The sequence below is a fragment of the Proteus sp. PR00208 genome, assembly GCF_016238545.1.
Lineage (GTDB): Bacteria > Pseudomonadota > Gammaproteobacteria > Enterobacterales > Enterobacteriaceae > Proteus.
The window spans coordinates 1-95,229 of sequence record NZ_JAEHQE010000019.1 but is presented as its reverse complement, the minus strand read 5'-3'; the positions used below and the strand labels follow the sequence as shown (position 1 = coordinate 95,229).

The window sequence follows — 95,229 nt, the reverse complement described above, 5'->3', positions numbered from 1 at the left end:
CAATAAGAGGTAACAAATTACTGTTACCTCTTATTTTATTAAGTTAAATATAAAAAAAGCCGACCCCTATTTTTGGTCGGCATCCTAATAAGGAAAATATTACACGGAAGGCATAATAGAGCGTGTAAAAAAACGAAGCGTCAATATCAAGGGTCTAGCTATTTCACGAAAGTTTTAACACTTCACTCCCTGCTAATAAATAAGCACCAGCACCATAATCCATATTATGTTCAAACTTCACTTCACGAGGGTTAAATGCCGGAAGTTGAACCCAGCCTATCATGCCATTGTCATGAATACAGGTTTGTAATGCCACCCATGCTCTATTTAATGCGGGAAAATAGACTTCTTTCTCTAATACTCCCTGATTAATTCCCCATGCTAGCCCATAACAAAATAGCGCTGTTGCTGAACTTTCAGGCGCAGGGAAATTATCAGGATCTAATAAACTGGTTCGCCAAAAACCATCTTCATGTTGATAATCTAGAATGGATGTCGCTAATTCTTTAAACAGTACAATATAGCGTTCACGACCATGATAATCATCAGGCATATATTGAAGAATACGAGGAACTGAAGCTAAAACCCAGCCAATACCACGGCTCCAAAATACTTTTTCACCGTTAGCTTCACGCATTTCATTTCCGTGACCATCAGGGATATAGCGATGATCACGGAAAATAAGCCCTGTTTCAGGATCACGTAAATGCTCAATCGCATCCCAATAAGCTGTGTGCATATAATCTAAATAACGTCGCTCACCCGTTATTTCTGATAATGCAGCAAACCCTGGAGGAGCCATAAAGAGCGCATCGCACCACCACCAATCTTCACGACCCGGCTTAGGATCATTAAGCATAATGTCGAATGCTTTAATGGTTGGCTCAATCACTTCAAGTTGCTCAAACAGCGGACTTATGGCGAGATAAGCTTGAGCACAGACATGATCATCCGCAAAACGTGCATTTGGTCCTGTTCGAAATCCTGTATGCAACGTGTAATTTAACACACCATTAAGATACTCTTCGTCTTGCGTTGCCTGCCATGCAGCACTTACGCAACTCCATAAAACACCGCGTTCCCAATCCGTATCCTTTATAAAACGAGTTTTACCACTACGGCGGCGAACACTGCGAACTTGATTAGCCGATTGGTAACGATACACTCGCTTCATATTTTGCAATACGATACCTTTTTGCAAAGCCTCTGTATTAGCGTGTTCCATCCTATTTCTCCATGAATTTAACGAGCTAACCAACCACCATCAACCGCAATTGTGTATCCATTAACATAATCACTGGCTTTAGAAGCTAAGAAAATCGCAGGACCTGCAACGTCTTCTGGGGTTCCCCAACGTCCTGCAGGAATACGTTCTAAAATAGCTGCATTACGTGCATCATCAGCACGTAAAGCAGCCGTATTATCTGTTGCCATATAGCCCGGAGCAATCGCATTAACGTTGATGTTGTATTGAGATAACTCGGTCGCTAATGCACGAGTTAATCCCATCACCGCAGATTTACTTGCTGTGTAAGAAGGTACACGAATACCTCCTTGATAAGAGAGCATAGAGGCAATGTTAATTATCTTGCCACCCTCTCCTTGTTTCACAAATTGGCGGGCAACTTTTTGTGATAAGAAAAACAGTGTTTTCTGGTTAATATCAATAACATCATCCCAATCTTTTTCACTAAACTCCAAAAGATCTTCTCGACGAATAATGCCTGCATTATTGACCAGAATATCAAGACGACCCATAACTGAAACCGCTTCATCTACCACAGCTTGTAATCCATCTTGTTTCATTAAATTTTGTGTAATGTAATGAAAACGACGACCCAATGCTTCGACTTGCTGACGCGTTTCGGGTGCATCTTGAATACCGACACCCACAATATCAGCCCCAGCTTGCGCTAAACCAACGGCCATACCTTGCCCTAGCCCTGTATTACAACCTGTGACAATGGCAACCTTGCCACTTAAATCAAATAAATTCATATCAGTAACCTCTCAGATGTGGCCTTATAGCCACACCTTTTTTATCTGTAGGGTAAGAAAAAATGTGACTATTCGTAGTTATTTCAGTGGTAGTTATTTCAGATCTTTCATTGCAACGTGATCCATATCGTGGAATACCTGATTTTCACCGACCATTCCCCAAATAAAGGTATAGGACGCAGACCCCACACCTGAATGGATTGACCAACTAGGGCTTATCACCGCTTGTTCATTACGAACCACTAAATGACGGGTTTCGGTTGGCTCTCCCATATAATGGAAAACGACATTGTCATCTTTCATATCAAAATAGAGATACACTTCCATACGGCGTTCATGGGTATGACATGGCATGGTGTTCCATAAACTACCAGGCTCAAGAACGGTCATGCCCATTGATAATTGACACGTTGGTAACACTGAAGGGTGTAAGAATTTATAGATAGTACGAACGTTACAGTTTTCTACATTACCAATTTTTTCTGGCGAAGCTTGTTGTTGCGTAATTTTACGCGTTGGATAAGTATGATGAGCAGGTGCGCAGTTCATATAAAAACGCGCTGGCGTTCCTACAGAATCACTGGTGAATTCAACAGATTTTGCGCCCATTCCGATATAAATGGCTTCACGAGGGCCAATCTCAAACACTTCTCCATCAACAATCACTTTACCTGCGCCACCAATATTAATGGCACCTAATTCACGTCTTTCCAAAAAGAAATCAACGCCTAATGCTTTACCTGCCATTAATGCTAAAGGTTGTGTTGTAGGAACAATACCGCCAACAATAATACGATCTATATGGCTATAAGTGAGATTCATTTCCCCTTCACAGAATAGGTTCTCAATCAGGAACTCCTTACGAAGCCCTTCTGTATCAAGCCTTTTAGCGTGTTCACTATGAATTGGCTGACGAATTTCCATTATAAATACCTCATTTTTACTGATGGGAGCATAAGCCAAAAGGCTATGCATTTTCCCCGGATACAGAGTAAATATGATTTCCTCTGATGAATGTATCGGTGAGATGAAAACACTCATCCACCACAGCAAAGCTGGCTTGTCGACCCGCTTTGATATAACCCAATTGATCGCTGATACCGAGATATTCGGCAGGAATTGCACTCGCCATTTGTACCGCTTCCCATTCGGGCACATGCGCTAGTTGCACCATATTTCGCAATGCACTATCTAGGCTACAAGTGCTTCCCGCCAAAGAGCCATCTGCGGTTTTTGCCTGACCTTGAGTCACACTGACCGTTTGTGCGCCCAGTGTGTAATCACCATCAGGTAAACCACCCGCACGCATACAATCAGTAATTAAGGCAAGCTGCTGATATCCTTTCATGCGATACGCCAATTGCATCATGACAGGATGAACATGAATGCCATCAGCAATAAGTTCAGCTAAAACATTGTGATACAACACTGCACCACAACATCCAGGCTCACGATGGTGAAGCCCTGTCATACCGTTATATAAATGCACGCCACAATCAGCACCATGCAAAAATGCATCTGAAGTTTGCTCATAAGTTGCCGCGGTATGCGCCACACTTGGCTTAATACCTCGCTTGACCAACCAATCAATCGCCTCCATAGAGCCTTGTGCTTCAGGTGCAACAGCGACACGCAATAGCGTATCTCCCGCACTTTCGAGTAATGTTTCTAGCTCTGAAATTGTCGGCGCTTTGAGATATTTAACAGGGTGAGAGCCTCGATGACGCTCTGTAAAATAAGGTCCTTCTAAAAAGCTCCCAAGTAACAATGCACCCGAAGTTTGTGGCGTTGATAAGAACTCACGCACTTGTGATAACGCGTCACGAATATCCTCCATAGGCGCGGTAACGGTTGTCCCCACCCATGCAACGACGCCCGTTTTAACAAGCGCATCCGCAATGGTTTGTAACCCTTGTTGAGTAGCATCCATTACATCCGCCCCTTCACGGCCATGAATATGAATATCCACAAAACCAGGTAATAACGATTTCCCTTTTAGGCGAATAATAGGGCAATCTGTCGGTGCCTCTGTGGTGATTGATTCAATATTTTCACCCTTAACACGGACATAACAGAGATAGCGAATACCTTCTGGCGTAAAGGTTCTATCGGCTAAAATGGCATATTGCTGACTCATAAGCCGTCTTCTTCATCAGCATCATTACTGTCTATTTGAGCCAATTGCTCGCGAATATCTTGAATACTGTCTTGACCAATTTCTCGTAGCGTTTGCACTAGTTCTGAGGTTGAACATCCTTCTCGTTCAAAAGCTGCATTCACAATCATGGGTAAATTGACCCCAGCTAACACTTCAACTGCGGGATTTTGCATCATAATTGCCATGGCACGATTACAAGGGGTTCCACCGGGTAAATCGGTTAAAAAGAGATATTGCTGGCATGACATTGAGTCGATCGCTTCACGCATTTTTTCTTCAAGCTCATCAGGAGAGATTGACTCAACAAAATCGATAAACGCGATATCTTCTTGTTCGCCTGCAATAGCCTTTACAGCAGAAGCCATGCCTGAGGCAAAATTAAGATGTCCTGAAACAATAAGACCTATCATGAGTGACTCCTTGCGGGCAGCAGAAGGCTCTCCTGCCCGTTTATAGCAAGTTAATAATGTATTTCGACTGACAATAACGGCGGTGAAAAAGGCTCTCTGTTATAAGAATCCTAATACGTGACCGATAACGCCAAAGGCTAAAGTTGAGAAAATCAATACCGGAGGTTTACCCCAAAAACCGGTGCTTTTAACCATTTTGTACATCAGGAAAACTAAGCACAGAGGCAGTAAATTCGGCATAATTTTGTCAAAGAGCGCGGTTTGTAATTCAACCACCTTCCCTCCCAGCTCTAGCGAGGCGGTGGTTTGCACCTTGATAAAGGTCGCGGAGAGCGCACCAATGACAAAGATCCCCATAATATTGGCGGCTTTAGCCAGTTTTTCAGTGGCATCACTCATATTAACCATCGCCGCCGTACCTGCGCGATAGCCCATGAACATCAGCCCGAAATACACTAAAAAGTGCACAATTTGGTATAAAAAGAAGAAAACAAAAGGCCCTGCAATTGATCCTTCCATTGCAATGGAAGCACCTAATGCTAATGTCAGTGGCATTAAGGTCATATGGTCAATAGCGTCACCAATGCCCCCAGTTGGCCCCATGCCTGCAACTTTCATCACGTTAACAGTAGAAGGTTTCTCTTTGTTTTCTTCCATTGCAACGGCTGTTCCTAATAGGAAGGTAAACAGCTTTGGACTTGCATTAAAAAACTGTAGATGGTTTTTTAATGATGTTGCATAGTCACGTTTGTTATTTCCGTGAATTTTTTTCAATGCAGGAATAATTGAGAACGCAAACCCACCACCTTGCATACGTTCAAAGTTGAAGTTACCTTCCATAAACAAGCCACGGAACGCACACTTCCAGAGATCGCCCTTAGTGATAACTTTTCTGACAGTGGTATCTTGGTATTCATCAATGCCATCAATCAAAGAACCCGTTTCTGGTTTATCCTGCGTTTTCAATGCGGTGCTGTTATCAGATACCATCTTCGAAATCCTCATTCTGCTGACTTGAATTTTTGTTATTACCACTAAAGAAGAAGTAAAGTGCTGCGGCTGACGCGCCTAAAATAGCGACCGCCATAATTGGAAGTTTCAGATAAGTCGTCATCACGAAGCCAATAAAGAACACACCTGCCACTTCTTTTGACCACATGATTTTTAGCAACATGGCGAAACCAATTGCAGGAACCATTTTCGCGCCAATACCTAAGCCTTCTAGCAAGACTTTTGGTGTATTTTCATCAATCCATTGAGCAGCATGTTCACCGAAATAAACCGTAACAAAAGCAACCAAAGCATAGAGTAATGAACGCACCGTAATCGTGATGATCAGTAGCCGTGAAATACCCGCTGCATCGGCTCTTTCTGCATATCTATCAGCTTTTCCCATGGTGAAAGCGGTTACAGCAAAGAAACCAATCACAAGCATTTGCATTAACACAGCAATAGGCATCCCAATTCCCATCGCAACTTCTGGTGATTGTTTTGTCATTACCGCAAAAGCAACCGCAGCGATTGTCCCTAATGTCACATCAGGTGGCTGAGCACCCGCATTGGGAACTAGTCCTAACCATGCGAGTTCTAACGTTGCACCCGCAATCAATCCAACCTGCATATCCCCCATAATCAGACCCACAACAGGCCCTGTGATTAATGGTCTGTGAATATTTAATGCAACGTCATACTTATCTATACCGCAAAAGAAGGCCCATAAAGCCACTAAAGAAGCTTCAAAAATCATAAATAATCCTCAAACCTGCTAATGCAGGTTTTTTGCTCAGGAAATTATCAGGCTGATGCGAGTGCTAACACATCAACAGGTGTCTGATCGGGAGTGTTTTGAATTGTGCAAGTCACACCATTTGCAACGAGCCTTTTAAACGCATCAATGTCTGTTTCATTGACTGACACGGTTTTCGCAATTTGGCGTTTCCCTTCATGAAAATGCATATTGCCAACATTACAATGAGTAATAGGCACGCCCCCTTCCACTAAACGGGCAACATCTGTCGGGTTATTACACAAAACAAAAATTTTCTGACGAGGTGATGCTTTACTAATAACATCAATGGTTTTTTGAATAGAGAAGAAGCGAACAGCATATTCACCACCAGCTGATGCCTTCATTCCAGCTTGCATAAATGCGGCATTGGGGCCTTCTGCTGCGTCATCATTAGCCACTAAAATCAGGTTTGCTTCCGTATGTTTACCCCATGTAATGCGGATTTGACCATGGAGTAAACGTTCATCAATGCGGGTCCAGACAATATTCGGTGTGTTCATGATTAGCTCTCTTATTATATTTTATTAATTTAAAGCAGACTGTGTGTCTTCTGTTTTAAGTGAGAACGGATAAATTGTGACGCCTTGTACAACACGGTTGATTTCTCCTGTCGGAGACGGGTTATCAGGCGTATTCCCTAGTGCAATGGAACTGTGAAATGCGAATGATTGCGCCAACATCAAGTATGGGAACAATAGCGCCACATCTGAACAGTTCTCTAGCGCAGGAATATAAACAAAACTCTCTTTTGAGAAAGTATTATCATTTCGTGCGGTGATCGCGATCACCTTACCTGATGCATTATCGTGAATAACCTCTCGTAATAAGTCAGTCTCATATTGACGAGTGTAAGGATCATTAGAGAAAAACATCACCACTAAAGTTTCTTTATTTACGATAGACTTAGGGCCATGTCGAAAGCCTAATGGAGTATCAAAACTAGCAACCACTTTACCCGCAGTTAGCTCTAACATTTTTAAAGCAGCTTCTTGCGCTAATCCTTGTAATCCGCCACTTCCTAAGTAAATAACTCGTTTAAATTTACCAGCGTATTTTTCGCGGATAATTTGATTCGCTTTATCAAACTGCGCTTTATAATCACTAAAAAATGGCGCGATTGAGTCACTAAAAACGTTATCACCTAAAAAGATGGTCACAGCCGCCATCATCATGGATGAAAAGCTAGAGGTCATCGCTAAAGAGCGGTCGTTTGATTCTTCTGGCATCAATAATGCCAATGCACTGCGGTTGTTTTGACAATACTCATAAAGTTTGCCATTTGGATTACACGTCAGTACTAAGTGATAACATTGTGATAGGCATTCAGTCGCAACATCTAACGCCGCCACACTTTCAGGGCTATTACCTGAACGTGCAAAAGAGATTAGTAATGTTGGAATGTCTTCCGCTAAATATTCTTGTGGATCAGCCACTAAATCAGTGGTTGCAATTGCATCTACTCGACGTTTTGTATGACCACTTAAAATGGGTGCTAACGCTTTTCCAGCAAAAGCAGACGTACCCGCACCGGTTAAGATAATTCGCGCATAAGGCAATGAGAGCGCTTTATCTAAAAAGGCTTGGATCTCAGTACGATTTTCTTTCACTGATAGCCATGTTTTTTTCCAACATTCTGGTTGTTGCTCAATTTCTTTCGCAGTCCAAAATGCATTCAGTTGCTCTAATTGAGCGGTCTGATAACTTAAATATTCCATGGTTTCCCTCAATTAATGGACATAGCACGCATCGGCATAAACCGATAACACATCACGTATTTTCGCAATAACAAAAGATTCAGGTGATCCGTCAATCATGCCTTCTCTAAATTGGGTAAATTGATAAGGCAGATATTGGCTCAATAACGGCAATGGAATAGGTTTAACGGATAAGTTATCCATTAGTGTGTCGATGGCGGCATTAATTTCAGCATCAGGCCAGTAATAACGAATGCGATCACTAAAACTATAGACTCGAGCAAAGGCTTGTTGACGTTCATCACCATGATAGTATTTTTGCCAAAACCCTGGCTCACGGCACATCAGTTGTTCCATTTTTTCACGCAATTTAGAGCACTGATCTTGAGGGAATAATGTTTCTTCAATCGAGCAGAGTGCGTATAAACCTTCACGCATAGCAAAGGTTAAGGCAGGCCCAACTTTTAAAATGGCAAAATGGTCATGAACTAATTGTTTATAAGCCTCTTTGGTTTGATAGTCCGTAGAGTGTGCTTCAAAAACAATGTGAGAATAATCGTTCACCACTTGGCTTAATGCCTGTGCTTTTTCAGGCTGGTAATCAATGATGCCAGTGTGATCAAACTCAACACCAGGTTGAACCACTAAACCAATCACGCGCTCCCAACAGTCAGAAACGCCCGCCTTTTGAAAAGCTTGGCGGTGACACTCTAATGTTTTACGCGCTGCGTCTGGTGAAGTTACTTCAACGGTATCAAGTTCTTCGGCAGCACCACCTGGAACGGGCACTTCTGTACCAACAACATAAACAATGTCACTAGAACCAAATGTTTCTTTTGCGGTATTTTCTGCAATCACCGCAAGACGTGCTGCGCGAGAGGCCACAATTTCGTCTGTTAACGGGATAGGATCATCAGCACAAGACATACTGCAATCAAGATGGATTTTTTTGAAACCTGTGGCAACATAATGTGCAATCAACACGTCTGCATTTGCCATCGCTTCTTTGGCATTAAGATGTTGCCAACGATTAGGCCCTAAATGATCACCACCAAGAATAAGTTTCTCGATAGGAAAACCTACTTTTTCAGCCTGTTCAATGACGTATTGGTAAAAATCAGCGGGGGTCATTCCCGTATAACCACCAAACTGATCAACCTGATTAGAGGTGGCTTCAATTAGCAGAAAGGAATCATTATCCAGCGCTTGTAATAGAGCTGCTTCTATTACTAAAGGATGGGCAGAACAAACAGAATAAATACCATTCTGTTTGCCTGATTTATGTTGCTGAACAATCTTTTCTAAAGGATGCATTAAATACTAACTCCATAATCAACACCGGCGGTGTTGCTAATGGAGTTAGCAAATTACGATGCCTTATCGTCGACGATAATCACTTCGATTTTGTGCTCTTTCAGCTCCTGAATATACTCTTCAGGGATACCTGAGTCGGTCACTAATATATCAATATCACCAAACTCTCTGATCATATGACAGCTGCGTTTACTGAATTTCGTAGAATCTGCAACCGCAATAATCGTTTCTGAGATATCACACATTAAACGGTTAAGACTGGCTTCCTGTTCATTGTGTGTGGTGATACCAACACGTAAATCGAATCCGTCAACACCTAGAAATACCTTATCAAATCGATAATTTCTAAGGCTATTTTCAGCTTGTGAGCCTGAAAAAGACAACGCACTTTTTCGCAATACACCACCGGTCATTAATACTTCCACACCTGAGGTATTTGCTAACTCCATTGCGACATCCAGACCGTTAGTCATGACCACTACATTTTCGCGCGACTTTAAATGTGTCGCGATTTCGCGAGTAGTTGTCCCCGAGTCAAGAATGACGGTGTCTCCATCCTTTATCAGCGTTGCGGCAGCTTTCCCGATTAATGTTTTAATGCCCGCGTTTTGCCCACGTTTTTCGTGGATACTCAATTCGGCAATAAATCCCGTATTAGGAATTGCTGCACCATGAGAGCGAACGATATAACCATTTTTCTCAAGAAAACTTAGATCGCTGCGGATAGTGACACTTGAGACTTTAAATAATTCAGCGAGATCTTCGACTCTGGCTTTACCTTGTTGGTTTACCATATCGAGGATTTCCATACGCCTCTCAACTGCCGCTTTCACTTTCGTCTCCTTACGAAACCAAAAGACTTTCTTTCGATTGATTTCGAATGTAGTTTACTACGCCAATTTTTACCGACAATGCAAAAAAACAAAACTTTTGATCTCTTTCACAAAGTTTCGAATCATCATCGATTACTTACGATTATTTTCGTGTAGCTTCAATAATAGCCTTGAGACCGCCAGTTTCCAATAAATAAAATGATATAACGCAATGCTATACTTATGATCACACCATATATAGCTAGATAAAACACAATAATATAGATTTAATATCACACAAACACACAATAAACAGCTTTAAACTCCATGCCATGCATTTCTTTTCGAAAAACAAATCAAAATAAATAGCTCAAATAGTCAATAAAACATGAAATAGTATCGAATCGAAAGTATTTTAATCGAAAATTTAAGTTCTCATCTTTCGAAATTAACTTTCATTTACTTTCGATATTTCGTATTTGTGATTTTAATCTCTTTTGTTTTGATAAATTTTACGTAATGTAACAGGATAAAAAAGAAACTCAGGAAATGACGAATGGCATTAAATCAACCTGCTTATTTTCATATGATGGCAAAACCCACAAGCTACCACTGTAATATTAAGTGTGAATACTGCTTTTATCTGGAAAAAGAAAATATTTTTCAAGATGAAGAAAAAGAGACAGGTCATACCGTCATGCCTGATGGTGTCCTTCGTCGTTATATTAAAGACTATATACAGTCACACAGTGGCGACCAGGTTGATTTTTCTTGGCAAGGAGGAGAACCAACACTTGCTGGATTAGCCTTCTTTGAGCAAGTCGTTAAATACCAAAAGCAATTTGCTAACGGCAAGACAATCACAAATAGCGTACAAACCAATGCAATCGCCATTAATCGCCAATGGGCACAATTTTTTGCGGATAACCATTTTCTATTAGGCGTTTCCATCGATGGTATTGAAGCAGTTCACGATAAATATCGTATTTCAGTCAATGGTAGCCCTACTTTTGAACGAGTAAAACGTGCAATTAAGCTACTAAACGAATATGGCGTCGAATTTAATACACTCACAGTAGTTAACGACCAAAATTGGAATAAAGGAAAAGAAACCTACCAAGCCTTAAAAGAATTAGGTTCAACATTCTTTCAATTTATTCCCATTGTCGAAGTCGATAGACGCTTTCCTCATACTCATGGCGGACATTATGCCCCTGGCCCCAATGCACAACTGGCCCCATTTTCTGTTCCAGCCGAAGGCTACGGACAATTTATGACAGAAGTGTTTAATGAATGGATACGCCAAGGCGATATTGGAAAAATATATATTCGTTTATTTGATAGCTTATTAGGCACATGGATGGGATATCCTGCATCAACATGTATTCAATCGAAAACCTGTGGTCAGGCGTTAATCATTGAGGCAAATGGTGATGTTTATTCTTGTGATCACTATGTTTATCCCGCCAATAATTTAGGCAATATCCATCAAAATAGCCTTGCTCGCTTAGCAACATCAAAACAGCAACAGCGCTTTGGTCAAAATAAATACGATAAACAAACCAGCCTTTGTAAACAGTGTGAAGTGCAAAGCTTATGTTATGGCGGTTGCCCTAAACATCGCATTATTGCTATTGAAGGTGAAAAACATCGTCATAACTACCTATGCCGTTCCTATAAACAAATATTTCATCATACAGCGATAGGTATGCAGTTAATGCAGCAATCTATTTCACGAGGAGGTCTCGCCAGCGATGCACTTCCCGCAATGAAAAAAAACTACATAAAGTAGCCCTATTTTTATTTTATCTTGTTTATTCTGGAGACAATTCGTGACCTTACCTTCTGTTAGAAAAAGCTTACTCGCTGGGCTCATTGCTACATCGTGTTTAAGTGCCCCAATATCTGCCAATGCAGGTGGAACACCTGAAAAACCGAATGTGCTGTTGATCGTGATGGATGATTTAGGCACCGGACAGCTTGACTTTGTGCTAGATACCTTAGATGTGGATGCGTTAGCACAAAGACCGACACCTCCTCGTTATGAAGGAGATATCAACAAAATGGTAGAAGCAGCACGCATTGCCATGCCCAATGTCAGCGATATGGCGGTAAATGGCGCAAAAATGACTAATGCATTTGTTGCACACCCTGTTTGTGGTCCTTCTCGAGCAGGTATCTTTACTGGGCGCTCTCCTGCAAGCTTTGGTACTTACAGTAATGACGATGCTATTTTAGGTATTCCAAAAGATATCAAACTATTGCCTTCACTTTTCCAAGAAAATGGCTATGCCACCGCCAGTATTGGTAAATGGCATAACGCAAAAGTTATTCGCAAACCGAAAATTAATGAAAGTAAGCAAACTCGTGATTATCACGACAATATGATCTCAACGCCAGAAGCGGGTTATGCCCCTCATGAACGAGGTTTCGATTATGACTTTAGCTATTACGCATCAGGAGTAGCTTTATGGAATTCACCTGCATTTTGGCGTAATGGTGTCAATGTTCCTGCTCCGGGTTACACCACTCATCTTTTAACGGATGAAACCCTAAAATTTATTGATGAACATAAAGATAAACCTTTCTTTATCAATCTTTCATATAGCGTTCCCCATATTCCATTAGAACAAGCTTCTCCCGCTAAATATATGGAGAAATTTGATACAGGAAATGTTGAGGCAGATAAATACTTTGCTGCATTAAATGCAGCCGATGAAGGTATTGGTCAAATTATTGCGAAATTAAAAGAAAATGGTGAGTTAGAAAATACACTGATCTTTTTCTTATCGGATAATGGTGCTGTTAATGAGTCACCAATGCCAATGAATGCGATGGATAGAGGCTTTAAAGGGCAAATGTTTAATGGTGGCGTTAGAGTACCTTTTATTGCTTATCAACCTGGCACTATTCCAGCTGGAACAAAAAGTGATGAGATGATCTCCGCACTTGATATTTTACCGACGGCACTACAAACAGCAGGTATTGCGATCCCTGACAATCTAAACGTTGAAGGGAAAAATATCATGCCTTTACTTAAAGGTGAAACAACAAAGTCCCCGCATAACTATCTTTATTGGGCCGGCCCTGGTACTAAACATTATAGTGAAGAAAACCAAGAGTTTTGGCACGGATATCACCAATGGATAACCTATCAACGTAAAACACCGCCTACAAATCCTAATTTAGAAAAACTCTCTAAAGGTGCTTGGGCTGTACGTGATGGTGAATGGGCGCTCTATTTTTATGATGATGGAAAAAATCAGCCTCAACTTTTTAACGATAAAAAAGATCCTGCTGAATCAATCGATCTTGCTAAACAAAATCCACAAAAAGTGGCAGAGCTAAAAAATGCGTATTACCAGTGGATCAAAGATAAGCCAAAGCCCGTTCTTTGGGGACAAGATCACTATCAAATACTAGTGGATTCTGCAAAACCTTAATATTCAACTTCCGTTCTGTTTCGCAAGGATGCGTCTTTTTTTCTGAGATACGAAAATGGCTATTGAAATTGCATCTTCAGCACGTCCCAAACTCCCTTATGAGCACCCAAACGTAGAAATCTACCAACGCTTATTTAAGGAAAATATCATTCGACGATTAGTCAGAAAATCAGCTTATCGTCGCTATGATAAAACGATCACTGACTTTTTTAATGATGAAAGTCAGTCGCTTTTCTCTTTATGTGAAATGCTGACACAGTATGTCACACAGGCTTTTCATCATTACCAAGTATGGGGTTACTCTCATGCTTATTATCCCGGAAGTCCAGGGCAACAAACGGCAAGAACGGATGCTCTTGAAGGTGTTAGCAGGGTACTTCCTCTACTTGCAACATGGATAGTTAGCAGCAAGAAAAGTACATTGATGGGATTAAATCATCAAGCTTTCAACTTACCTTTAATGATCAAACAAAGCTTTATTCATGGCACTGATCCACTTCATAAAGGATATTGGGGGAAACTTGAAGATTACGATCAACGAATTTGTGAAGCATCTGATTTAGCGCTCACTCTTTGGATAAGCCGTGAATGGGTGTGGGATACATTAACACCCGCAACACAACAACAAATTATTACTTGGTTTGAGCAAGTTAATCACTGTGAAATTGTTGATAATAACTGGCATTTCTTCCCTCTTACCGTCCAATTTGTCATTAAAGCACTCACAGGGAAAGACACGATTGCCCATTGGCGATATGAACGATTAAAAGAGTTTTATGTTGGTGACGGATGGTTTCGTGATGGAGCAAAAGGTAATTATGATTACTACAATGCGTGGGGCTTTTACTATTCATTGTATTGGTTAACGCAAATTGATCCTCAATTTGATACGACATTTATTACTCAATCACTTAATACCTTTAATCAGCATTACCTTTATTTTATGACTCCCAAAGGTATTCCTTTCTTTGGTCGAAGTGCCTGCTATCGCCTTGCGGTTTCTGCTCCATTATTAGCGGGTGTCGATTTACATTGTCCTTCAGTAAAAGTAGGCGAGGCAAAACGCGCCTTTGAAAGCAGTTTACGTTATTTTATTTCTCAAGGGGCATTAAAAAATGGCGCCCCGACTCAAGGCTTATTTACTCACGATCCTCGTTTAGTTGATAACTACAGTGGACCTGCCAGTAGTTTTTGGTCATTACGTGCCGTGATTATTGCGCTTTATTGTGCTGATCGTATCAATTTATGGCAAACACCTTCACTTCCATTACCTATCGAAAAAGATAACTTTCGTTTCGAAATTCCTGCTATTCAAGCTTTAGTGACTGGAGTGAAAGCAACACAAGAGGTAAACGTCATTTTTTGCGAAGATTATACAACTCAGCAAACACCACTAACCCGCCGTTTAGAAAAACAAACCTTAGCACAAAAAGTCGCTGAAACCGTGATAGGACAGTCAAGACGACCGAAAAATAATTTATTACGCAAAGGGATCACCAGTTATAGCTCTAAAATGGCACATTTTTTCTAATCACCTTTCATTTGCTTTCAGTGCGAAGGCAATAAAAATGTGATTTAGATCTTTTACCTTTCTATTTCTTTCGTTTATTATGATTCGTAATTAAACGAAAGATGAGAGGCAAACATGTATCTGGTTTCTACTCGTAATATGCTCAATAAAGCACAGCGTGAAAATTATGCTGTGCCTGCTTTTAATATTCATAACTTGGAAACCATTCAAGTTGTGATGGAAACAGCCGCTGAGATGGCATCACCTGTTATCTTAGCGGGTACACCAAGCACGTTTGCTTATGCAGGTAGTGATTATTTGATCTCTATTTGCCAGCAGGCCGCAGAACAATATCGTATCCCTGTTGCCCTACATTTAGATCACCATGAAGATATTCCTGATATTTGTCATAAAGTCATTTCTGGTGTGCGATCTGCCATGATTGATGCCTCTCATTTTCATTTTGAAGAAAACATTCGTATCGTTAAAGAAGTGGTTAATTTCTGCCATCATTGGGATTGTACCGTTGAAGCTGAATTAGGTCGTTTAGGTGGGCAAGAAGACGACTTAGTCGTTGATGCTAAAGATGCGCTTTTCACCGATCCTGATTCAGCAGTACAATTTATCAAAGCAACGGGTATTGATTCATTAGCGGTTGCAATTGGTACCGCGCATGGCATGTACAAACATGAACCTCATCTCGATTTTGATCGTTTAGCCATTATTCGCCAAAAGACTGACATTCCTTTAGTTCTTCATGGTGCATCAGGTATTCCTGATGCCGATGTACGCCGTTGTATTGATTTAGGTATTTGCAAAGTTAACGTTGCAACCGAACTGAAAATTGCTTTCTCTAACGCTATCAAGCAATACTTTTTAGATAACCCTGATGCAAGTGATCCTCGTCATTACCTTGTACCAGGCAAAGCCGCAATGAAAGCTGTGGTTGCAGATAAAATTCGTGTCTGTAAAAGTGATGGAAAACTGTGAAAACCAATAAAACTGTCGCCATTATTGGCGAATGTATGATAGAGCTGAGTGGTCAACCGTTCTTACCACAACAACAACGTTTTGGTGGCGATACACTGAATACCGCACTCTATTTATCGCGACTATCGCCTTCATTACATCCGCTTTATATGACAGGACTAGGCACTGATACTTACAGTGCCTTAATGCAGAAAGCATGGGAAAACGAGGGGATAGACTGCCAATCTGTTATTACTATTCCCGAAAAACTTCCTGGTCTATATGCTATTGAAATTGATGCTCATGGTGAGCGCAGTTTCCACTATTGGCGAAATGATGCCGCCGCACGTTATATTGCGACCGATAAGCGTTTTTTAGACAGTTTCGATGCGCTTCCTGATGATAGCGTCATTTATCTTAGCGGTATTTCTCTTGCTATTTTAACGCATGAAGGAAAAATCGCTTTACTCACCTTATTAGCGCAACTTAAACAGCGTGGAATGACGCTCATTGTCGATTCTAATTATCGACCACGTTTATGGGATTCAATACCTCATGCACAAGAGTGGTTTGAAAAGCTGTATCGCATTAGTGATATTGCTTTAGTCACTGGTGATGATGAGCAAATACTTTGGCAAAAACCAGCGCTGACAGAACAAGACATTACACAACGCCTTCATCAATGGGGTAATCAGAACGTCATTGTCAAATTGGGTGCTAATGGCGCTTACTGGTCTGATGGCAAAAATGCTGGCTATGTTTCTCCCAAACCCATTGATTCCGTTATTGATACCACCGCCGCAGGTGACTCTTTTAATGCTGCTTTTATTGCTGCTTGGCTACAAAATCAAAGCCTATCGACCTGCTGTTTATGGGGAAATACCTTAGCTGGACTCGTCATTCAACACCATGGCGCCATCATTCCTCATGAAATTACTGATTCATTCTACACACTAATCAAGGATAACCATGACACAGTCAATTGTTGATACTCTTTCATCACTGAAAGTGATCCCCGTGATCCAAATTAATCGCGCTGAAGATGCAATCTGGCTGGGTGAAATTCTAACCCAAAATCAACTACCTGTTGCTGAAATTACCTTTCGTACACCGGCAGCAGCCAAAGCCATAAAGCTAATGCATGAGCACTTTCCTGAGCTTATTTTATGTGCAGGAACAGTATTAACCGCACAACAAGCTGATATGGCAAAAGAAGCTGGAGCAAGCTTTGTTATTTCTCCGGGTTATAACCCAAGTACCGTTGATTACTGCCTTAATAACGGCATTGATATTGTGCCAGGCATTAATAATCCAAGCCAAGTCGAAGTTGCTCTTGAAAAAGGCTTAACCTTACTTAAATTCTTCCCTGCAGAAGCCTCTGGCGGTGTAAAAATGCTAAAAGCATTAGCGTCACCTTACGCCCAAGTCCAATTTATGCCTACAGGCGGCATTAGTTTAAATAACGTGAGTGATTATCTTGCTATTCCACAAGTTGTTGCTTGTGGAGGAAGCTGGATTGCCACAGCAGATACCATTGATAAACAAGATAAAGAAACCATTGTTAATCATATTCAAAGTATCCACTCATTACTAAAAACACATAAGGGATAAATAAAATGAAACAGGTTGCCGTTTTATTAGCTGATGGATTTGAAGAAGGTGAAGCTGTTGTTTTTATTGATATCATGCGCCGTCTTGATATTCATGTTGATGTACTTTCTTGCATGGATAGCTTGGTATTAAATACTTATTTTGAAACTAAAATCAGTGCTGATTTTCTATTAGCAGATAAATTCACACATAGCTATGACGCAATAATGATGCCGGGTGGCCCTAAAGGCACAGATCGTTTATGCGCTAACGAGCAAGTTATTCAATTTATTAAGCGCCATATTGCTGAAGATAAATATATTTGTGCACTGTGCTCTTCTGGTGCCAAAGTATTAGCGGCACATCATCTTCTTGAAGGTCGTAATTACAGTACTGGCGATAAATTAGCAGATAAATACGATGATGGTCATTATCTTGATCAAGATGTTGTGGTTGATGGAAAGTTTATCAGTGCAAAAGGATTAGGTGTAAGTTTTGAATTTGCCTTTACGGTGGCTAAGTATTTATTAAGCGACAATACAGAAAAAGTAGACTGGCAAGCCAATCATATTTATTTCAAACACTGGCCATTAGATTATCTTAAATAAATACGTTATTTTATATTTAAATAAAAAGGGGATTAACTCCCCTTTTATATTCAATCACTTTTATGACTAAATGAGTTGATTAAACTTATTTATGTTTAAAAGCGTGAGGTTCAGAATAACGCCATAATTTATCCCAATACTCTTCAATAAATGTCCTTACGGCTTCTTCACCTTCAACAAGATAGTTAAATTCTGACAAATACCCTGGGTACATATTATCGGAACCAACAATATACAATTCATCATCAATAATAGTTACTTTTGCGTGGTTTCCCGGTGCAGGAGCGACTTTAGGGTAAATACCGCTCGCATTAACCAATGACCAGAATGGGTGACCAATATCCCCTTGTTTCGGTGGATCTTCGCTTAGTGGTGCTTCTTTTAGTGTGGCGGTATAAGATGATTCATCTGCACCAGGCCATTTATAAGTTTTACCTTCCGTTTGTAGTGCTTTTGGCACTTTATCGGTAAAGAAGAATGGCGCTATTTTAATACGACGTAATGCTGATTCACGAATTTTATCAGGATCAGGAATAACGGCATCTGTATCAACATCATGAGTCAGATAATATTTAAATAATTCAAAGGTTCTTTGTGCTCCAGAGCCAAATGAATATTGGTCGCCATTAGCACCGGCGGCGGCATCTAATGGTGAAACAACAATTTCAACTTCTAACTCTGGATTTTTTAATAACGCTTCAATTATCCAATGGCAGACAGGATGATCTTTCCATTTTTTCTTCCATGCACTCACTACATCTTGTTGAGACATACGAATTTTTTTCTTAGCATTTTTTATAAGGTATTCCTTCATTTTCTCGGAACCTTTCTTATAATCAACTCGCATATCAGGCCCTTCCCAATATTTTCCTACAGAGAAAATACGGTCAGTTTTGAAAAAGCCTTCATCTGGCGATTGAGCTAAGTTTTGTTCATTTTTCTTTTTAATTTCTCTTAATACACTGCTCTTTGTTAATGGATCGATAATCTTATAGCTTGCTTTTTTAGCGACCCATTCATTTTTTTTACTATCAAAATATTCTTTCGTAATTAAATCGTTACCTACATCCCACATTTTATTTAAAAATAATTGGGAATGAAGTGCTGATTCGCCAATAACCTTAACAGAAACATCATGAACTGGTGGATAACTTTTAAAAAGATCCATATTTAAATTATGACCACCAACGAAAGCTTCACAACCATCAACAGCAATAATTTTTGTATGGTTCCATGTCATTCGAGTATCTAATTCAGAAATAAAATCTTCAGGTAATACTTTTTTTTCTAACGAGACTTTTAGACCATCAATAATACGATAAAAGCGACCAATCCAAATATCTGGAATACATTCCCAATATTTTCCGCGTTCTTTGATTAATTCAATAAGATCTTTTTTCAATGCCAGATATTCAGGCGTTCCACTAAAATAGTATTTAACACCATTTAATAAAACTGTTGGTGTCTGTGCAAATAAAAATCGAATTTGTGTGCGATCTTTACGTCCTTTCTTTTCAGAAAAAGATTTATCAATTGCAGCAAGAATAATTTTACGCCACTCTTCATCAGGGGCATTAAGTGATGAAATATCACAGCGATACAGCATTTTATCTAAGATAGATGTAATGGCTTGTTCAAACTCAGCCTCACGCTCTATCGCTTTTGGCATAATTTCTTTACCAAATGGCATTCCCCATACATGGGGCGTATCAAAAATCTTCACATAGTTATTTTCAGATGTTTCATTGAAAAAACCTTTTAATTCTTTTTTTAATCCATCAATAAGTTTCATAATATTCCTTTATTTTAAAAATAGGGCGTCCATATTATTTAAATAAATATTTAAATAATTAGCACTTCAATTAATATAGATAGAATGTTTTCATTCCTAAAAAAGCATCACTTATCATAAACATGATGATTTAATATAAATTCAATTATTTTTTATAACGACCACCGCCTCCTTCCGCTTAAAAAGACCAAACCAGAAATTTATATTTTAGGCATTATTAATAATAAAACCATTCTTATTTAGAATAGTAATCTAACAATAAATAATTGTTATTATTAAACTACAAAACTAGTTATATCGATATTTATTAGCCTATAAATGATTCCTTATAAATTATCATTTTTTGATTTACTCTTTTTTAGATAAATTATTTAACAGGTATAACTGTATTAAATAACAGGTTTATCTGTTTGTCAAATACAGTTTTATCTGTATTATTTTAATAGGGGGAAACATGAGTCTTGCAAATAGAGTTAAATCCAGAAGAGATGCCTTGGGGCTTACTCAGACTGAAGCAGCTGAAAAAGCTGGCATCAGACAACAATCATGGGCTTCAATAGAAGATGGTTCAACAAAAAAACCTCGTAATATTATTAGCATTGCAAGAGCTTTAGAGTGTGATGCCGGTTGGTTAATGATGGGTGATAATATTCAACCTGTTCATGATATCAATACGAAAAAATTACCACTAATAAGCTACGTTCAAGCGGGAAACTTAGTACATAGTGTTCCTATTACAGATTGTGATGGTGAATTTGAGTATATTCTGACAGATCAAGAACTCTCACAAAGTGCTTTTGCATTAAAGATAGAAGGAGACTCAATGGAACCTGATTTTAAATCAGGAGATGTAATCATTGTCGATCCTGAGATAAAACCACATCCGGGAGAATTTATTGTTGCGGCTAATAATGAAAGAGAAGCAACATTTAAGAAGTATAGACCAACTCGTATTGATGCTAATGGCAATGAACATTTTGAACTTGTGCCATTAAATAGTGATTATCCAACACTTAGCAGTGAAAACACGCCATTAATGATCATTGGTACGATGATTGAGCATCGTATTTATCGTCGTAAACGATAACGATTATTCCCAAAAATAACTCCAATAATAACTAGCTCAATTATTGGGGTTTATCTCAAAAAAACAGTTTTATCTGTTTTTACTCTCTGGAAATTTGACTAAAACTTTATGGATAGAAACCATCCAAGGTTCTATAATAAGATTAATCAAAAATAACTTGATGGTAAAACGACCAAAAACTTTAAATATTAAAAATAATGAATATAATGAGAGCAACATTATCTATCATTTATATAGATTACTAAGTTAATTTTTTGATTAATGACAATTAAACTGCATTAGTAGCTATTTTAAAAGTAACTAATTATTGCAATAAGAGAACAAGATAAAAAATAAAAGATTAATTAAATATAGATTTTTCACTTTTCAATATTTTATCTTTACGTAAAAAAAATACTCATATAAAGAGATAAAAATGCGTATTTTCCATCCTATTTTAATAAAAACAAGTAAAGATACTTATTTATTTTATCAAATAGGAAAAATAGATTACTAAGATTTATCTTTATTGAAAATACGTATTAACAAGACACATCTTACTTACATTCTGTTTCAATTACCAACACTAATAAATATTAATTTTTAATAAACTAATTGTAATAAGTTTTGTTAATTATTTCGATTTTAAGGTGTTTAAATGAATATAAAAATGTTTGTTATTTCATTGGCATTAGTTTCTTTTGGCGCACAAGCATTGATTATTAATGAGAATAATCCATTCGAATATCAATCTTTTAAATCAAATTATTCTGATATGATTGAGTTGGCTAATAAATCACGTTTACCACATAGAATATTCTATACCTCACCAAGTACAGGTAAAAATGCACTATGGTTTGATGCTGTTAAACATGGTGATTTAAATGAAGTTAAAAAGATGCTTGCCAATGGTCAAAATATTGAAGCGAAAGATACTGGAAGTTTAGAGCAAACAGCTCTGGGATGGGCTGCGTTTATTGGTGATGAAGAAATGGTAGATTATCTCATCTCTCAAGGCGCGAGCCTTTGGGCTACGGATAAAGACGATGTTTATAATGTTTTTAAATCAGCCGTATTAGGAAATAATGTCAATGTGGTAAAAAAAATTCACGACCTAATGAGAAGCGATATTGAACTCAATAACCAAAGAGTAGAAAGCGATGGTGAAACATTTATTATGATTGCAGCCAGTAATAATCGTCTTGATACCGTAGAATACCTTATTTCTGAAGGTGCTGATGTTAATCTTGTTACAACAACACAAGATAATTCATTATTTTCTTATAACCACAGCGCATTAAGTTATGCTTGCCAAAATAATCTTAAAGATATGCAGAAACTATTGATTAGAAACGGTGCTATAAATCATATAACAGGTACAACACTCTGCCATTAAATACACAAAAGCCATCCTATAATAAGATGGCTTTTGTGCTATTAGTTATTGAGTTTTGAGAAATAGAATTTTAATTAAAACAACTAGAAAACGACTCAATATATTTATCAGAACTCAATATCAACAAGTAATATACCAATGTGATTTTTAAACGATTTTCTTTTTTCTAAATATAACTATTTCACTTGGTTGAGTTATCGACTGCTTATCCTCAAAAACCATAAAGTCTGTTTTCTTAGCCTCTAAGATAAGACTTTGAGGTGTAACACCAAGTATATAAGAAATAGTAATCAATTGATCTACTGTTATTTTTAAATGTCCATTTTCTAATTGAGAATAATGTAGCATACTTATCCCCAACATTTCAGACATCTCATTTTCTGTTATTTTCAATTGTCTTCTTATCATTTTTATTCTATTCCCAACTTTGGTGTTAATCATCCCTTTACTCTCCTTCTTTCATTAGATGATTACATCGATAAAATACCGAATTATAGTTTGTAAACTATCAATCCATAAACTGAAAATACTTAACTATTAGTTATTAAATAATCGTAATATTACTTATTCTCACGAATTCTGTTAATAAGGTTATTCCGATATTTCAAATTTAAAATAATTTACATTTCTATATGTTATTTTAAACTAAATTAATATTAGAATAACAATTTGGAACTGAGTATCCGAGAATGAATGGTGTTATCATAAAGTTGAATAGAATGGCTTATTTTAATTTGAAATATATTTAAATGACATTGATAACCTATAAAAAATATCTATATATTTAATTAGAATATCATTTTATAAAGAATAATTCTGTATTGTTTTAATATATATAAATAGTATCCTAGGAAAATGAATCCCCCCTGATTGAAATAATCTGAAAAAGACTACTCACTTATAATTTAAGAACAAAATTCATATCTATTTTTAATCTTTTAAAAAATAATTTTAATGGATTTGTTCACTATCAATCTTATTTATTGATAACAAAAATACTAAAAACATATAAATACTTATTTTTTATCAAGAAGTTCACTTACTTACTATAAGTGTGAGCTTATCGATATTGATTATTTTTATTTTATATTAAAATTTATTAAGGAAAGAGTTATCTGACTTCTATTTAGGTGTGTTTTATGCATAGTAACAATTAGAATGTCATTGATATACATAATATTATTTTTTATTCAGCAAATAATTATTAGGATGAATAATGGAAAGTTTTAAATTAAAGCTAAAAAATCACATGGATCATGTCAAAAACGTAGGGCAACATTGCTCGACGGAAGAAACAACTAAGCAAGCACTGATATTACCTTTCTTAGATATCCTTGGTTTTAACCCTTATGACCCTCAAAAAGTTAAGGCTGAATATGGTGCTGATTTCCCTGGTGTTAAAGCAAATGAACGAGTTGATTATGCATTGTTCTGCCAAGATGTTCCGGTAATGTTTATTGAAGCAAAAGGATATTCTGAAAAACTAGATAATCACTGCCCTCAATTATCACGATATTTTAACTCTACACCAGAAGTTACAATATCAGCTATAACTAATGGCTTAGAATGGCGCTTTTTTACCGATTTAAAACAAAAAAATGTAATGGATCCAACACCTTTCTTAAGAATAAGAATGGATGAAGTCAGCGATTCAGATGCAAGCCAATTATTCAGGTTCAGACATGATAAATTTAAACCAGAAGCATTAAGAACCTTGGCTGAAGAAAGTGTATATTTATCTGCTTTTACTAAAACTATTAGTTCAAGCTTACGTGACGTAGATAATGAATTTGTCAGATATGTAGCTAGTCGATCAAACATTGAGAGACAATTAAATCAAAGGTTCATCGACTCTATAACACCACTTGTAAAACTAGCTGTCGAACGTTCTGTTAGTGCAATGGTTGTATCTGGTCTATCAAATAAAGCCATGACAATAGACGATCCCACTGAAATAAAAGAAAATAACGATAGTAATCAGAAAAATACTGAATTTGTAAATATTGTAGATCCCAACAACCCTAATATTATAACAACAAAAAACGAATTAACATTATTTGAAAAAATTAAGCTTATCGTAGGATCTGAGGAGATCCAATACAAGGATACAGAATCTTACTTTGGTATATTATATCAAGGAAAATCCAATAGATGGATTGTTAGATTTTATGATAAAAATAACCCTTATATTATTGTCCCTATTGAAATTACAAATGTTTTAGCTAATGAAGTGTCTAGAGCTGGACTATCACTAGTTAATAACAGAATAAATATTAATGATCCAGAAGATATATTAAGAATAACAGGGATCATTTTAGATTCATTTGAATATGTCAAAAATGATGATAATTTCAGGAAGAAATAACTAGTAAAAAAACTCAAATTTAAAAAGCCCCCCAATAATTGTATAACTAATTACTGGGGGGCTTTTTATGAATAACACAAAATTAGAATCTGTAAAGACTAAATGGTTTTGGATCTAAAACTGGTTTTTTGCCCAGTAATAAATCAGCGGTTAATTCTGCTGATACAGGGCTCTCTGTCATACCCCAGCCAGTTGCAGTATTAATGACTAAACCTGGATACTCTTTAACTTCTGAGATAATTGGGTTTTCATCTGGTGCGATAGCCATTGCACCACTCCATTGATCAATTAATTTCGATTCTTTAAAGGCAGGGAATTCTGCTTTTAATTTTTCTAATGAAGCATTTAACTCAGGTAAATCTGGTAATGCAGTCATATTTCTGAATTGCTCAAACGGAGAAACTTCATCTAAGTTCCAATGCGTTGATTGCATAAATGAATTGATTAATTGTTCATTTAAAGAAATATGCACTGGGAAATCAGGTAATGCTAATAATGGCAGATATTTATAGCCATAAGTGAAGGATTCTTTCACTACTGGCGCCACAATAACACGAGGAGAAGTTGCATAAGTACCATCAGCTTGTTCACGGAAGAAAATACCACCTGGTAAAGCGACGTTGCCACCCGGTGCCGTTGGTGAACCACTGATTAGCTGTTGAGACTGATAAGCAGGCAGTGTTGGAACATCAACATTAAGATTTTGCATAAATAGGCGTGACCAAACACCACCAGCAACAACAACTTGAGAAGTTTTGATTGCACCTTTCTCTGTTACAACGTCAGAAATTACACCAGCTTGTGTTTCTAAGCCACGAGCCGCGCATTGAGTGTAAATTCTAACACCCATTTTTTTAGCGTATTCAGCCATAACGAAGGTTGCAACTTCTGGATCGAAGCTACCAGAATCTTCTTCAAAGCCAGCAATTTTCCAATCTGTTGTCGCGCCACGAAGACGTTGATTTAATTCAGCACCTTCAATAATTCTGGTTTTAAATGGAATATCTGAGCCAACATTTTTACTTCTTTCATCAATCCATTTTCTTACGTTAACTAAATCTTCTTCATCAAGAGGAACTTCAACGCGGCCTTGTGTACGATAAGTAGTATCAATACCTACTTTCGCATTCATTTCACGCCAGCGATGTTTGCCCAAATGGTGTAATAAGAACGTTTCATCTGGCATTTTATAGCTAATTGCCTGACCATAGAATCTCGAAGATTGCTCACCCGCGATATTACCTTTCTCAACAATGACAACAGATAAACCACGTTCTACAAGGTTAATTGCTGTCATAATACCAAGGATACCAGCACCAATAACAACAACATCAGCTTGTTTTGGTAAAGCACCTTCAGTACCTTCAACAAAGCCATGTCTTGGCGTACCCGGAACAAAGCGCCCTTCGCGAGTTAACATTGGTGTCAAAATACCCGCACCAGCAGCGACAGCCACCACTGTTCCACCAATGATAAATTTTCTTCTAGATATCGCCATTTTACACGTTCCTTTTACTCAATGAATTATTAGCATTAAAACAATCACGCTATCTTATTTCATTTGTAAAGTATTAGTAAAGTATTTGTAAATCTTTTCGTCTGTTTTTTTCTTAAAAATCCGTACTATTTAATTTACTTATGCAAAGAAGGGGATTAATCATCATTTTGTTTTTTATCGATTATTTAAGTACATCGAGTAAAATGAAAGCATATTCAGCTAGTTATTTTTTTGGTTTTTTTGTCAAAATATAAAATTTTTCACTATTAAAGATCTACTGCCTATTTGTTAAATATGGGTTTATGACACATTCAAATTGCAAATAAAATAATTTGATTAACAAATAATCCACAAGATTACTAAGTTAATAAATTGAGCACATAAAAAGGGGATAGTGATAAGAAATATAACGATGGATTGGTTATTTGATGTTGATTCAGAGGAAAATAAGGTAGTAGTTAAAATGGTTACACTTAAGATTATATTTATCTCTATATAACCAAATTTTAAGTGTTCATTTTTACACCAATACCAAAATAAATCTTTTTTTGATTGCTTTTATAAAAATAGTATTATTTTTTCTTTATAAATCAACATTGTTACAATTTGAAATAAAATACATATTTTTGGTGTCGGTAAAACAGAAACCGTTATTCAAATTAAAAATAATCATTTGATATTCTAGGTACTGATTTAATCACAGATAAAGGTGTTGCAACAGCCTTATTACGTCAACATGGTATAAAGGTGTTCTCTGAAAATCAATTAGAGGAATTAATTGGTTGGGTAGAAAATTGGGATAAAGAAAATACTATTTTATGATAAAAATCTGAATAATTAATAGTTTAACTAAGTAACAATTTGAATAATATTAACTTATTTTCATCCAATACAAATCATCACCCATAGTTTCACACAGGTTCCTCAAAATGGAGCCTTCCATTCTTACCAACCTCCTATTAACTCATATTATTCTTAATTAACACTCCTATTTCGTCATTAACAAACAAAAATACTGTTAAAGACTAATGTAATTTATCTAATTATTTGATTTTGGTAAAACGGTTTAAATCTTTTAATAAATAAAAACTGATAGATACCAACTATCAATAATCTATTTTTGATCGCCCATATCGATCTCTAAGTGTTTTTACGGTAATCTCTTTTAAAAAGAGGGGTTGATATGAGTTCAATTAATATTGTTGTAGGTCAGCGAATTAAACAAAAAAGAAAGCAATTAAAAATAACAGGTATCGAGATGGGGAGAAGGCTTGGTATCAGTCAGCAACACTATTCACGTTTGGAAAATGGGCATCTGAAAATAACCGTCGATCAGCTTATTGCTATTGCTTTAATATTAGGAATATCGCCACAAAGTTTGTTGGTTTCACCCGAAATAATGTCACCCATGCTAAGTGCTTGGGCTGAAACAACTTTATCATCAAATGAGATTGTTGTATTACGAAATAAGAAGCGCCGCAATCTTAGATAAAGATACAGTAATATTGTTTAGCGCTATCTGATTTAATATTTTAATTACTTCAGTTAAAGCACATCGAAAATTTTCATCTTTTTTATTTAAGTAAGAAACCATCTATTTATAAAATCAATCGCTTGATTTTTTTGTTAAAATAAAAGATTAATTGTTAATTTCTTTAACGATTGAATATTTTAATAGAATTTCTGGAGCATTAGATAATTTGCGATTAGATCCTTCCATTAAATAAGCCGCTATTTCTTCTGATGATAAATCATCAACTTCTTCAAGATTAAAATACTCATCAGGCCAATAAATAAGATCTGAAGAAAAGGCTTTAAAGTTTATCTCGAGTAAATTTATTGCATAAGATTGTTCAGATTCACTGCCTTCAGCTAAACATATGAAATCAACAATACTAATCAACTCGTTATAAGTCAGATCATCTAAATACTTCACCTGGTTAAAAGCTATTTTTGTAAACTCTTTTGCACTTGTCCACGAATTGTAGTCACGAAAATCTGAAAATTCACAAGGTGTTACTACTTGTGCATTCCATTTTATTATCATGGTGTTAAGTTCGGGATCATTTTCAGTTGCACCATTATCGATTTTAACAGTTATCTTTAGTAGTAAATCGATCAATTCATTGAGTTTAGTTTTGCTGACTTTTTTTGGTTTTAATCGGTTAGGTAAAGGCATTTTTTATTCCATTTATATTATTTGCATTAAATCTGTATATTTTAATCTTTTTATTTAAAAGTCATTATAACGCATTAATTTATTTAATAAATAACCAAATGGATTATTGAATCATGACTAATACTTAGAAAAAATAATATAATAAATTATTTATTTTATATTCTGATTTTAAAATTAGCTATTAACATTTTATTTTAATAATTACTTAATCATATCATCAAGAATATTAATGACATTATTTCTCAAATTCGCCCTCTAATTTTATCTACTGTAATAACTATATTTAATACATCAATATTTAAATCCATAACGGAGTTCAATTTGAAGTAATAACACAAAAAAAGTAGAGAGGGTTAGAAAAAAAGTAAAACAGATGAAAGTGCTTAGTGGAAAGATTACCAAGAAAATCTGCGAGTATTTATAGGGTGACTTATTTATGCCTAACTGAACATGTGAGACAAATAGACAGCATTTTCGGAGCTAGCGTCCCAAATACGTCCCACTTAAGAAAAGTAGAGAATTTAAAATGAATGTAAGCGTTTGATTTAAAATGGTACGCCCTACAGGATTCGAACCTGTGACCTACGGCTTAGAAGGCCGTTGCTCTATCCAACTGAGCTAAGGGCGCCTAGAAGAACTTAGACGTCAGCAAGAGTGCTGATAACGGGTGTGAATTATACGTTCAACATTCTGAGAGTCAACGCTTTTTCAACGATATCAAACTATATGGTCAAAATATGGCAAGTATTCGACTGACAGATTGCTCTTGATCTGACAAAATAGACCAATACCGTAATTGAATAATTTGGATGTATAGATGTCAGCAAGAATTATAGATGGGAAATCGATTGCGCAGACCATCAGAAGCGAAGTTGCAGAAAAAGTAAAACAACGTATTAATGCAGGAAAACGAGCGCCGGGTTTAGCTGTTATTTTAGTGGGTGATAACCCAGCATCACAGATTTATGTTGGAAGTAAACGCCGCGCTTGTGAAGAAGTTGGCTTTATTTCTCGCTCTTATGATTTACCAGATACTACCAGTGAAGCTGATTTATTAAATCTGATCGACCAGCTTAATGAAGACAACACCATTGATGGTATCCTCGTTCAGCTCCCCTTACCTGCCGGAATTGATAATGTTAAGGTTTTAGAACGCATTCATCCTGATAAAGATGTCGATGGCTTTCACCCTTACAATATCGGCCGCCTATGCCAACGTGCACCTAAATTACGCCCTTGCACACCTCGCGGTATTGTCACTCTACTAGAGCGTTGTAATATTCCTATGAATGGCTTAAATGCCGTTATTATTGGTGCATCAAATATTGTTGGTCGCCCAATGAGCTTAGAGCTATTACTTGCGGGTTGTACAACAACAGTTACCCACCGTTTTACTAAAGATCTGCGTTTTCATGTTGAGCACGCGGATTTAGTCGTTGTGGCGGTAGGAAAACCTAACTTTATTCCTGGTGAGTGGATTAAACCGGGTGCAATCGTGATTGATGTCGGTATAAACCGTCTTGAAAGTGGTAAAGTTGTCGGAGATGTTGATTTTGAAGCAGCATCTCAACGTGCGGGCTGGATTTCTCCCGTCCCTGGTGGTGTAGGTCCAATGACAGTCGCCACACTTATTCAAAATACTTTGCAAGCATGCGAAGAATATCACGACCCTGAAACAGGAAATAATTAATCGATGGAAACATTTCAATTAGATGGGCACGACTATGTCGAGCTTTGTGATTTATTAAAACTTCAAGGTTGGACTGAGAGCGGAGCTGCTGCTAAAAGTGTCATTGCTGAAGGTTTGGTGAGTGTTGACGGTGAAGTTGAAACCCGTAAACGCTGTAAAATTGTTGCTGGAAAAATTGTCACCTTTGGTGAGTTTTCCGTTAGCGTCAGCAAATAATCAGCAAATTAATTAATATTGAAAAAGCGTCGCTATCTCAGCCTCGCTTTTTTTCTTTTTAACCCTTTTTTACCTTCAATGCGCTTTTTCTTCCTCTTTTTTCTTATTTATTCATATTAAAAAAAATAAATCAACATAACCTATTGAATAAAAACAAAATTATAAAATTTGATTTAATATATTTAAATTTAGATCATCATTTTTAAGCTTATCTATGGTTATAATCTCCTCTTGCAGTTCAGCAGATTGTACATTTTATAAAAAAATAGATAAAAAGAAGTGCTATAAGTTATTATTTTATATATGGATAACACTTTTTAACCATTACTGTAAAACTTCAGCAACAAACCTTTTTATTGATACTTTTATCCGTTTATTCATGTTTAAATGCACTAAAATGTGATTTAGATCTAATTTATTTCTACTTTCATTAGGCAAAAGAACATTGTTTGTACTAAATTACAGGTTATAATTTGAAACGATTCAGCTTAATGATACTATTTTAGTTGTTATTTTGTGATATTTAAGTTTTTTTGCCCTTTATCTAACAGGAGATTTTATGCTCGGCTTACCCACTCAAGGTATCTCTGTCTTTGCTAAATTACAGCAAAAATCGATGCCTGTTCTTTTATTTAAGGTAAGGAACTAGCATGAAACACAGAGTAGCAACCATCACACTTAACCCTGCATATGATCTTGTTGGTTTAAGTAATCCTATTGAACTTGGTGAAGTTAATCGTGTTAAAACGGCTGGCTTCCATGCTGCGGGCAAAGGCATCAATGTGGCTAAGGTTTTAAAAAGCCTTGGCGTTGATGTCACTGTTGGCGGTTTTTTAGGCAAAGAAAACCAAGATGGATTCCAAAAAGAATTTAGTGAATCTGGTATCGCTAATCGTTTTCAAATGGTTGAAGGTCGTACTCGTATTAATGTCAAACTCACAGAACCCAATGGCAAAGTGACTGACTTCAACTTTTCTGGTTTTGAAATCACAAAACAAGACTGGACTCGCTTTGTTAACGACACGCTAAGTTGGGCGGGTCAATTTGATATGATTTGTGTCAGTGGTAGTGTTCCTCCTAGCGTTGATCTCAATGATTTCACTGCATGGATGACTCGCTTGCGTAGCGAATGTATGTGTTTGATCTTCGATAGTAGCCGAGATGCTTTTGTCGCGGGATTAAAAGCCTCCCCTTGGCTTGTTAAACCTAATCATCATGAATTAGAAATTTGGGCAGGTAGACCCTTACCTGAACTTTCTGATGTTGTGCAAGCGGCACAAACATTACGTCAGCAAGGTATTGCTCACGTTGTGATTTCATTAGGTGAACAAGGCGCGATGTGGGTTAATGCATCGGGTGCATGGATGGCGAAACCACCTAAATGTGATGTTGTGAGTACAGTCGGAGCTGGAGATTCAATGGTTGGTGGCTTAATTTATGGTTTAATGATGCGACAAACCAGTGAACACACCTTACGTCTTGCTACTGCCGTTTCTGCACTTGCTGTAAGCCAAACCAATGTTGGTATTCATGATCGCGAACAATTAGCAAAAATGATGGCTGAAGTCGAATTAACCCCTCTAAAATTATAAGTAATAACACTCAGTGGTAAATTGAATAATATTAAGTAGAATTACCACTGCTTCAATTAAATATATTAACGCTAGGTTATAAAAAATCCAAAATAGAATCTCTTTAATTGATTAATATTTATTTATTATTAAATCAAACTTTATTTTTTCTATTTATTCGATAAACTTCACTTTAATAAAATTTAATAAAGATATTCTAAAGCCAATAAAAACTTATTTCTGTTTTTAGGAGAAGTTATGGAAAGGCCCATAGTACTTTTATGGATACAAGTTATTTCAGTATTATTTTTGGGTGTAAGTTTATTTATATTAGTTGCTGGGGCTCCGATTTATTTATTAGCAATGGCAATGGGTGGAGGCCAAACAATGCTAGTGGGATTGTTTATCATGCTGTGTCTAATTATAACAATGATAATGCAAGTTACAGTATGGATAAAACTAGCTAGAAATAGTAGAAATGCTTACTCTTTTTTAAAAATTTCATGGGTATGTTTATCTATTTCGCTCTTTTTTATACTTAGTATTTCGATGTCATTAACAAATATGTCTGAAGTTAGCTTTGTTGTTTTTTCTATTATCGTTATCTTAACACATCGACTCTTTTTCTCTGAAAATGTAATTGCTTATTTTGAAGATAAACAAAAAGATAGCGAAAGAGAAACAAGTATTATTAGTCAATAAGTTAATCATCAAACAAAAAAAATATCGGATATTAAATATCCGATATTTTTATATTAAACACGCATTAAGTGTTATTACTCAATTGTCGTATTAGTTATTACGACGCCAAACTGTTCCTTGAGGACTATCTTCTAAAACAATCCCCATCGCTGTTAACGCGTCACGAGCAACATCAGCTGCCGCCCAATCTTTATTTTTACGAGCATCATTACGCTGTTGAATTAATGATTCAATTTTTTCAACTTCACCAGCATCATCCGCTTTAGCACCACTTTGTAAGAAGTGCTCAGGCTCTTGCTCTAACAAACCTAATACTTTAGCAAGCTTACGTAACACTGCGGCTAAGCCATTCGCCGCATTCATATCAACCGATTTTAGACGATTAACTTCACGCGCTAAATCAAACAAGACTGAATAGGCTTCTGGTGTATTGAAATCATCGTTCATAGCGTCAATAAATTGCGCTTCAAACGCTTCGCCACCTACTGGTTGAGCATTTGCATCAGTGCCACGTAATGAAGTATAGAGGCGCTCTAATGCAGTACGAGCCTGTTTTAAGTTTTCTTCAGTGTAGTTAAGTTGGCTACGATAATGGCCTGATAATAAGAAGTAACGCACTGTTTCAGCATCGTAATAAGCCAATACATCACGAATAGTAAAAAAGTTATTAAGTGATTTAGACATTTTTTCTTTGTCTACCATCACCATACCAGAGTGCATCCAGTAATTAACATAAGGACCATCATGGGCACAAGTTGATTGCGCTATTTCATTTTCATGATGAGGGAACATTAAGTCTGAGCCGCCACCATGAATATCAAAATGATGTCCTAACTCTTTACCATTCATCGCAGAACATTCGATATGCCAACCAGGGCGACCGTCTCCCCACGGAGATTCCCAGCTTGGCTCACCCGGTTTGGACATTTTCCATAAGACGAAATCCATTGGATTGCGTTTTACGTTAGCCACTTCAACTCGAGCACCGGCTTGTAGTTGCTCTAAATCTTGGCGAGAAAGTAAGCCATAATCAGGATCAGTATCAATAGCAAACATGACATCGCCATTGTCAGCAACGTAAGCATGTCCACGTTTAATTAGCGCTTCTGTTAATTCAATAATTTCTGCAATATGGTGTGTTGCACGCGGCTCTGAATCAGGGCGAGCAATATTTAATGCATCAAAGTCTTTGTGCATTTCAGCTAACATACGAGTGGTTAATTGCTCACATGTTTCATTATTTTCAATCGCACGTTTGATGATTTTATCATCTACATCCGTTACGTTACGAACATAGTTAACATCGTATCCTAAGTAACGCAGATAACGGGTTATGGCATCAAAAGCCACAAATGTACGTCCATGACCAATATGGCATAAGTCATAAATAGTGATGCCACACACGTACATACCTATTTTTCCTGCATGGATAGGTTTAAATTCTTCTTTTTGGCGAGTGAGAGTATTAAAAATCTTTAGCATCAGTGGACGTTCCCGTTTTCAACTGTACGTGTTTATTACGTTTTTATATAAAAGAAAATAACAACTACTATAACATGATATTAATCAGGATATTGGATCTTGAAGGCAAAGCAAACTCAAGATTAAGGTTTTTATCTTACTCTGCTTAGCGCTTATTTTCACTGTTCAATCGTTGATAGCGAACAATCAAACTTCTATTATTTGGCTAAATTTTGGCGAAAAGTGTTTTTTCCTTCTATTACTGATTTATTTAGCAAGAAAAAGTAGAGCGAGAAAAAGATGCATACTGACTAAATTAGGCAACTGTGATATAAAAACGGGACTGTTGTTTATGCCCAAATCTGGGTAAAGCTAAAATTATATTAGGATCTGAATATGGTTACTTTTCATACCAATTACGGCGATATCGTGATTAATACATTTGCAGACAAAGCACCTGCAACCGTAGAAAATTTTTTAGACTACTGTAAAGAAGGATTCTACGATAACACTATTTTCCACCGTGTCATCAATGGTTTTATGATCCAAGGTGGTGGCTTTGAACCGGGTATGAACCAAAAAGCGACCAAAGCACCTGTAAGAAACGAAGCAAACAATGGCCTAGCAAACAACCGCGGTACATTAGCAATGGCTCGTACAAACGATCCACATTCTGCTACTGCTCAATTCTTTATCAACGTTGCAGACAACGATTTCTTAAACTTCCGTGCTGAAAACGCAAATGGTTGGGGATATTGTGTCTTTGCTGAAGTTGTTGAAGGCATGGACGTTGTTGATAAAATTAAAGCGGTTTCCACTGGTCGTAGTGGTTTCCACCAAGATGTTCCTCGTGAAGATATCATCATTAAAAGTGTCACGGTTAGCGAATAAGCCTCACTTTTTATGTGTACGCTTTTTATTGCAGACCTGCATCTAAGTGAACATGAACCGGCAATCACTGCCGGTTTTCTTCGCTTTTTAAAAGAACAAGCCATTCATGCAAAAGCACTTTATATCTTAGGTGACTTTTTTGATTTTTGGATAGGTGATGATGATCCCAATCCTTTACATCAACAAATTGCTCAAGCTCTGATGACGCTAAAAAAAGCAGGAGTGCCTTGCTATTTTATTCATGGAAATCGTGATTTTTTAATTGGCTCTCGTTTTGCAAAAGAGAGTGGTATCACCTTACTTCCACAAGAAAAAGTGCTCGAAATTGAACAGCACCGTATCTTAATTTTACATGGTGATACGCTTTGTACTGACGATGAAGCTTATCAACGCTATCGTAAAAAAGTACACAATAAATTTATTCAGCGCCTATTCTCACTACTGCCTCTATTTATTCGACTGCGTATCGCTGACAAAATGCGCTCACGTAGCCAGCACGAAAATCAGTACAAATCAGATGCCATTATGGATGTGAATCCACAGGCTGTGATAGATACTTTTAAACATTTTAATACAGAATGGATGATCCACGGTCATACGCATCGCCCAGCAATTCATACAGTCAACATTGATGACAAAATACATTATCGTGGTGTATTAGGTGCTTGGCATACTGAAGGTTCTATGTTTAAAGTGACTGCTGAAAAAATAGAATTGATTCATTTCCCCTTTTAAGTTGTTTCGCTTATTTTCTTCATAAAAAGGCTGTTTTTTCTTTACGCAAACGTTTTCCTGTACGTGTTAGCGTGATACTATCATGCTCAGTTTATTAGGCTATATCCGTTTATGCTTACAGGAGCAGTTAAGTAATGTCTTCTCAAGTTGGTCTAAATACCTCTTCCGCTCGTATCGCCATTGTAATGGGCTCTAAAAGTGACTGGGCAACAATGTCTCATGCCGCTGATGTACTAGACGCACTACAACTTCCTTATCATGTTGAGATTGTCTCTGCACACCGTACCCCTGATAAGCTGTTTAGCTTTGCAGAACAGGCAAAAAGTAATGGCTTTGATGTCATTATTGCAGGAGCGGGTGGTGCAGCCCATTTACCGGGTATGCTCGCAGCAAAAACACTCGTTCCTGTATTAGGTGTTCCTGTTCAAAGTGCAGCATTAAGCGGTGTTGATAGCCTTTACTCTATTGTGCAAATGCCAAAAGGTATTCCCGTAGGAACATTAGCAATTGGTAAAGCAGGTGCCGCCAATGCTGCTTTATTAGCCGCTCAAATTTTAGCGTTACACTCACCTGCTATTTTTGAAGCACTAACAGCATGGCGCACAGCACAAACTGACGATGTATTAAATAACCCAGATCCAAGGGAGGCACTATGAAGCCAGTTTGTGTTCTTGGAAATGGTCAATTAGGGCGAATGCTAAGACAAGCTGGTGAGCCTTTAGGAATTGCGGTTTATCCAGTAGGATTAGATGCAGAGCCTGAAGCTGTTCCCTATCAAAAAAGTATAATCACAGCTGAAATTGAGCGCTGGCCTGAAACTGCACTCACCAAAGAGTTAGAACGTCATACTAACTTTGTAAACCGTGATATTTTTCCATTACTTGCTGATAGATTGCCTCAAAAACAACTTCTCGATGAATTGGACTTAGCAACAGCACCTTGGCAACCATTAACGTCACCAACACAATGGTCTGATATCTTCGTTCAACTGGGTGATTTTATTATTGTAAAGCGCCGTATTGGTGGTTATGACGGCCGTGGTCAATGGCGCATTCATCCCGGTGAAGAACAGCAATTACCTGCTGAAATTTATGGTGAATGTATTGTTGAACAAGGTATTCCCTTTTCAGGTGAAGTTTCACTAGTGGGCGCGAGAAATAGCAATGGTGACTGTGTTTTTTATCCATTAACACACAATCTTCATCAAGATGGCATCTTACGCATGAGTGTTGCATTACCAACCCCTGCATCGGAACTACAACAATCAGCAGAAAAAATGCTAACTGCCATCCTTAATAAACTCAATTATGTTGGTGTAATGGCGATGGAGTGCTTTATCGTTGATAATAAATTACTTATTAACGAATTAGCTCCTCGAGTTCATAACAGTGGTCATTGGACACAAAATGGAGCCTCAATTAGCCAGTTTGAATTACATCTACGTGCAATTTTAGATTTACCCATGCCAAAACCTGAGGTTTGCCAACCGGCAGTCATGGTTAATTTGATTGGTACTGATGTCAATCCTCAATGGCTTTCATTGCCATTAGTTCATTTACATTGGTATGAAAAAGAAGTGCGCCCTGCACGTAAGGTTGGGCATCTCAATCTTGTGCACCGCGATAATCTCCCTCTGAAAGAGACACTCAAATCATTAAGCTCAATGCTCGATGATGCCTATCAGTACCCTATCAAATGGGCTTTAGAAAAATTAAGCTAGCAGTCCGACTCATAAAGTTAGAGAATAATAGCCTTTAAACGAACAGACCTCAGATAAAGAGGTCTGTTATTCGCTATTTTCTCCTGATTATTCAGGTTACTGCACCCATTTGATGGAGTCAGGATGCAAGTCAAGCAACAGATTTTTGGGCCCGCTTATCAGTGGAGTATGCTGATATTATTAGGTTTTGTGTATTTTTTAGCTACCGCAACCACATTTACCTCTTTAGGTGTTGTTCTTCCTAGTATGATAAACGAGCTAGAGTGGAACTGGACTCAAGCAGGCCTTGGCTTTACGTTATTAGGATTAACCTGCGGCCTTGCAAGTTTTTTACCTACATTACTTATCCGTAAATTAAGTGTTCGCCTTACACTACTTATTGGGTTGATCATTTTTGTCAGTGGTTTCTATTTTCTTTATGAAACATACACCATTGCACGTTATTTTCTTGGTACTGCACTGCTAGGTATTGGTTTTACGCTACTAGCTACTGTACCTGGCACTTATGTTATTTCTCGCTTATTTGAAAAACAGTCCTTTGCCTTTGGTGTCTATTTTACCATTGGTGGATTAGGTGGTGTTGCTGGACCTTGGATCTACTTTTTAGCAACCCATTTATGGCATACATGGCGAATGCACTGGCTTATTTCAGCAATCACACTCACTGTCGTTACTCTTCTCACCATTTTATTTTTACGCGAAGGTAGTAAAGAGCAAGAACACGCAAAAAAAATTAGCCAACTTCAAACCACAAAACGTATCTATCAAACTAAAGAGATTTGGACAGCTCGTCATGCTTTAAGAACATGGCAATTTTATGTTATTGCTGCGACTTACACGGCCTTTTTATGGTGTGGGATCACAGTCAATAGTTTTGCTGTTGCACATATTATTGAAAATGGTTTTGGTGAAACTATTGCCGCGACACTATTAAGTAGTATGGCATTTATCAATGCTTTCTCGCGCTTAGCGGGTGGAGCTATTGGTGAATGGTTAGAACCTAAAAAATTACTTATCGCAAGCTTAAGTATTATCATCATAGGGTTACTTGCGCTAAGTATGGCTAATTCTTGGGTTTACCTGATCTTATTTACGGTTTGTGTCGGTATTGGTTATGGCATGACATTTTTGGCATCAAGTATATTGCTTGCTAACTATTTTGGTCGCTCACCTTACCTTGAGCTATTTTCAGTGATGAATTTAATTTCAACACTGGCTTGTTTAGCTCCCTTCTTTGCTGGAGCAATCAAAGATATTTCAGGTAGTTTTACACCGGCATTCTTGATTTTAACCATACCTGTTTTACTGATTTTAGCGGTCACTCTGTTTATGAAACCACCCGTTTATCCTAAATTTCAGCATGCCAGTAAGCAGCAAGAAGAACCTAAAGTAACTAGGTAATTAAACCTATATAAAAGCATTTTCTAAGGAGATGTTAAGCTGATGAATGATGCATTAATAATAAAATACTCAATAGGTATAGGCATTGCTTTAGCCTGTTTTGTCGGTTTTTTCGTTGTATCTCTTTTTCATGATAAGAAGAAAAAGCGCCGTAGAAATATTATTATTCATATCAGCCAAGCGGTCTTTCTCTGTAGTTTAGTCATTATCTTAAGCCAATATTGTGAAATGGCTGTCGTTGATTTTAATCTCCATTTTATCTCTTTTAGGATGATTAATTTCTTTACCTATGTCGCTATCGCGTTAATTTTAATGCGTAAATTTTTCTTATTGATTAATTTATTAGAGAAATCACAAATTAATAAAGGGAGCGATCCTACTTCAGCTCGTATTATTTCCCGCATATTTAAAATCACCCTTTTCGTCATTATCATCTTACTGTTTGGTGAGCACTTTGGTATGAGCTTATCTGGTTTAATGACCTTTGGGGGATTAGGCGGTATTGCCATTGGTATGGCAAGCAAAGATGTGATGAGTAACCTTTTTTCAGGGGTGATGCTCTATTTTGATCGCCCTTTTAATATCGGGGATTGGGTACGTTCTCCTGATCGTAATATTGAAGGCACCGTGGTAGAAATCGGTTGGCGTATTACAAAAATCATTACCTTTGATCATCGCCCCCTTTACATTCCAAACTCTGTTTTTTCCTCTATTAGCGTAGAGAATCCCGGTAGAATGACCAATCGACGCATCGAAACAGAATTAGGTTTACGTTATGAAGATTCAGATAAAATAGGTGCCATTGTTGAGGACATTCGCACTATGCTGATGCAAAATGATAAAATTGACACTCAACAAACCTTATTAGTTTATTTTAATCAATTTGCAGACTCTTCACTCAATATCATGGTGTATTGTTTTACCAAAACGACAGTCTGGGCGCAGTGGCTTGAAGCTCAACAAGAAGTCTATTTGAAGATGATTGATATTGTGCATAAACATGGCGCTGATTTTGCTTTCCCATCTCAAACTGTTTATATCGAAAAGTCTTCACCTATCGCGCAATAATAGAAGATAGATAAGTTTATTTTCTCATAGACTTATCCATTCACCCACTTATTAAAATGGTGATTTATGCACTCAAAACGCATAAATCACCTTAGTTATCTTTTAATTTATTTCAATCACATTCACAACCACGTATATTGTTCGCCAATTCTTCCATTGATAAAAACGCGAGTATAATGAAAAAAATGAAGTTGGCATGTCACCCTACTCTTTCACACTATTTTTATTGTGAACGTCCGATAGTTGATATTGTTGATGCAAATTTAACGCAAGTATCAGCAGTAGTGTTGTCATTGTCAGATATTGAGTCTGGCGAATTAGATCGCATTTATCAAACAGGCTTTCAACTACCCGTATTTATTGCAGTTAATCTCAATGATGCAATCAATGCTGAATTGCTTAATCAGGTTTCAGGGGTTGTGATTACGGATAAAAGTGCACATCAAAAAAATAGTACGTTAATTAATAAAGCGGCACAGCAATATGAAGAGAGTCTGACCACACCATTTTTTTCACGCTTAGTGAATTATGTTGCCGAAAAGAACGTCGCTTTTGATTGCCCAGGTCATCAAGGCGGGGAATTTTTTCGTCGTCATCCTGTTGGCGAACAGTTTTATCAATATTTTGGTGAGAATCTATTTCGCTCTGATCTCTGTAATGCTGATGTGGCAATGGGTGATTTGCTTATTCATGAAGGAGCACCTTATGATGCCCAAACTTTTGCAGCGCAAGTGTTTAATGCCGATAAAACCTACTTTGTTTTAAATGGAACATCCTCTTCTAATAAAGTTGCTTTAAATGCCTTATTGGCACCAAATGATTTAGTGCTATTTGATAGAAATAACCATAAATCCAATCATCATGGCGCACTAATTCAAGCAGGAGCAACACCTGTTTATTTAGAGACGGCTCGCAATCCCTTTGGCTTTATTGGTGGCATTGATGCTCATTGCTTTGAAGAGCACTATTTACGCCAACAAATTGCAGAAATTGCGCCAGAACGCCAATTCGATAAACGCCCATTCCGTTTAGCGGTTATTCAACTGGGCACTTATGACGGTACGATTTACAACGCAAGGCAAGTGGTTGATAAAATAGGTCATCTTTGTGATTATATTTTATTTGATTCTGCATGGGTGGGCTATGAACAATTTATTCCAATGATGAAACAGTGTTCGCCTTTGTTACTAACGCTTAATAAAGACGATCCTGGTATTCTCGTTACTCAATCAGTTCATAAGCAATTAGCTGGATTTTCACAAACCTCACAGATACATAAAAAAGATGCTCACCTTAAAGGGCAATCACGTTATGTTAATCATAAACGTATGAATAATGCTTTTATGATGCATGCATCTACCAGCCCATTTTATCCCCTTTTTGCGGCTCTTGATGTCAATGCAAAAATGCATTCTGGCAAAAGTGGTGAAGCAATGTGGATGAGTTGCGTAAAACAAGGCATTGAAGCCCGTAAATCATTACTAAAACAGTGCCAATTTATTAAGCCTTTTATTCCTGAAATCATCGATGGAATTGCTTGGCAAGATCACGACACAGATGAAATCGCTCACGATCAGCGTTTTTTCAATTTTATTCCTAATGATAATTGGCATTCATTTGAAGGTTACGCCGCCAATCAATATTTTGTTGATCCTTGCAAATTAATGCTTACAACGCCAGGGATCGATCCTCATACAGGGGAATATGAACCTTTTGGTGTGCCTGCATCTATTTTGGCAAGTTATCTACGTGAACACGGCGTTATTCCTGAAAAAAGCGACCTCAATTCAATCTTATTTTTGCTGACTCCCGCAGAGCATCAAGCGAAGTTTGAGCGCTTAATTTCTTTGATTGTTCAATTTGAAAAGCACTTAGTTGAAGATGTGCCATTAGAACAAATATTGCCTTCTGTTTGTCGTCAATATCCATCTCGTTATCAGGGTTATACATTGCGCCAACTCTGTCAGGAAATGCATGATATTTGTGTCAGATACAATATCAAGTTACTGCAAAAACAGATGTTTAGAAAAAGTCACTTTCCTAAGCGAGCACTAAGTCCACAACAAGCTAATATTGAGTTTGTTCGTGGTAATATTGAATTGTTACCTTTAAATAAATTAGCAGGCCGAATTGCTGCTGAAGGTGCTTTACCTTATCCGCCGGGTGTTTTATGTGCTGTACCTGGTGAAATTTGGGATGGTGCTGTTTTACGTTATTTTCAGGCTCTTGAAGTCACTATTAATCAACTTCCAGGCTTTTCAACTGAACTTCAAGGGGTTTATATTTATGATGAAAATGATGGCAATAAGCGAATTTATACTTATGTTATAAAAGAATAATTATCTTATCTTTCCCTATAAAAAATGCTGATGTTTAATAACATCAGCATTTTATTTAACTCTATTTATAAGCCTTATTTATTTCAACTATTCGCCTTGAATTCGTCGATACTGCCCTTTATCTTGCAACAGCCTGACGCCTAATATACTGCCACATAATGAAAGTAATAATGCCGCAACAATAGGTACGGTGATCCACATTCCCCATTGTGGTTGCCAAGGGAAATCAAACACCGATATTTGTAATAAGCTTAATGCGACCTCAGCACCAATCGCCGCAGCTAATCCCGCCATTAAACCTAATAATGCAAATTCAGCCCAAAGAGTCCGTCTTAATAATGATTTACTAGCACCTAATGTTCGATACACCACCAGCTCAATGCGTCGTTGTGTCATTCCTACCTGAATTTGAGCAACTAACAATAACGCACCACAAATCATGACTAATCCAACCATAATCTCTAATGCTCGACTGACTTGCTGTAAGATTTGTTGAACTTGCTGAATTAATGCGCCTGTATCTAACACGCTTACGGTTGGAAATTGCCGATTAAGCGCAGTAATTAATGTGCCTTCACCATTGTAATAAAAGCTACTCATCCATTTTTCCGGCTGATTACTTAATCCTTCTTCAGAGAAAATAAAGAAGAAATTAGGGCGCATATTCTCCCAATCAACATGGCGAATACTCGTAACAATGGACTTAAATTCACGAGTATCACCGACAAATGTTAGTTCATCACCCAACTTGATTTCGAGTTGCTCTGCAACGCCTTGATCAAGAGAAACACCATTACCGACAGGTGGCCAAGTTCCTTCAACAATGACGTTATCTTTAGGTAATTCACTGTGCCACGTTAAGTTAAGCTCACGACGAACCGTATTATTGCCAGCATCACGTTTATCAGCCCACTCTTTGGCATTATGTTCATTAACCTGTGTTAAACGCGCTAATACCACAGGGAATGCATCCGTAGGTTCAACCTTATATTGTGCCAATAAGGTATTAATTTCTTGAACTTGAGGTGCAGACATATTGATTAGAAAATAGTTAGGACTATCTTCGGGTAATTGCTTTTGCCATTTTTCCAGTAAATCACCTTGAATAAGGACTAAAAGCGTTAACAACATAAATGAAAGTGCGAAAGCAGCAAGCTGAGTCATCGTTTGAAAAGGTTGTCGCAATAAACGAGTTACTGCTAAACGCGCACTGAGTTGGCGAAATTTAAACTGCTTTAATACCCATAATCCTAACCAACCAATTATTCCAAGTAAAAAAGCAATAACAACAACACCAAATAGAATTGACCAGAGTAAGACGCCTGTTCCCGCAAAAAGCGTTAAAGCACCGACAATAATTAAGCCCACTATCGGTAAATAATAACGAAGAGGCCATATAGGGGCCGTAGTATCACTTCTTAATACTCGAGAAGGTTGTGTTGCCATTAATTGATAGTAAGGCCTTAATCCTGTTAATAAAGCAATTAACAGTAAAGAGCCCACAGACCATATCCATGGCAAAAAGCTCGCCTCAGGCAAACTTTTTGGTAAGACTGGCGCTAAAATTTGTAGCAGTATTGCCTCAAAAACAAGCCCGACTAATGAGCCAACAATAATTGCGCCAATGAGGATCACTCCCCATTGTCCAACAATCCACTTTCTCAATGCACGTTTATCTGCACCTAACGTTTTTAATACCGCAATTAAAGTATGACGACTACGGCAATAATGAGCCATTGAAACGGCAACTGCCGATATAGCAAGCAATAACGTTAATAGCGCTGAAAGCAAAAGAAAGTTTTTCGCACGCTCCATTGATTGTGAAAGTGCTCCACTATCTTGTTTTAAACTATTCCAACGCTGATCGGGTTTTAATAGTGGGTCGAAGCGTTGCTGATAACTATCAATTACAGACTCATTACCTGCAAACATATAGCGATAAGTCAGACGGCTTCCGGGTTGCACTGCTCCAGTTGCTTCAACATCATCAAGATTAATTAAAATACGGGGGGCGATTTGAAAAGGATTGAACCCGCTGTCTGGCTCTTGAATTAATACACCACCAATAGTAAATGAGGCATCGCCTACATCAATTTTATCGCCAACTTTTATATCAAGTAATTCAAGTAATCTGGCACCAACAAGTGCAGTTCCTTTTTCAGGTTTTAACCCTGCGGGCTCTGTTTCTAACTCACCATACAGTGGATATAATTTATCCACAGCTTTCACCAACGCAAGCTGAGGTGTATCGCCTTCAGGAGCATAAGACATCGTGGTAAATTGCATTTGGCGACTGAGAGTTAACCCTTCCTTATTCGCCTCTGTAAGCCAGTTTTCATCAACGGGATAAGATGCACGTAAGACTAAATCGCCAGCAATTAAATCACGACTTTGAGCGTAAATACTTTTATCAATGCGATCACCTATACGCCCTAAAGCAAGCACACAAGCAACCGCTAGCGCTAAAGAGAGCCAAACAATTAATAGTGCAGGAGAACGCCATTCACGCCAAAACCAACGCCAAATCATGACTCCTCCTTAAGTTGTCCATCTACTAATCGTAATCGTCTTTGGCAACGAGCTGCCAGCTCATTATCATGAGTCACTAAAATTAAGGTTGTTGCATAATCTCGGTTAAGAGAGAACAGCAAGTCAGCAATTTTATCGCCTGTTTTACGATCAAGATTCCCTGTTGGCTCATCAGCAAAAAGAATAGCTGGCTGAGTACAAAATGCTCTTGCTAATGCAACGCGTTGTTGCTCACCACCAGACAGTTGTGCTGGCATATGGTATAAACGTTCGCCTAATCCTAACAGCTTAAGTAAATCAACTGCACGCGCATGACTGTGCTTTTCTGATTCGCCTTTTAATAATGCGGGCAACTGCACATTTTCAAGTGCATTCAATGTTGGGATCAACATAAATGATTGAAAAACAAAACCAACATGTTGAGCGCGTAATTTAGCTCGCTCTTCTTCATTCATTTTTGTGAGATCTTCACCCATTAAATGCACGCGGCCAGAACTACCATCATCTAATCCAGCAATGATCCCTAACAGGGTCGATTTACCCGATCCTGACTCACCGATTAACGCAATTGTTTGTGCAGGCTCGACAACTAACTCAACACCCTGCAATATAGAGATCTGACTATCACCTTGTCCTACTTGTTTGGTTAACCGATGAACTTCAAGAACCTTTTCCGTCGACATACATTTTTCCTTATCGTTATGATGATGTTTAGCTTTAAGGCAATTGCTGCTGATACCTTTTTAATCTTTGGTGACAGCTTGAGTGCAGGATATCGTCTTCCAATTGAAAGTGCATGGCCACAACGCCTTGCTGATAAATGGAAAACAACCTACCCTGAAATTAATGTTGTTAATGCAAGTATTAGTGGTGAAACTGCCTTTCAGGGGAAAAATAGGCTTCCTGATTTATTAAAACAGCATCAACCTCGTTGGGTTTTAATTGAATTAGGTGCAAATGATGGCTTACAGGGATACCCTGTTGCACAAACAAAAGAGGCATTACAAAACATCATTACACAAGTAAAAGATGCCGGTGCAACGCCACTTTTTATGCAAATAATGATTTCACCTAATTATGGTAAACGTTATACACAATCATTTTCAGCGATCTATCCAAAACTCGCTGAAGATAATGCGCTTCCTCTACTTCCTTTTTATATGGAGCAAATCGCTGATAAGCCTGAGTGGATGCAAAATGACAGCATACACCCCAATGAAGATGCTCAGCCTTTTATCGCTCAGTGGATGGATGAAACATTATCCCCTTACTTAACACGTTAGACTATTCTGACAGTAGTTGACGTAGATTAAACGAGATTAATTGTAAAATTATGCAAAAAACGGTATTGATTACAGGAAGTTCCAGTGGAATAGGGCTCTGTGCCGCCAAAGCACTAAAGAAAAGAGGCTATCGAGTTCTTGCGGCTTGCCGTAAAGGTGAAGACCTTGAACGCATGGAAACACTGGGATTAGAACCTATTCATCTTGATCTTGATAATCCAAAAAGTGTTGAAAATGCGGCACTAGAAGTTATTCGCCTAACAAATGGTCGTTTATATGGATTATTTAATAATGGCGGATTTGGTGTTTATGGTCCATTAGATGCCATTACTCGTCCACAAATGGAAAAACAGTTTTCTACTAATTTTTTTGGTTTACATCAGCTGACTACATTACTTCTACCAGCAATGTTACCGCACGGTGAAGGCAGAATTATTCAAACGAGCTCTGTAATGGGGATTATCTCAACACCCGGTCGAGGTGCTTACGCAGCGAGTAAGTATGCTGTAGAAGCATGGTCTGACGCATTAAGAATGGAAATTGCTCACACTGGTGTCAAGGTGAGTTTAATAGAGCCTGGTCCAATACGTACTTGCTTCACCGAGAATGTTGCTCAAGCAGAAAAAGATAAACCAGTAAAAAATCCTGGGATTGCGAGTCGTTTCACACTAACGCCTGAAGATGTAGTGAAAAAGCTTATTCATGCTTTAGAAAGCCCAAAACCTAAGATACGTTATCCCGTAACCCTATTAACTTATGCTGTCAAAATACTAAAACGCTTTCTACCTGACACACTAATGGATGTAATTTTAAGTCGCCAAAGTGGCAAGGCTTGATTTTTCGGGTTTCACCCTTACTTATTAATAAAATAGCTTTATAAATCGCATCTATATTTAAAACTCTCAAAAAGGGGCAAGTTAATGTTAGCAACTGCACATATTGTTGATGTAAATGAATCAAATATTCAACAAGTTATAGAACAATCGATGACTAAACCGGTCATGATGTATTTCTATTCAGAACGTAGCCCTCATTGTGCAGAGCTTGGCGCAACATTAGATAAACTGGCAGCCGAATTTGCTGATCAATTTATTTTAGCTAAATTGGATTGTGATGTTGAACAAATGATTGCCTCACAATTTGGTCTACGTGCTATTCCAACTGTTTATATTTTACAAGAAGGTCGCCCAGTTGATGGCTTCCAAGGCCCTCAACCTGAAGAAGCAATTCGCCAAGTGTTAGCAAATGTATTACCCAAACCAGAAGAATTAAAAGCGGCACAAGCGGCGCAATTACTTTCTGAAGGAAAAGCCGAGGAAGCTCTACCTTTGCTTAAAGAAGCCCATCAACTCGCACCTAAAAACAGTGAAATTACCCTTGCGTTAGCGGGTGCTTTAATTTCTTTAAATAAAAATGAAGAAGCTCAAACGCTGTTAATTACCATCCCATTACAAGATCAAGATAGTTACTACCATAGTTTGTTAGCGCAAATTGAATTACAAAAACAGGCTGCTGATACGCCTGAAATCCAACAATTGCAGAGCGATTTTAATCAACAACCTGAAAATACCAATCTTGCCATTCAACTTGCACTAAAATTACATGAAGTTGCTCGTAATGAAGAAGCGTTAGAGTTGCTATTTAGCTTTATCAAAAAAGATCTAAATGCAGGTGATGGGCAAGTTAAGAAAACCCTGATGGATATTCTATCAGCCTTAGGTACTAATGATAATTTGGCGTCTAAATATCGTCGTATGGTGTATTCTTTACTTTATTAATTTTATTTTCTTATTCAAGCAGACTTAGGACAGGTATATGGAAATAGTCATTGGTATTATCATCTTATTCGCTATTATTTTAGTTTTATGTGGTGTTAAAACCGTTCCACAAGGTTATCAGTGGACTGTCGAACGTTTTGGTCGTTACACTCGAACTCTGACTCCAGGACTCCAAATTCTCGTGCCATTTGTTGATCGTATTGGTCGCCGTATCAATATGATGGAACAAGTACTGGATATTCCTTCTCAAGAAGTCATTTCTCGTGATAACGCCAACGTCAGCATTGATGCAGTCTGCTTTATTCAAGTTATCGATCCTGTAAAAGCCGCGTATGAAGTTAATAACCTTGAACTTGCGATTATTAACTTAACACTCACTAATATTCGTACGGTGTTAGGCTCAATGGAACTTGATGAAATTCTTTCTCAACGTGACCAAATCAATAGCCGCCTTTTACTGATTGTTGATGATGCAACAAACCCTTGGGGTATCAAAATTACCCGTATTGAAATTCGTGATGTCCGCCCACCAAAAGAATTGATTTCTGCAATGAATGCGCAGATGAAAGCTGAACGTACTAAACGTGCCGACATTCTTGAAGCTGAAGGTATTCGTCAAGCGGCTATCTTAAAGGCTGAAGGTGAGAAACAAGGACAAATACTGAAAGCAGAAGGTGAGCGCCAATCTGCGTTCTTACAAGCAGAAGCCCGTGAACGTGCGGCAGAAGCAGAAGCCAAAGCAACACAAATGGTATCTGAGGCCATTGCAAAAGGTGATATGCAAGCAATTAACTACTTTGTTGCTCAAAAATATACTGATGCACTGTCTCAAATTGGTTCAGCTAATAACAGTAAAGTTATTATGATGCCATTAGAAGCAAGTAATCTCATGGGTGCGATTGGCGGTATTTCTGAATTACTCAATACCAAAAAAAGTGACTCTGGCAACAAGAGCAATTAATTATGATTGAATGGATTAGTGCTCAACCTGCACTTTTCTGGCTTTGTCTTGGTGGCTTGCTGTTAATTACAGAAATGTTAGGAACAGCAGGATACCTTTTATGGTCAGGAATGGCGGCTCTGTGTGTATCGTTGATCACATGGATATTGCCTATTAGCTGGCCTATTCAAGGTATTTTATTTGCGATATTAACAGTTATTAGTGCTTTACTTTGGCACCTTTGGCTTAAACGCAGAAAACTATCAAAAGAAGCTGAAAACTTAAATCAGAAAACGCATCAACTGATTGGTGTTCATGCTGTTTTATTATCAGATACTGAAAATGGTTTTAGTCGCGTAAAATTAGCTGATGGCAGTTGGCGTGTTTATTCAGACACGCCATTACTTGCTGGCGATAAGGTAACAGTAACCGCAATTGATGGTATTACCTTACAAGTGATTGCGCTTAAATCGGCTGTTTCTGGTGATGACAACACCCTGACAAATGATTGATGATGGGGCAATCTGCACCATCATCTCCGGGGCACTCGCTGGCTAATAACAGTAATCGCTGGCGAATGGCATTAAGCTCATTAATTGTTTTCTCAATTTCGGCCACTTTTTTTAAGGTGGCTTCTTTCACGTCAGCACTATGACGTGAAGGATTTCTTAGCAACATCAATAAAGCACGGCACTCTTCTAAATTAAAGCCCACCTCTCGTGCTTGTCGTAATAATGTCAACTCTTCGATATGTTGAGCCTGATAATAGCGATAGCCGTTTTCACCTCTTCCCGGTGGCGTTATCAAGTCTTTTTCTTCATAAAACCGAATAGCTTTAGCTGTTAATCCTGTTTTATTTGCGATTTCACTAATATTCAAAATTCCCCCTTGACCTTCCCCTTGCGGAAAGGTTTAGCCTTTATCTCAATAAGAAAAAACCTTTAAAGAAAGCAAGTTACCGAATATTGCGCAATAATAGAGGTAACGCTTTTATGTCGGAGATAAATTAACATGGCAAAAACTATAATACTCGCACTACAAGGACTTTCCTGCTCCCACTGTGTTAACAGTGTAAAAAAAGCACTTGATGCTCGCAATGATATAGAGCAGGCAATTGTGACTATTCAATACGCTAAAATTGACAGCGATGCAACTGCTGAAAGCTTAATCAAAACAATTGAAGATGCAGGCTATGAAGCAAGTGTAGCAACACAACCCGATGTAAAATTAAGCCTAAGTGGGCTTAACTGTATGAAGTGTGTCGGTAAAACTGAAAAAGCATTATTAGCCATTGAAGGCGTTGCCGCAGTTAATGTGACAAAAGAGTCAGCTGAAATTTTTGGTGATGCTACGGCAGATACTTTAATTGCAGCGATTACGGCGGAAGGTTTTCAAGCAAGCCTAGCGCCCACTGACAACGTAATTAATTTAACTCTATCTGGCTTAAATTGTGGTCACTGTGTCGGTTCAGTTAAAAAAGCACTAGAAAATACTGCAGGTGTTGAAACAGCTGAAGTTGAATTAACACATGCAAAAGTGACTGGTTCTGCAACCGCTGAAACCTTAATTACTGCCATTACAGAAGCAGGTTTTGAAGCACAACTAGCAGGTACTGATTTCCCAAAAACTGAGCCGCTGACGCAAACGCATGCGCAACTGGAAGCATCGTCAGCGGCTGTTTGTGATATTCCAGTTGAGAATGCTGATATTGATAATGGCGCTGAAATTGATACTGACGATGACAGCAGTGTTCAGCTTTTAATTGATGGCATGACCTGTGCAAGTTGCGTAAGCAAGGTTCACAAAGCATTACAATCTGTTGATGGCGTTGAAAATGTGCGTGTAAATCTTGCTGAACGTAGTGCATTAGTGACTGGTGAAATCGATCATGACGCACTTGTGACTGCTATTGAAAAAGCGGGTTATGGCGCTGAAATTATTCAAGACGATGTAAAACGCAGAGAACGTCAGCAAGAAGTTGCTGTTGCCAATATGAAACGTTTTCGCTGGCAAGCTGCATTAGCCTTAGTTGTTGGTATCCCTGTAATGATTTGGGGAATGATCGGCGACAATATGATGCTGACAGAAGCCAATCACAGCATCTGGTTAGGCATTGGTATTACAACGCTGTTTGTAATGGTTGTTGCTGGTGGTCATTTCTATCGTAGCGCATGGCAGAGTTTAAAAAACCGCAGTGCAACAATGGATACCCTCGTTGCGTTAGGAACAGGAACAGCGTGGCTCTATTCCATTACCGTGAACTTATGGCCAGAAGTGTTCCCTGCCCAAGCGCGACATCTCTATTATGAAGCCAGTGCGATGATCATCGGTTTAATCAATCTGGGTCATATGCTTGAGCAAAGAGCACGCCAGCGTTCATCCAAAGCACTAGAACGGCTATTAGATTTAACTCCGCCAACAGCAAGAGTTATAACTGAAAACGGTGAAGTTGAAATGCCATTAGCTGATGTTAAACAAGGAATGACCTTACGTTTAGCAACAGGTGATAAAGTACCGGTTGATGGTGAAATTATCCAAGGTGAAGTATGGATGGATGAGGCAATGCTGACAGGCGAGCCAATTCCACAACAAAAAACTGTGGGTGACACTATTCATGCGGGAACAACGGTTCAAGATGGCTCAGTTCTATTTAAAGCGGCAGCGGTGGGAAGTAAAACAACACTTGCTCGTATTATCAAATTAGTTCGCCAAGCGCAAAGTAGTAAACCTGAAATAGGCCAGCTAGCAGATAAAATTTCAGGTGTATTTGTACCTGTTGTCGTTGCTATCGCTCTTATTGCTGGTGCTATTTGGTATTTCTTTGGTCCGTCGCCACAAATTACCTATGCACTGGTGATTATCACAACCGTTCTTATCATCGCTTGCCCTTGTGCTTTAGGTTTGGCTACTCCTATGTCGATTATTTCAGGTGTAGGTCGTGCGGCTGAATATGGCGTGTTAGTTCGTGATGCAGACGCACTACAACAAGCGAGCAAACTAGATACTTTAGTCTTTGATAAAACAGGAACACTGACAGAAGGTATGCCTCAGGTCACTGAAATTCATACTTTCAATCAAGTAGATGAAACTCAAGCACTTGCATTGGCAGCATCGTTGGAAAATGGTTCTAATCACCCATTAGCTAAAGCCATTTTAACGCGAGCTGAAGGCATTGATTTACCTGAAATAAGCCAATTCCGCACTCTTGCAGGAATGGGGTTAAGTGGTGAAATTAACGGAAAAACAGTACTTTTAGGCAACCCTAAATTGATGCTTGAATCAGGTATTGATATTAGTGAAATTAATTCACTTATTGACACTCAAGCAGCGAAAGGTGTTACTCCAGTCTTATTAGCTCAAGAAGGTAAGATTGCCGCCCTTCTCTCTATCCGTGATCCTCTAAGAGAAGATACTGTAAGTGCATTACAACGTTTACATAATCAGGGCTATCGCCTAGTGATGTTAACGGGTGATAATCCAATTACTGCAAATGCAATAGCAAAAGAAGCAGGTATTGACCAAGTTATCGCAGGTGTCATGCCTGAAGGTAAAGCACAAGCGATAACAGAGCTTCAAGCACAAGGTCGTCGTGTTGCAATGATTGGTGATGGTATTAACGATGCGCCAGCACTAGCAAAAGCAGATGTCGGTATTGCAATGGGTGGAGGTAGTGATATTGCTATTGAAACAGCAGCTATCACATTAATGCGTCATAGTTTGCATGGTGTTGCCGATGCGGTTGAGATCTCAAAAGGTACACTACGTAATATGAAGCAGAATTTATTCGGTGCCTTTGTTTACAATAGCTTAGGTATCCCTATTGCAGCGGGTATTTTATATCCTTTCACTGGCACACTGTTAAATCCAGTGGTTGCGGGTGCTGCAATGGCGCTGTCTTCCATTACTGTTGTTAGCAATGCAAACCGTTTATTGCGTTTTAAACCTAAGCAATAAACTAAGTAAGCTTTAATTAAAAAAAACACCGCTTTTTTACTTATTAGTAAAAGCGGTGTTTTTACACTTCAATCAACTGAAAATAAAAATATCTCTATTATTCTTCATTCTATAAATTTTCACTTAAAAATAATAAGGTAAAAGACACCTTATATAATAAAGGAAAATCTATGAATAATTACAGATGGGATGTTATATACGCTTGTTCAGGTAATTATATAAATAAACAATTATCTAATAATAAAAATCAACTTATTCAATCTTTTGAATATGAAGATTCGGAAATTAAAATCACAGGAATTTTTGACTCATGGAAAATTGTTTCTGGTGGTAGTGGTAATTTACTTCAATTTGAAACTCCTATTAAAACAGGGGTGCTTTTCATTAAGCAATTCAATGAAACAATTACTCTTAATAATGTGATTCCCTTAATAGAAATGCAATTAAAGTTAATTAAAGGGAGTGATCAAACCGTACTTTATAAACTTGTTTTTAATTGTTTAATAGAAGGGAAAAACAAAGGTGATATGACTTTTGGTGCAGTCACTGTGATTAACCCAGATGTGAGTGGAAACTTAGGAAAATATCTTCGATCTCACCCGCAAGAAGCCTCTTTAGGTGCAGCACTACTCACTATTGGTTTATCTCGTGTTTTTATACAAAATGCAGAGCAACTTAATTTTGTATTTGCCAATATATTACCTTCACCAACAGGAGAAAATGCAAATTGGTTGACACCTAAAAAACTTACCTATGCCTATCAACAGCCTGTTAGTGGTGCTTTAGGTGGTATTGCCATTTTAGGTATGTTAGAGAATGTATCGATCACTAATTTACCTCGTAGTTTTGATACCAATTTATTATTTAATAAAGATTTTGGTTTTATATTATCGGCGAGGGCTTTTCTATTAAATGTTGTTATACCTTCATTGCCTTTAAGTTTTCAAGGGAATTCTACTTTTTATGATTTTCGTTTAGAAAATAATGTAATAAATTTAAATAATAATTTTAATCTTAATGCAGTCAAAGTTGATTTAATTTATTACACACCAACAGTCACCGACATTAATTTTCATATTGAAGATAATAAAATGTGGTGTTATGTTTCAACACATACAAATATCACTGGATTAACCGGAGCTTATATTATAAATACTGTCACATCAATTAATCCATCCTCATTTAATGTATCAACAAAAACATTGTCTTTTAATTCTGATCCAAATAAATCAGCAACAAAAAATGAACATATTCCATGTTGGGAACAAGGACTAGGTGCTTTAACATTTGGCATTATGAATATTGTAATTGAAGCCATCAGCCTTTCTATTGAAAACTCAATGGGTACACTCACCTCATCAAAAACAGCTCAATCATTAAGGGAGCTAGCGCCAGGACTCGTCAGTTGGAATGGTCAGCAGAATATGACGATTGATGCGGGTGGGTTAGCCGATAATGTTTATATGCAAGGAAAATTAAATTAAGGAAAACATTATGAATAACTCAGTGAGCACATTTGGTTGGGATACGGCTTATCTCGCTTCTTTTCCTATTGTAAATAAAGCAATAATGGTACAAAAAAGCTTTCCAAGCACTTTTGACTATAAAGACGCTACTGATATTACGATATCGGGACATTGGGACATTGGGAGTCATGGCAATTAATCCCAGCTGGTGCTGGAGGTGATGTTCAATTGAAAATGAAGCAGGTGCAGAAGCCACCATTTCAGGTTCAATTACGGGTTCTATTGGCATCGCTAAAGCCGTAACTCAACAAGAATATGATCAAATTCCTGCTTTAAACACTTTTTCCACTAATTGTATAGGTGCAACACAATGGACTTCTTTATCAAATTACACCTTACTTGGTGCCAATTTTCAGACTAGCCTAGTTATGGGGATCTCAATGGATGTAGATAATTAATCCAATCATTTATTTTTTGATGATACAGTGATACCAACAACCTAATTATATGAAAGATAAATCATCTCAAAGAGAAGATTTATCTTTTTTCCAAAGATTAAATACTGAATTATCAATCAATTAAAAAAAAAGCCGATATTTCTATCGGCCAGTCAAAGAGGAATTTCTCATTATACAAGAGAGTCATTACTCCGCCCTCTTAGCGCTAGAATAGCAATATATTATAAATATTTCATTATTTTTTATTATTCATAAAATAAATATAACATTGACATAAAAATCACTCTAATAATAAGGGTGTTTATTTATATTAAATAAAAAATTAGCATTCAGAATATATTAGTGAAAAATCAACATCATTTTATTTTTAAAAGGATTTAAAATTGAAATATAAAAATATTTTTATCGCAACAGTATCTATCATTTATTCTTCCTGTGTTTTTTCAAATACAGTAAATACCCCCCCATTCTCTGATGTAATCACGCCAGAAAATGAAGAGCGAGAAAATAAAAAAAACTATTTAGCATCAACGGTTTTTAATCAGATAGTTGATAGTAATTTAATTAATATAGTAAAAGGAACAAATAAAGATAAAGAAGCCTATGGTATTGAATTAAATAGTAGCGTAGCTAAAGATTTAGAAAAATACTTAAGAAATCGAAATTTAACCGATTCTGCCGATCTTATAAAGCAAAATATCGTTAATAAAAATGGTTATATTTATATTCAATCTAGCAATAGTGATTTAAAAATGGGAATGATGGATTATTTATCAGAAAAAGATTTATTGACCGAAAAAAACCGTAATGAAGTTATTAATATAATCAAGCATGCGGAAACAATGATCTACAGTACTCAAGATAGTGCATTAACATTAGATGATCTAGAGTCTCCCGAGAGACTACATAAAATAGTCGATAATCTCAATACCAAAAACCGTTTTCTATTGTTATTAGAAAAAAACACAAAACAAGATCTAGCCCAGATGAGTAAGTTACAAGAGCAAGATACTAGAATGCTAAATAATTCAATTTTAGATAATAAGAAAAGATTATCAGAAAACATTAAAAATAATGAGACTAAAATTCAAGAACAAAAGTTAATTATTGATAACAATAATGAATTAACGGAAAAAAATAAAAATGATATTGATACAAACACGCAAATTATAAATAGTAACACTGATAATATAAGAGCGAACAAAAGTGACATTGACAATATTACGAAAGACTATATAGATAATCTAAATATTAATGGAAATAATATTTCATTAAAAAGCCATTTTGCAACGCTCTATACTGAACAATCAATCTCAAGAAATGAATTTAAAACATTAAAAAGTGACTTTGAATATTTTAAATCTGACACTCAAAACCGTTTTTATAAAGTCGAAAAACGTGCTAACCAAGGTATTGCCTCTGTTGCGGCAATGAGTAATTTACCTTTTACCGATACAGCAACATTTAGTACAGCCATTGGTATTGGTAATTATCGTAATGCCACAGCCCTCGCTTGGGGTATGCAATATCGTATTAATGAAAATGTTAAAGTCAGAGCATCAACAGCATGGAATGAGACAAATAATTGGGTCTCTGCGGGGGGTGTAGGCATTAGTTGGTAGTCATTCAGCCTAAAGTAAAAACAGAGAAAGCTAAGTAAAGCTTCGTTTTCTCTGTTTCATTCAATTAAAAATCCGTTATGCTGAGGTTTAGTGATCGACACTTAAAGGAGCGTATCAAATGACGGGTATTTTTCAGAAAGTTAAAAACTGGATAGGGATAAAAAACGCTCAGCATTATCCTTACCCTGCCGTTGATATTACGCTACCAAATAATATCTCTTTACACCTTGTAGGCAGTATCCATATGGGTGTTCCCACAATGTCACCACTCTCCAATGTGCTTATTAACGAAATAAAAAATGCAGATGCGATTATTGTTGAAGCGGATATCTCAACGGATGTACAACCATTTGATCAAGCCTCTCTCTTTAGAGAACCATTAGAAACTCGTTTAAATGAAACACTTTTTTCTCAAATTATTCAACACTGTGAAGATCTCTCGCTTTCTCTTTATCAAATTGAAAATAAACCACTTTGGCAAATTGCGTTAATTTTACAATCAACCCAAGCCATGCAACTTGGATTACAACCGCAATATGGTATTGATTATCAAGTCATTCAGCATGCAAATAAACACCAAAAAAACATCATAGAGCTTGAAGGTATTGAGAGTCAGGTCGCACTATTATTGGATTTTCCTCATGATGGTCAGCAATTACTCGAGGATACGCTAAGAAATTGGCACGATAATGCACGTACATTGCAAATCATGATCAATTGGTGGTTAAATTATAATAGTAGAGAGAAACAACCGCCTTTACCGAATACCTTTAGTAAAGCTGTATTTGATATTTTGATGGAAAGCCGTAACCAAAAATGGGTAAGCACGTTATCAACATTACCCGCAGGTCGTTATGTGGTAACTGTCGGCGCCCTTCATTTATTTGGCGAAGAAAATTTGATCGATTTATTAACATCCCAAGTATAAAGATATTGTTCTAACCTTGTAAGTAGGAATAACTATGACTCCCGCTGTAAATTTACTGGAAAAACAAAAAATCAAATTTACCCTTCATCCTTATGAGCATGATGCTAATGTCCATAATTTTGGTGATGAAGCGGTCGAAAAACTCGGTTTAGATAACCGCCAAGTATTCAAAACACTTTTAGTGGCCTTAAATGGAGATGCTAAGAATCTTGCCGTTGCAGTAACACCGGTTTCTGGTCAGTTAGATTTAAAACTCGTTGCTAAATGCTTTAAGGCTAAAAAAGCAGATATGGCAGATCCCCAAATTGCACAAAAGGTCACGGGTTATTTAGTGGGTGGAATAAGTCCATTAGGTCAGAAAAAACGCCTACCAACAGTGATTGATGAACAAGCACTCGAATTTGACACTATATTTGTTTCTGGTGGTAAACGTGGCTTAGATATTGAATTATCAGCAAAAGATTTAGGCACTGTATTAGGTGCTCAATTTGCACTTATTCGTAAAGAGTCATAATCCTTAATGATTTTTTATTTTAAGGCTCATCCTCAAAATAAGAAATTAACGTGATTTAGACCCCAAATAAAAGGCGACATTAGATGTCGCCTTTTGTCTATATAAGCGTTATTGGTAAGATTTATTTTTTGTAAACAATTTCGCCTTTAGGTTCGAAATCATCAGCTTTCAATGGAGAGTGTGATTCGATATAACCTTTTAATACTTCAGCATCAACGAAACCCGTATTTACATAACCTGGGTGTGTATCAATTTTCGGATAACCATCACCACCAATACCGTTAAAGTTCAGTGTCGCCATACGGTAAGATTTTGTTTTATCTAATGGTTTACCTGCAATTTTAACATCGCTAACTTTACAGTCTGCATCTACGGTTAAGCTAACATTGTAGAATTGTGCATAAGCACCAGAGTCTACTTTCATACATGCAACAGCTGATAAATAAGGTTCGACTTCTTCACCTTTAAAATCAACATAAACCAGTTCGTTCGCGAATGGTTGAACTTTCAGAACATCTTTGTAAGTGATATCACCAGACTCAATAGAATCACGAACACCACCACCGCTCATAATGGCAAAGTCTGCATTCGCACGTTCAGCTTGAGCTGATAATAATAGACGTGCCATATTGGTTTGAACAAAGCGAACTTTACTACGATCACCTTCTAATTTACCAACAACCTCACCCACTTTAACATTCAGTTGCTCGCCACCTTTTTCTTGGTAAGGTGTCAGCAGTTTCATCATTTCAGGGTTATGAGGAATTTCTTTAGTGTAGTAAACGAGTTCAGTTGTGCCATCGTCTTTCTTCACTTTCTGATTTAAGTTGATTGGGATTAATTGGTAATGTTTTAGCGTGAATACACCATTACGGAATTCGAAATCTGCACGACCAACATATTTGCCCCATTCATGAGCCTGAACAATCCATGTACCATTTTGGTTATCTGGTGCACAAGGTGTTCCTGGTACATAATCCGCTTGTTTGTAGTTTTTATTCTCTTGAGACATACAAACAGGATCTTGTGAGTGACCACCCACAATCATATCAAGGTAACCTTTTGGTAACGCACGCGCCATTTCCACATCACCCGGTGCGTTAGAGCCGTGATTACCATCATCATAGTGACCCATATGAGTTGCTGCGATAATAATGTCTGGTTTTTCCGTTGTACGCAGTTCTTCTACAACTTTTTTAGCTTCATCAGACGGTTTGCGGAATTCAGTATCGGGGAAGTTTGCTGGGTTACCAATACGCACAGTATCATCAGTCGTTAAGCCTAATACTGCAATTTTGACACCTTGCTTATCAAAAATGGTGTAAGGCTTGAATAAACGCTCACCCGTACTTTTTTGATAAATATTTGCAGATAAGAATGGGAATGTTGCCCATTTTTCTTGTTGACGTAAAACCTCTAATGGATTATCGAATTCATGGTTACCCAATGCCATTGCATCATAGCCCACAAGATTCATACCTTTAAAATCAGGCTCTGCATCTTGTAAATCAGATTCTGGTACACCCGTATTGATATCACCACCTGATAACAGCAGTACGCTACCGCCTTTTTTAGCCACTTCATCACGAATATTATCAACAACCGTTTTTTGTGCAGCTAAGCCATATTCACCACGATCGTTATGCCAGAAATGACCATGATGATCATTAGTATGTAGAATAGTTATTTCGTAGGTTTTATCCTTTTCCCATGCCTGAGACATCGCAGGCGCCATCGCTAAAGAAACCGTCAATGCGCATGCTGATAATTTAAAAGATAAGCTCATGGTATATCCCCATGTATATTATTTATTGAGAAGGTTCTGCCATGGTTCTACAGTAGAAAAAGAAGACAGAAGTTAAATACTTTTGCTGTATTTTATGACGTAGGTTATATAATTTTTTTATTATTTCATTGATCCAATAGTTTTTTTGAGACATGAATCAAACTCTATTTCTCACAAAAGCACTCAACTCCAAATAGATGTAAACTAGACCAATAAAAATAGAAACAATTTATTAACAAAACAATGTAGCAGGGAATTAAAATGAGCAATGCCGATCCAACGCTTCCCATAGAAGAAACTGACGTTTTACAACGAAAAGCCAATAAGCGTAATACGGTTTTTAGTATTTTAACTGCTATCAGTTTTTCACACCTTCTCAATGATATGATCCAATCATTGATATTAGCTATTTACCCTATGTTGCAATCTGAATTTTCTCTCAGCTTTGTGCAAATAGGGATGATAACGTTGACGTATCAAATTACAGCATCCTTGTTACAGCCTTTTATTGGTCTCTATACTGATAAATATCCTAAGCCTTACTCATTACCTATTGGTATGGGTTTTACGCTAACAGGGCTTATTCTTCTCGCCTTTGCTGATACATTCCCAATGTTATTACTCGCAGCAGGATTAGTCGGTACAGGCTCGTCTATTTTTCATCCTGAATCATCTCGTGTTGCAAGAATGGCATCAGGTGGAAGACACGGGCTGGCACAATCACTATTCCAAGTGGGAGGCAATTTAGGCAGCTCTTTAGGTCCTCTTTTGGCGGCTTTACTGATTGCTCCTTATGGCAAAGGTAATGTCGGTTGGTTCTCTCTTGCTGCATTACTGGCCATTATAGTGCTATTACAAGTTAGCCGTTGGTATAAAATTCAACAAGAAGCTCAGAAAAAACAACCAATGGTGCTAAACAACAAAGCAATATTGCCACGTAAAGCCCTTTTTGGCTCTTTAGCCATTTTACTTATTCTGATTTTTTCTAAGTATTTTTATCTTGCAAGCATCAGTAGCTACTATACTTTCTATTTAATACATAAATTTGGCGTTTCAGTGCAAAATGCACAAATTCACCTCTTTGTTTTCCTCTTTGCTGTCGCTGCTGGCACCATGATTGGTGGCCCCGTAGGCGATAAAATTGGCAGAAAATACGTTATTTGGGGATCTATTCTTGGTGTTGCGCCTTTTACGCTGATACTCCCTTACGCTAGCCTTTATTGGACTGGCGTACTTACTGTATTCATTGGTGTGATTTTGGCTTCAGCATTTTCTGCTATCTTAGTTTATGCTCAAGAGTTAATTCCGGGTAAAACTGGCATGGTTTCAGGGCTTTTCTTCGGACTTGCTTTTGGGATGGGAGGGATTGGTGCTGCGGTCTTAGGATATGTTGCTGATCAGAAAAGTATTGAATATGTCTATCATATTTGTGCTTATCTCCCACTATTAGGTATTTTCACCATTTTTCTTCCTAATATTGGGGTGGATAAAACTGAATAACTTGTAATTATCCCTGTTATCTAAATGAACTAGTAACAGGGTATTTCTTACTTTAAAAGGTAAGACTGATTAAAATAACATAAAAAAGTGCATTTGCATCAAAAAACTCAATCAACTTGCTATTTTTATAAATAATCGATAATTTTTAGCGAATTTATTGCATGAATACGTTAAACTATCAGCCTGCTATATTACTCGCCCCCCGATACATGTAGTTTTATAAAAAGAAGGAGAATTGATGCCGCATTCAACACCCCTCATTACCACCATTGTTGGTGGGTTAGCACTTGCTTACATTTTAGGCATGATCGCTCAACGGCTAAAAATCTCACCTTTAGTAGGATATCTTGCTGCGGGTGTACTCGCTGGTCCATTTACTCCCGGCTTTGTCGCTGATACATCTCTCGCCCCTGAACTCGCTGAAATTGGCGTTATTCTGCTAATGTTTGGTGTAGGTTTACATTTTTCGTTAAAAGATCTGATGGCAGTGAAAGCCATCGCTATTCCGGGTGCTATTGCTCAAATTGCAGTAGCAACACTATTAGGGTTGGGATTATCAGCATTTTTTGGCTGGGGTTTATTTAGTGGCATCGTGTTTGGTTTGTGTCTTTCAACTGCAAGTACCGTCGTTCTTTTACGAGCACTTGAAGAAAGAGGTCTGATTGATAGCCAACGAGGTCAAATTGCCATTGGTTGGTTGATTGTTGAAGACTTAGCAATGGTATTAGCCCTTGTACTACTCCCAGCTATTGCCAATATGCTGGAAAGCAGCGATCAAACCAATGTTTCTCAACTCATGATCAATTTAGGTATCACAATCGGTAAAGTCGTAGCCTTTATCTTAATCATGATGATTGTTGGTCGTAAGCTTATTCCGTGGATCTTAGCTAAAACCGCGGCAACAGGCTCTCGTGAACTCTTTACGCTGAGTGTATTAGCACTCGCTTTAGGTATCGCTTACGCTGCGGTGACTTTATTTGATGCCTCTTTCGCATTAGGTGCTTTCTTTGCGGGTATGGTGCTTAATGAGTCTGAGTTAAGCCACAGAGCCGCACAAGATACCTTGCCATTGCGTGATGCCTTTGCTGTTCTGTTCTTTGTGTCCGTTGGTATGCTGTTTGATCCAATGGTATTAATTGAACATCCTCTTGGTATCTTAGCAACACTGGCTATCATTATTATTGGTAAATCTGTCGCCGCGTTGGTGCTTGTACGAATGTTTGGGCATTCTCGACGAACAGCCTTAACCATTTCTGTCAGTCTTGCTCAAATTGGTGAGTTTGCCTTTATCCTTGCAGGTCTAGGTGTGGCGCTAAACGTTTTAGAGCCAGATGCACGTAATCTTGTTTTAGCTGGTGCTTTAGTCTCGATTATGCTAAACCCAGTTCTGTTCTCTTTATTAGACCGTTATCTGGCAAAAACAGAAACCAAAGAAGAAGTGGAACAGCTACAACAAGAAGAGCTGGAAGAAGAGATGCCTGTCCCTGTTGATATTTGTGGTCACGCCATTATCGTCGGCTATGGACGTGCAGGAAGCATGCTTGCTGAAAAATTATTAGCTCAATCTATTCCATTAGTGATTATCGAAAATAGTCGTAATAAATTTGCTGAGTTAAAAGAGAAAAGTTTAAACACAGTACTGGGTAATGCATCGACTAAAGAGTCACTTGCTTTAGCCCGTATTGATTGCGCTAAATCTTTATTACTGACGATACCGAATGGTTATGAAGCAGCAGATGTCGCTGAAACGGCAAGAAGTATGAACCCTGATTTAAATATCATTGTTCGCGCCCATTTTGACGATATTATCGTGCGAGCTAACTATGATGAAGAAGCTTCTTTTATCCTTGAAAAAGGCGCAAATCACGTCGTTATCGATGAAGATCAAACAGCATCTGCAATGGCGGATATGCTAATTAAAGAAGTTGAATTTGGTTGCGCTATTGATGATACACCTGAAAATGGTCAACAAATCATTGCACCTAGTGCAGCGCAATAATCAAACACAGGTAATCACTTAAATCCATAGAATTTAAGTCAATAAAAAACCTATCAATAAATGTTGATAGGTTTTTTTATTTCACACTGATAAAACAAGACTTAGAAACAATACAAACTTAGCGTTCCCAATAGGCTTCTTCCAAGCTGTCTTCTTTTTCAGGTAAACCGCGCGTCAAGCGTGGAGAATGCTGGCTTAATACTTGATAACTCACTCGGTTAGCATATTTACATACTTGTGCTAATGATGAGTAAGTTAAATAAGTCCGAGGATGCTTACTTGAATTTGGCACATTAATGCGATGATAGCTATTTGCTGTAATATCATGCAGTAATGCTGATAATGCTGCATCACCCGCACCATTGGTATTCATGATTTTTTCAGGGCCACCCATATAAGGTTCAATATGAGAATAGACTTTCTCTGGCTCTTCACAATCTTTACGACGCATTGCTCGACTAAATTCATAACGATTAAATTCAGCAATAGCACCGGGTAATAAAGGATGTGTGGTTTGGCGCTTAAAGCTGTGTTCTGTATAGCCGCCCATATAAAGCCCAGCAGGTCCCGCAGTACAAAGCACTAAATCAACCCATTCTAAAGCAACATCGGAAGCCAACAGAGGATCTGCATGCCCAGTTAATTCAAAAGCTTCATCTTCATTCATGGCGACAACAGAAACGTGCTCTTTTAAGAAATCACGCCACCATTGTGGATCATCTGCAATAACATATTTTGTGCCAAGTGTGAGAACGACCGGCACATCATATTTTTTCGCATACTCAATCGCTTTCATGGTTGCTAGTGGCATCGGTTCACCTGGTTTACAGCGAACTAAGTAAGCCGTTAACACCAATGCGGAAGCTTCTGCAATCACCTCTTCCGGAATGCTTTCAGGTTTAAGTTGATTCATTTGACCGGGGCTAATAGCAAATGTGCGTTCACCATTTTCCGTGATCAGCGTAAAGCAGCGCCCAATGGCACCATCAACACCTTGGAGGTAATTGAGATCAGTACGGCTAGATGTGTTACATAAATAACGATAAGCATAGCTACCAATCTGAATGTTATTACACATAGTACCTAATAACACAGAGCGGTCGTCAGCCAATACAGAGTAGTTATGTAGCGTATTACCAATAGTGCCACCAGCGAATTCGTGTGTTATCAGATTATTGTCTGTTAATTCACGATAAAGTGCCTCTGCGACATCATCTTCAATAACAAGAGAGTGTCCCTGACTCAAGTTATAACGGTTAATAAACTCTTCATCAACTTTCGCTTCAATATCAACCAATGTTTGGTCAATACCCACGATATAAGCGCGAGAGGATTCACTCTCCGTCATATTGATGATGGGTTGTAATAGAGGATCTCGTAAACTAACGGGAAAATAGTGTTTGGATTTTCGTTTGCCAGGGAATTTCATTGTGAACGATGCTACACAGCTAAAAAAGATGCGCAATGTTAACACAATATTATGGGAGAGGCAGTAGGTGTACGTCAGTACACCTACTTATTTAAAGATATTTTTATGCGGTTTTACGACGGCTTCTTACCATATAGCTCAGTAAAACACCCATAACAGACAGAATGAAACCAACAAAAGCGGCACCCACTAAAATCAGAGCACGTTTAGGTGCATCTTTTTTAGTTGGTTCGTAAGGCTTCAACATATATTTGAATGGTACAAATTGAAGCTCGCCTAATTTCACTTTTTCTAACTGTTGAATATTGTATAAACGGTTTTTCAGATCTGTGCTTACTGTTGTTGGATCAGTAATAGCTTCAGTGATTGCCAGTTTACTGCCTAATGCATCAGAACCCATTGCAATAGAGTAATCAGGATCATCTTTAATCTGCGCACCTTCACTTGAAATCGGTTTTTTCACGCCAGCCGCATTAGCAATTTCTAACGCATATTTTAGACGTTGCACATTCACATTACGTGCATTGGCAATACGCTCTAAATCCATTTCATAGGCTTTTTGCGCAAAACTTAATTTACGTTCAATTTGGTCATCAATTTCATCTTTTACTTCCATTCGCACTTTGGTGGAAATAAAACGAATATAACCAGAAAGTAAATCATAAGCCTCTTCTGAAGTTGGTGCAGTAAAGCTTAGATTAATTTCTCCACTAAACTCATCTTCACTTTTTTTATCATCTGAAGCTTTTAAATTAATGTCTTTGGTGACAATTGATTCAATAAGTCTACGTTGATCCAACGGCGTTGGATTTTCCATTTTAGCCAACAAATTTTTGTAATAATCCGTACTTATTAAATATTCTTCACGTAAAACACGAGAGTTATAGTTATTGATAAACTTTTGATAAACAGATGACCCATTCACACCAGTATCAACATCCACTAAGCTAAGCTCAGTCAATGTTGCTCTTAATTGCTTCATTTCATCAAGCATTGGCTTGGTAATTGCAGCTTGGCTCGTCCATTTTTGTGGTAAAAAACTTGCAACAGTAAAGCCAACGATAGCAAATAATAACGTGATACCAATAATGACAAATTTTGATTTATAAATAACAGAAAATAATTCAAAAAGATCTATTTCATCGTTCTGTTTTAGATAGAAATCGTCAAAATGTCCTTTATCAACTTCTGAAGATTGTGGTTTTGAAAGCTTACTATTCATTTTCCTGCCTAAATTTAGGTAATGCAGTGTCCGTTTATCAGCACTTTTAGTGGTTCACACTAAAATACTTAAAAAATGAGAAAAGATAAGTTTATATATAACTGAAATATGATCAAATTAATATATCATCAAATCCGATAATTTTATTTATCGAATTCAGTAATTATTTTTTACATACCTCTCTGATCATCGCTTCTAGCAAGTCAATATGCTCAGGATCATCATTTAATGCCGGAATGTATTCATACTGTTTGCCACCACCATGAATAAAGAACTCTCGGTTCTGTTCATTAATTTCTTCTAATGTTTCCAAACAATCAGATGAAAATCCTGGGCACACAACCTGTACATGTTCAATCCCTTCACTTCCCAGTTTTTCCATCGTTTTATCCGTATAAGGCGATAGCCAAGGTTCACGGCCAAAACGTGACTGGAATGTCAACATGACTTGTTCTTTAGGATAACCTAGCTTCTCTTCTAATTGCTCTTTTAATTTTTCTGTTGTGAGGCAACACTCATCGTAATAAATATCACCCGTTTTGATAAAACGCTCAGGTATACCGTGGAAAGAGAGAATTAAACGATTGGGTTTGCCATATTGCTGAAAACTTTTCTCAATAGAGGTGACAAGTGCTTTGATATAAAGCGGATGAGTAGGATAACTACGAATAAAGTGAAGAGAGGGCATTGTACGCATGTCTTTAAAAATTCGACTGACACCATCAAATACCGCAGCAGAAGTAGAGCAAGAGTATTGAGGATAAAGTGGTAACAAAATAATGTTCTCAACACCTTGTTGTAATAGTTTTTCAACCCCTTCATTTAGTGATGGATTGCCATAACACATTCCTAACTCTACAGGGATATTAGGTAATCGCTGAGCAACCGCACGTTGTTGCGCTCGACTATAAACTAAAAGTGGCGATCCCTCATCCATCCAAATCTGTTGATACAATTTAGCCACTTTAGGTGAGCGAAACGGTAATATAGCCCCTTGTAATATTGGTTTCCAAATCAAAGGAGAAACATCAACAACACGAGGATCGCTAAGAAATTGTGCCAAATAACGTCGAACAGCCCCCGTTGTCGGCGCATCAGGTGTGCCTAGATTAACCAAAAGAACACCATACTTAGCATCATTCATACTATGACTCCTTAGAGTTATTTTATTAGGATAACCAAAGAGTAGAAGAATAAAGGAAAATAATAGATTGTGCTTGTCAATTTATTGGATCGCGCTTTTTATCTCATCTTCTTATTTTTAAGATAAAAAAAATCCCGGCTCAACCGGGATTAGTCATCACAATGACGAATTAGCCAAGGATACTTTTCAGTTCAGCGTTAATTTCGCTTACTTTTTGTGTACCATCAACTTTGAAGTATTTCGCATTGTTTGCTTTAGCTTCATTTTGGTAATAAGAAACTAATGGTGCAGTTTGAGTATGGTACTCAACTAAACGTTTACGAACAGTTTCTTCTTGGTCATCTTTACGCGTTGTTAATTCTTCACCCGTCACGTCATCACGATTTTCCACTTTAGGTGGGTTAAATTTCACATGATAAACACGACCTGATGGTGCGTGAACACGACGACCAATAATACGATCGACAATGATTTCATCCGGTACAGCGAATTCCAGTACGAAATCCACGTTAATACCCGCTTCTTTCATTGCATCAGCTTGTGGAATTGTTCTTGGGAACCCATCCAACAAGAAACCATTACGGCAATCGTCTTGTTTGATGCGCTCTTTAACTAACGCAATAACTAATTCATCAGTCACTAACTGACCATTGTCCATCAGTGCTTTTGCTTTCAGTCCTAGTTCTGTACCTGCACTTACTGCCGCACGTAACATATCACCAGTTGAAATCTGTGGGATACCATAGTTTTCTTTAATGAATTGAGCCTGAGTGCCTTTACCAGCGCCTGGAGCGCCTAGCAGAATGATACGCATCGCGTAAATCCCCTTGCATTTAATTTTTTATATTTAAACTCGAAAACGCATTACCATACCATTTTGTGAGGTCATCGCTCAAGAAATCACGGTAGCGATTGCATTTTATTTTTTATCGAAAAAGAAAAAACCACGCTCTCTTTTCAGATAAACGTGGTTTAAATGTTTGAAAACGAAAACAGTTACGCTTTTTGAACTAAAAGTTGATTCACTAAGCGAATAAACTGGTTTGGATCCTCTAAAGAGCCTCTTTCAGCAAATAGAGCCTGATCCAGCAATAAATTTACCCAATCCGCAAACAACGCTTCATCGGTTAACTCGGCAGTTTGTTTCACTAATGGGTGATTTGGGTTCAGCTCAAAGTTATATTTCACTTCTGGTACTGCTTGTCCTGCTGCTGCAAACAACTTGGCCATTTGTGTTGTCATTTCATCAGCACTGGTTGTCACAATTGCCGGAGTATCTGTTAAACGATGTGTTAATTTCACATCTTTAACTTTATCCCCTAGCAAGGTTTTAATGCGTTCAACAAAAGGTGCTAATTGTTTATCTGTTTCTTCTTGCTCAGCCTGCTTCTCTTCATCAGCAAGTTTATCAAGAGATTCATCTGCTTTACTGACAGACTGGAATGATTTGCCATCAAACTCAGTCAGGTAATTCATCATCCACTCATCAATACGATCAGATAACAGCAGTACTTCGATACCTTTTTTGCGGAACAGCTCTAAATGAGGGCTATTTTTCGCAGCGGCATAGCTATCAGCAGTGATGTAATAGATTTTTTCTTGGCCTTCGACCATACGGTTAACGTAATCTTCCAGTGAAACTGTTTGAGCATCGCTGTCATTATGCGTTGATGCAAAACGCAGTAATTTAGCAATAGTTTCAATGTTAGATGAGTCTTCTGCTGGGCCTTCTTTTAAGACTAAACCAAACTCTTTCCAGAATGCTTGATACTCTTCAGGCTTGTTTTCTGCCAATTTTTGCAACATCTGTAATGCACGCTTAGTTAATGCACTGCGTAAATTACGTGTAACAGAGCTATCTTGTAAAATTTCACGAGAAACGTTTAACGGTAAATCATTAGAATCCACTAACCCACGGATAAAACGTAGGTAATTAGGCATAAACTGCTCAGCTTCATCCATAATAAAGACACGCTGAACATAGAGTTTTAAACCATGGCGTTGTTCACGATTCCATAAATCCCAAGGCGCTTTTGAAGGCACATATAATAAGCTTGTATATTCTTGCTTACCTTCTACACGGTTATGTGCCCAGCTTAATGGATCTGCGAAATCATGAGAGATATGTTTATAAAACTCTTTATACTCTTCATCACTCACTTCAGCTTTATTTCGAGTCCACAGTGCTTGCGCTTTATTAATTTTTTCCCATGTTACAGTGCCGTCTTCTTCATTTTTCGTTTCAATTTCAACAGGCAGAGAAATATGGTCGGAATATTTACTAATAATGCTACGCAGGCGCCAATCATCTAAATACTCATCTTCACCTTCACGTAAATGAAGCGTAATTTCAGTACCACGATCAGCTTTTTCAATATCAGCAACGGTGTAATCACCTTCACCTTCAGATTCCCAAAAAACACCTTTATCGGCGCTTTCACCAGCAGCCCGAGTACGTACTGTCACTTTATCTGCAACGATAAACGCAGAATAGAATCCAACACCAAACTGACCAATTAATTGGCTATCTTTAGCTTGATCTTGTCCGATAGATTCTAAGAATGATTTTGTACCTGATTTTGCAATAGTACCGAGATTATCAATGACTTCATCACGAGTCATACCAATACCATTATCACTGATAGTCAGAGTACGAGCTTCTTTATCAGTGGAAATGCGTACATGCAACTCGCCATTATTTTCATAAAGCGCTGCATCTGATAATGCACGGAAACGCAATTTATCAGCCGCATCTGATGCGTTAGAAATCAATTCGCGAAGGAAAATTTCTTTATTGGAGTAAAGAGAATGGATCATTAATTGAAGAAGTTGTTTAACTTCTGACTGAAATCCTCTTGTTTCCTGACCTTTCATACTCATTTTTACCTCAATTAATCCTAATTTGGCGAAAAAAATCAATATGGATAAAAAGTGGGGATAGTTAAGCAAGTTTCAAGGGTTGAGTAAGAAATTAAGCTAATAAAAGTGATTACGCACCTTATATGATTAAAGTTTGAGCCAAAATAATACTTGTTGGATATTTTTAGTTGTATATTTTATTATACAGCGATATTAACTTGGGTTTATAACTATGAAAGCGTTATTACAGCACTGTTTATTGGGTATTGGCTTACTCTCCCTCTCTTTTTTCTCTTATGCAGATAGACAAATCGTAGACCAAATTGGTCGCACCGTTACCATTCCAGATAAAGTAGAAAGAACGGTAGTTTTACAACATCAAACCCTCAATTTATTAGTTCAGCTTGATGCAACAGATAAAATTGTTGGCGTGATGTCTAATTGGAAGCAACAACTTGGTGATGGATATGCACAATTAGCACCATCGCTAGAGAAAACACCTAAAGTCGGTGATCTCACCAGTTTTGATGCAGAGAGTTTAGTCAAACTGCAACCTCAAGTTGTCTTTGTCACCAATTATGCCCCTAAAGAGATGATTGATAAGATTTCTGCATTGGGTATTCCTGTTGTTGCAATTTCATTGCGTAAAGAGAGTAACGACGATAAATCAAAGCTTAATCCAACATTACAAAACGAAGAACAGGCTTATAACGAAGGGCTAAAAGAAGGTATTTTATTGATTGGTGATATCGTCAATAAATCAGAAAATGCACAAGCATTAGTTAACGATACCTTTAAACAACGTGAGCAGGTTAGCCAGCGCTTACAAGATATTCCTAAATCGCAACGAGTCCGTGCCTATATGGCCAATCCTGATTTAACCACTTATGGCTCAGGAAAATACACGGGACTTATGATGGAACATGCAGGCGCCTTTAATGTTGCCTCATCAACCGTCAAAGGCTATAAACAAGTTTCTTTAGAGCAAGTTATTGCATGGGATCCAGAAGTTATTTTTATTCAAGACAGATACCCTCAAGTTGTTGATGAAATCAAACAAGATGCACGTTGGCAAGTGATTAGTGCGGTTAAAAACAATCGCATTTATTTAATGCCTGAATATGCAAAAGCGTGGGGTTATCCAATGCCAGAAGCCATGGCAATCGGTGAATTGTGGATGGCAAAAAAACTCTATCCTGAAAAATTTAGTGATATCGATATGCAAAAAGCAGCTAATGATTGGTATCAAAAATTCTATCGTACTCAATATCAAGGAAAAGAGTAAGATATAACACCATGATATTTTCCCTTTTTGCAGCAGGTAGCTTAAAAACCACACTACCTGCTTTTATTGAGCATTATAAGCAGAAAACAGGCGAAAAATGGGCGCTTACATTTGGACCCGCTGGACTTTTGCGTCAACGAATTGAACAAGGGGAAACCTGTCATTTATTTCTTTCTGCTGATGAAAATAATGCTCAACAATTAATCAAGAAAGGCTTTGCACTGCAATATGCCCCTTTTATTGCCAATCAGCTTTGCATTACCGCTCGTCGTAACGGTGTAAATGAAGAAGATAACTGGCTTAGTATATTATCAAATACCGCATTAAAATTAGCGATATCCACACCAAAAGCAGATCCATCAGGGGATTACAGTTGGCAACTTTTTAATAATATTGCACAAATTAATCCAGAGTTAAGTCAGGCATTAAAAATGCGAGCACTTTCTTTGGTTGGAGGTAAGCATTCACTTACTATCCCTCAAGGTAGAATGGCTGCTCATTACTTAATTACAACACATCAAGCTGATGCCTTTATTGGCTACCAGCACTATCAAGCACAACTCAGTCAATTTCCTGAATTAAAGATATTCGGTATTCCAAAGCCTTTTAATGTTACCGCGCACTATTGTGCAACACTTATTCATTCTCAGGCGTATAGTTTATATCAGGAGATATTATCTCCTTATGCTAAAGCGTATTTTATTAAAGCTGGATTTTTACCGCTAAGTTAGGTTTCCTTCTTAGCGGTAAGTAATCTTATGTTACATCGCTATTTTTGGGCGTCATTGACAATGATAGCGTTAGCACCTGCTTTTGCTTCATCTAATGCGTGTTTTATCGTATCAGCGTGAGCAAGTACAACACCTAAACGGCGAGAACCCGCAATTTCAGGCTTGGCGAAAAGGCGAATTTGACGATCCGCCTTCAATGCTTTTTCAATACCAGAATACACAATATTCGTACTATAAAGCTCAGGTAAAATAACCGCTGATGCACAAGGGCCTAATTGGCGAATTCCACCAATGGGATAACCTAAAAAAGCACGAACATGAAGCGCAAACTCTGATAAGTCTTGAGAAATTAGTGTCACCAATCCAGTATCATGAGGGCGAGGTGAGACTTCATTAAAAAATACCTCATCACCTTGAACAAACAACTCAACACCAAATAAACCATAGCCCCCTAAGTTCTCAACCACTTTACTCGCAATATGCTGTGCTTTAGCAAGCGCGATGTCACTCATCTTTTGAGGTTGCCATGATTCACGGTAATCCCCTTTTTCTTGTCGATGACCAATAGGGGCACAAAAATGGGTACCATCAACAGCGTGAATAGTCAGTAACGTGATCTCAAAATCAAACGGGATCATTTTTTCAACGATAACGCGTCCTTTTCCTGCTCTCCCGCCCTCTTGCGAGTAAGTCCAAGCTTGAGCTAAATCATTTTCATTACGAATAACACTTTGCCCTTTTCCAGATGAACTCATGACAGGTTTTACAATACAAGGGAAGCCTATTTCTAGAGCAGCTTTTTTAAAGCTCACTTCATCATCAACAAATTGATAGTTCGATGTAGGTAAATGCAGTGTTTCCGAGGCTAAACGACGAATACCTTCTCTATCCATAGTTAGCTTTACAGCACGGGCACAAGGAACAACTTTTTGCCCCGCTTGTTCTAATTCAACCAGTAACGTTGTTGCAATAGCCTCAATTTCAGGAACGATAAAATCAGGTCGCTCTTGTTCAATAACTTGCTTTAACGCATCGCTATCCAACATATTTACAACATAATGACGATGAGCAATATGCATAGCTGGAGCATTGATATAGCGATCAACGGCAATCACTTCAATTCCCAAGCGTTGGCATTCTATCGCGACTTCTTTGCCTAATTCACCGGCACCTAATAACATCACTTTTGTTGCACTTGCTGTAAGAGCCGTACCCAGCACTGTCATTTTTTATCCTCACCATTAATAAAAATCACAATCACGCAAACGATTGCCTTTCATATAGCATAGCGGATTTAGCTTGATAGAAAAATAGCCAGACAAAAAAATAATCAGACAGATAAATAAAACAATTACATTGTTTGGCTACGCTTTCCTTTTTGAATTTTTAGATAATTAAGGCGTTTTCGGATAAGTGCTAAGATACAGCATAAAAGTCCTAACCAAATCAGTGAGAAACTCACGCCTTTTACTTCATCAAAAGCTTCGTGGAATAAGAAAACAGCCAGTAAAAATTGAATGGTAGGTTCAATGTATTGCGCTAATCCTATCACGGTTAACGTGGTTCGTTTGACTGCAGCAGTAAAGAATAATAACGGCAAGATAGTCACTGGAGCTGTTAAGATATAATAAAAACGAGTCAAATTATCAGCCGAAGGTAATGCACTTTTATCGGTAACAACCAACCAAATCGTAGCGCCTATTGCTAATGGCATTAACCAAAGAGTTTCCATAAATAAAGACGTGATCACATCAAAACGAATAAACTTACGAATTAATCCATATACAGCAAATGCACCGCCCATCATTATAGCCAATACAGGTAATTCACCGTACATCCACAATTGATAGCCCACACCAGCACAAATTAAAGCAACAGCCCATTTTTCTGCTGAATTAAGCTTTTCTTTAAGAAATATGACGCCTAATAAAATTGAGAAAAGCGGATTAATAAAATACCCCAAGCTCGCTTCTAATACTTGTTGATGTGTTAATGCATAGGTAAATGTACACCAAGAAACGGCCATAGCCATTGAGCTAAATAGACACATAAAAATAGAGCGCTTATCTTGTAAAACAGCGCGCCATCGTGTCCTATTTTTAATAAAGAGTCGTACGAGTAATAAAAGAGGGATAGACCAGATCAAACGCTGAGCCAACATTTCTAACGGCTGCGCTCCCGGTAACAGCCGATAAAACAGAGGAGTAATTCCCCAAAGAATATAAGAAAAAATGGCTAATACCGCGCCCGATTGAGCCCACATTTAATGTTCCATCAATAAAAGTCGATAAGATTTAATATCATACACTTAAAACCGACAGAACAATATGATCAGCATCGCTGATTGATTGATTAAACATCAGTACAACAGCATAGATGAGATAAAAAAATCTCCACAAATAACCACTCCGAGAAAAGTCGTTATAAATGGAGAATAGGAAAATCCATTAAGGGAAAACCGTGGTAAAAACCACAACCAGAAAAAATGGGTAAGTTGTTAGAAAATCTCCCTAACATGTAAAGGCGGTTGCTGCTGAACAAAATCATGTAATTTTTTACGACTTGGTGCCGCGGCTATTGCCCCCTTTTTAGTGGTGGCTAAAGCGCCACAAGCAGCTGCTTGCGTCACTATTTTTGATAGATATGGTTCATCTTCAGCAAAACCATATTCAGCAAGCGCAGCTAACAAGCCTGACATAAAGGCATCGCCAGCACCGGTTGTATCAATACATTCAACGATAAAGGCACTAAATGCGACTTGGGTATTTGGCGTTAAAACTAAACAACCTTTAGAGCCTTGGGTGATCACTTTTAAACGAGCGGGATAATCTTCTAATTTTTTAAGTGCATTATTCAATGTCACTTCTTGTGTCATCCACGTAAGCTCATCTTCGGATAATTTTAATATGTCTGCTTTATGCGCATAATTATCAATAACTTCGCGCATTTCTTCATGATCACGCCACATTTGAGGTCGTAAATTAATATCAAAACTCAGTAGTGAACCGCTTTCTTTAATATTTTTGATTGCACAATCTAAGGTCGAGCGACAAATGGGATTCACTAATGCTAAAGAGCAAAAATGCAAAATATCTTTTTCAAACGCAGGTAAAGATTTTTCTGTTAAAAATTGATCCGCAGACTCAGCAACTAAAAAAGTAAAATCACGCTCACCATTTTCTTGTAAAGAGACAAGAACAGTACTGGTACGATGAAACTCATCAAATTCCATTGCACGAGTATCAACGCCCAGATCAAACAATGTTTTTTGCATAAAATGGCCGAACGCATCTTCACCTACACGTCCAATAAAACCACTTTGTTGACCAAGCTTAGCAACGCCAGCAGCAACATTGACTGGCGCGCCACCAGCACATGCTTCATATTGCATGTTTTGCAATGGGATCAAGTCAACAACAGCGTCACCTAAAGACCAGACTTTCATAATCTCTCCTGAAGATAAGCAATTATTTTTCTTAACTATATTCTGTTTTTATGACTATTCATAACGAATAAGTAAAGATATTGCTCGTAAATCCACACTGATAACGTTAACATAATGAGATAAGATGATAAAGTCAATCTCATGCATCGTATTTTTTTCACTCTAAATGTTATCGTTAACAACAAGAGTAATAGTGTGATTACATCTGTTCTTTACCCTTTTGTGATCTTAAAAACACACTAATAACTCTAAAATATAATAAGGATAATGATATGAAACACCGCTTAGAACAATCAACAAAAGCCCTAAATACCTTGATTGAAAAACGAGGCAATAAATTTTATCCCCAGTTTCATTTGGCAGCGCCTGCGGGTTGGTTAAATGATCCTAATGGTCTTATTTATCATGATGGTTTATATCACGCCTTTTATCAGCACCATCCTTATTCTCAAGATTGGGGACCAATGCATTGGGGACATGCCACAAGTACCGATATGATCCACTGGCAACATCAACCTATTGCGTTAGCACCAGGAGATGACTACGACAAAAGTGGTTGCTTCTCAGGATCAGCAATTAGCCATGAAGGTAAACTCTATCTTTTCTATACCGGACACAATTGGTTAGCCGCCGAAGGGGATGATAATCAAATCTATGAAGCGCAATGTGTTGCTATCAGTGAAGATGGCATTCATTTTGAGAAAAAAGGGATCGTTTTAGAACCCCCTAAAGGTTATATGCATTTTCGTGATCCTAAAGTCTGGTATCAAGACGGTAAATGGTGGATGGTTGTTGGTGCTCGTGATGAAAAAGATCAAGGACAAGTCCTACTTTTCTCTAGCGAAACCTTATTTGAGGAAGGTCAACAGTGGAACAACGATTACACTGTTTTAGGAAAAACGGATGATAAAAATGTCTATATGTGGGAGTGCCCTGATTTCTTCCCTATTAGCCAAGAAAACAAATTTGCAATCGTCTTCTCACCACAAGGAAAACGAGCCGAAGGCTATCAATATCGCAATCTCTTTCAATCAGGGGCATTAATTGGCCAGTGGTCGCCAAATCAACCTTTTAAACCACAAGGTCACTTTATTGAACTTGATAATGGCCATGACTATTATGCGCCACAATCATTTACGACACCTGATGGTCGTCGTGTTTCAATGGGATGGATGGATATGTGGAATTCGCCAATGCCTTCAAAATCTGAATTTTGGTCTGGCTGTTTTACACTCCCTCGTGAAATCACGTTTGATAAATCCAAAAATCGCTTACGCATGATCCCCGTTAAAGAAGTCGAATCATTGCGCCAAGAAAAACAGACTATCCAGCCATTAACACTCAGTAATCAATCTATCGAGCTAATAAATAATACTGCCGCTATCGAACTCGACTTAACGTTATCTTTAGACAGTCATGCTGAAAAATTTGGCTTATGGCTAGGTGAAGGGCTTGAGCTATTTGTTGATAATCAATCACATCGTTTAGTTCTTAACCGCCATTATCCTCAGCACAATATGAGTGGAGCTAGAAGTATTCCATTACCTGAAGGTTGTGAATTGAATTTACGTATTTTCATTGATCGTTCATCAATTGAAGTCTTTGTAAATAAAGGCGAATTCACCTTTAGCAGCCGATATTATGCTCAACAAAATACTCAAACTTTACGTCTTTTTGCCATGAATGGCGATGCAACACTGATTAATGGTCAATATTGGCTGCTAAATAGTATTTACTGATATTGAGAAGGTAAGTAAGACGTGAGTCTTTAAATAGACTCACGTTCAACTAATTGACAAGGTACGTGTACGGTATCTCTATGGTTTCGTTCTTGAATAATATGCAACGTCGCCTCTTTACCTAATTCATAATGAGGCAGTTGTACCGTTGTTAATGGTGGATAAAACAATTCTCCCGTACCAATCATATTATCGTATCCCAAAACAGCCACTTGCTCTGGAATACGTAACCCCATAGAAAGTAAAACTTGGTAAGCGAGAAAAGCGATACGGTCATTACCACAAATGAGAATATCAAAGTCAGCCTTTTGATGAACACAATGCTTTTTCAATATTTCAATCACATCACGGTAGTGTTCATCTCCAAACATCATCGTATATTGTTGTAGATCCGCCAATGGTAGCCCAGCCTCTTGCCAAGCATCTTCAACGGCTTTACGACGAATAGGACCTGCAACAGACTCTTCAGGTATATAAAAGCACAAAGGACGGCGATACCCTTTCTCGATGACTTTTTTCATCCCAAAATACTGTCCATGATAATCATCGGGAATATAAGTTGGAAAAGCGTGCGTTTTATCTAAACAGTTTGCTAACACTAAATTCTTATCGAGCAACTTTTCATGTACGGTGATTTCACGCAACCCCATCGTGGTATAAATAATACCATCTGGACGTTGAGCCAAAAGTTGCCAAATGGCATTTTCATAACAATCTTGTGCAGTCAAATTAACAACAAATGAACTCCAACCAAATTCTCTTGCGGTTTGTTCTATCGATAAAATCATTTCCACAGAAAACGGTGTCGTTGCGGTATCAATTGCCAGAACACCAATTGATGATACTTTTGTTCCTTGACCACGAATTTTTCGTGCAGAATAATCTGGAACATAGTTAAGTTGATCAATCGCATTTTGGACTTGTTTCAGTGTTTCTGGTTTTAATAACTCAGGGTTATTAATCGCTCTTGAGACTGTCATCAAAGAAACGGATGCAAGTCGAGCTACATCTTTCAGTGACGCCATAGCATTGGCTCGGTTGGTTTATTAAAAAGGGTCAGTAGAAATAAAGTGCTATTTTACAAGAAGTAAAGCCAAAAAGCCACAAAGGGAATTGTATTGTAACTAAATGCGACTATTAATTACTTCATAAAAAAACACCTAAATATATTATTTTTTTACTTATTAAGTGAGTTTAATATAGTTAAAATCACTTACGATAAAAAACTTAGTTACAATTAATAATAGTTATCTCATCCTTTCATTATAGAAATAAATTATTCTTATCTATAAAATACAAATATTGAAACAAAACAAAGTTCTGATATTTTATCTATAATATAATACAGAAGTATTAATCATTTTTAATTTGATATATTCTGAATATGGCTCCGTTGCGTGAATGTTACCCTACATAAAAAACTTATAAATTAGTCAAATTTCGTTACTCATTCACTTTTAGTGTAAGAGCAGAGTAAAACCAGGAGCAACATATGGAATCAATAATCCACTTAATCACTTTTGAAGATGACAGTACAAAAGTTCAACTTAAAGCCGTTCTTTCTTCTTTAGCGGCTAATGTGAAAACCTATTCAAATGAGCAGGCTTTCTTGAAATACTATTTTTCATCAACAAAAGGAGCTCATAAAGAGTGCATCATAATTAATACAAAGAGTAGTGCAGCACCATCAATTGCACTGATTAAAGAACTCAACAAATTGAAAAACATCATCCCTGTTATTATTATTTCTGGGGATAGTTCCATTGAGAGTTGTCGTAACGCATTTAAATCAGGGGCTTTCGAATATTTAACTCGCCCTCTAAATGTGAATGAACTTCTTAATATTGTCTCGGAATCTTTCCTACATTATGAAAGTGAAGTTGAGCAATTCCGAACATATATATCTCTAAAAGATAAATTTGGTAAGTTATCTAATAGAGAAAAAGAGGTTATGGAGATGATCCTTGACGGAAATACGAGCAAAGAAGCGGCAGAAAAACTTTCGTTATCGCCTCGTACAGTTGAAGTGCATCGTTCAAATATGTATACGAAATTGAAAATAAGATCACTACCACAATTAGTTCAAGAGTATGATTTCTTTAAGAAATATGACTTAAGAGCAAACTGATTTACAATGTGATTTCTATTTATCAATGGGTTGTATTATCTTACTATATAACGATATGACCTGTTTAATTTTCATTATATTTTATTAATGAGAGAAAGCTGTACTTCTAAAAATATTCTATTTTGGATGAATTACACCTAATATGGGAATAATTAATACGCTAGACACCATTCTACGATAGAAAGGGCGGCAACTTATTTTGATGCCACCCTTTCATTAGTGTTCGTTTAATTTCAATTTAAAACATTTGTATATTTTATTTTCATAATCGCTATTATTAATAACTATTATCATTGTTTTTTATTAGTAATAGCAATATAAGAATAAATGAAGTCCTTCATTTGATATAAATCATTTTTTACTTATTATAAAGATGAGTATTCTCATTTCTAATTTCTCATTTCCTTTATTCTTATTTTACGAAGAAAATTATTAATGAGTAAAAAATAATACAAAAGAAATTCCCGTCTCTTTTTTTTATGCCCATTTAAAGACTGGTTATGCGTTTTGATTTTCGATTTAAACAAAAAATTCCTTATAAGAAAATTCTAATCGAAGTGTTTTAATTGTGATTATTTAAACAGTAAAATAAGAAATAATAATAAGTATTTCCTTTTATACTCCCTTTTACTTAAGAAATTTATTCTCTTTATAGTTTAATTAATGTAATACATCATTTACCATTTCTACTTAATAACAATCAAATAAAGAGCATCATTAAATGATCACATTGTGTAAGTATAATGCACTAGCCCTAAATAAGTATTAACACCTAGAAAAACAAATGATTATTAATAATTTATTTATAGTCTTAATAAGAGCAAAAAAAGAAGGAATTAATCTGCATAAAAAAATATAAGATAAACTTATACGTTTATTCTTATTTTCACTTTGAGTAAATGCCCTTATGCTATACCCTCCTAACTCGCTTTTTACAAAGAAAAATGAACACTCAAGATAAAAACCGTCGCCCGATAAAAGCAAGACAAACAAACTGGGCTACAAAGTGCAGCCGCTACTTACAACAAAAAGGGGCAACGCCTAACGGCATTTCTGTGTTTAGTGTCATATTTGCATTACTTGCAGGCTTATCACTCTTTTGTGCCCTCTTCTACACATCTGGACTATTACGCTCAATTTTACTGCTCCTTGGCGCTATCATGATCCAAGGCCGCCTCATTTGTAATTTACTAGATGGTATGGTTGCCGTCGAAGGAGGCATGAAAAGTCCAGTAGGTGCTGTTTATAATGAATTACCAGACAGAATTGCTGATACTTTAATTATTTTAGGTGTCGGTTATGGGCTATCTTCTGACTTTTCTATGGCCATTACGTTGAGCTGGGTGTGCGCTTTTTTTGCAGTAATGACCGCTTATGTTCGTGTATTAGGTGGCGCTTGTGGACTAGATCAACAATTTACAGGCCCCATGGCAAAACAACACCGAATGGCGTTATTAACCTCTGTTGCTGTTATTGCTGCATTTATTCCTAATCTTTGGGGAATATGGCTCTTTTTGATTTCATTATGGATTATTATTTTAGGTTCAATGCTGACCACAATTTTCAGAACCCGTCGAATTTTACGGGATTTAGCACAAGGTGTCTGATTAATGAAAAATGGAAAACTTGCTTTAGATGCAAAAGTGGTATCATCCGTTTTAGTCTCTATTTGTCGATTCCTAACAGGTATTCGCGCTAAACAAACTTCTCCTATTGCAAAAGATATTCCTTGTATTTATTACGCTAACCATTCTAGTCATCTTGATGGCTTAGTTATTTGGTCTTGTCTTTCACCCAATATTCGCCCTTATGTTCATCCCGTTGCCGCTGAAGATTATTGGAACAAAAACCGCTTACGCCGTTATTTATCTCATCGTATCTTTAGAGCTATTCTTATTCCTCGTCATGCCGCCAAAATGAATTTTCCACAAGAGGAAAATTCTTGCGGAGAAAGCGCAGAGCAACTTGCTAATGACGCTGCATCATCAGCACCAAATAAAGCCAATGCACTTGCTCTGATGCAAGAAATTTTAGACCAAGGGGATTCTTTAATTATTTTTCCTGAAGGTACTCGAGGTAATGGCGAATCTATTCAAGATTTTAAAACAGGTCTTTGGCATCTTTCTCGTAAAAATCCGAATGTTCAATTAGTCCCTATTTATCTGGAAAACTTAAACAGAGTTCTTCCCAAAGGCTCTCGCTTAGTTGTTCCTGTTATTTGCAGTGCAATTTTTGGTGCCCCTATTGAAGCCACTCATGAACATGAAAGTAAACAAGAGTTTCTAGTAAGAGCAAAAAGTGCGTTAGAGGAGCTACACAATGGAACGTATTAATAACGAAGTCCTCTGGATCTTTATCGGACTCTTCTCTTTCTTAATTATCGCCAGCATTATTGGTGCTATTTTAGCAGCAGTAAAAGGCCCTACATCCACCATCACCAATCTTAATTCAAGGATCAATGCGTGGTGGGTGATGTGTATTATTGCAGGTGTTGCAATAGGGATTGGAGCAATAGGTTCTGTCGTCCTATTTGCTATTATCTCATGGCTTGCATTACGTGAACTTATTACCTTAACACCCACACATCGTGGCGACCATGAAGCTCTGTTCTGGTGTTTCTTCGTTATATTGCCTATCCAATACATTCTTGTTGGTGTGCAATGGTACAACTTAATGGCAGTATTTATTCCCGTTTACGCCTTTCTATTAATACCAACACGTATGGCACTTTCAGGTGACACTCGCCACTTCTTAGAACGTATGGCAAAAGTGCAATGGAGCGTAATGATAGCAATTTATTGCCTAAGTTATGCACCCGCACTTTTAATGTTGCCAATTGAAGGTTTCGAAGGCCGTAATATCAATTTACTGCTCTTTTTAATGATAGTGGTGCAAGTTTCTGACGTACTTCAATATGTGTTTGGTAAATTATTTGGCAAACATCCTATCGTGCCTAAATTAAGTCCAAATAAAACAGTGGAAGGCTTTTTTGGTGGCATTATCTCTGCCAGCCTTATTGGCATGATGTTGTGGTGGGCAACGCCTTTCTCATGGTGGGCTGCATTTTTACTCTCTTTAGTAATCACATTGGCAGGTTTTGCCGGTGGTTTATGTATGTCTGCAATCAAAAGAGATAGCGGAGTAAAAGATTTTGGCACGATGATCGAAGGTCATGGTGGCATGATGGATAGAATGGATTCGCTCTGTTTTGCAGCCCCTATTTTCTTCCACGTTATTCGCTATTTTTACGTTTAGTTTTACTCTGTTTAATCAAAAGCAAACTAACCTATATAAACTAAAGTGCCGATATTAAAACTATCGGCATTTTTATATTCCCTGTTTTACTTATGCTAATTTAATATCATAAATTAACTATCATTATATAAATTAAACATTTGTTTTAATTTTGGATTAAAAGTCAATATATTATATTTTACATATAAATCAAATAATTAAATAAAATTATTGCGCATAAAGAGGTCTGCTTTCTCTACTTTTTTATTTATAGTGATAGCTTAGAAAGCTGCTATCTTTTACCCTAACGCTCCTTTTCTTTCTAGATTATTTATCATTATGATCACTTGGCTACTCCTTGCTTTTTCTTTATTACTTTTGGGTTTTAATCGCACTCTTGCACTTATTACACTTGCATTTACGGCAGTTAGCGCATTTATAACTGGCGTTATTACATGGCAAACTTTGCCCATTATTTTTGGTATTCTGCTATTAGCATTTGCTTATTCACGTTATAAAACACAACCACTGCTACGCGGGATCATCATTCTTGCGCTTATCATCATTGCCAGCGGGTTAGCCTTTCACCTTATTCCTGGTTTTAACAATTTACGTTACCTTTCACACACCGCTATAGGGATAAAAAGCGCCCCTTTTTCATTTTATTTCAATGCTGACAAAGCATTATTACCTTTTATTTTTCTGATCTTTATTCCTACGCTTTTTGTCTGCACTCCATTAAAAGAAGCAAATAAATTACAGTGGGCAATGCTAATTATTGCCATTCCTGCACTGTTATTAATCGCCGTAAAACTAGGGGGATTAGCAATTGAATTGCATTTACCATCGTGGTTACCTGCATTTATTCTCGCGAACCTCTTTTTTGTCTCACTCGCTGAAGAAGCATTATTTAGAGGTGTTATTCAGCAAACATTATCACGCTATCTTCCCCCTTATATTGCACTATTAATAGCAGCCACTATCTTTGGTTTAGCACATTTCGCAGGCGGAGTATTGTTAGTTGTTTTTGCTTCACTCGCGGGGATTATTTATGGGTTAGCTTGGATGTGGAGTGGTCGGCTCTGGGTTTCAACGCTATTTCACTTTGCACTTAATCTGACTCACCTGCTCTTTTTTACTTACCCATTTAAAATAGCCTGATTGATTTTTTTCTTATCGGCTCGAAGGATTTTTTATCCTAACTTTCACCACCTTTTACTGATATCTTAACTTCATCAGTAAAAGGATGTGTGAAACGTGAAAGCACTCACACAAATAGAATACAGATATTCTTATTGCGCCCATTATCCGATGAAAATTTTGTTAGTATGCTTTATCGCTTATCTATAAATAATCAAAACTTCATTCGGTACACAATAACAAGCTCAAAATAATAACATCCATTAATACGATAAGAAGTTGCCTCACTTTACGGTATAGACCTTAGAAAAAATAGGTAAGCTTTGCTCTGTTTTCTTTTTTTTAGTTCAGCATTATCTGCTGAAAATTTGCCTCTTTCGCCATCAGGACAAAAATATGTTAGATCAAGAAATGATCCGCACTTTTATACAGGTCGCCGACTGCCAAAGTTTTACCAAAGCAGCCGATATGCTTCATAAAACATCAGCGGCAATTAGTTACCGTATAAAAACATTAGAAGAAAATATTGGTACCCAACTTTTTAATCGCACCACAAGAACCGTTACACTCACACCGGCAGGCGAATATCTATTAGAAAAATGTCGTCAATGGATTGTATGGCTAGAATCAATGCCTATAGAACTTCAACAAATGAACGCAGGTGTCGAACATCAGGTCAATATTGTGATTAATAATCTTCTTTATGATCGCACCGCTGTTGCCAGTATGTTGGCTTGTCTTCATCAACGTTTTCCTTCTACCCAATTTCATATTACTCGCCAAGTCTATATGGGTGTTTGGGATGCACTTATTAATGAAGATTACCATTTTGCTATCGGTGTTACGGGTAATGAATCCCTTAAGAATAATATTAACATTTGTGCGATGGGCGAAATTCAATGGCAATTTGTTGTCGCGCCGAATCATCCTTTAGCCAATATCAGTGGTGTATTAAGTGATGATCAAATGCGTATGTATTCTGCTGTAAACGTCGAAGATACGTCTCGCCATCTTTCTAAACGTACTGCATGGCGCTTATCGGGTCAGCACGAGATCCGTGTACCTGATTTACACACAAAATTAGCCTGTCATTTAAAAGGCGTGGGAATAGGATTTTTGCCATTAAGTTTATGCAAACCACTTATTGATAGCGGACAGTTAATTGCGAAAGAAGTAAAAAATCGTCGTCATAACTCTCCTCTTTCATTGGCATGGTGTGAAGATAAAAAAGGCGCAGTAGTCAGTTATTTAGTGGAGTTGTTTAAGCAAAATCACCCGAGTGTGCAATCGTTTTACGATCCTTTAAATTAAAAAGGCAAACCGAAGTTTGCCCTTTTACTGTATATTCAGTGACTATCTGAATAGCGTACTATGCTTTTGCTTCTTCATTATTGTTGTTGCTTTCTTTAATAAAGAGGCTTGCCACAATACCGATACAAATCAGAATAGCTGCAAAGTAGAAACCTGAGTCCATGCTACCTGTTTTGTCTGATAGGAAACCAGTTAATGTTGGTGCAAAAACAGAACCCAGCATACCGATACAGTTATAAACACCAAATGATGTACCTAGTGCATGTCGCGGTGAGTTATCAGCAACCACAGCAACAAGTACTGGGTTTGTGCTGATTTTACCGACAATGCCGTAAAGGATCAGCGCGCCAATTAACACAGGCATTGATTCTGACATTGGCACAGCAAGAATAGCGACTAATGACAGCGGTAACATGATCAATAATACAGGTTTACGGCGACCAATTTTATCTGAAACCCAGCTAAAAATAAGTGAACCAGGAATAGCAAACCACGGCATTAATGATGCGATAGTTGAAATTTGTGTCCCAGTAATTCCACGCTCAGTTTCTAAGTAATACGGTAACCACGTTACTAAGACAAAGAAGCCATAGATTGAACAGAAGATGGTGACATACGCAAGGTTGATATTGCGATTACCAAATAAATCTTTAAATGTCAGTTTAACTTTTTGTTTTGGTGCGCCATTTTCTGCCGCAGGTTGTGCTTTTGGCTTATCTTTGATGATCCATAACATAACCAAACCAATAATAATAATTGGCACACCAATGATATAGAACGGAGCACGCCAGCTCATTCCCATCTCACCAACAGAAATACTTGAGATGTAGTAACCAATAGACAAACCAAATGCCATACCACTATTGATAATCGCACTACCTAATGTAATACGATGTTTTGGTATCGCTTCTGAGGATAGACCATACTGAGGGCCATAATAGAAACCTTGGAATATCCCCACCATGACCCATGCAAACATAAAGGTCACGTAAGTTGGCATCATACCCGCAATAATGGTGAATCCACCGAAGAGAACAACACCTGTTACTAATACTTTTTTCTTACCTAAATAGTCACCAATCATGCCTGATGGAATATTTAGTGCAGTATATCCGATAAAGAAAATACTCATGATGGAGCCAAGTTGAGCTTTAGACAGATCAAACTCAGCACCAATATTTACCATTAAAGGGCCAACAATAGCACGGCTACCATACAGCGCAATCCAACCAAAGAAGAAGATAATGGTCAGTTTAACCCAATAAGGGACTTTGCCTTTCTCATTCACTTGTGCATCGTTCATAATGACGCTCCTGAAAGCATTTTTATTAAGACTGATAAATTAAAGTGCCAGACTGACCTTCAATAACTTGTTGAATATTTTGTAATGCACCAATATGAGCTTGTTGCCCTGTTGCATTAACAAAATCACTCACTGCCATGATTTTTGGTCCCATTGCGCCATCAGCGACAGCCATTGGTGCAAGTTCTTCTGGTGTTGCTTCACGAATTGCAGCTTGTTCTGGTGTACCCCAATTTTTATAAATAGCATCTGCCTCTGTTAAAATAACAAAGTGCTCTGCATTTAATTCACGAGAAATTAAAGCCGCCGTTAAATCTTTATCAATAACAGCTTCACTACCAATAAATTCATTATTTGAATTGTTGACTGGAATACCGCCACCGCCACCACAAATAACAATATGACCTTTATCTAATAAAAGTCTTACTGCTTCGATATCAATAATCTTTTTCGGTGTTGGTGATGGCACAACACGACGATAATATTTACCGTCTTGTTTAAATGTCCATTGATACTTCGCAATTAACTCTTCTTTAGCAGCTTCATCATAAATAGGGCCAATAAATTTACTTGGATCGTTAAATGCTTCATCATTAATATCAACGGAAACTCGAGTCATTACCGTTGTAATAGCTTGTTCAGGGTGATTTTGATTAATTTTCTGCATCATCATATAACCAATCATACCTTGGCTTTCTGCGACTAAGATATCCAATGGATATGCAGGAACATCTTGATATGCAAGGTTTTGAAGTGCAAGCAATCCAACTTGAGGCCCATTACCGTGTACTAATACAACACGATACTCTTTAGCTAATTTATTAATTGTCTCTGACATCAATTCAATATTTTTATATTGATTTTCAGCAGACAAAACTTCCCCGCGTTGCAATAATGCATTTCCGCCTAAAGCAATAACAATTGTTTTCATAATTATCCGTATCCGAATGTTTATATAAATTCTTTTATTAAAAAATATTAATCAATATGCTGTTGTTGTTTTTTAGTTTGGTAACCAATCCATAAGCCCAGTAATGTATCTGCACCAGAATGATGACCAATAGAGAGTATTTCCAACATATCCTTAAAAATAATCTCTTTATTCTTTATTTTTTTACCTAGTTGAATGAGATAGGTAGAAAATATTCCCTGTGTGGCATATTCCAAATAATGCTTACTGACAATGGTGGTCAATTCAGATAAAGGCGGTGTGTTATTAAAAAAATTATTAAGTTTATTTTCTGGCTCTGCTAAATAATGTGCAAATAGCATCCCCACCAGCATATCATCTGAACTTGGCGTTAATCCGGGGCCTTTTCCTGTAAAAATAGCCCAGTTAACCGCATTGCCTAATAGCTGGTTATGAAATAGCTTAGTTAGTAATCTAATTTCACTGAGTTGCGCGATTTGACGGTAATTTTTCAATGAGCCGTATAACCCCGTTGCAATCGAGGGAGATAACAGAGAAAAAAAACTTTCTAACCAACGTAAATCTAAATTCGCTTTATCTTGTAAGCGCAAATTCTCACTTTGACCTGCGATCAATGTGAGTTTATTTGCGAGTATCGCTTGATGATTTTTAAGACTCATCACAATCGAGGGATGGCACTGTTTGGCAAAATAATCAAAATCATCTTGTTTTAGTAACCATCCCATCGGGCTTAATCCTTTTCCTTCACGATGAAAAGTCATTAAGCGTTGTTGAGGGCAAATGAAATTCAAAGCATGGTCATAAATGCCCACACATTTAATCTCACCTTCAAAGTCAGTGATATGCTGGCTGGTTTGAAGTGCTTGAATTTGCATAATGCCCCCTTTATTGCTATTGCTGCACTTTGTCGTTAAAAAACGAGATTAAGCGTCGATGCCTAGCTCTTCAGCAAGTGCAACAATTGCTTTTTCAAAGCAACCTAAAGGTGCGCGTACAGTACCAGCACCAATCTGACCAACACCCGGCTCTTTATGTGCAATCCCTGTGTTAATCAGTGGCGTGATCCCTGTTTCAACTACGCGACGAGCATCTAAACCTAAACATGCACCTTGGAAATCCCAAGTTGGAATTTGCAACATCATGTTGCGTGCAAGATAGATCTCAGCCATTTCTTCAGTCACTTCACGCGCCGCATCCATACCACCTGATGCCCCAACAAAGCGTGTTACACCAGGAGCGGCAACCATTGCTGCGCCACCAATACCGAAGGTTTCAGTGATTGCACTATCACCGATATCTGGATTCGCATCTGCTTGACTAAAGCCTGAGAAGAACAGACCTTGTGGTGTATTTACTGGAGCGGTAAACCATTGGTCACCCATTCCGCTGATTTTGATACCAAAGTTGCTGCCATTACGTGTCATTACAGTGACGATAGTACCTTGCTTGATTTGAGCACCCGCATCCATCGCAGCCTTACAGTAAGCCATTGCTAAGTTCAGGAAGAATTGGTCTGTAATGCTCAGGAATTTAGTTACTTTTGTGATTTCAGCTTCTTCGAAATCTAAAGTGCCTAGTACTGGTGCAAGCTGGCGCAGTAACAGTGCAGATGCGGCGATGTTACGTTGGTGGAATTCATCACCCATCGTAATTGCTTGTCCCATAATTGCCGTCAGATCGATACCGTTTTCAAACGTTGCAATCGCTGCTTTTAATACTGGCGCCAAGCTATTTTGCATCCAATGTAAACGCTCTTGCACATCTGGACCGTAAGCACCAAAGCGCATCACTTTACCGATACCTTCGTTCATGTTGCAGTAAGCGTAGTTACCATGAATGTGGTTTTTGATAACCAGCATTGGCATATGAGCAGAAGTAATACCGCCCATTGGGCCTACTGCATTCACGTTATGGCAAGGAATAAACTCAATTTCACCGGCTTCTAACATTGCCAATGCTTGTTCTTCAGTTTCTGCCCAACCTTCAAATAAAGAAGCACCGATACATGCACCGCGAACAGGGCCACTCATTTCCCCCCAAGTTACTGGTGGACCTGCGTGAAGTAATTTTTTACCTGTCTCTAAAGCAGGAACAACTTCTTTTGCTAAGCTAACATCACACCAGTGAGGACGGGCTTCACGGATACGTTCGATAACTGCTTCATTCGCTTGTTCGATAGTTGAGTACATATCTGCAATTCCTTATTTCAATTTCTTTAATATTTCAGCCAGTTTTTTATTGCCACCTGCGACAGGTGCCCACTGATAATGAACAACGGGGGTGCCACTTGATTGCAGATCGTCTGCAAAGCTACGTAATCCTGCGTTGATCACAGAGATCCCGTTAAGCAGTGGCGACACTTCAGCATGTGCTTCTGCTGGATGAGGCTGGATTAATTCTTTGGCTAATAAAACGGCTTCTGGCAACGTATCCATCACAATAATGCCCGCTTCTTTTAGCTGTTTTTGCTGTTCGCTACGGTTTTGTGGATCGTCTTCAGTACCCGTGATAGTTGCGATAGTGATCAGTGGATTTGCTTCGCCACGTTTCTCATTCAGTTTTTTGATTTCCTGAATTAACGCGCCAGCTGGATCTTGAGTTGCGCCATAACCAATAACAAAATCAACCAGTAACACGCCCGCTTCAGTTTTATTACTTAGCTCACTGATAAATTTGTTACGTGTAGATGGGTCAATCATTGGGTGTGGTTTACCCTGTGTATAGAAGTCATCACCCATATCGATAATTTTGTGACCATCAGCATCTAGCATCGTGCCTTGTTTATGCTCGTTATCGACTTCAACATTGAGTTTTTCAGATAACAACATGGCGCACTCAGCCGCTAACGTACCACCGGCATAAAGACCAATGATTTTCTTACCTGCTACTTTTGGTAATTCCGCGGCAATATCTTCAACACGAGCTAATTCAGCCGCAATACGTGCAGTTTCATCTAAAGTGCGAGTGAAATAGATATTGTCGTCTTGGAATTTCTCAGGTTTTGTTCCTAAGAATTGAGCCACAATCGGTTTGTTATGGCGTTTCATTTCAGCAATGATTTTTTGGCGAACAGCTGGCGCTGGTGGCTTAGAAACAAAAGCAATAACTCGAGTATTAGGATCAGCAGCCAGCATATTGATAGCTGTTATTGCACTGATGCCACCAATTTGCTCAGTTAAATCACGCCCACCTAAACCAATGGAGTGAGAAATACCTTGGCGCTGTAAAACAATCTGTGAGGTGATTTCTTGAATACCAGTACCTGATGCGCCCACAATACCTATTGAACCTTTAGGTGCAATATTCGCGAAAGCAAGAGGAGCACCCGCAATATTCGCAGTACCACAGTCAGGCCCCATCACAATCAGACCTTTTGCAGCTGCTTTTTCTTTTAATGCTTTTTCATCTGCGATAGAAACGTTGTCAGAGAACAGCATAACGTTACAGCCATCTTCTAAACCGGTATCAGCTAATTCAGCCGCATATTCCCCCGCAATAGAGATAAGTAACATATTGGCATTCGTGCTTTTTTGTTTAGCGGTACGCCAGCTACGCACTGTCGTTAATTTGTTACCACCTTTTTGACCACTGGCTATCTCTGCCAGTGCTTCCTCTAATGCCGTAGAAATCATATCGATAATGGAAGGATCGTCTGATTCCGCTTTAATCGAAACACAAATGTCATTCGGTGTGGCTTCGTTAAACATGTCGTGCCAGAAACCGGTGACATCGAGAAGAGATTTATTCGCTGGTGTTCCCATCATGACGGAAATTTCTTCCACCTCTGGGGCTTCACTTAATTTTCGGGAAATAATCATCAGGCTTACTGAATCCTGAAAGCTCCCTTTTTTAATAAAAGCATGGATCATTATGATATCCTTAACGCATTTAATATATGTAACAGCACATATCTATTTGCATTTCGTTTTTTTGATAATAAGAAGCCTATTTGCTTAAGTTATTAAGCAATATAAATAAATGTCTGATTTATTAATTTCTAATCTCTGTATATAAACATACTGAAGAAATATCGAAATGTAGAGTGACAGAAGTCACACTTACTTATTGTAAAAAATTTTTATTTAATCGAACGATATTTATTAAATAAATTATGATGAGGAAAGCTTATTAATTTAAGGATAAAACCTAAAACTTCATAGAGGAATTTAACGAATAAGAAACAATCAATGTAATACAAACTTCAAATAAAACAAAGACAACTAATTATCAAGTTACAATTTTATAACATACAACAATAAATAATTATTATCAATAAATAAAAAAGGCTATTTTCCTTTGTTAAATTTTTAAGTTAATCTTTATTTTCAATTGTATTTAATTTTATAAAAAACAAAAAAGCCTTTTATTTAATAAGGCTTTTAAAATAGAAAGAATATTTAATATATAACTTAAGTTACTGCTTAATAGCTTCAACTTGAATTTTTAATGTCATATTATCCGCCATTCCTTCTTTGACTAAAAAGTCTACGCCCCAATCTGAACGTTTAATGGTTGTTTCAAAATCTCCCCCACAAACAGGTGCATTAAATACAGGGCTTTCATAACAATTAAATTTAGTTGCTGTTAAATGAATTGGCAGTGTTTTCCCTTTCATTGTTAATAACCCATCAATAGATGTAGGCTTATTATTAGAAAAATGCCATTGTGTTGAAGAAAACTGAATTGTTAGGTATTTATCTGCATCTAAAATATCGGCACTTTTCACATGATTATCAAATGCCTTTAATCCCGTATTTAATGTTTTAACTGGAATAGAAACATTTATTTTTCCTATATTCTTTTCTGGTGAATAAGTTAAATCCCCTTCAATCTCATAAAAACCACCACTATTGGTCGAAGTGCCAAAGTGATCAATATAAAACATAGCCTTAGTGTGTGTTGGCTCAAGTTTATATTCATTTGCTTGCACTGTCGGCACAAGTAATAATGAGGATAATACGGCAGGTAAAATAAATTTCATTATTGATTCCTAATATATTTTTATAAAATAATGCCCATAAAGAAAAAGCTTTATAGGCATTTTTAAACAAAGAGAATTTAAAATTAATTAACGCTGAGAATCTAAAACTTCGTTATTTTTTAATACGTCTTGAGCTTTGCTATAACTTTCAATTAATAACTGATAAGCAGGGAAAATCTGAGTATACGCTTGCGCCCATTCAGCGGCATCAGCACGATTCCATGTTTTTTGAATTTCAGAAGCAACCGCTGCGGTGTCCATCGGTACTACACCCGCTTGAACAATACGAGCTAAGGTAATTTCTTCAGCCATTTTACTGTAAGTACCTGATGCATCAATCACTGCAAAGACTTGATAACCTTCAGCAACCGCACTAATTGCAGGGAATGCCATACAAACACTCGTAATAGTACCCGCGATAATTAATTGCTTTTTACCTGTTGCTTTAACAGCTTCAACAAACTCAGGATTATCCCAAGCGTTAATTTCACCTTTACGTGCAATATATTTTGCATGAGGTGCATTTTGATGAATTTCAGGAATTAATGGACCATTAGGGCCTTGTGGTACAGAAGCAGTTGTAATAACAGGCATATTAGCTAATGTTGCCATTTTCGCTAATACTGAAGCGCGTGCTCGTAATTCAGTCATTGGCATATCACCTACGGTTTGAAATAAACCACTTTGGTGATCAATTAATAACATAACAGCATCTTCTGGATTAATTACAGGGCGTTGACCATTAAAATTTGCTGGAGTGCTCATTTGTTTATTCCTTTTAATTAATAAAGTTGATTATTAACATGATTGAAGAAAAATATTAGAGAAAAATATTAGAGAAAAATATTAGGGAAAAATATTTTTATATCGTTTCTCTTCTGCTGTAATAAACAATAGTCAATTAATTAAAAGCTCGGTAGTAGCAATTCTGATAAACACTATTCTAAAAATAGAACACTGAAACATTTTATTATTGTTCTATTTTTAGGATGATGAAATCTAATTTTGATACTACTTAAATATATTAGTCGTTCTAAAATAGCACCTATAGACATTTTATAGGAACATTTTATGAAAAAGATCATAGGTATTTATAAAGCACCTCGTCAACATTGGGTTGGTGATGGTTTTCATGTTCGCTCACTCTTTAGTTATGGTAATCATGGTAAATATTTAAACCCATTTTTACTTTTAGATAGAGCTGGCCCTACTGATTTTCCTGCATCTCAAGGACATAATCGTGGTGTCGGTGAACACCCTCACCGCGGATTTGAAACGGTCACTATCGTTTATAAAGGTGAAGTTGCACACCATGATTCCACTGGAGAAGGTGGCGTAATCGGTCCAGGTGATGTGCAGTGGATGACCGCTGCTTCAGGTATTTTACATCAAGAATATCATTCTGATGCATTTACTAAAGAAGGCGGTGTGTTAGATATGGTGCAGTTGTGGGTTAACCTTCCATCTGAGGCTAAATCAGCACCTGCTGGCTATCAGTTATTAAAAGAAAGCGCGATCCCTGTACTTCCTTTGGCAGATAACGCGGGTCAATTGCGCGTTATTGCTGGGAATTATCATGATACAGATGGCGCAGCAAAAACCTTTTCACCTGTAGATGTGTGGGATCTCCAATTAAAAAGCACAAAATCAGTGACGCTGCCGACCAAGAAAGATCGCTATGTTGGCTTAGTCGTTCTACACGGTAGTGTTTATCTTGATAATCAGACCCAATTACAAACAGGTGATTTGGTTATTTTAGATAATGAAGGTGGTACTGTTAATCTTGAAGCGATTGAAGATGATGCTATCGTCTTATATCTCAGTGGTGAGCCTATTAATGAGCCTGTTGTAGGTTATGGTCCTTTTGTGATGAATAGCGAAGCACAAATCAGACAGGCCATTGATGATTTTAACCAAGGTAAATTTGGTCGTATTCCTAATGAGTAACACTTTTTTAAATACGGTATAAAGCAATAAACATTCAAACGGCTCCCTTTAATATTCGGAGCCGTTTTTATATTGTTCTACTCTTTCAATGGCGACATATTATCAGCAAGGTATTCCAGCAACACCTGAATAGCAGGTAATAACCCTTTTCTTGACGGATAAACTGCATGAATAACATCTTTAGGAAAACGCCAATTTGGCAACACTTCAATTAGCGTGCCGTCTTGTAATTCTTTTTCAACCACACTCAGTGGTAATCGCGCTATTCCTAATCCTTTTAATGTTGCTTTATAAAGCGTAATAACATCTGTTGTCGCTAATTTCGGCGTTACGTGTTGTGTGGAAACCGTACCATTTTCATGAGTCAACGTAAGTGTGTATTGTTGTGAGTGTTCGCTATTTGCCAAAATAGGATAATCTGCAAGTTGTTCTGGTGAATCAGGAAGCTCTTGCCCTTCAAATAACAGGGGACTGGCAACTAGAACACGTCGAGAATAGCCTAGAATTTTCATTGTTAAACCTGAATCATCTAGCGGTAATGCTCTTACTCGTAAAGCTAAATCAAGGCCTTCACTAATTACATCAACAGGTCGATTAATGGCTAAGATCTGAATATTAATATCTGGATATTTTTCCATAAAATCGACCAAAATATCTTGAATATAAATTTGTAATAATGCGACAGGACACGAGAGTTTAATGGTGCCATGTGGGTGCCCTTGTACCGAATAAATAATTTCTTCCGCTATTTCAGCTTCTGCAACCACATTTTTACACTGCTGATAAAATGTCTGCCCGATTTTAGTGACATGAAATTGACGTGTAGAACGATAAATCAAAGAGACATTGAGTTTCTGTTCCAAATCAGCGATACGACGACTTAGTTTAGATTTAGGTATACCTAATGTTTCTGCCGCTTGAGAAAAACCGCCAAACTCAACGACTTTCACAAAATAGTAGAGATCATTTAAATCGTACTTCATTGTGTATCACCTATTAGGTTATTTTCAATATTTAGCTGAATTGTTTCAGATCTCGATATTATGGCAAAAAATAATTGTAAATATTATTTACCATTATTCAGCTATTGTTAATGACATTATAATCACATAGGTTAATAAAATAAAGGCGACCGAGAATAGTAACACAATCCGTTATAATCTTATTAATTTAATATTATAAATGTGATATGAGATAAAATTACATACCATAATTATATTTTATTTCCACCTATCATTGAATTTAGTTTTTATTATTA

The 95,229-nt window shown here is 37.5% G+C and carries 82 protein-coding genes and 1 tRNA gene; 45 read left to right on the top strand and 38 right to left on the bottom strand.

What is annotated here, in order from left to right:
- Positions 1–163: 163 nt before the first annotated feature.
- The 11 genes from JEP36_RS13560 to agaR all read right to left on the bottom strand — a co-directional run bounded on the left by JEP36_RS13560 (position 164) and on the right by agaR (position 10,196).
- The gene (locus tag JEP36_RS13560; RefSeq protein WP_198630343.1) at positions 164–1,225 is read right to left on the bottom strand and encodes a glycoside hydrolase family 88/105 protein; all 1,062 of its coding nucleotides are present in this window, start codon (positions 1,223–1,225) and stop codon (positions 164–166) included.
- 17 nt (positions 1,226–1,242) lie between these two features.
- Positions 1,243–1,998 carry a 2-dehydro-3-deoxy-D-gluconate 5-dehydrogenase KduD gene (gene kduD, locus JEP36_RS13555; protein ID WP_109371232.1) on the bottom strand — a complete coding sequence of 252 codons (756 nt, stop codon included), beginning with the start codon at positions 1,996–1,998 and terminating at the stop codon, positions 1,243–1,245.
- Positions 1,999–2,091: 93 nt separating this feature from the next.
- Entirely contained in the window at positions 2,092–2,922 is an 831-nt protein-coding gene (gene kduI, locus JEP36_RS13550; protein ID WP_198630342.1) for a 5-dehydro-4-deoxy-D-glucuronate isomerase, read from the bottom strand.
- 43 nt (positions 2,923–2,965) lie between these two features.
- Entirely contained in the window at positions 2,966–4,135 is a 1,170-nt protein-coding gene (nagA, locus tag JEP36_RS13545) for an N-acetylglucosamine-6-phosphate deacetylase (RefSeq protein ID WP_198625877.1), read from the bottom strand.
- On the bottom strand, positions 4,132–4,566 hold the full coding sequence (gene agaF / locus JEP36_RS13540; RefSeq protein ID WP_109371238.1) for a PTS galactosamine/N-acetylgalactosamine transporter subunit IIA: 435 nt from the start codon (positions 4,564–4,566) through the stop codon (positions 4,132–4,134). Before agaF ends, nagA begins: the two co-directional genes overlap by 4 nt.
- Positions 4,567–4,665: 99 nt before the next feature.
- The gene (locus tag JEP36_RS13535) at positions 4,666–5,556 is read right to left on the bottom strand and encodes a PTS system mannose/fructose/sorbose family transporter subunit IID (RefSeq protein ID WP_109371240.1); all 891 of its coding nucleotides are present in this window, start codon (positions 5,554–5,556) and stop codon (positions 4,666–4,668) included.
- Complete coding sequence (gene agaW, locus JEP36_RS13530) at positions 5,546–6,313, bottom strand: PTS N-acetylgalactosamine transporter subunit IIC (protein ID WP_099074752.1); 768 nt, start codon at positions 6,311–6,313, stop codon at positions 5,546–5,548. Before agaW ends, JEP36_RS13535 begins: the two co-directional genes overlap by 11 nt.
- A gap of 47 nt (positions 6,314–6,360) precedes the next feature.
- A complete protein-coding gene (agaV, locus tag JEP36_RS13525; RefSeq protein ID WP_109371242.1) occupies positions 6,361–6,855 on the bottom strand; it encodes a PTS N-acetylgalactosamine transporter subunit IIB in 495 nt (164 codons plus the stop codon).
- A gap of 24 nt (positions 6,856–6,879) precedes the next feature.
- Positions 6,880–8,070, bottom strand: a complete 1,191-nt coding sequence (locus tag JEP36_RS13520) for an SIS domain-containing protein (RefSeq protein WP_160230601.1) — start codon at positions 8,068–8,070, stop codon at positions 6,880–6,882.
- Positions 8,071–8,082: 12 nt separating this feature from the next.
- Positions 8,083–9,363 carry a tagatose-bisphosphate aldolase subunit KbaZ gene (kbaZ, locus tag JEP36_RS13515; RefSeq protein ID WP_198630341.1) on the bottom strand — a complete coding sequence of 427 codons (1,281 nt, stop codon included), beginning with the start codon at positions 9,361–9,363 and terminating at the stop codon, positions 8,083–8,085.
- Between the two features lie 53 nt (positions 9,364–9,416).
- Positions 9,417–10,196: a transcriptional repressor AgaR gene (agaR, locus tag JEP36_RS13510; RefSeq protein WP_075673686.1), complete on the bottom strand. Its 780-nt coding sequence runs from the start codon at positions 10,194–10,196 to the stop codon at positions 9,417–9,419.
- A gap of 535 nt (positions 10,197–10,731) precedes the next feature.
- Here agaR and JEP36_RS13505 point away from each other — a divergent pair.
- The 7 genes from JEP36_RS13505 to JEP36_RS13475 all read left to right on the top strand — a co-directional run bounded on the left by JEP36_RS13505 (position 10,732) and on the right by JEP36_RS13475 (position 18,295).
- Positions 10,732–11,967: an anaerobic sulfatase maturase gene (locus JEP36_RS13505; protein ID WP_198620899.1), complete on the top strand. Its 1,236-nt coding sequence runs from the start codon at positions 10,732–10,734 to the stop codon at positions 11,965–11,967.
- A gap of 40 nt (positions 11,968–12,007) precedes the next feature.
- Entirely contained in the window at positions 12,008–13,618 is a 1,611-nt protein-coding gene (locus JEP36_RS13500; RefSeq protein WP_198630340.1) for a sulfatase family protein, read from the top strand.
- A gap of 55 nt (positions 13,619–13,673) precedes the next feature.
- Positions 13,674–15,149 (top strand): DUF2264 domain-containing protein, encoded by a 1,476-nt coding sequence (locus JEP36_RS13495; RefSeq protein ID WP_198620897.1) that lies wholly within the window; start codon positions 13,674–13,676, stop codon positions 15,147–15,149.
- 114 nt (positions 15,150–15,263) lie between these two features.
- Positions 15,264–16,118, top strand: coding sequence for a tagatose bisphosphate family class II aldolase (locus tag JEP36_RS13490; protein WP_109371254.1), 855 nt, complete (start codon positions 15,264–15,266; stop codon positions 16,116–16,118).
- Complete coding sequence (locus JEP36_RS13485) at positions 16,115–17,086, top strand: sugar kinase (protein ID WP_198630339.1); 972 nt, start codon at positions 16,115–16,117, stop codon at positions 17,084–17,086. The genes JEP36_RS13490 and JEP36_RS13485 overlap by 4 nt, the downstream gene beginning before the upstream one ends.
- Entirely contained in the window at positions 17,067–17,708 is a 642-nt protein-coding gene (locus JEP36_RS13480; protein WP_198620895.1) for a bifunctional 4-hydroxy-2-oxoglutarate aldolase/2-dehydro-3-deoxy-phosphogluconate aldolase, read from the top strand. Before JEP36_RS13485 ends, JEP36_RS13480 begins: the two co-directional genes overlap by 20 nt.
- Positions 17,709–17,713: 5 nt before the next feature.
- On the top strand, positions 17,714–18,295 hold the full coding sequence (locus tag JEP36_RS13475; protein WP_198620894.1) for a DJ-1/PfpI family protein: 582 nt from the start codon (positions 17,714–17,716) through the stop codon (positions 18,293–18,295).
- An 85-nt stretch (positions 18,296–18,380) separates the two neighbouring features.
- Here JEP36_RS13475 and JEP36_RS13470 read toward each other — a convergent pair whose 3' ends face one another.
- A complete protein-coding gene (locus JEP36_RS13470; protein ID WP_198620893.1) occupies positions 18,381–20,087 on the bottom strand; it encodes a phospholipase in 1,707 nt (568 codons plus the stop codon).
- Between the two features lie 454 nt (positions 20,088–20,541).
- Here JEP36_RS13470 and JEP36_RS13465 point away from each other — a divergent pair, with 454 nt between their 5' ends.
- Together JEP36_RS13465 and JEP36_RS13460 are read left to right on the top strand one after the other, a co-directional pair.
- On the top strand, positions 20,542–21,174 hold the full coding sequence (locus JEP36_RS13465; protein WP_109371264.1) for a LexA family protein: 633 nt from the start codon (positions 20,542–20,544) through the stop codon (positions 21,172–21,174).
- Positions 21,175–21,811: 637 nt separating this feature from the next.
- A complete protein-coding gene (locus JEP36_RS13460; protein ID WP_196573887.1) occupies positions 21,812–22,549 on the top strand; it encodes an ankyrin repeat domain-containing protein in 738 nt (245 codons plus the stop codon).
- A gap of 147 nt (positions 22,550–22,696) precedes the next feature.
- Here the strand turns inward: JEP36_RS13460 and JEP36_RS13455 are convergent, their stop codons facing one another.
- The gene (locus JEP36_RS13455) at positions 22,697–22,990 is read right to left on the bottom strand and encodes a helix-turn-helix domain-containing protein (protein WP_198620892.1); all 294 of its coding nucleotides are present in this window, start codon (positions 22,988–22,990) and stop codon (positions 22,697–22,699) included.
- A gap of 775 nt (positions 22,991–23,765) precedes the next feature.
- Here JEP36_RS13455 and JEP36_RS13450 point away from each other — a divergent pair.
- Positions 23,766–24,914 carry a type I restriction endonuclease gene (locus tag JEP36_RS13450; RefSeq protein ID WP_198620891.1) on the top strand — a complete coding sequence of 383 codons (1,149 nt, stop codon included), beginning with the start codon at positions 23,766–23,768 and terminating at the stop codon, positions 24,912–24,914.
- A gap of 82 nt (positions 24,915–24,996) precedes the next feature.
- On the opposite strand, the gene JEP36_RS13445 is transcribed toward JEP36_RS13450, so the two are convergent.
- The gene (locus JEP36_RS13445) at positions 24,997–26,412 is read right to left on the bottom strand and encodes an NAD(P)/FAD-dependent oxidoreductase (protein WP_100160198.1); all 1,416 of its coding nucleotides are present in this window, start codon (positions 26,410–26,412) and stop codon (positions 24,997–24,999) included.
- A 1,183-nt stretch (positions 26,413–27,595) separates the two neighbouring features.
- Between JEP36_RS13445 and JEP36_RS13440 the strand changes: the two genes are divergently transcribed.
- Positions 27,596–27,904 (top strand): helix-turn-helix domain-containing protein, encoded by a 309-nt coding sequence (locus JEP36_RS13440; RefSeq protein WP_198620889.1) that lies wholly within the window; start codon positions 27,596–27,598, stop codon positions 27,902–27,904.
- A 147-nt stretch (positions 27,905–28,051) separates the two neighbouring features.
- Here the strand turns inward: JEP36_RS13440 and JEP36_RS13435 are convergent, their stop codons facing one another.
- On the bottom strand, positions 28,052–28,591 hold the full coding sequence (locus JEP36_RS13435) for a hypothetical protein (protein WP_198620888.1): 540 nt from the start codon (positions 28,589–28,591) through the stop codon (positions 28,052–28,054).
- 551 nt (positions 28,592–29,142) lie between these two features.
- Positions 29,143–29,219 (bottom strand) — tRNA-Arg (locus tag JEP36_RS13430).
- A gap of 189 nt (positions 29,220–29,408) precedes the next feature.
- On the opposite strand from JEP36_RS13430, the gene folD reads away from it, so the two are divergent.
- The 4 genes from folD to JEP36_RS13410 all read left to right on the top strand — a co-directional run bounded on the left by folD (position 29,409) and on the right by JEP36_RS13410 (position 32,770).
- Entirely contained in the window at positions 29,409–30,281 is an 873-nt protein-coding gene (gene folD / locus JEP36_RS13425) for a bifunctional methylenetetrahydrofolate dehydrogenase/methenyltetrahydrofolate cyclohydrolase FolD (RefSeq protein ID WP_099074709.1), read from the top strand.
- Positions 30,282–30,284: 3 nt separating this feature from the next.
- Positions 30,285–30,497 carry a ribosome-associated protein YbcJ gene (ybcJ, locus tag JEP36_RS13420; protein WP_109371317.1) on the top strand — a complete coding sequence of 71 codons (213 nt, stop codon included), beginning with the start codon at positions 30,285–30,287 and terminating at the stop codon, positions 30,495–30,497.
- Between the two features lie 650 nt (positions 30,498–31,147).
- Positions 31,148–32,089: a 1-phosphofructokinase gene (gene fruK / locus JEP36_RS13415; RefSeq protein ID WP_196533997.1), complete on the top strand. Its 942-nt coding sequence runs from the start codon at positions 31,148–31,150 to the stop codon at positions 32,087–32,089.
- A gap of 237 nt (positions 32,090–32,326) precedes the next feature.
- Positions 32,327–32,770: a hypothetical protein gene (locus JEP36_RS13410; RefSeq protein WP_109371321.1), complete on the top strand. Its 444-nt coding sequence runs from the start codon at positions 32,327–32,329 to the stop codon at positions 32,768–32,770.
- A gap of 90 nt (positions 32,771–32,860) precedes the next feature.
- Here the strand turns inward: JEP36_RS13410 and cysS are convergent, their stop codons facing one another.
- On the bottom strand, positions 32,861–34,252 hold the full coding sequence (gene cysS / locus JEP36_RS13405; protein WP_198620840.1) for a cysteine--tRNA ligase: 1,392 nt from the start codon (positions 34,250–34,252) through the stop codon (positions 32,861–32,863).
- A 375-nt stretch (positions 34,253–34,627) separates the two neighbouring features.
- Between cysS and ppiB the strand changes: the two genes are divergently transcribed.
- The 7 genes from ppiB to JEP36_RS13370 all read left to right on the top strand — a co-directional run bounded on the left by ppiB (position 34,628) and on the right by JEP36_RS13370 (position 42,385).
- On the top strand, positions 34,628–35,122 hold the full coding sequence (gene ppiB / locus JEP36_RS13400; protein ID WP_036934689.1) for a peptidylprolyl isomerase B: 495 nt from the start codon (positions 34,628–34,630) through the stop codon (positions 35,120–35,122).
- 12 nt (positions 35,123–35,134) lie between these two features.
- Positions 35,135–35,857, top strand: coding sequence for a UDP-2,3-diacylglucosamine diphosphatase (locus JEP36_RS13395; protein WP_100160151.1), 723 nt, complete (start codon positions 35,135–35,137; stop codon positions 35,855–35,857).
- A gap of 134 nt (positions 35,858–35,991) precedes the next feature.
- Positions 35,992–36,513: a 5-(carboxyamino)imidazole ribonucleotide mutase gene (gene purE / locus JEP36_RS13390; protein WP_196533995.1), complete on the top strand. Its 522-nt coding sequence runs from the start codon at positions 35,992–35,994 to the stop codon at positions 36,511–36,513.
- Complete coding sequence (gene purK / locus JEP36_RS13385) at positions 36,510–37,577, top strand: 5-(carboxyamino)imidazole ribonucleotide synthase (protein WP_198630338.1); 1,068 nt, start codon at positions 36,510–36,512, stop codon at positions 37,575–37,577. Before purE ends, purK begins: the two co-directional genes overlap by 4 nt.
- A gap of 123 nt (positions 37,578–37,700) precedes the next feature.
- A complete protein-coding gene (locus JEP36_RS13380; protein WP_109371331.1) occupies positions 37,701–38,978 on the top strand; it encodes an MFS transporter in 1,278 nt (425 codons plus the stop codon).
- 42 nt (positions 38,979–39,020) lie between these two features.
- Positions 39,021–40,046, top strand: coding sequence for a mechanosensitive ion channel family protein (locus JEP36_RS13375; protein ID WP_109371333.1), 1,026 nt, complete (start codon positions 39,021–39,023; stop codon positions 40,044–40,046).
- A 176-nt stretch (positions 40,047–40,222) separates the two neighbouring features.
- The gene (locus JEP36_RS13370; RefSeq protein ID WP_198630337.1) at positions 40,223–42,385 is read left to right on the top strand and encodes an ornithine decarboxylase; all 2,163 of its coding nucleotides are present in this window, start codon (positions 40,223–40,225) and stop codon (positions 42,383–42,385) included.
- Between the two features lie 87 nt (positions 42,386–42,472).
- Here JEP36_RS13370 and ybbP read toward each other — a convergent pair whose 3' ends face one another.
- Positions 42,473–44,914 (bottom strand): putative ABC transporter permease subunit YbbP, encoded by a 2,442-nt coding sequence (gene ybbP, locus JEP36_RS13365; protein WP_198630336.1) that lies wholly within the window; start codon positions 44,912–44,914, stop codon positions 42,473–42,475.
- A complete protein-coding gene (gene ybbA, locus JEP36_RS13360; RefSeq protein WP_198620844.1) occupies positions 44,911–45,597 on the bottom strand; it encodes a putative ABC transporter ATP-binding protein YbbA in 687 nt (228 codons plus the stop codon). The genes ybbP and ybbA overlap by 4 nt, the downstream gene beginning before the upstream one ends.
- Between ybbA and tesA the strand changes: the two genes are divergently transcribed.
- The 5 genes from tesA (at position 45,568) to JEP36_RS13335 (ending at position 49,427) form a co-directional block, all read left to right on the top strand.
- Positions 45,568–46,197: a multifunctional acyl-CoA thioesterase I/protease I/lysophospholipase L1 gene (gene tesA, locus JEP36_RS13355; protein WP_109371341.1), complete on the top strand. Its 630-nt coding sequence runs from the start codon at positions 45,568–45,570 to the stop codon at positions 46,195–46,197. The genes ybbA and tesA overlap by 30 nt on opposite strands.
- A 50-nt stretch (positions 46,198–46,247) precedes the next feature.
- Positions 46,248–47,033 (top strand): SDR family oxidoreductase, encoded by a 786-nt coding sequence (locus tag JEP36_RS13350; RefSeq protein ID WP_198630335.1) that lies wholly within the window; start codon positions 46,248–46,250, stop codon positions 47,031–47,033.
- An 84-nt stretch (positions 47,034–47,117) separates the two neighbouring features.
- Complete coding sequence (locus JEP36_RS13345; protein ID WP_196533989.1) at positions 47,118–47,975, top strand: co-chaperone YbbN; 858 nt, start codon at positions 47,118–47,120, stop codon at positions 47,973–47,975.
- Positions 47,976–48,012: 37 nt separating this feature from the next.
- Complete coding sequence (locus tag JEP36_RS13340) at positions 48,013–48,936, top strand: SPFH domain-containing protein (protein ID WP_088494787.1); 924 nt, start codon at positions 48,013–48,015, stop codon at positions 48,934–48,936.
- A 2-nt stretch (positions 48,937–48,938) separates the two neighbouring features.
- On the top strand, positions 48,939–49,427 hold the full coding sequence (locus tag JEP36_RS13335) for an NfeD family protein (RefSeq protein WP_160230618.1): 489 nt from the start codon (positions 48,939–48,941) through the stop codon (positions 49,425–49,427).
- Here the strand turns inward: JEP36_RS13335 and cueR are convergent.
- Positions 49,381–49,794 carry a Cu(I)-responsive transcriptional regulator gene (cueR, locus tag JEP36_RS13330; protein ID WP_109371351.1) on the bottom strand — a complete coding sequence of 138 codons (414 nt, stop codon included), beginning with the start codon at positions 49,792–49,794 and terminating at the stop codon, positions 49,381–49,383. The genes JEP36_RS13335 and cueR overlap by 47 nt on opposite strands.
- 132 nt (positions 49,795–49,926) lie before the next feature.
- Here cueR and copA point away from each other — a divergent pair, with 132 nt between their 5' ends.
- The 6 genes from copA to ybaK all read left to right on the top strand — a co-directional run bounded on the left by copA (position 49,927) and on the right by ybaK (position 57,857).
- Complete coding sequence (gene copA, locus JEP36_RS13325) at positions 49,927–52,869, top strand: copper-exporting P-type ATPase CopA (protein ID WP_198630334.1); 2,943 nt, start codon at positions 49,927–49,929, stop codon at positions 52,867–52,869.
- Positions 52,870–53,039: 170 nt separating this feature from the next.
- Positions 53,040–54,353 carry a TULIP family P47-like protein gene (locus JEP36_RS13320; RefSeq protein WP_198620847.1) on the top strand — a complete coding sequence of 438 codons (1,314 nt, stop codon included), beginning with the start codon at positions 53,040–53,042 and terminating at the stop codon, positions 54,351–54,353.
- Positions 54,354–54,363: 10 nt separating this feature from the next.
- Complete coding sequence (locus JEP36_RS13315; protein WP_198630333.1) at positions 54,364–54,534, top strand: hypothetical protein; 171 nt, start codon at positions 54,364–54,366, stop codon at positions 54,532–54,534.
- 642 nt (positions 54,535–55,176) lie between these two features.
- A complete protein-coding gene (locus JEP36_RS13310; protein WP_198630332.1) occupies positions 55,177–56,415 on the top strand; it encodes a YadA C-terminal domain-containing protein in 1,239 nt (412 codons plus the stop codon).
- A 118-nt stretch (positions 56,416–56,533) separates the two neighbouring features.
- Positions 56,534–57,343, top strand: coding sequence for a TraB/GumN family protein (locus tag JEP36_RS13305; protein WP_198620849.1), 810 nt, complete (start codon positions 56,534–56,536; stop codon positions 57,341–57,343).
- 34 nt (positions 57,344–57,377) lie between these two features.
- A complete protein-coding gene (gene ybaK / locus JEP36_RS13300; RefSeq protein WP_198620850.1) occupies positions 57,378–57,857 on the top strand; it encodes a Cys-tRNA(Pro)/Cys-tRNA(Cys) deacylase YbaK in 480 nt (159 codons plus the stop codon).
- Positions 57,858–57,978: 121 nt separating this feature from the next.
- Here ybaK and ushA read toward each other — a convergent pair whose 3' ends face one another.
- Positions 57,979–59,643, bottom strand: a complete 1,665-nt coding sequence (gene ushA, locus JEP36_RS13295; RefSeq protein ID WP_109371359.1) for a bifunctional UDP-sugar hydrolase/5'-nucleotidase UshA — start codon at positions 59,641–59,643, stop codon at positions 57,979–57,981.
- A 261-nt stretch (positions 59,644–59,904) separates the two neighbouring features.
- Between ushA and JEP36_RS13290 the strand changes: the two genes are divergently transcribed.
- Both JEP36_RS13290 and ybaL read left to right on the top strand, forming a co-directional pair.
- Positions 59,905–61,143: an MFS transporter gene (locus tag JEP36_RS13290; RefSeq protein ID WP_198620851.1), complete on the top strand. Its 1,239-nt coding sequence runs from the start codon at positions 59,905–59,907 to the stop codon at positions 61,141–61,143.
- Positions 61,144–61,381: 238 nt separating this feature from the next.
- A complete protein-coding gene (ybaL, locus tag JEP36_RS13285) occupies positions 61,382–63,142 on the top strand; it encodes a YbaL family putative K(+) efflux transporter (protein ID WP_198625892.1) in 1,761 nt (586 codons plus the stop codon).
- A 118-nt stretch (positions 63,143–63,260) separates the two neighbouring features.
- On the opposite strand, the gene JEP36_RS13280 is transcribed toward ybaL, so the two are convergent.
- The 5 genes from JEP36_RS13280 to htpG form a co-directional block, all read right to left on the bottom strand.
- The gene (locus tag JEP36_RS13280) at positions 63,261–64,571 is read right to left on the bottom strand and encodes an inosine/guanosine kinase (protein WP_194951070.1); all 1,311 of its coding nucleotides are present in this window, start codon (positions 64,569–64,571) and stop codon (positions 63,261–63,263) included.
- 103 nt (positions 64,572–64,674) lie between these two features.
- On the bottom strand, positions 64,675–65,793 hold the full coding sequence (gene wzz(fepE), locus JEP36_RS13275) for an LPS O-antigen length regulator Wzz(fepE) (protein ID WP_198620853.1): 1,119 nt from the start codon (positions 65,791–65,793) through the stop codon (positions 64,675–64,677).
- Positions 65,794–65,956: 163 nt separating this feature from the next.
- Positions 65,957–66,937, bottom strand: a complete 981-nt coding sequence (hemH, locus tag JEP36_RS13270; protein ID WP_109371367.1) for a ferrochelatase — start codon at positions 66,935–66,937, stop codon at positions 65,957–65,959.
- A 169-nt stretch (positions 66,938–67,106) separates the two neighbouring features.
- Entirely contained in the window at positions 67,107–67,751 is a 645-nt protein-coding gene (gene adk, locus JEP36_RS13265; RefSeq protein WP_109371369.1) for an adenylate kinase, read from the bottom strand.
- 182 nt (positions 67,752–67,933) lie between these two features.
- Complete coding sequence (htpG, locus tag JEP36_RS13260) at positions 67,934–69,817, bottom strand: molecular chaperone HtpG (RefSeq protein ID WP_196564422.1); 1,884 nt, start codon at positions 69,815–69,817, stop codon at positions 67,934–67,936.
- A gap of 211 nt (positions 69,818–70,028) precedes the next feature.
- On the opposite strand from htpG, the gene JEP36_RS13255 reads away from it, so the two are divergent.
- On the top strand, positions 70,029–71,081 hold the full coding sequence (locus JEP36_RS13255; RefSeq protein ID WP_232797520.1) for an ABC transporter substrate-binding protein: 1,053 nt from the start codon (positions 70,029–70,031) through the stop codon (positions 71,079–71,081).
- 11 nt (positions 71,082–71,092) lie between these two features.
- Positions 71,093–71,812 (top strand): substrate-binding domain-containing protein, encoded by a 720-nt coding sequence (locus tag JEP36_RS13250; protein WP_198630331.1) that lies wholly within the window; start codon positions 71,093–71,095, stop codon positions 71,810–71,812.
- A gap of 38 nt (positions 71,813–71,850) precedes the next feature.
- On the opposite strand, the gene purT is transcribed toward JEP36_RS13250, so the two are convergent.
- From purT to JEP36_RS13235, 3 genes are all read right to left on the bottom strand, one after another.
- The gene (gene purT, locus JEP36_RS13245) at positions 71,851–73,038 is read right to left on the bottom strand and encodes a formate-dependent phosphoribosylglycinamide formyltransferase (protein ID WP_198625896.1); all 1,188 of its coding nucleotides are present in this window, start codon (positions 73,036–73,038) and stop codon (positions 71,851–71,853) included.
- Between the two features lie 125 nt (positions 73,039–73,163).
- Complete coding sequence (gene rarD, locus JEP36_RS13240; RefSeq protein WP_109371375.1) at positions 73,164–74,075, bottom strand: EamA family transporter RarD; 912 nt, start codon at positions 74,073–74,075, stop codon at positions 73,164–73,166.
- 234 nt (positions 74,076–74,309) lie between these two features.
- Positions 74,310–75,257 carry an aminoimidazole riboside kinase gene (locus tag JEP36_RS13235; RefSeq protein WP_109371377.1) on the bottom strand — a complete coding sequence of 316 codons (948 nt, stop codon included), beginning with the start codon at positions 75,255–75,257 and terminating at the stop codon, positions 74,310–74,312.
- 272 nt (positions 75,258–75,529) lie between these two features.
- Between JEP36_RS13235 and JEP36_RS13230 the strand changes: the two genes are divergently transcribed.
- Positions 75,530–76,996: a glycoside hydrolase family 32 protein gene (locus tag JEP36_RS13230; protein WP_198630330.1), complete on the top strand. Its 1,467-nt coding sequence runs from the start codon at positions 75,530–75,532 to the stop codon at positions 76,994–76,996.
- Between the two features lie 29 nt (positions 76,997–77,025).
- Here JEP36_RS13230 and JEP36_RS13225 read toward each other — a convergent pair whose 3' ends face one another.
- The gene (locus tag JEP36_RS13225) at positions 77,026–78,021 is read right to left on the bottom strand and encodes a LacI family DNA-binding transcriptional regulator (protein ID WP_196533975.1); all 996 of its coding nucleotides are present in this window, start codon (positions 78,019–78,021) and stop codon (positions 77,026–77,028) included.
- A gap of 467 nt (positions 78,022–78,488) precedes the next feature.
- On the opposite strand from JEP36_RS13225, the gene JEP36_RS13220 reads away from it, so the two are divergent.
- The 6 genes from JEP36_RS13220 (at position 78,489) to allS (ending at position 84,809) form a co-directional block, all read left to right on the top strand.
- Positions 78,489–79,124 carry a response regulator transcription factor gene (locus tag JEP36_RS13220; protein ID WP_109371383.1) on the top strand — a complete coding sequence of 212 codons (636 nt, stop codon included), beginning with the start codon at positions 78,489–78,491 and terminating at the stop codon, positions 79,122–79,124.
- Positions 79,125–80,068: 944 nt separating this feature from the next.
- Positions 80,069–80,731 carry a CDP-alcohol phosphatidyltransferase family protein gene (locus JEP36_RS13215; RefSeq protein ID WP_198625900.1) on the top strand — a complete coding sequence of 221 codons (663 nt, stop codon included), beginning with the start codon at positions 80,069–80,071 and terminating at the stop codon, positions 80,729–80,731.
- Between the two features lie 3 nt (positions 80,732–80,734).
- Positions 80,735–81,457: a lysophospholipid acyltransferase family protein gene (locus JEP36_RS13210; RefSeq protein WP_198620859.1), complete on the top strand. Its 723-nt coding sequence runs from the start codon at positions 80,735–80,737 to the stop codon at positions 81,455–81,457.
- Positions 81,444–82,379 (top strand): phosphatidate cytidylyltransferase, encoded by a 936-nt coding sequence (locus JEP36_RS13205; protein WP_198620860.1) that lies wholly within the window; start codon positions 81,444–81,446, stop codon positions 82,377–82,379. The genes JEP36_RS13210 and JEP36_RS13205 overlap by 14 nt, the downstream gene beginning before the upstream one ends.
- 318 nt (positions 82,380–82,697) lie before the next feature.
- Positions 82,698–83,519 carry a CPBP family intramembrane glutamic endopeptidase gene (locus JEP36_RS13200; protein WP_196533972.1) on the top strand — a complete coding sequence of 274 codons (822 nt, stop codon included), beginning with the start codon at positions 82,698–82,700 and terminating at the stop codon, positions 83,517–83,519.
- A 375-nt stretch (positions 83,520–83,894) separates the two neighbouring features.
- Entirely contained in the window at positions 83,895–84,809 is a 915-nt protein-coding gene (gene allS / locus JEP36_RS13195; RefSeq protein WP_198620862.1) for an HTH-type transcriptional activator AllS, read from the top strand.
- A 58-nt stretch (positions 84,810–84,867) separates the two neighbouring features.
- Here the strand turns inward: allS and JEP36_RS13190 are convergent, their stop codons facing one another.
- The 7 genes from JEP36_RS13190 to JEP36_RS13160 all read right to left on the bottom strand — a co-directional run bounded on the left by JEP36_RS13190 (position 84,868) and on the right by JEP36_RS13160 (position 92,789).
- Positions 84,868–86,112, bottom strand: coding sequence for an MFS transporter (locus JEP36_RS13190; RefSeq protein ID WP_196533970.1), 1,245 nt, complete (start codon positions 86,110–86,112; stop codon positions 84,868–84,870).
- A 25-nt stretch (positions 86,113–86,137) separates the two neighbouring features.
- On the bottom strand, positions 86,138–87,043 hold the full coding sequence (locus JEP36_RS13185) for a carbamate kinase (protein ID WP_160230627.1): 906 nt from the start codon (positions 87,041–87,043) through the stop codon (positions 86,138–86,140).
- A 47-nt stretch (positions 87,044–87,090) separates the two neighbouring features.
- Positions 87,091–87,918, bottom strand: coding sequence for a DUF2877 domain-containing protein (locus JEP36_RS13180; protein WP_198625901.1), 828 nt, complete (start codon positions 87,916–87,918; stop codon positions 87,091–87,093).
- A 48-nt stretch (positions 87,919–87,966) separates the two neighbouring features.
- Positions 87,967–89,232 carry a DUF1116 domain-containing protein gene (locus JEP36_RS13175; RefSeq protein WP_100160111.1) on the bottom strand — a complete coding sequence of 422 codons (1,266 nt, stop codon included), beginning with the start codon at positions 89,230–89,232 and terminating at the stop codon, positions 87,967–87,969.
- Between the two features lie 12 nt (positions 89,233–89,244).
- Complete coding sequence (locus JEP36_RS13170; RefSeq protein WP_198625903.1) at positions 89,245–90,912, bottom strand: acyl-CoA synthetase FdrA; 1,668 nt, start codon at positions 90,910–90,912, stop codon at positions 89,245–89,247.
- A gap of 545 nt (positions 90,913–91,457) precedes the next feature.
- Positions 91,458–92,027, bottom strand: a complete 570-nt coding sequence (locus JEP36_RS13165; protein WP_409339554.1) for a YceI family protein — start codon at positions 92,025–92,027, stop codon at positions 91,458–91,460.
- An 84-nt stretch (positions 92,028–92,111) separates the two neighbouring features.
- The gene (locus tag JEP36_RS13160) at positions 92,112–92,789 is read right to left on the bottom strand and encodes a hydrolase (protein ID WP_023582649.1); all 678 of its coding nucleotides are present in this window, start codon (positions 92,787–92,789) and stop codon (positions 92,112–92,114) included.
- A 306-nt stretch (positions 92,790–93,095) separates the two neighbouring features.
- Here JEP36_RS13160 and JEP36_RS13155 point away from each other — a divergent pair, with 306 nt between their 5' ends.
- Positions 93,096–93,971: a pirin family protein gene (locus JEP36_RS13155; RefSeq protein WP_109371408.1), complete on the top strand. Its 876-nt coding sequence runs from the start codon at positions 93,096–93,098 to the stop codon at positions 93,969–93,971.
- 77 nt (positions 93,972–94,048) lie between these two features.
- Here JEP36_RS13155 and JEP36_RS13150 read toward each other — a convergent pair whose 3' ends face one another.
- The gene (locus JEP36_RS13150; RefSeq protein ID WP_198620866.1) at positions 94,049–94,954 is read right to left on the bottom strand and encodes a LysR substrate-binding domain-containing protein; all 906 of its coding nucleotides are present in this window, start codon (positions 94,952–94,954) and stop codon (positions 94,049–94,051) included.
- Positions 94,955–95,229 lie beyond the last annotated feature (275 nt).

What these genes read in the sequence shown, in the direction of transcription:
- JEP36_RS13395 (WP_100160151.1), top strand. Translation starts at nt 35,135, where the DNA reads ATGTGTACGCTTTTTATTGCAGACCTGCATCTAAGTGAACATGAACCG.
- kduI (WP_198630342.1), bottom strand. Translation starts at nt 2,922, where the DNA reads ATGGAAATTCGTCAGCCAATTCATAGTGAACACGCTAAAAGGCTTGAT.
- ybcJ (WP_109371317.1), top strand. Translation starts at nt 30,285, where the DNA reads ATGGAAACATTTCAATTAGATGGGCACGACTATGTCGAGCTTTGTGAT.
- rarD (WP_109371375.1), bottom strand. Translation starts at nt 74,075, where the DNA reads ATGTGGGCTCAATCGGGCGCGGTATTAGCCATTTTTTCTTATATTCTT.
- JEP36_RS13435 (WP_198620888.1), bottom strand. Translation starts at nt 28,591, where the DNA reads ATGCCTTTACCTAACCGATTAAAACCAAAAAAAGTCAGCAAAACTAAA.
- agaV (WP_109371242.1), bottom strand. Translation starts at nt 6,855, where the DNA reads ATGAACACACCGAATATTGTCTGGACCCGCATTGATGAACGTTTACTC.
- JEP36_RS13220 (WP_109371383.1), top strand. Translation starts at nt 78,489, where the DNA reads ATGGAATCAATAATCCACTTAATCACTTTTGAAGATGACAGTACAAAA.
- JEP36_RS13235 (WP_109371377.1), bottom strand. Translation starts at nt 75,257, where the DNA reads ATGAAAGTCTGGTCTTTAGGTGACGCTGTTGTTGACTTGATCCCATTG.
- JEP36_RS13210 (WP_198620859.1), top strand. Translation starts at nt 80,735, where the DNA reads ATGAAAAATGGAAAACTTGCTTTAGATGCAAAAGTGGTATCATCCGTT.
- kduD (WP_109371232.1), bottom strand. Translation starts at nt 1,998, where the DNA reads ATGAATTTATTTGATTTAAGTGGCAAGGTTGCCATTGTCACAGGTTGT.
- JEP36_RS13465 (WP_109371264.1), top strand. Translation starts at nt 20,542, where the DNA reads ATGAGTCTTGCAAATAGAGTTAAATCCAGAAGAGATGCCTTGGGGCTT.
- ushA (WP_109371359.1), bottom strand. Translation starts at nt 59,643, where the DNA reads ATGAGCTTATCTTTTAAATTATCAGCATGCGCATTGACGGTTTCTTTA.
- JEP36_RS13450 (WP_198620891.1), top strand. Translation starts at nt 23,766, where the DNA reads ATGGAAAGTTTTAAATTAAAGCTAAAAAATCACATGGATCATGTCAAA.
- allS (WP_198620862.1), top strand. Translation starts at nt 83,895, where the DNA reads ATGTTAGATCAAGAAATGATCCGCACTTTTATACAGGTCGCCGACTGC.
- JEP36_RS13480 (WP_198620895.1), top strand. Translation starts at nt 17,067, where the DNA reads ATGACACAGTCAATTGTTGATACTCTTTCATCACTGAAAGTGATCCCC.
- JEP36_RS13290 (WP_198620851.1), top strand. Translation starts at nt 59,905, where the DNA reads ATGAGCAATGCCGATCCAACGCTTCCCATAGAAGAAACTGACGTTTTA.
- ybbA (WP_198620844.1), bottom strand. Translation starts at nt 45,597, where the DNA reads ATGTCGACGGAAAAGGTTCTTGAAGTTCATCGGTTAACCAAACAAGTA.
- ybbP (WP_198630336.1), bottom strand. Translation starts at nt 44,914, where the DNA reads ATGATTTGGCGTTGGTTTTGGCGTGAATGGCGTTCTCCTGCACTATTA.
- JEP36_RS13320 (WP_198620847.1), top strand. Translation starts at nt 53,040, where the DNA reads ATGAATAATTACAGATGGGATGTTATATACGCTTGTTCAGGTAATTAT.
- JEP36_RS13205 (WP_198620860.1), top strand. Translation starts at nt 81,444, where the DNA reads ATGGAACGTATTAATAACGAAGTCCTCTGGATCTTTATCGGACTCTTC.
- htpG (WP_196564422.1), bottom strand. Translation starts at nt 69,817, where the DNA reads ATGAGTATGAAAGGTCAGGAAACAAGAGGATTTCAGTCAGAAGTTAAA.
- JEP36_RS13470 (WP_198620893.1), bottom strand. Translation starts at nt 20,087, where the DNA reads ATGAAACTTATTGATGGATTAAAAAAAGAATTAAAAGGTTTTTTCAAT.
- ppiB (WP_036934689.1), top strand. Translation starts at nt 34,628, where the DNA reads ATGGTTACTTTTCATACCAATTACGGCGATATCGTGATTAATACATTT.
- JEP36_RS13170 (WP_198625903.1), bottom strand. Translation starts at nt 90,912, where the DNA reads ATGATCCATGCTTTTATTAAAAAAGGGAGCTTTCAGGATTCAGTAAGC.
- JEP36_RS13380 (WP_109371331.1), top strand. Translation starts at nt 37,701, where the DNA reads ATGCAAGTCAAGCAACAGATTTTTGGGCCCGCTTATCAGTGGAGTATG.
- JEP36_RS13495 (WP_198620897.1), top strand. Translation starts at nt 13,674, where the DNA reads ATGGCTATTGAAATTGCATCTTCAGCACGTCCCAAACTCCCTTATGAG.
- JEP36_RS13535 (WP_109371240.1), bottom strand. Translation starts at nt 5,556, where the DNA reads ATGGTATCTGATAACAGCACCGCATTGAAAACGCAGGATAAACCAGAA.
- JEP36_RS13410 (WP_109371321.1), top strand. Translation starts at nt 32,327, where the DNA reads ATGGAAAGGCCCATAGTACTTTTATGGATACAAGTTATTTCAGTATTA.
- kbaZ (WP_198630341.1), bottom strand. Translation starts at nt 9,363, where the DNA reads ATGCATCCTTTAGAAAAGATTGTTCAGCAACATAAATCAGGCAAACAG.
- copA (WP_198630334.1), top strand. Translation starts at nt 49,927, where the DNA reads ATGGCAAAAACTATAATACTCGCACTACAAGGACTTTCCTGCTCCCAC.
- purT (WP_198625896.1), bottom strand. Translation starts at nt 73,038, where the DNA reads ATGACAGTGCTGGGTACGGCTCTTACAGCAAGTGCAACAAAAGTGATG.
- JEP36_RS13475 (WP_198620894.1), top strand. Translation starts at nt 17,714, where the DNA reads ATGAAACAGGTTGCCGTTTTATTAGCTGATGGATTTGAAGAAGGTGAA.
- tesA (WP_109371341.1), top strand. Translation starts at nt 45,568, where the DNA reads ATGAACTTCAAGAACCTTTTCCGTCGACATACATTTTTCCTTATCGTT.
- JEP36_RS13335 (WP_160230618.1), top strand. Translation starts at nt 48,939, where the DNA reads ATGATTGAATGGATTAGTGCTCAACCTGCACTTTTCTGGCTTTGTCTT.
- JEP36_RS13175 (WP_100160111.1), bottom strand. Translation starts at nt 89,232, where the DNA reads ATGTACTCAACTATCGAACAAGCGAATGAAGCAGTTATCGAACGTATC.
- folD (WP_099074709.1), top strand. Translation starts at nt 29,409, where the DNA reads ATGTCAGCAAGAATTATAGATGGGAAATCGATTGCGCAGACCATCAGA.
- JEP36_RS13280 (WP_194951070.1), bottom strand. Translation starts at nt 64,571, where the DNA reads ATGAAATTCCCTGGCAAACGAAAATCCAAACACTATTTTCCCGTTAGT.
- agaF (WP_109371238.1), bottom strand. Translation starts at nt 4,566, where the DNA reads ATGATAGGTCTTATTGTTTCAGGACATCTTAATTTTGCCTCAGGCATG.
- JEP36_RS13155 (WP_109371408.1), top strand. Translation starts at nt 93,096, where the DNA reads ATGAAAAAGATCATAGGTATTTATAAAGCACCTCGTCAACATTGGGTT.
- JEP36_RS13490 (WP_109371254.1), top strand. Translation starts at nt 15,264, where the DNA reads ATGTATCTGGTTTCTACTCGTAATATGCTCAATAAAGCACAGCGTGAA.
- JEP36_RS13185 (WP_160230627.1), bottom strand. Translation starts at nt 87,043, where the DNA reads ATGAAAACAATTGTTATTGCTTTAGGCGGAAATGCATTATTGCAACGC.
- hemH (WP_109371367.1), bottom strand. Translation starts at nt 66,937, where the DNA reads ATGAATGATGCTAAGTATGGTGTTCTTTTGGTTAATCTAGGCACACCT.
- agaW (WP_099074752.1), bottom strand. Translation starts at nt 6,313, where the DNA reads ATGATTTTTGAAGCTTCTTTAGTGGCTTTATGGGCCTTCTTTTGCGGT.
- JEP36_RS13340 (WP_088494787.1), top strand. Translation starts at nt 48,013, where the DNA reads ATGGAAATAGTCATTGGTATTATCATCTTATTCGCTATTATTTTAGTT.
- JEP36_RS13455 (WP_198620892.1), bottom strand. Translation starts at nt 22,990, where the DNA reads ATGATTAACACCAAAGTTGGGAATAGAATAAAAATGATAAGAAGACAA.
- purK (WP_198630338.1), top strand. Translation starts at nt 36,510, where the DNA reads ATGAAGCCAGTTTGTGTTCTTGGAAATGGTCAATTAGGGCGAATGCTA.
- JEP36_RS13200 (WP_196533972.1), top strand. Translation starts at nt 82,698, where the DNA reads ATGATCACTTGGCTACTCCTTGCTTTTTCTTTATTACTTTTGGGTTTT.
- JEP36_RS13250 (WP_198630331.1), top strand. Translation starts at nt 71,093, where the DNA reads ATGATATTTTCCCTTTTTGCAGCAGGTAGCTTAAAAACCACACTACCT.
- JEP36_RS13305 (WP_198620849.1), top strand. Translation starts at nt 56,534, where the DNA reads ATGACGGGTATTTTTCAGAAAGTTAAAAACTGGATAGGGATAAAAAAC.
- ybaK (WP_198620850.1), top strand. Translation starts at nt 57,378, where the DNA reads ATGACTCCCGCTGTAAATTTACTGGAAAAACAAAAAATCAAATTTACC.
- nagA (WP_198625877.1), bottom strand. Translation starts at nt 4,135, where the DNA reads ATGAGTCAGCAATATGCCATTTTAGCCGATAGAACCTTTACGCCAGAA.
- JEP36_RS13375 (WP_109371333.1), top strand. Translation starts at nt 39,021, where the DNA reads ATGAATGATGCATTAATAATAAAATACTCAATAGGTATAGGCATTGCT.
- JEP36_RS13560 (WP_198630343.1), bottom strand. Translation starts at nt 1,225, where the DNA reads ATGGAACACGCTAATACAGAGGCTTTGCAAAAAGGTATCGTATTGCAA.
- JEP36_RS13460 (WP_196573887.1), top strand. Translation starts at nt 21,812, where the DNA reads ATGAATATAAAAATGTTTGTTATTTCATTGGCATTAGTTTCTTTTGGC.
- adk (WP_109371369.1), bottom strand. Translation starts at nt 67,751, where the DNA reads ATGCGTATCATTCTGCTAGGCGCTCCAGGCGCTGGTAAAGGCACTCAG.
- JEP36_RS13230 (WP_198630330.1), top strand. Translation starts at nt 75,530, where the DNA reads ATGAAACACCGCTTAGAACAATCAACAAAAGCCCTAAATACCTTGATT.
- JEP36_RS13445 (WP_100160198.1), bottom strand. Translation starts at nt 26,412, where the DNA reads ATGGCGATATCTAGAAGAAAATTTATCATTGGTGGAACAGTGGTGGCT.
- JEP36_RS13350 (WP_198630335.1), top strand. Translation starts at nt 46,248, where the DNA reads ATGCAAAAAACGGTATTGATTACAGGAAGTTCCAGTGGAATAGGGCTC.
- JEP36_RS13520 (WP_160230601.1), bottom strand. Translation starts at nt 8,070, where the DNA reads ATGGAATATTTAAGTTATCAGACCGCTCAATTAGAGCAACTGAATGCA.
- JEP36_RS13150 (WP_198620866.1), bottom strand. Translation starts at nt 94,954, where the DNA reads ATGAAGTACGATTTAAATGATCTCTACTATTTTGTGAAAGTCGTTGAG.
- JEP36_RS13215 (WP_198625900.1), top strand. Translation starts at nt 80,069, where the DNA reads ATGAACACTCAAGATAAAAACCGTCGCCCGATAAAAGCAAGACAAACA.
- JEP36_RS13370 (WP_198630337.1), top strand. Translation starts at nt 40,223, where the DNA reads ATGAAAAAAATGAAGTTGGCATGTCACCCTACTCTTTCACACTATTTT.
- fruK (WP_196533997.1), top strand. Translation starts at nt 31,148, where the DNA reads ATGAAACACAGAGTAGCAACCATCACACTTAACCCTGCATATGATCTT.
- purE (WP_196533995.1), top strand. Translation starts at nt 35,992, where the DNA reads ATGTCTTCTCAAGTTGGTCTAAATACCTCTTCCGCTCGTATCGCCATT.
- JEP36_RS13505 (WP_198620899.1), top strand. Translation starts at nt 10,732, where the DNA reads ATGGCATTAAATCAACCTGCTTATTTTCATATGATGGCAAAACCCACA.
- JEP36_RS13315 (WP_198630333.1), top strand. Translation starts at nt 54,364, where the DNA reads ATGAATAACTCAGTGAGCACATTTGGTTGGGATACGGCTTATCTCGCT.
- JEP36_RS13225 (WP_196533975.1), bottom strand. Translation starts at nt 78,021, where the DNA reads ATGGCGTCACTGAAAGATGTAGCTCGACTTGCATCCGTTTCTTTGATG.
- JEP36_RS13180 (WP_198625901.1), bottom strand. Translation starts at nt 87,918, where the DNA reads ATGCAAATTCAAGCACTTCAAACCAGCCAGCATATCACTGACTTTGAA.
- JEP36_RS13345 (WP_196533989.1), top strand. Translation starts at nt 47,118, where the DNA reads ATGTTAGCAACTGCACATATTGTTGATGTAAATGAATCAAATATTCAA.
- JEP36_RS13440 (WP_198620889.1), top strand. Translation starts at nt 27,596, where the DNA reads ATGAGTTCAATTAATATTGTTGTAGGTCAGCGAATTAAACAAAAAAGA.
- ybaL (WP_198625892.1), top strand. Translation starts at nt 61,382, where the DNA reads ATGCCGCATTCAACACCCCTCATTACCACCATTGTTGGTGGGTTAGCA.
- JEP36_RS13255 (WP_232797520.1), top strand. Translation starts at nt 70,029, where the DNA reads ATGAAAGCGTTATTACAGCACTGTTTATTGGGTATTGGCTTACTCTCC.
- JEP36_RS13160 (WP_023582649.1), bottom strand. Translation starts at nt 92,789, where the DNA reads ATGAGCACTCCAGCAAATTTTAATGGTCAACGCCCTGTAATTAATCCA.
- JEP36_RS13190 (WP_196533970.1), bottom strand. Translation starts at nt 86,112, where the DNA reads ATGAACGATGCACAAGTGAATGAGAAAGGCAAAGTCCCTTATTGGGTT.
- cysS (WP_198620840.1), bottom strand. Translation starts at nt 34,252, where the DNA reads ATGCTAAAGATTTTTAATACTCTCACTCGCCAAAAAGAAGAATTTAAA.